Here is an 83,976-nt window from a genome sequence, read left to right on the forward strand (position 1 = left end):
CTCCCCGTCGGGCGTCATCCGAAGGATCTTGCCGCCGAGCGACTCCCGGTCCTGGGACAGCCCCCGGTCCCCGGCCTCGCCGGTGCCCGCGTAGAGCATCCCGTCCGGGCCGAAGGCGATCCGGCCGCCGTTGTGGATCGTCCCCTTGGGGATGCCGCGCAGCACGGTGTCCGGGGCGCCGAGCTGGCGGCCCTCCGGACGGCCCTCGTCGTACAGCAGCCGAGCGATCCGGTTGTCCGAAGCGGTGGTGAAGTAGGCGTACACCATCCGGTCGGAGGCGAAGTCCGGCGAGACGGCGAGGCCCAGCAGACCGCCCTCGCCGCCGGGCGCCACCCCGGGCACGGAGCCGAGCCGGGTCGTGGTCCCGTCCTCGGCCGACACCCGGGTGACCGTGCCCTCGTCCCGCGAGGAGACCAGCAGGTCCCCGCCCGGGAGCACCGCCACTCCCCAGGGGGACTCCAGGTCCTCCGCGAGGGTGGACGCCACGTCCACCGACCCGCGGGCGGGCGGCGCCGAGGGCGCGGTGGGGGAGGCCGCGGCGGGGGAGGAGGCGGCGGAGTCCTCGGACGGGGTACCGGGCAGGACCCCCCGCGACCCGTCCGAGGAGCAGCCCGCCGTCAGGGCGAGCACGGCGGCGGCCAGGGCGGCCCCCAGGGCTGGACGGTGCACGATGCTGTCCCTTCGAACGCCGCTCGCGTGTGCGAGCGCCAGAGCTGCCTTCTCCTTCGTTCATACACCTCCACCGCCGTCCGGGGCCGGGATCCCTCCCAACCCGTGGGGAGGAGCGGCGCCGGCGCACCCGGCCGGGCGCGCCGGGCCCGGGTGCGGGACGGCGCCGGCCGGGAGTGCGCCGGAGCCGCCACCGCCCCGGCCGTTCAGTCCCAGGAACCGAGCGCGGGCGGCAGCCGGGCGATCTCCGCCAGGTCGCGCCCGGTGAGCCGCAGATCCGCGGCGCCCGCGTTCGCGACCGCCCACTCCGGCCGCTTGGTGCCCGGCACCGGCACCACGTGCCGCCCCTGCGCCAGGACCCAGGCCAGCGCGGCCGCCGCCGGGGTGGCCCCCGGACCGTGCCGGGCGGCGACCCGGCGCAACCCGGCGACCACGCCCTGGTTGGCGGCCATCATCTCGGCCGTGAACCGGGGGTGCCGGGCCCGGGCGTCGTCCGGCTCGAAGCCCTGGCCCGGGGTGAGCGTCCCCGTCAGGAAGCCGCTGCCCAGCGGCATCGCGGCCAGGAACCCCACCCCCCGCGCCTCGCACCAGGGCAGCAGCCGTGCCAGCGCCTCGCGGGACCACACCGACAGCTCGGCCTGCACCGCGCTGACCGGGAACACCTGCTGCACGCGCTCCAGTTGCCGGATCGTCGTCTCGTGCAGGTCCGCCCCGGGGCGGCGCGGCGCCCGCGCACCCACCGCGCTCCACCCCAGCGCGCGCACCTTGCCGGCCGCCACCAGCTCGGCCATCGCGCCCCAGGTCTCCTCCACGGGGACCTCGGGGTCGGTCCGGTGCAGCTGGTACAGGTCGATCGCCTCGGTCTGGAGCCGCCTCAGCGAGGCGTCGCAGGCCCGCCGCACATAGCCGGGGCGGCCGTTGGCCACCATGTGCCCCTCGCCCACGAGCAGCCCGACCTTGGTGGCCACGAAGGCCTCCCCGCGGCGCTCCCTGAGCGCCCGGCCCAGGAGCAGCTCGTTGGTGAAGGGCCCGTACACGTCCGCCGTGTCCAGCAGCGTCGCCCCCGCGTCCAGTGCGGCGTGCACCGTGCGCAACGAGCGCTCCCCCTGCCGCTGCGAGCCGGTGTACGCCCAGCTCATCGGCATGCAGCCCAGCCCGACGGCGCCCACCTCCAGCGCCGCCGCACCGATCGTCCTGCGCTCCAACTCCCCGTACCTTCCGCTCGGCCGCCCCCAAAACCTAACCAATGCGCGGGAGACCTCGTGGCATAGCCTCCGGGCATGGGAAACGACGTGTGGCTGCCGGTGGCGGCCGAGGAGATCGAGGGACTGCCCGCGTCCGCCGAGGCGGGCCTGACCTACCGGTTCTGGAACGGCGGGCCGGACTTCCCCGCCGACCCCGCGGACTGCGTCTTCTACGCGGTGCCGTACATGCAGGGCATGGACGTGGCGATACGGCCGCTGCCCGCGATGCGTTCGCTGCGCGTGGTGCAGACCCTGTCCGCCGGGACGGACCATGTCGAGCCGGGGCTGACCGGGCTGCACCCGGGGGTGCGCCTGTGCAACGCCAAGGGGGTCCACGAGGCGTCCACGGCCGAGCTGGCCCTCGCCCTCGTACTGGCCTCGCTGCGCGGCATCCCGGGGTTCGTCGAGGGCCGGCAGCGCGAGGAGTGGCGGGCGGGCTTCTACCCGGCGCTCGCCGACAGGTCCGTACTGATCGTGGGCTACGGCTCCATCGGCTCGGCCATCGAGGACCGGCTCGCGCCGTTCGAGTGCGCGCGGGTGGTGCGCGTCGCGCGCTCCGCACGGACCTCGGAGCGCGGCGAGGTGCACGCGTTCACCGAACTGCCCGCACTGCTGCCCGAGGCCGACGTGGTGATCCTGTCGACCCCGCTCACCGAGGCCACCCGGGGGCTGGTGGACGCGACGTTCCTCGCCCGGATGAAGGACGGGGCGCTGCTGGTGAACGTCGCCCGCGGGCCGGTGGTGCGGACCGAGGCCCTGCTGGCGGAGGTGGGCACCGGCCGGATCGGCGCGGCGCTGGACGTCACCGACCCAGAGCCGCTGCCCCCGGGGCACCCGCTGTGGCACGCACCGGGGGTGCTGATCAGCCCCCATGTCGGCGGCTCCACGTCCGCGTTCATGCCCCGTGCGAAGCGCTTGCTGGCCGCGCAGATCGCCCGGTTCGCCGCCGGGGAGGAGCTGCGGAACGTGGTGCTCACCACCGGCGGGTGAGCCGCCGGGGAGCCGTTCGGGCACGCTCCGCAGTCACTCGAATGCACCGCGTGCCCTTGTTGCCGCAGGTGGTCACGGAGAGTAGAGGGGCTATGTCCCTGAGTGACGATATTGGTGTATCGTCCCGACCTGGGGGCTGCTCCGGACGGAGCGGCGGTGCCGCTACGTGAGCTGACAGCCGATCAGACCTGAGGGGGGCGACGGGCGATGGGCCGATGGACCGACGAACCGACGCGGCGGTGCCGACGACGACCGCCTGCGGGCGCGGCGGTGCGGGCCGCCGCCCTCCGCGAGCACACTCCGAAGCGCCCTCCGCGGCCGTTCCCCCGGCCGGACCGCCCCCAGCGGCCCGCCGCGTGCCGGGGGGCGGTCCGGTGAGCGCGCCGGGGGTGCTCGCCGCACGCGAGTCCGCCCACGGCGGGAGGAACCCCGCCCTCCGTCAGCAGCTCGCCCTCGCCGCCGTGTGCGCCGCCTACGGTGTGGGCGCCGCCCTCGGCTGGGGCTCCCCGCGACTGGCTCTGGTCATGGGCGACTTCGGGCTGAGCGCGGCCGCGCTGGTGGCCGCCGTGTCCTGCCTGCTCTATGCGCGTACACCCCGCTGCCGCTTCCGCCCCGCCTGGCTGCTGTTCTCGCTGTCCTCCTTCATGGCCGCGGCGGGCAACGGGGTGTGGGGCTGGTACGAGGTGGTGCTCGGCACCGGGGTGCCGACGCCCTCCGCGGCGGACGTGTTCTTCCTCTGCTTCGCGCCCCCGGCCATCGTCGGCCTGCTGGTCCTCGCCAAGCGCCCGGTGAGCCGGGCGGGCTGGGTCTGCCTGGGGCTGGACTCCTGGCTGATCGGCGGCTCGCTGCTCACCCTGTCCTGGAGCCTGGCACTCGCCCACACCGCGAACGCCCAGGGCGGGCGCAGCGTCGCCCCGGCGGCCCTGGCCCTGGCCTACCCCCTGCTGGACATCGTGCTGGTGAGCATGGTGCTGGCGCTGCACTTCAGGCGCTCGCCCGCCAACCGCTCCGCCGTCAACACGGCGATCGGCGGCCTCGCCATGACCGTGCTGTGCGACGCGCTGTTCACCTCGCCCCTGCTGCGCGAGAACTACAGCTCCGGCCAGCTCCTCGACGCCGGCTGGTTCGCCGGCTCGCTGCTGCTCGCCTACGCCCCCTGGGGCGCCCGCCGGGCGGCCGAGGCGGCGGGCGGGCCCGTCGGCGGGCCGCGCCGTCCCCCCCGTCCCCCCCGTCCCCGCCGACCCGGCCGGCCCCCGGCCGGGTCGATCACGGCGCTCACCCCGTACCTGGCGGCGGCCGTGTGCACCCTGGGCATCCTCTACAGCGTCACCGAGGGGCGGCGGGTCGACCGCGTCGTCGTCATCACCGCCTGCACCGTGGTGCTCGCGCTGGTGGTGCGCCAGGGCATCATGCTGCTGGAGAACATCGCCCTCGCCCGCGAACTGGCCGAGAAGGAGAACCACTTCCGCTCGCTGGTGCAGGGCTCCAGCGATGTCATCATGATCGCCGCGCCCACCGGGGTGCTGCGCTACGTCTCACCCGCCGCCACCAAGGTCTACGGCCGGGACGCCGGGGAGCTCGTGGGCTCCGAGCTGGCCTCGCTGATCCACCCCGAGGACCTCGGCCGGGTGGTGCACGAGGTGCGCCGCTTCCTCGCCGCCCGGCCCGCCGACGAGCCCACGACCCGGATCGAGTGCCGCTTCCGCTCGGGCTCGGGCACCTGGCTCCACGTGGAGTCCACGGTCAGCCGGTACGAGGGCGGCCTGATCTTCAACAGCCGGGACGTCACCGAGCGGGTCCGCCTCCAGGCCCAGCTGCAGCACAACGCCGAGCACGACCCGCTGACCGACCTGCCCAACCGCGCCCTGTTCACCCGGCGTGTGCGGGGCTCCCTCTCCGGGCGCCGCGCCGGGGACCGCGGCACCGCGGTGCTCTTCATCGACCTGGACGGCTTCAAGGGGGTCAACGACCGCCTGGGCCACCAGGCCGGCGACGAACTGCTGGTCCAGGCCGCCCGCCGGCTCGCCGAGTCCGTACGGGCCGGGGACACCGCCGCCCGCCTCGGCGGGGACGAGTTCGCCGCCCTGATCGTGGGCGACGGCGCCTGCGACCAGACCGACCGCGAACTCCAGGTCCACGAGATCGCGGAACGGCTGCGGGCGACCCTCTCGCAGCCCTACCGCATCGACGGGGCGGAGGTGCGCGTCGCCGCCTCCATCGGCGTGGCCTTCGCCGAACCCTCCATCGACGCCACCGACCTCATGCGCAACGCGGACCTCGCGATGTACCGGGCCAAGGCGGGCGGCAAGGACCGGGTGGAGCTGTACGCCCCCCAGATGCAGGCGGAGGTGGTGCGCCGCACCGAGCTGGCCGCGCGGCTGCGCAGCGCCCTCCACGACGGGGAGTTCGCCCTGCTGCACCAGCCGGTGGTCAGCCTGACCACCGGCCGCGTCGACGCGGTGTCCGCCCAGGCCCGGTGGCGGTCCGCCCAGGGCATACTCTTCACGCCCGCCGAGTTCCTGCGCGTCGCCGACGACGGCAACCGGGCCGCCGAACTCGGCCGGTGGCTGCTGGAGGAGTCCGTGGCCCAGGCGGCGGAGCGCGCGCGGCTGGGGCACCCCACGCCGGTCTCCGTGCGGCTCTCCGCGCGGCTGCTGCTGGACCGGTCGCTGCCACCCGGCTCGATCGAGGCGCTCCTCACCCGCCACCAGCTGCCCTCCGGCGCGCTGATCGTCGAGCTGGCCGACAGCGACCCGAGGATCTCCTTCGAGGAGCTGGAGCAGCGCCTCGCCGCCCTGCGGCGCCTCGGTGTCCGCATCGCCCTGGACGGCTTCGGCAGCGGCTACGCCGCGATCAACGCACTGCGCCGCCTGCCGGTGGACATCCTGAAGCTGGATCGCGGACTGGTGGAGGGCGTCGTGGAGTCGACGCGCCTGCACAAGATCACCAGCGGGCTGCTGCGGATCGCCCGGGACCTCGGCATGCGATGCGTCGCCGACGGCGTGGACCTCCCCGAGCAGGTGCTGGCGCTGCGCGCGATGGGCTGCACCCACGGGCAGGGGCTGGCCTTCTCCGGGCCGCTGGACGAGTACCGGCTGCGGCGCGTGCTGGTCGGGGGCGAGTTCCCGGTGCCCACCGGCATGCCCGTGCCCCTGCTCACGGCCGGCATCCCCCAGGCCCGAAGTGGCTCGAATAGTGAGACGCGCGTCCCACCCACTTGACAGTAACAGCGCGTCGGGGGAGGGTCAGTGCCATGCGCACCCGAATTCTCGTACTTGGACGGCGCGTCGGCTGAGCAGCGGCCCCTCGACAGGCCCTGCGGACACCTCCGACGCGCTCCCCTCGCTTGCCTCACGGCACGAGGGGTTTTTTGTTGCACCGGCACCAAGTGAAACCGCTCCAAACCCTCGCAAAAACCCTCAGCATCGAGAAGAGAATGCCGATGACCGAGCAGGCCACCGGGGCCCACCATCCTTCGCCGCGGCCCCGCAGCGGCGGACAGCCCGCCGCCCCCGTCGAACACGTGACGGGCGCGCAGTCCCTCATCCGCTCCCTCGAGGAAGTGGGAGCCGACACGGTCTTCGGCATTCCGGGCGGCGCCATCCTCCCCGCCTACGACCCGATGATGGACTCCTCCCGGGTCCGCCACGTCCTGGTCCGCCACGAGCAGGGCGCGGGCCACGCCGCCACCGGCTACGCGCAGGCCACCGGCCGGGTCGGCGTCTGCATGGCCACCTCGGGGCCGGGCGCCACCAACCTGGTCACCCCTATCGCCGACGCGCACATGGACTCGGTGCCGCTGGTCGCCATCACCGGTCAGGTCTCCTCCAAGGCGATCGGGACCGACGCCTTCCAGGAGGCGGACATCTGCGGCATCACCATGCCGATCACCAAGCACAACTTCCTGGTCACCAAGGCCGAGGACATCCCGCGGACCATCGCGGAGGCCTTCCACATCGCCTCCACCGGCCGCCCTGGCCCGGTCCTGGTCGACATCGCCAAGGACGCCCTCCAGGCGAAGACGACCTTCAGCTGGCCGCCGGGGACCGACCTGCCCGGCTACCGCCCGGTGACCAAGCCGCACGCCAAGCAGATCCGCGAGGCCGCCAGGCTGATCACCGCCGCCCGCCGCCCCGTGCTCTACGTCGGGGGCGGCGTCCTCAAGGCCGGTGCCACCGCCGAGCTGAAGGTCCTGGCCGAACTCACCGGCGCGCCCGTCACCACCACCCTGATGGCGCTCGGCGCCTTCCCCGACAGCCACCCCCAGCACGTCGGGATGCCCGGGATGCACGGCAGCGTCACCGCCGTCACCGCGCTGCAGAAGGCCGACCTGATCGTGGCCCTCGGCGCCCGCTTCGACGACCGCGTCACCGGCAGGCTGGACAGCTTCGCCCCCTACGCCAAGATCGTCCACGCGGACATCGACCCCGCCGAGATCGGCAAGAACCGGGCCGCGGACGTGCCGATCGTCGGCGACGCCCGGGAGGTCATCGCCGACCTGGTCCAGGCCGTCCAGGCCGAGCACAACGACGGCAAGGCCGGCGACTACAGCGCCTGGTGGAAGGACCTGGACCGCTGGCGCACCACCTACCCGCTGGGGTACGAGCAGCCCGAGGACGGCAGCCTCGCCCCCCAGCAGGTGATCCGGCGCATCGGCGAACTGGCCCCCGAGGGCACGATCTTCGCCGCGGGCGTCGGCCAGCACCAGATGTGGGCCGCCCACTTCATCGACTACGAGCAGCCCGCCACCTGGCTGAACTCCGGCGGCGCCGGGACCATGGGCTACGCGGTCCCCGCCGCCATGGGGGCCAAGGCGGGCCGCCCGGAACGCGCGGTCTGGGCGATCGACGGCGACGGCTGCTTCCAGATGACCAACCAGGAGCTGGTCACCTGCGCGCTGAACAACATCCCGATCAAGGTCGCCATCATCAACAACGGCGCCCTCGGCATGGTCCGCCAGTGGCAGACCCTGTTCTACAACCAGCGCTACTCCAACACCGTGCTCCACTCCGGCCCCGGCGCCGAGGGCAGGCAGACCGGTGCCGGCACCCGCGTCCCGGACTTCGTGAAGCTCTCCGAGGCCATGGGCTGCCACGCCATCCGCTGCGAGTCCCCCGACGAGCTGGACAAGGTCATCGCCGAGGCCAACGCGATCAACGACCGTCCGGTCGTCGTCGACTTCATCGTCCACGAGGACGCCCAGGTGTGGCCGATGGTCGCCGCCGGCACCTCCAACGACGAGGTCATGGCCGCCCGCGGCGTCCGCCCCGACTTCGGCGACAGCGAAGACGACTGAGAGAGAGCAGAGTTACCGACATGTCCAAGCACACGCTCTCGGTCCTGGTCGAGAACACGCCCGGCATCCTGGCCCGCATCGCCGCCCTGTTCTCGCGCCGCGGCTTCAACATCGACTCCCTCGCCGTCGGGGTCACCGAGCACCCCGACATCTCCCGCATCACCATCGTGGTCAACGTCGAGGACCTGCCGCTGGAGCAGGTGACCAAGCAGCTCAACAAGCTGGTCAACGTGCTGAAGATCGTCGAGCTGGAGCCCGGCGCCGCGATCCAGCGGGAGCTGGTCCTGGTCAAGGTCCGCGCCGACAACGAGACCCGCTCCCAGATCGTCGAGATCGTCCAGCTGTTCCGGGCCAAGACCGTGGACGTCTCACCCGAGGCCGTCACCATCGAGGCCACCGGTTCGAGTGACAAGCTGGAGGCGATGCTGAAGATGCTGGAGCAGTTCGGCGTCAAGGAGCTCGTCCAGTCCGGCACGATCGCCATAGGGCGTGGCGCGCGGTCCATCACGGACCGCTCGCTCAGGGCCCTCGACCGCAGCGCCTGAGCCCCCGCCCCGAGGTCTCGCCAGGCGAGACCGCGTGACCCTTCCGCCCCATCCCGCCGTACGGTGGGTCGCAACACGAGCATTCCAAGGAGAATCCCAGTGGCCGAGCTGTTCTACGACGCCGACGCCGACCTGTCCATCATCCAGAACCGCAAGGTCGCGGTGATCGGCTACGGCAGCCAGGGCCACGCCCACGCGCTGTCGCTGCGCGACTCCGGCGTCGACGTCCGGGTCGGCCTGCACGAGGGCTCCACGTCCAAGGCGAAGGCCGAGGAGCAGGGCCTGCGGGTCGTCTCTCCCGCCGAGGCCGCCGCCGAGGCCGACGTCATCATGATCCTCGTCCCGGACCCGATCCAGGCCCAGGTCTACGAGGAGCACATCGCCCCCCACCTGAAGGACGGCGACGCCCTGTTCTTCGGCCACGGCCTGAACGTCCGCTTCGGCTTCATCAAGCCCCCGGCGGGCGTGGACGTCGCCATGGTCGCCCCCAAGGGCCCGGGCCACCTGGTCCGCCGGCAGTACGAGGAGGGCCGCGGCGTGCCGTGCATCGCGGCCGTCGAGCAGGACGCCACCGGCAAGGCCTTCGACCTGGCGCTGTCCTACGCCAAGGGCATCGGCGGCACCCGCGCCGGCGTGATCAAGACCACCTTCAAGGAGGAGACCGAGACCGACCTGTTCGGCGAGCAGGCCGTCCTCTGCGGTGGCACGGCGGCGCTGGTCAAGGCGGGCTTCGAGACCCTGACCGAGGCCGGCTACCAGCCGGAGATCGCCTACTTCGAGTGCCTCCACGAGCTGAAGCTGATCGTGGACCTGATGTACGAGGGCGGCCTGGAGAAGATGCGCTGGTCGGTCTCCGAGACCGCCGAGTGGGGCGACTACGTCACCGGCCCGCGGATCATCACCGACGCCACCAAGGCCGAGATGAAGAAGGTCCTCGCCGAGATCCAGGACGGCACCTTCGCCAGGAACTGGATGGACGAGTACCACGGCGGTCTGAAGAAGTACAACGAGTACAAGACCCAGGACTCCGAGCACCTGCTGGAGACCACGGGCAAGGAGCTGCGCAAGCTCATGAGCTGGGTCGACAACGACGAGTCCTGAAGGGCCCGCCGGCCCGGGGGCCCCGTCGGGGCCCCCGGGCCGCACCCGCCACCCCGTCCGGCCACGGACGGGTGATCCTTCCGACGAGGCGCATGCCGCGGCCCGCGCCGCCACTACACTCATCCCTACATACGCGTCAGGCCCACAGTGTCGTGCGTCTTCCACGCGGCTAGCCCCCTCCACCGCTGCGGCCGTCGGGACGGCCGTCTGCACCGGACATGTGAGGACTCACGTGAGCTCGAAACCTGTCGTACTCATCGCTGAAGAGCTGTCGCCCGCGACCGTGGACGCGCTCGGTCCGGACTTCGAGATCCGGCAGTGCAACGGCGCCGACCGCGCGGAGCTGATCCCCGCCCTCGCCGACGTGGACGCCGTCCTCATCCGCTCCGCCACCAAGATGGACGCCGAGGCCGTCGCCGCCGCCCGCAGGCTGCGCGTCGTCGCCCGGGCCGGCGTCGGCCTCGACAACGTCGACGTCTCCGCCGCCACCAAGGCCGGCGTGATGGTGGTCAACGCCCCGACCTCCAACATCGTCACCGCCGCCGAACTCGCCTGCGGACTGCTGCTCGCCACCGCCCGCAACATCCCGCAGGCCAACACCGCCCTGAAGAACGCCGAGTGGAAGCGCTCGAAGTACACCGGCGTGGAGCTGAGCGAGAAGGTCCTCGGCGTCGTCGGACTCGGCCGCATCGGCGTGCTGGTCGCCCAGCGGATGTCCGCCTTCGGGATGAAGGTCGTCGCCTACGACCCCTACGTCCAGCCGGCCCGCGCCGCGCAGATGGGCGTCAAGCTGCTCTCCCTGGACGAGCTGCTGGAGGTCTCCGACTTCATCACCGTCCACCTCCCCAAGACCCCCGAGACGCTGGGCCTGATCGGCGACGAGGCGCTGCACAAGGTCAAGCCCACCGTGCGCATCGTCAACGCCGCCCGCGGCGGCATCGTCGACGAGGAGGCGCTGTACTCGGCGCTCAAGGAGGGCCGGGTCGCCGGCGCGGGCCTCGACGTGTACGCCAAGGAACCCTGCACCGACTCCCCGCTGTTCGAGCTGGACCAGGTCGTGTGCACCCCGCACCTGGGCGCCTCCACCGACGAGGCCCAGGAGAAGGCCGGGGTCGCCGTGGCCCGCTCGGTGCGCCTGGCCCTGGCCGGGGAACTGGTCCCCGACGCGGTCAACGTCCAGGGCGGCGTCATCGCCGAGGACGTGCGCCCGGGCCTGCCGCTGGCCGAGAAGCTGGGCCGGATCTTCACCGCCCTCGCCGGCGAGGTGGCGGTCCGCCTCGACGTCGAGGTGTACGGCGAGATCACCCAGCACGACGTGAAGGTCCTCGAACTCTCGGCGCTCAAGGGCGTGTTCGAGGACGTCGTGGACGAGACCGTCTCCTATGTGAACGCCCCGCTCTTCGCCCAGGAGCGCGGTGTCGAGGTGCGGCTCACGACCGGCTCGGAGTCCCCCGACCACCGCAACGTGGTCACGGTGCGCGGCACCCTCTCCGGCGGGGAGGAGGTCGCGGTCTCCGGCACGCTGGCCGGTCCCAAGCACCTGCAGAAGATCGTCGCGATCGGCGACCACGACGTCGACCTCGCCCTCGCCGACCACATGCTGGTGCTCCGCTACGACGACCGCCCGGGCGTCGTCGGCACCGTCGGCCGGATCCTCGGCGAGGCGGGCCTCAACATCGCGGGCATGCAGGTCTCCCGCGCGGAGGAGGGCGGAGAGGCGCTCGTCGTGCTCACCGTCGACGACACGGTCCCGCCCACCGTGCTCTCCGAGATCGCCGAGGAGATCGGCGCCGCCTCCGCCCGCTCGGTGAACCTCACCGACTGAGAGCGGCGGCCCGCCCGCCGTACGGGCCCCGGTGCCGAGCGCACCGGGGCCCGTACGCGTCCGGGGCTCTGGCCGCCCCGGGGGCGGTGCACGGTCAGCTCGCCGTAGGCGGCGAGCGCGCGAGCGGGGTCGGCCGGCTCCGCGGCGAGCACCGCGTCCAGGAAGGCCAGGGTGGCCCCCGCGGTGATCCGGTGCCCCCCGGTGCGGCCCAGCGAACCGGCCAGTGAGGGCAGCGGCGGCAGGTACAGCGGCGCGTCGGTGAAGGTCAGATGCGCGGCGCCCGGGACGGTGAGCCGGTAGCCGGGGGCCGTCCCCGCCTCCAGGGCCCGGCGAAGGCGCGGGAGGTAGTCGGGGTCGGTGTCCGGGCCCACGGCCTGGGTGAGCGCCAGCACCGGCCCGGTGCGGAGCCCCGGGCCCGTGTCGCGGGGGAAGCCGTCGAGGTCCACCGCGGCGGCGAAGCGGCCGTCCTGCGCCGCGGCGAGCAGGGCCGCCGCCCCGCCGAGGGAGTGCCCGGCGACCGCCGCGCGCCCTGTGTCGAGCCGTCCCGCCAGGGGACCGGGGACCCCGCCCCGGCCGATCCGGCCCAGCCGGGTGAGGACGAAGCGGAGATCCGCCGCGCGCACCGCCGTCCAACCGGCGGCGCGGCGCTCGTCCTCGGCGGTGTCCCCGGAGGCGGCGACCTCGGTGCGCACGGTCCGCCCGTCGTCCAGGACGACCGCGGCCGAGTCGTAGGGGTGGTCCAGCGCGGCCACCGCATAGCCGTGGGAGGCGAGTTCCTGCGCCCAGGCCGTGTTCTGGGTGCGCACCCCGCCGAGGCCCGGGGAGAACAGCACCACCGGGAAGGGCCCGCCCCGCGCGGAGACCGGTGCGTCCGGCACCGCGTGCCCCCGCGCGGCCACCGCGCCGTCCAGGGCGAAGGACGGCAGCCCGGCGTAGCCGGCCAGGGCGTCCCCGACCGTCCGCGCCTCGTCCGCGGTCCTGCCGAGGTAGCGGGCCCCCGGACCCCCGGCCCGGTCCGCCGGGTACCACAGCTGGGCCACCACGGTGCGCCGGTCCCCGGGCACGGCGGTGGCGGGCTCCGGCCGGTCGGGGTCCGTCCACTGCACCGTGGTGGTGCCCACCCCGTACGGTCCGGTGGGCTCGGGGAGCACCGGCACGGGCAGGGCCCAGGAGGCCGCGGGCCCGGCCGCGATCAGCACGCCGCAGAGCAGCGTCGCGGGCCCCGCCGCCCACCACGGCGCCCGGCGCGGCGCACGCGGCGCGCCCCCGCGGAGCACCGGGGCGAGCGCGAAGGGAAGCGCCAGGGCCGCGGCGGCCAGCACGGGCACCAGCTGCCACCGGAGGCCGGACAGGGCCACGGCGCCCGCGGAGGCCGCCACCGCCCCGGCCGCGGCGAGCGCGGCCGGGCCGCGGGCCGCGGGCGGCAGCCAGCGGGCCGCGACCGCAGCGGAGGCGGCGAGGACGAGAAGTGTCTCGGAGAGGGACAGATGCAGCCCCGTGATCGACTCGGTCACACCCGCCATGCTCGGTACTGTGCCCGTGCCGCCGCATCCCTCCGGGGTCGCGCCCGTGTGCCACCTCGGGCGTACACCGCGGGCGCCCGCCGTCCTCCCGGAGGGCTCATCGCGCAGGCCGGGGACCTCCCGGGGCGCCGGTGTGACGGGCGTCACCCGGGTCGGGCTTGAACCTGGAGCCCACTCCAGGATCTAACGTCGGGGTCATGACCACAGCGATCCTGCCGGGCACCACCGCCCGGCTCAGCACCGGCGCGCTGGCCGGCGCCGCCGGTATCTCGGTGGACGCCGTCCGCTTCTACGAGCGGGAGGGCCTGCTCCCGCCCGCGGAGCGCACCAGCGGGGACCACCGCCGCTACCCGCAGGAAGCGGTGGAGCGCCTGACCTTCATCCGGGTCGGCCGACGCCTGGGGCTGCGCCTGGAGGAGATCCGGGAGCTCGCCGACGCCTGCGACCATGTGGCCGACTGCCCGGCCGACCACGCCGAGGCGCTCCTGCGCGGCCGGATCGCCGACGTGGAGCGGCAGTTGGCCGACCTGGCGGCGCTCCGCGACCGCCTGGTGCACGTCGTCGGGCGCCTCGGCGCCCACCGGGACTCCCTGGAGGACCTCCTCGGCCCCGATGCCGACGCCGAACTCCCGGGCGGCGGAGCGGAGGAGGGCCGGTGAACGCCTCCCCGTCCTCGGGCACCCGGGTGCTGGACCGGGCCGGACTCCTCGCGGCGCTCGCCACCTTCGCCTGCGCCGTGGCCTTTCCCGTGCTGACCGCCGTCCACTCCGGCGTGCACCTCCAGCCCACCGACGTGCCGCTGTCGCCCGCGGAGTTCGCCGCACCGCTCCACGACCGGCCGGAGGCCGTGCTCCTCTGGATGGGCTTCGACGCGCTCTTCGTCCTGGCCTATGTGGTCACCTTCACCGCGGCCCGGGGGCTGACCGTCTCCCGGGTGCTCGGCAACCTGAGCATGGGCGCGATGATCGTCACCGGCGCCCTGGACATGGTGGAGAACGCCGTGCTGGCCGTCCACGCCGCCCAGGCGGCGGCGGGCGAGCCCTTCGCCTCCGTCCCGGCGGCGGCCCTGTACACGGTGGCCCAGCTCAAGGGGACCGCCGCCACGGCCGGAATCGGGCTGCTCGCCCTGGCCCTGCCCACCGGAACCCGGCTGCTGCGCGCTGCGGTCGCCGCGGCCGCCGCCTTCGTGGCGGTGACCGCCGTCGGGGTGGCCGTCCCCGCGCTGGCACCGCTGGAGGCGCTGCCGATCCTGCTGCTGACCGGACTTCTCGCGGCGGTCTTCGCCGGGCGTCTGCGCGCGGCGGCACCGGGCCGCGGCCCGGCCGCACCGGCGGGCCCGGCCCTCCCCGGGGGCGCGGCCGTGGCAGGGGCCGCGGGCTGAGCCCCCGCGGGGGCGGGTCCCCGTCTCCTCCGCGGCTCAGGACCGGTGCGGTTCCGGGGCCCGGGCCCGCAGCCGGGCGCCCTTGAGCGCCATGTGCAGCAGCAGGCGGTGACCCCCGTCGTCGAGGTCGAGGCCGGTCAGCTGCTCGACCTTTGACAGCCGGTAGTACAGCGTCTGCCGGTGGACGCCCAGCGCCGCGGCCGTCCGGCCCGCCTGGCCCGCGCAGTCGAGGAACACCTCGGCGGTGCGGGCCAGCTCGCAGTGGGAGGCCGCCAGCAGCTGCCGCACACAGGGGTCGTCCAGGCGGTCCGGGGGCAGTGCGGTGAGCATCCGGAAGGCCCCGAGTTCCGGCCAGTGCGCCACGGGGGAGTGGCGGGGCTCGGCGAGCGCGGTGCGCGCGGCGGCCGCGGCCTCCCGCCAGGCGGTCCCCAGCTCGCCCAGCCCGCGGTGGGCCGCCGAGACCCCCGCCCCGGTGGCGGGCGCGTCCCCCCGGCCCGTGCCCCGGGCGGTGCCGCCGGAGGCCCGGTCGTGGAGCCGGACCGCGGCCGCCAGCGCCGGTTCGGGGTTGTCCGCCGACCGCAGCCGGACCAGGGCGGCGAGGCCCTCGTCCGCCGGGGCCTCGGCTCCGCCGGGCTCCAGAGGCGGGTGCCCGGTGTGCAGTGGGACCGTGGCCAGTGCCGCCGCGCCGGGCAGGGCGCGGACCGAGGGGGCGTCGTCCGCCTGCCAGGGCAGCACGCAGACCAGCGCGTGCAGTCCCTCGCCCGCGGGGCCGAGCGCCTCGGCGAAGGCGGAGACCGCCATGTCGTACTGCCAGCCGCGGTCGGCGGTCAGCACCGCGCGCAGCTCCCGGGAGAGGTCGGAGCCCGCCCGCTCCTCGTCCGCCAGCAGGGTCCCGATCCGCCCGGCCACCTCCATGGCGGCGGCCAGCCGGTCCGGACCCGGGCCGGGAGCGGAGTCCAGGAGCCACACATAGCCGAGCACCACCCCGCGGTGGCGCACCGGCAGGCAGAGCCGGGCCCGGTTCACCCCGGCCTCGGGCGCGGCGGGGATGCGGACGGGCCCGGCGGCGCGGGCGATGCCGAAGCCCTCGAACCAGGACCGGACGGCCGGCGTCGACTTCCTGGTGAGGATGGACCGGGTGCGCACCGGGTCCATCGTGTCGTCGTCGCTGTCGTGCGCGCCGAACGCGATCAGCCGGAAGTCCCGGTCCTCCAGAGTGGCGGGGGCCGCGAGCAGGCCGGAGATCTCGTCGACCAGATCCTGGTAGTCGCCCTTCACGCGGCCATTCTCGCACTCCTTGTACATATGTCTGAGATCCCGGACACGGATGCGTGACAGCTGTCGATGGCTCGGCATCCGCGCGATCCTTAGGTTTCACGGTGGTTCATCGTGCTGTTCCCGGACTGTGTGTTCTGTCCGTGTTAGGCCGCTTCTCATCCGTGCCATGGAGGTGCCCGTGCTGGGTCCCGTGATCCTCGCCGCGTCGCGCAGCGACAGAATGCGCCGCTTCGTCTCGGCCGCCCCGGGGACCAAGCAGGTCGTCGCCCGGTTTATCGCCGGCGAGAACGTCGACCAGGTCGTCCCCGTTGTCGAGGACGCGGTCGCCCGGGGCCTGGAGGTCACCCTCGACGTGGTGGGCGAGGACATCACCACGCGCGAGCAGGCCGCCGCGGCCCGGGACGCCTACCTGGAGCTCGTCGAGCGCCTGGCCGGGCTGGGCTTCGGTCCCCGGGTCGAGATGTCGGTCAAGCTCTCGATGTTCGGCCAGTCCCTGGACGGCGGCCACGAACTGGCCCTCGCCAACGTCCGCCCCGTCGTCGAGGCCGCCGCCGCCATCGGCACCACGGTGACCCTGGACGCCGAGGACCACACCACCCTCGACTCGATGTTCGCCATCCACGAGGAGCTGCGGAAGGACTTCCCGGACACCGGCTGCGTCATCCAGGCGTACCTCTTCCGCACCGAGCAGGACGCCCGCCGCCTCGCCGCGGACGGCAGCCGGGTCCGCCTGGTCAAGGGCGCCTACAAGGAGCCCGCCTCGGTCGCGGTCCAGGACCGGGCCGAGATCGACAAGGCCTATGTGCGCATCCTGCGCATCCTGATGGAGGGGGAGGGGTACCCGATGATCGGGTCCCACGACCCGCGCCTGATCGCCATCGGCCAGGAACTCGCCCGCGGCGCCGGGCGCAAACTGGACGAGTACGAGTTCCAGATGCTCTACGGGATCCGCGGCGACGAGCAGCTCCGGCTGGCCGCCGAGGGCCACCGGATGCGCGTCTACACCGCGTACGGCACCGACTGGTACGGCTACTTCATGCGCCGTCTCGCGGAGAAGCCGGCCAACCTGCTGTTCTTCCTCCGCTCGATGATCACCAAGAACTGACCCCGACCGAACCCAGGGCCCTCACCCCCCTCGCTTAAGGAGTCACGGAAGTCATGGACGCCGTCACCCAGGTCCCCGCTCCCGTCAACGAGCCGGTCCACGGCTACGCCCCCGGTTCGCCCGAGCGCGCCCGGCTGGAGGCCAGGCTCAAGGAGCTGGCCGAGAACCCGATCGAGCTGCCGATGACCATCGGCGGTGTCAGGCGGATGGGCGGCGGCGAGCGCGTCGACGTCGTGCAGCCGCACAACCACCGGGCCGTCATCGGCACCTTCGCCGGCGCCACCCGGCAGGACGCCCAGGACGCCGTCGACGCCGCGCTCGCCGCGGCCCCGGCCTGGCGCGCCATGTCCTTCGACGACCGCGCCGCGATCATCCTGCGCGCCGCCGAGCTGCTGGCCGGCCCCTGGCGCGAGACGATGGCCGCCTCCACCATGCTGGGCCAGTCCAAGACCGCGCAGCAGGCCGAGATCGACACCCCCTGCGAGCTCGTCGACTTCTGGCGCTTCAACGTCAAGTACGCCCGCGACCTGCTGGCCGAGCAGCCCCCGGCGAACTCGCCCGGTGTGTGGAACCGCCTGGACCACCGCCCGCTGGAGGGCTTCGTCTACGCGATCACGCCCTTCAACTTCACCGCCATCGCCGGCAACCTGCCGACCGCCCCGGCCCTGATGGGCAACGTCGTGGTCTGGAAGCCGTCCCCGACGCAGACCCACGCGGCCGTGCTGCTGATGCAGCTGCTGGAGGAGGCCGGGCTGCCCAAGGGCGTCATCAACCTGGTGACCGGCGACGGCATCGCCGTCTCGGAGGTGGCGCTGGAGCACCCGATGCTCGCGGGCATCCACTTCACCGGGTCGACCCGGACCTTCCAGCACCTGTGGAAGACGGTCGGCAACAACATCGAGAAGTACCGCTCCTACCCGCGCATCGTCGGCGAGACCGGCGGCAAGGACTTCGTGGTCGCCCACCCGAGCGCCGACCGCGCCGTGCTGAAGACCGCCCTGACCCGCGGCTCCTTCGAGTTCCAGGGCCAGAAGTGCTCCGCCTCCTCGCGCGCCTACATCCCGGCGTCGATCTGGAACACGGGCTTCAGGGAGGAGTTCGCGGCCGAGGTCGAGGGCATCCCGATGGGCGACGTCACCGACCTGACGAACTTCATCGGCGCGGTGATCGACGAGCGGGCCTTCGCCAAGAACAAGGCCGCGATCGACCGGGCCAAGGAGGACCCGACCTGCACCGTCGTCGCGGGCGGCACCTACGACGACTCGGTCGGCTACTTCGTCCGCCCGACCGTCATCGAGTGCACCGACCCGGGCAACGAGGTCTTCACCACGGAGTACTTCGGCCCGATCCTCGCCGTCCACGTCTACGAGGACGACCAGTACGAGGCCGTGCTGGAGCAGATGGAGTCGGTCTCCGCCTACGCCCTGACCGGCTCGGTCATCGCCGGGGACCGCGCCGCCGCGGCCCACACGATGGACAAGCTCCGCTACGCGGCGGGCAACTTCTACATCAACGACAAGTCCACCGGCGCCGTCGTCGGCCAGCAGCCCTTCGGCGGCGGCCGCGCCTCCGGCACCAACGACAAGGCCGGCGCCCCGCAGAACCTGATGCGCTGGACGCTGACCCGCGCCATCAAGGAGACGCTGGTCGCGCCGACCGACTACACCTACCCGCACATGGGCTGATCCTCCGTACCGCCCCCGCGGACACCGCCCCCGCCGGTCCCCCCAGACCGGCGGGGGCGGTTCGCGTCCGGCGGGCATAGGCTGCCGGGGAGGGGGGCGCTTCGAGGAGGAACCATGCCCGGATCCACCACCCTCGGCCCCGGCCACGGGGTCGACAGCGTCGAGCACGAGGACGCGCGCCGACTGGCCCACCTCGCCCGCAGGCTGCACGCCCTGCTGGAGGCCGAGGGCCCCGAGCGGCTCAGCGACGCCCAGGCGGCGGCCCTCGGCGGCGACGACCACTCCTCCCGCGAGGAGTTGACCGCCTGGACCGAGCGGGTGGCCCGGGTGCTCCGTACGGCCACCGGGGGCTGACGCGGCCGCGCCGGCAGCGGCGCCCGGTGCGCCCGGGCGCCGCGGTGGCCTGGTGTGACGAGCGGCACGCCCCCCGCCGTCTCAGATAGTAGGAAGCCCGACTAACTGTGGAGACAGAACGGTGCGGCTGCCCTACGTTTGTAGGAGCCGAACGTCTCGCTCGATCCAGCGAACGGCGGTCGTGAGCCAGTGCCTTCGCGCAGGCAACCCCTGCGGCCTCGCTCCCCGCCCCTTCCGGCGCCTTCGAAATCCTCCCGATCTCCAAGGAGTCGATCATCATGCCCGCTGAGACCGTCCGCCGCGTCCGCCGCTCCGCCCGCACCGCCGACGCCGACCGCAGGAACGCCGCCGCCGCGCTCCAGCGCGCCCTGGACCGCCGGGACAACGGCGGGGACACCGGCCACTGAGCCGGGGTCCCGCCCCCCCAGGTCCCCGCACGCGTTCGCCTTCCCCCGGTCCCTCCTCCGCGGCGCCCCCTCGGGCCCGGGGGAGGGGCCGGGGCGCCTGCCGCGCGCCCGCGCCGCCCCCGCCCGCGCCGCCCCCGCCCGGTCCGCGTCCGACGGGGTGGGTCCAGATGGTGGACATCGCGTGTCAACGAATGGGACGCGGAGTAGGGTGCCGACATGTCTCGCAGCATCAATCTCGCAGTGGTCCCCGGTGACGGCATCGGCAAGGAAGTCGTGGCTCAGGGCCTCAAGGTCCTCGCCGCCGTCCTCCCGCAGGATGTGAAGCTGGAGACCAAGGAGTACGACCTGGGCGCCCAGCGCTGGCACCGGACGGGGGAGACCCTCCCGGACGCCGAACTGGAGGCGCTCAAGGGGCACGACGCGATCCTGCTCGGTGCCGTCGGCGACCCCTCGGTGCCGTCCGGCGTCCTGGAGCGCGGTCTCCTGCTCAAGCTCCGCTTCGCCTTCGACCACCATGTGAACCTGCGGCCGTCGAAGCTGTTCCCCAACACCGCCACCCCGCTCGCCGGGCGGCCCGACATCGACTTCGTGGTGGTCCGCGAGGGCACCGAGGGCCCCTACACCGGCAACGGCGGCTCGCTGCGCACCGGCACCCCGCACGAGGTCGCCACCGAGGTCAGCCTGAACACGGCCTTCGGGGTGGAGCGGGTCGTCCGCGACGCCTACGAGCGCGCCGCGGCCCGGCCGCGCAAGAAGCTGACGCTGGTCCACAAGAACAACGTCCTCGTCCACGCGGGCCACCTGTGGAAGCGGATCTTCGACGCGGTGGGCCGGGAGTACCCCCAGGTCACCACCGACTACCTGCACGTCGACGCCGCGACGATCTTCTTCGTCACGCAGCCCGAGCGCTTCGACGTGATCGTCACCGACAACCTCTTCGGCGACATCATCACCGACCTCGCCGCCGCGGTCACCGGCGGTATCGGCCTGGCCGCCTCCGGCAACATCAACCCGAGCGGCGCCTTCCCCTCGATGTTCGAGCCCGTCCACGGCTCGGCCCCGGACATCGCGGGCACCGGCAAGGCCGACCCCACGGCCACCGTCCTGTCGGTCGCCCTGCTGCTGCGGCACCTCGGCCACGAGGCCGAGGCCGACCGCATCGAGGCGGCGGTCACCGCCGACCTGGCGGAGCGCGGCCCCGGGAAGGTCCGCACCACGGACGAGATCGGCGACGCGCTCGCGGTACGCGTAGCGGGCTGACCCGACGGACCGCATCCCCGCGGGGGCCCTTCTCGGCCCCCGCCCCGCCGCCGGGCCGCCTTCCCACCGCACCCGGCGGCTTCTGCTGCGCCGTGACGGGTGCCACCATCGACACCGGGCCGCACTCCACGCTGTTCCCTGTCCGGGCCCACGCGGGCGATAATCGAACGTGGGCCGTGTACACGGCGATGTTCGGACGTCCAAGCACCCGCGCGGCGCCGGGCATCCGCCCCGCGTGACGCGGTCCGCCACTGCCAACCGGTGAAGGACTCCACTCATGACGACGCCCCCGATCGAGCTCAAGCCCTCCTCGCACCCGCTGTCCGACGCGGAGCGCGACGCGATCCTGGCCAGCCCCGGCTTCGGCCGCCACTTCACCGACCACATGGTCGTCATCAAGTGGACCGAGGGGCGCGGCTGGCACGACGCGGAGCTCGTCCCCTACGCGCCGCTGTCGATCGACCCCGCCAACATGACCCTCCACTACGCGCAGGAGATCTTCGAGGGGCTCAAGGCCTACCGCCACCCCGACGGCTCGGTGGCCCTCTTCCGCCCCGAGGCGAACGCCCGGCGCTTCCAGGCCTCGGCCCGCCGGCTGGCCATGCCCGAACTGCCCGTCGACCTGTTCGTCGCGGCCTGCGACGCGATCGTCCGCCAGGACGAGGCGTGGGTCCCGGCCCACGGCGGCGAGGAATCGCTCTACCTGCGGCCCTTCATGATCGCCAGCGAGGTCGGCCTCGGGGTGCGCCCGGCCAACGAGTACCTGTTCCTGGTCATCGCCTCGCCCGCCGGCGCGTACTTCCCGGGCGGCGTGAAGCCGGTCTCCATCTGGCTGTCCGAGGACCGGGTGCGCGCCGTCCCCGGAGGCATGGGCGACGCCAAGACCGGCGGCAACTACGCGGCCTCCCTCCTCGCGCAGGCCGAGGCGGCCGCCAAGGGCTGCGACCAGGTCGCCTACCTCGACGCCGTCGAGCACACCTGGGTCGAGGAGCTCGGCGGCATGAACCTCTACTTCGTCTACGAGGACCGCATCGTCACCCCGACGCTGACCGGCTCCCTGCTCGCCGGCATCACCCGCGACTCCCTGCTGAAGCTGGCAGGCGACCTCGGGTACACCTCCGAGGAGGGCCGCGTCTCGATCGACCAGTGGCAGGCGGACAGCGAGAGCGGTGCTCTCAAGGAGGTCTTCGCCTGCGGCACGGCCGCCGTCATCACGCCCGTCGGCACCGTGAAGTCGGCCCGGGGCGAGTGGCAGCAGTCCGGCGGGGAGCCGGGCGAGGTCACGCTGAAGCTCCGCAAGGCGCTGCTGGACATCCAGACCGGCAAGACCGCGGACGCCCACGGCTGGACGCACCCCGTCGCCTGACCCGCCCTGCCGTCCACCGAGCGGCCCGCCGCCCCGGTCCCGACCGGTGCGGCGGGCCGCCGTGCGTCCGGGCGGGCGATACACGGGGCGGCCCCGGCCCCGCCCCGTTCCGCGGAGTGCCCGCTCAGCCCGCCTGCGGCGCCTTCGGGCGGGCGGCCCCGTCGGCGGCGGGCGCCGGGCCGGCCGCCCCGACGGCGGTCCGCGGTCCCGGGGCGGCCCCGGCGCGGTCCGGGGCCACCAGCGCGTACAGCGCGCCGCCGACCAGGCCCGACAGGACGAAGCTGGTGTCCACCCCGCCGGTGAGCGGCAGCAGCGGGCCCTCGTAGAGCGGTGTGGACACGGCGGCCAGTCCGACGCCCGCGCCGGCCGCCCAGGACAGCACGGCCCCCGGATGCCAGCCCGCGCGGTACCAGTAGGCGCCGCCCCGTGAGCGGCGGTTGTACACCTGGAGCGCCCCCTCGTCGTAGACGCCGCCGCACCGCGCATGGGCCGTCAGGGTGATCACGGCCCAGGGGGTGCCGACCGCGGTCAGCAGCAGGACGAAGGAGGTCATCGCGGACTGGGCGTCCCAGACGAAGTGGCCGAGGAAGACGAAGGCGGTGGCGACGGCCGCGACGACCAGGGTGGCCCGGGTGCGCGTGGCGCGGGGCAGGATCGCGTCCAGGTCCAGCCCCATCGAGTAGAGCATCAGCCCCGCGTTGCCCACCGACCCGGCCGCCGCGGCGATCAGCAGCGGCACCAGGTACCAGCCGGGCGCGGCGGCGACCAGCGGCCCGGCGTAGTCCGCGCCCGCGCGGGCGGCCAGCGCGGTGAGGGTGCCGAAGAGCTGGGGGAGGAGCAGGCCGGCCAGGAGCCCGAGGCAGGTGGCGCGCAGGACCCGGCGCGGGGTGTGGCGCGCGGGTGAGATGTAGCGGGTGTAGTCGCCCAGCAGGGTGATGAAGGCCACGGGGCCGCTGAGACCGGCGGCGACCGCGGAGAGGAACCACGTCGGCCAGAAGGAGCCCAGCAGGTACGGGGTGTCCGGCGGGGCCGCGGTGGTCAGCGCGGGGCCGTAGGCGAGCAGGCCGAGGGCGAGCAGCACCGACATGCCGACCGCGAGGACCCGGCTCACCCGCAGCAGCAGGCGGTAGCCGTAGACGGCGCCGACCACCGTGCAGGCCGCGAGCGCCGTGTAGACCACGGTGTGCGCGGTCCCGCCCGTGGGCACCCCCGCGATCCGGGCCAGTGTCCCCAGCATCACGTCGCCGCCGATCCACAGCGTCAGGGCGGTGTAGCCCAGCGAGAGCAGCAGGCCGACCACCGATCCCACCAGGCGCCCCCGGACGCCGAAGGCCGCTCCGCTGGAGGTCGAGAGGTTGGTCGCGGTGCGCAGGGAGATCAGCGCGAGCGGGGCGGTGACCGCCACGCCCACGACGGTGCCCGCGACGATCGAGGTCACCGCGGGCCACAGGCCCAGCCCGAAGGAGACCGGCAGCCAGCCGAAGACGATCACCCCCAGGCAGAGGTTCGATCCCAGCAGGATCGAGACCAGGTCGCGGGGGGTGCTGGTGCGTTCCGGCTCGGGGATGGTGTCGACTCCGCGCTGCTCCATCGGCATGAGGCTCGCTCCCGTACTGCGTTTGAATGGCGCTCTAATTGAGCGGTGCTCAATGTGGGCCATGCCTCGCGGTAAGTCAATGGTTTCCTCGAAAGCCCTTGCGCGTTAGAGTGATGCTCAAACATGGGAGGTGTGGTGGATGAGGCTGACCCCGACCGAGCGCGACCGGCTGCTGCTCTTCGGTGCCGCCGAGCTCGCCCGGGCCCGCCGGGCCCGCGGGCTCCGGCTGAACGTCCCCGAGGCCACGGCGCTCGTCGCCGACACCGTCTGCGAGGCCGCGCGCGACGGCCGGCGCCTCGCCGAGGCCGTCGAGGCGGCCCGCTCGGTGCTCGGTCCGGACGACGTCCTGCCCGGGGTGGCCGACGTCGTCACCGAGGTGCACGTCGAGGCGGTCTTCGAGGACGGCTCCCGGCTCGCGGTCGTCTCCGGCCCCATCGGCGGCGGCCGCCTCGGGGACGGGGCCCCCGGCGCGGTGCTCCCCGGCCCGGACACCCCCGACCCCGCCCCGGACGCGGTGCTGGGCGTGCGCAACACGGCGGACGTCCCGGTCAGCGTCACCTCCCACTTCCACTTCTTCGAGGCCAACCCCAGGCTGCGCTTCGACCGCGCCGCCGCCTACGGCATGCGGCTCGCCGTGCCCGCCGGCTCCTCGGTGCGCTTCGGCCCCGGCGAGGAGTCGGAGGTCGGTCTGGTGCCCCTCGGCGGGGACCGGGTCGCCATCGGCTTCGCCGGTCTCGTCGACGGCCCCCTCGACGCCCCCGGGGCCAGGGAGGAGGCACTGCGCAGGGCCGCCGCCTGCGGCTACCTGGGAACGGAGGGAACGACCCGATGAGCAGACCCACCCGCCACCACGACCACCACCGGCCCGCCCCCCGCCGTATGGACGCCCGCGAGTACGCCGCCGTGCACGGCCCCCGTGCGGGGGACCGGGTGGTGCTGGGGGACTCCGGACTGGTGGTCCGCGTGGAGTCGGACAGCCAGCGCCCGGGCGAGGAGTTCCTCGCCGGCTTCGGCAAGACCGCCCGCGACGGCCTGCACCTGAAGGCCGCCTCCGTCCGCGGGACCTGCGACGTCGTGATCAGCAACGTGCTGGTCATCGACGCCGTGCTCGGCATCCGCAAGGTCTCCGTCGGCATCCGCGAGGGCCGCATCCACGCCATCGGCCGCGCGGGCAACCCCGACACCCTCGACGGGGTCGACGTGGTGGTCGGCACCGGCACCTCCATCGTCTCCGGCGAGGGCCTGATCGCCACCGCCGGCGCCGTCGACACCCATGTCCACCTGCTCTCGCCCCGGGTCATGGAGGCATCCCTGGCCAGCGGGGTCACCACCCTGATCGGCCAGGAGTTCGGGCCGGTGTGGGGCGTCGGGGTCAACTCGCCCTGGGCGCTGCGGCACGCCTTCGGCGCCTTCGACGCCTGGCCGGTCAACATCGGCTTCCTCGCCCGCGGCTCCTCCTCCGACCCGGCCCCCCTGGTGGAGGCCCTCGCCGAGGGGGGCGCCTGCGGCTTCAAGGTCCACGAGGACATGGGCGCGCACGCCCGGGCCCTGGACACCGCGCTGCGCGTCGCCGAGGAGCACGACGTGCAGGTGGCCCTGCACTCGGACGGCCTCAACGAGTGCCTCTCGGTGGAGGACACCCTCGGCGTCCTCGACGGGCGCACCGTCCACGCCTTCCACATCGAGGGCTGCGGCGGCGGCCACGTCCCGAACGTGCTGCGGATGGCGGGCGTGCCGAACGTGATCGGCTCCTCCACCAACCCCACCCTGCCCTTCGGGCGGGACGCGGTCGCGGAGCACTACGGGATGATCGTCTCCGTCCACGACCTCAAGACCGACCTGCCGGGCGACGCGGCCCTGGCCCGCGACCGCATCCGCGCCGGGACGATGGGCGCCGAGGACGTGCTGCACGACCTCGGCGCCATCGGGATCACCTCCTCCGACGCCCAGGGCATGGGCCGGGCCGGGGAGACCGTGCGCCGCACCTTCGCCATGGCGGGGAAGATGAAGGCCGAACTCGGGCCGCTGCCCGGCGACGGCGCCCACGACGACAACGCCCGGGTGCTGCGCTATATCGCCAAGCTCACCGTCAACCCGGCGATCGCCCACGGCCTCGCGCACGAGGTCGGGTCCATCGAGGTCGGCAAGATGGCCGACATCGTGCTCTGGCGGCCCGAGTTCTTCGGCGCGAAGCCGCAGCTCGTGCTGAAGTCGGGCTTCCCGGCCTACGGCGTCACCGGGGACCCGAACGCGGCGACCGACACCTGCGAACCGCTCGTCCTCGGGCCGCAGTTCGGCGCCCACGGCGCGACCCCGGCCGACATCTCCGTCGCCTTCGTCGCCGAGGCCGCCGCCGGAAACGGCTCCGACCGCATGCCGACCCGGCGCAGGCGGGTCCCCGTCCGCGGCACCCGCGGCATCGGCCCCGGCGACCTGCTGCTCAACTCCCGCATCGGGGACGTCCAGGTCGACGGGCGGACCGGGCTGGTCACGCTCGACGGTGATCCGCTGCGCTCCGAACCCGCCGACTCCGTCTCCCTCAACCGCCTCTACTTCCTCTAGGAACCCCCTGTGACCTTCCGTATGCCGCCCGAGTGGGCACCGCACGAGCGCACCTGGATGGCCTGGCCGGGCCCCAACCCGACTTTCACCGACGCGGCCGAACTGGCCGGGGCCCGCGCGGCCTGGGCGGCCGTCGCCCGTGCCGTGCGCCGCTTCGAGCCGGTCACCGTGATCGCCGGGACGGGCCAGGCCGACTCGGCGCGGCAGCTGCTCGGCGACGCGATCGAGGTCGTCGAACGCGACCTGGACGACGCCTGGATGCGGGACATCGGCCCCACCTTCGTCAGCGACGGCACCCGGCTGGCCGCCGTGGACTGGGTGTTCAACGGCTGGGGGGCGGCCCGGTGGGCGCGCTGGGAGCACGACTCCGGGATCGCCGCCCAGGTGGCCGAGCTGGCGGGGGTGCCCGTGCACTCCTCCCCGCTGGTCAACGAGGGCGGTGCCCTCCACGTGGACGGGGAGGGCACCGTGCTCCTCACCGACACCGTGCAGCTCGGGCCCGAGCGCAACCCCGGATGGAGCCGCGCCGAGGTCGAGCGCGAGGTGCACGCCCGCCTGGGCACGACCAAGGCCGTCTGGCTGCCGCGCGGCCTCACCGCGGACTACGGCGTGTACGGCACCCGGGGCCACGTCGACATCGTCGCCGCCTTCGCCGGCCCCGGGACGGTGCTCTGCCACACCCAGCCGGACCCCGCCCACCCCGACCACGAGCTGGGCAGGGCCAACGCCGCCCTGCTGCGCGCCCAGACGGACGCCAGGGGCCGCCCCCTGGAGGTCGTCGAGGTCCCCGCCCCGACCGTGCTCCGGGACGAGGACGGGAACTGGGTCGACTACTCCTACATCAACCACTACGTCTGCAACGGCGGTGTGGTGCTCTGCGCCTTCGACGACCCCCGGGACGAGATCGCGGCGGGCATCCTCCGGCGGGTCTACCCCGACCGCACGGTCACCCTGGTGGACGCCCGGCCGATCTTCGCCGGAGGGGGAGGCGTCCACTGCATCACCCAGCAGCAGCCGCGCGTCGGCTGACCCCGCACCCGGCCACCGCCGGGGGCGGTGATCGGGTAGAACGTACGGGTGAACCGCAACGCACCTCCGGCCGCGCCCCGCTCACCGGCGGCGGCCCCGTGACCCCCTCCGCCAGGCGCCGCAACGCCGCGCCCCCGCGCGAGGACCTGCTCGCCGCGGCGATGGCCACCATCGCCGAGCACGGGCTGGACAACCTGACCATGGCCGGACTGGGGCGGGAGGTCGGCATGAGCAGCGGCCATCTGCTCTACTACTTCCGCACCAAGGACGAACTGCTGCTCCAGACCCTGGAGTGGAGCGAGGGCCGCCTCGGGGCCGAGCGGGGCGCGCTGCTCTCGCGCCCGGCCACGGCCCGGGAACGCCTGGCCGCCTATGTGGACCTGTACGTGCCGGACGGGCCCCGCGACCCGCACTGGACCCTGTGGCTGGAGGTCTGGAACCGCTCGCAGAACGCCGAGGCCGACGCCCGCGCCCGCCAGGCCGCGATCGAGGGCGCCTGGCACCGGGACCTGGTCGCCCTGCTCGCGGAGGGCGTCTCCCGCGGGGAGTTCCGCCCGGTGGACCCCGACCGGTGGGCCGCCCGCTTCCGCGCCCTGCTGGACGGCTTCAGCGTCCATGTGGCGGTCGGGATACCGGGGACGGGCCGGGAGCAGGTGCTGGCGCACGTGGAGGAGTTCGTCACGGAGGGGCTGCTCGGGCAGTGAGGCGGGCGCCCGCACGGCGCCCGCACAGTGCCCGCATGGTGAGACCGCCGTCCGTGTCCCGGTCCGGCTGTGGCACACTGCGGCTGTGCTCTCGTTCGCCATGATTATCGGCAGCAGCGCGCCGGTCCGCAGTGACCGCTGAACCCGTGGACGCAATCCCGCGGACGGCGGACACCGTGCCCCAGACCCGCGCGCAGACCTCTCGCACCCGCGAGGGGTCTTTTCGTTTTACGGCCCCATCCCCGGCCGAGGCGAACGGCGCGCGATGATGGGGGCAAGTGGATCCAGACATTCCGGAGCCACTCATCCGACAGGAGTCCCGACAGCATGACCACCAACGGCCAGGACACCCCGGTCGACGACGCCTTCCACGTCTTCGACACCACGCTGCGCGACGGGGCGCAGCGCGAGGGCATCAACCTGACGGTCGCCGACAAGCTGACCATCGCCCGCCATCTGGACGACTTCGGCGTGGGCTTCATCGAGGGCGGATGGCCGGGGGCCAACCCGCGCGACACCGAGTTCTTCGCCCGCGCGCGGCGCGAGATCGACTTCCGCCACGCCCGACTCGTCGCCTTCGGCGCCACCCGGCGCGCCGGGGGCAGGGCCGCCGAGGATCCGCAGGTCAAGGCGTTGCTCGACTCAGGGGCCCCGGTGGTCACCCTGGTCGCCAAGGCCCATGACCGCCATGTCGAACTGGCGCTGCGCACCACGCTGGACGAGAACCTGGAGATGGTCCGCGACACCGTGGCCCATCTGCGCGAGCAGGGCCGGCGGGTGTTCGTCGACTGCGAGCACTTCTTCGACGGCTACCAGGCCAACCCGGCCTACGCCAAGGAGGTCGTCCGCACCGCGTACGGGGCGGGCGCCGACGTGGTCGTCCTGTGCGACACCAACGGCGGGATGCTGCCGGCGCAGGTCCAGGCCGTCGTCGCCACCGTGATCGCCGACACCGGGGCCCGGATCGGCGTCCACGCGCAGGACGACACGGGGTGCGCGGTGGCCAACACGCTGGCGGCCGTGGACGCCGGCGCCACCCACGTCCAGTGCACCGCCAACGGCTACGGCGAGCGCGTCGGCAACGCCAACCTGTTCCCGGTGGTCGCCGCCCTGGAGCTGAAGTACGGCCGGAAGGTGCTGCCCGAGGGCGCGCTCGCGGAGATGACGCGGATCTCCCACGCCATCGCCGAGGTCGTCAACCTCACCCCCTCCACCCACCAGCCCTACGTGGGCGTCTCGGCCTTCGCCCACAAGGCCGGACTGCACGCCTCCGCCATCAAGGTCGATCCGGACCTGTACCAGCACATCGACCCCGAGCAGGTCGGCAACACCATGCGGATGCTGGTCTCCGACATGGCGGGCCGCGCCTCCATCGAGCTCAAGGGCAAGGAGCTCGGCATCGACCTCGGCGGCGACCGGGACCTGGTGGGCCGGGTGGTCGAGCGCGTCAAGGAGCGCGAACTCGCGGGCTACACCTACGAGGCCGCCGACGCCTCCTTCGAACTCCTGCTGCGCGAGGAGGCGGAGGGCCGCGCCCGGCGCTACTTCCGCACCGAGTCCTGGCGGGTGATCGTCGAGGACCGCCCCGACGGCACCCACGCCAACGAGGCCACCGTCAAGCTGTGGGCCAAGGGCGAGCGCATCCTGGCGACCGCCGAGGGCAACGGCCCCGTCAACGCCCTGGACCAGGCGCTGCGCGTCGGCCTGGAGAAGATCTACCCGCAGCTGGCCAAGCTGGAGCTGATCGACTACAAGGTCCGCATCCTGGAGGGCCGCCACGGCACCGGCTCGACGACCCGGGTGCTCATCTCCACCGGGGACGGCGCCGGCGACTGGTCGACGGTCGGCGTCGCGGACAACATCATCGCGGCCTCCTGGCAGGCCCTGGAGGACGCCTACACCTACGGGCTGCTGCGGGCCGGGGTCGAGCCCACCGAGTGACACCCCCGGCCGGGCGGGGCGGTGGCGGCGCACCGGCGGCAGGGCGGACGGCGGGCACCCGCCGCACCGTCCTCCCGCCGCTCCGTCTCCCCGCCGCGCCTGCGCGGGGCCTCCGTGCGGCGCTCCGAGCGGCGCTCCGTTCCGCACTCCGTTCCGCCGGACATGCCCGGTTCGCCGTGCTCTTCGGGTAGCGTCGATGTATGAGGACACGGCCGTTCACCTGGGTGTCGGCCCTCGCGGGGCTGACGCTGACGCTGCTGCTGGTCCTGGTCCCGACCGCCTCGGCGGCCGACCCGGACCTGTCGGACGCCGCCGCCGCCCTGAAACAGGGCCCGGTGTACGTCCACCCGTCCATGGCCGAGGAGCTCACACCCGGTGAGGCGGCCGTGCTGGCCGACCGGATAGAGAGCGCCGACAAACCCCTGTTCGTGGCGGTCCTGCCCGCCACCGAGGAGTTCGCGCCGGACGGGCTGCTCGAAGAGCTGCGGGCCCGCACCGGCATCGCGGGGATCTACGCGGTGCGCCTGGGAGAGGGCTTCAACGCGGCGGCCGACTCCGTCGTCATGCCGAGCGCGGAGGTCGCCCGGCTCTCGGACGCGGTGAAGGTGGGCGGCCCGGTCGACGCGGCCACCCAGCTGGACAACTTCGTCGGCCAGGCCCTGCCCGAGGCCCGCGGCACCGCCCCCGCCACCTGGGACTCCGGCGCGCAGCCCGTCGGGCCCGGCGGCTCCGGGGCGGGCGCGCTCATCGCCCTCGGCGTCCTGGCGGCGGCGGCCGGCACGGCGGTGCTCACCGTCCGCACCACCCGGCGCCGTCGCAAGGAGGCCGAGGACCGGGCCGCGCTGGAGAAGCTGCGGGTGGTCGTCGACGAGGACATCACCGCCTACGGCGAGGCCCTGGACCGGCTGGACTTCCACCCCGCCGAGAAGGGCGCGGACGACACCATGCGGGCGGACTACGCCCACGCGCTCGACGCCTACGAGACGGCGAAGGACCGGATGGCCGCCGCCGAGCGCCCGGCGGACGTCCGCCCCGTCACCGAGGCGCTCCAGGACGGCCGCTTCTCGCTGGCCGTGCTCGCCGCGCGCAGGGAGGGCCGCCCGCTGCCCGAGCGGCGCGCCCCCTGCTTCTTCGACCCCCGCCACGGCCCCTCGGTGGCCGATGTCGCCTGGGCGCCCACCGCGGGCACCGAGCGCGAGGTCCCGGTCTGCGCCGCGGACCGGGCGCGCATCGCCGACGGCCTCGACCCGGACGCGCGCACCGTGGAGACCGAGTCCGGCCGCCGCCCCTACTGGGAGGCCGGGCCCGCCTACGGCCCGTGGGCGGGCGGCTACTTCGGCGGCGGGATCCTGCCCGCACTGCTGATGGGCACCATGCTCGGCCATATGCTCGCCGCCCCGGCCTACGCGGCGGACTACGGCGGCGGCGAGTTCGGCGCGGGGGAGGCCGGGGCCGACGGCGCCGGTGACTTCGGCGGCGACTTCGGCTCCTCGGACTTCGGTTCGGGCGGCTGGGGCGGGGGCGACTGGGGAGGCGGCGGCGGGTTCGGCGGCTTCGACGGGGGCGGCTTCTGAAGCGCACCGCCGCACTCCCGCCCAGGCTCCGCGGCAGGGCACCTGTACGGCAACGGTGGGGACGCGTCGGACTGTCGCCACGGAGCGTAGGAATCGCCTACGCTGCGTGCTTCCCTCGTGCGCATGCGTACCCGAACCAGGCTCAGCGCCTGCGCGGCGGCCCTCGCCGCCCTCCTCGCACCCGTCCCGCCCGCCACCGCCCTCGACGAACCGGGTCCGGCCCGCGCCCCCGCCCCGCTCTACCGGTCCGCCGCGCCCCTCGCCGGCCAGTACATCGTCTCGCTCGGCGAATCCGCCGACGCCGAGTCCCTCCTCGCGGAGCTGGACCTGGTCTCACTGTTCACCTACTCCGCCGTGGCCAGGGGCTTCGCCGCCCGGCTGACCCCCGGGGAACTGGCCGCGGTGCGCAGCGCGCCCGGGGTCACCGCCGTCGAGCAGGACGCGGAGGTCTCCGCCGTCGCCGCCCTCCCGGCCGGGGGTGCGCACGCGAGCACCCCCTCCTGGGGGCTGGACCGCATCGACCAGCGGGACCTTCCGCTGGACGGGGAGTTCGCCGTGCACGGCACGGGCGCGGGCGCCACGGGCTACATCCTCGACACCGGGATCGACTACGCGCACGAGGAGTTCGGCGGGCGGGCCCGCCCGGGCTACGACGCGATCGGCGACGGCCGCGACGGGGCCGACTGCGAGGGGCACGGCACCCATGTCGCGGGCACCGTCGGGGGCGCGAGCTACGGAGTGGCCCGCGGTGCGGACCTGGTCAGCGTGCGGGTGCTCGACTGCCGGGGCCGGGGCACCTGGTCGGGGATCATGGCCGGCCTGGACTGGATCGCGCGCGACGCCTCCGGGCCCGCCGTCATGAACGCCTCGCTCGGCGGGCCCGCCTCCCGGATGGTGAACGACGCCCTGGACCGGGTCGCCGCCGGCGGGGTGGTCCCCGTCGTCGCCGCCGGGAACGAGGGCGGCGACGCCTGCCGGGTGTCGCCCGCCTCCGCGCCGAGCGCCTTCACCGTGGGGGCCACCGACCCGCAGGACCGCCAGACGGGCTTCTCCAACCACGGCGCCTGCCTCGCGATGTACGCCCCGGGGACGCAGATCGTCTCGGCGCGCCTCGGCGGCGGCGGCCTCGCGCTCGACGGGACCTCGATGGCGGCTCCCCATGTGGCCGGGGTGGCGCTGCTGGCCCGTGCGGCCGCCCCGGCGGCGGACGTGGCCGCCGTGGAGCACCTGCTGCTGGAGATCTCGGCCGAGGGCCGCCTCGCGGTCACCGAGGGCTCCCCCGACCGCCTGCTGCAGACCGGGGGGCTCTGACCGGCCGTGGACGGGGCGGCCGCCCCCTCGCGCACGCCCCCTCGCGCACGCCCGCACGGGCGGGGCGCCCGCGCCGGGCCGGGAGGGGGCCGGCGCGGGCGGGCGCCCGCCGGGGCGCGGCCCCCGCACCGGGCGGGGTGCCGGGGCGGCGGCCGCGGTCAGTCGGCCTTCCTGATGGCGGAGACGTCGAAGGCCAGCCTGACCTTGTCGCTCACCAGCACACCGCCCGTCTCCAGGGCCGTGTTCCAGGTGAGGCCCCACTCCGAGCGGAGGATCTCGGCGGTGCCCTCGAAGCCCACCCGCTCGTTGCCGTAGGGGTCGGTGGCCGAGCCCTGGAACTCCAGGTCGATGGAGAGCGGTCGGGTGACGTCCTTGATCGTCAGCTCGCCGGTGATCCGGTACGACGTGCCGCCGAGCTGCTCGGCGGCGGTGGAGCGGAAGGTCATCGCGGGGAAGGCCTCGGCGTCGAAGAAGTCGGCGCTGCGCAGGTGGGCGTCCCGGTCCGCGATGCCGGTGTCGACGGAGGCGATGTCGACGTCCAGGGAGGCGGCCGAGGCGGCGGGGTCGCGGCCGTCGAGCACGAGCGTGCCCTCGAAGGAGCCGAAGGAGCCGCGGACATTGGTCACCATGGCGTGCCGGACGGTGAAGCCGAGGCTGCTGTGGGCCGGGTCGACGGTGTACTCGCCCGTCAGGGCGGCGAGGGCGGGGTCGACGGTGGCGACGGCGGTGTCGGTCCTGCGGGTGAAGATACCCATGGCGTGCTCCTCGGGGGACGGGGTGCCGGGACTCCCGGCGTGTTGTTTAAGCTTCAACGACATCGACTGTAGGGCTATTCCGTTTAAGTTTCAACATTTCTGCTCCCGTGCCCGCGGGTCGCGACGGCCGCCGGGCCGGGGTCACCCGCCCGGCAGTCCCCGTTAACCCGCGCGGCGCAGCGGCGCGCGAGTCCCGGCGGTTCGTGCCGCTCGGCTCGGTGTTGTCGGACCCTCACAAAGGGCGGCGGTGCTCTGCTGGCGGTTGGCGCTGTGGACGAAGTGGTTCTGTGTGAGCCCGACAGGAGAACGGGCGCGAGACTGTGCAGAGTCGACGGCAGGGTTTTCTTGGTCGGATCCGTAGGGTCGAGGCATGACCCTTCTGGACCAGACCACCAGCGAACCGGCCGATGCGCGCGGTCGTGTCGCGGAGCTGCAGGCGCTGCGCGAGCAGGCGGTGCGCGGCCCGAGTGACCGGGCGACCGAGGCGCAGCACGCCAAGGGCAAGCTGACGGCGCGCGAGCGTATCGAGCTGCTGCTGGACGAGGGCTCGTTCCGCGAGGTCGAGCAGCTGCGGCGGCATCGCGCGTCGGGCTTCGGCCTGGAGGCGAAGAAGCCGTACACCGACGGTGTGATCACCGGCTGGGGCACGGTCGAGGGCCGCACGGTCTTCGTGTACGCGCACGACTTCCGGATCTTCGGCGGTGCGCTGGGCGAGGCCCACGCCACCAAGATCCACAAAATCATGGACATGGCGATCTCGGCGGGTGCGCCGCTGGTGTCGCTGAACGACGGTGCGGGCGCCCGCATCCAGGAGGGCGTCTCGGCGCTCGCCGGCTACGGCGGCATCTTCCAGCGGAACACCCGCGCCTCGGGCGTGATCCCGCAGATCTCGGTGATGCTCGGTCCGTGCGCGGGCGGTGCCGCCTACTCCCCGGCCCTCACGGACTTCGTCTTCATGGTCCGGGACACCTCGCAGATGTTCATCACCGGTCCGGACGTCGTCAAGGCGGTCACCGGCGAGGAGATCACCCAGAACGGCCTGGGCGGTGCCGACGTGCACGCCGAGACCAGCGGTGTGGCGCACTTCGCCTACGACGACGAGGAGACCTGCATCGCGGAGGTCCGCTACCTGCTGTCGATGCTCCCCTCGAACAACCGCGAGAACCCCCCGGCCGCCGCGTCCGACGACCCGGCCGACCGGCGCTCGGACGTCCTCCTCGACCTCGTGCCCGCGGACGGCAACCGGCCGTACGACATGCACAAGGTCATCGAGGAACTCGTCGACGACGGCGACTTCCTGGAGGTCCACGAGCGCTGGGCCCGCAACATCATCTGCGCCCTCGCACGGCTCGACGGGCAGGTCGTCGGCATCGTCGCCAACCAGCCGCAGTCCCTCGCCGGCGTCCTGGACATCGAGGCCTCGGAGAAGGCCGCGCGCTTCGTCCAGATGTGCGACGCCTTCAACATCCCGATCATCACCCTGCTGGACGTGCCCGGCTTCCTCCCCGGAGTGGACCAGGAGCACGGCGGGATCATCCGCCACGGTGCCAAGCTGCTGTACGCCTACTGCAACGCCACCGTGCCGCGGATCTCCCTGATCCTGCGCAAGGCCTACGGCGGCGCGTACATCGTGATGGACTCCCAGTCCATCGGCGCCGACCTCACCTACGCCTGGCCCACCAACGAGATCGCCGTCATGGGCGCCGAGGGCGCGGCGAACGTCATCTTCCGCCGTCAGATCGCCGACGCCGAGGACCCCGAGGCCATGCGCACCCGCATGGTCAAGGAGTACAAGGCCGAGCTGATGCACCCCTACTACGCCGCGGAGCGCGGTCTGGTCGACGACGTGATCGACCCGTCGGAAACCCGCGAGATCCTCGTCCGGTCCCTCGCCATGCTCCGCACCAAGCACGCCGACCTGCCGTCCCGCAAGCACGGCAACCCCCCGCAGTAGCCCTGCGCACTGGACTGGAGCCCACATGAGCACTCCTGCCGACCCCTCCTCGCTGCTGCGCGTCGAGAAGGGCCACGCCGAGCCCGAGGAGCTCGCGGCGATCACCGCGATCCTGATGGCCCGCGCCGCCTCCCGCCCGGACGCCCCCGCGACGGACGGCCCCCGCACCACGGCCGGCTGGCGCCGGCTGGAGCGCCAGAGGGGGTTCCAGCCCTCCCACTCCTGGCAGGGCTGAGCCCCCCCCCGGACCACCGGGGCGCCGCCCCGCCCCTCAAGGCCCCGTACACGCCCGTGTGCGGGGCCTCGCCGGCGTTCCCGGGCCCGGTCCCGCCCCCGGGAGACGGCGCGGGGACGGGAGGGGCGGGGAACACGACGGCCCCGGACCGCCCGCGGACGCCGAGGCGTCGCGCGAGCGGTCCGGGGCCGTCGTCGTGCCCGGTGCCCGGTCCTACCGCAGTCGTGCCATGAGGGCGTGTTCGACGAGGGTGATGAGGGCGCTCTTGGCGTCCGCGCGGTGGCGGGCGTCGGTGGTGATGATGGGGGTGTCGGGGCCGATCTGGAGTGCTTCGCGGACTTCTTCGGGGTTGTAGGGCTGGTGTCCGTCGAAGCCGTTGAGGGCGATGACGAAGGGGAGTCCGGAGTTCTCGAAGTAGTCGACGGCGGGGAAGCAGTCGGCGAGGCGTCGGGTGTCGACGAGGACGACGGCGCCGATGGCGCCGCGGACGAGGTCGTCCCACATGAACCAGAAGCGGTCCTGTCCGGGGGTGCCGAACAGGTAGAGGATGAGGTCCTGGTCGAGGGTGATGCGGCCGAAGTCCATGGCGACGGTCGTGGTCGTCTTGTCGCCGGTGTGGGTGAGGTCGTCGATGCCCGCGGACGCAGACGTCATGACGGCCTCGGTACGCAGCGGGTTGATCTCCGAGACGGCGCCGACGAACGTGGTCTTGCCCACGCCGAAGCCGCCCGCCACCACGATCTTCGCGCTGGTGGTTGAGCGGGCTGCACCGCCGCTAGAGCTTGCGAAGTCCACTGAGCACCCTTTCGAGCAGTGTCACGTCTGGCTGGCCACCCGCGGCCTCGTCGCCGCCGGGCTGATGGATAGCGACGAGTCCGGCCTCGGCCAGGTCGGCGACGAGGATCCGGGCTACGCCGAGGGGGATGGAGAGGAGTGCCGAGATCTCGGCGACCGACTTGATCTCGAAGCACAGCCGGCAGATCCGCTGGTGCTCGGGCAGTTGCCCTTGCAGCCGCGCGGGGTCGGCGGTGGTGCTCACCAGCGCCTCGATGGCGAGCTGGTAGCGCGGCCTGGTCCGGCCGCCGGTCATCGCGTAGGGGCGCACCAGCGGGTTGTGCCGGGGCGTCCCCGAGTCGGCCCGCGGATCGGGCCTGCCCCGGCCGCCCCGCGGGGCGGCCGGGGTCCCCTGCTGCCCGTAGCGGTCGTAGGGGGACCCGTAGGACGGGCCGTAGGGCGACACCCCCGGTGCCTGCGGCTGCCGGTAGGGCTGGTTGCCGCCCTGTCTGCTCGGCTCCGAAGGGAAGTTGAAGCGGTTGTGACGGTACTCACCCTGGGGCTGGTGAGCACCGTCGTACGGGTGTCCGCCTGGGGGTGTGGTCACGGTTCCTCCTCCGACCGCCGGTTGGCGGCCCCTGTCCCTGCCGGGCCGCGCCACCGCACCCTATGGTGCGGTGGCGGGAAATGCACTGTCCGTTTGTCAGTTGAGCAGACTTCCCTGGAGTTCGGCGCGGAGGTCGGGCGTGAGGACGCTGCCCGCGCGGTCGACCAGCAGGGCCATCTCGTAGCCCACCAGGCCGATGTCGGCCTCAGGGTGGGCGAGCACGGCCAGCGACGACCCGTCGGAGATCGACATGATGAAGAGGAAGCCGCGCTCCATCTCCACGACCGTCTGGTTGACGTGGCCGCCCTCGAAGATCCGGGAGGCTCCCGCCGTGAGCGAGGTCAGCCCGGAGGCGACCGCCGCCAGCTGGTCCGCGCGGTCCCGGGGGAAGCCCTCGGACATCGCCAGCAGGAGTCCGTCGGCGGAGACCACCACCGTGTGCGACACACCAGGGGTGTTGTCCACGAAGTTGGTGATCAACCAGTTCAGATTCTGCGCCGCCTGGCTCATCGGGCTCACACTAACGCTCCTGGTTGTAGGTACTGCCCGGGCCACCGTGTCGATCGTAGGTGGCCGGTCCGTTCGTGTCGGTCCCCGCGGTGCGTCCCCGCTGGACACCCCGGCGCAGGTTGCTCAACCTGCCCCGGACGTCCTCGGGGGCGCGGGAGACCTGTGGGCCGCCCTGCGGGGTCTGCTCCGCGGCGCCCTCGACGAGGTTCGCCTTGGGCACGCGCCGGGGGAGACCCGAGGAGGTCACCCCGCCCGCCTTCGGGTCGCGGAGCCTCTCCGCCCGCTGCCAGCGCTCGTCGTTCGCCGAGCGCCACTCACCGGGGGAGGGGTCGGAGTGGCCTTCGGCCGTCTCCTGTGAGCCCTGGCTGCCCTGCGGAGCCGCCTGCGCCTGGTCGGCGGGCTGCTGCCACTGCTGCTGGGGCTGCTGCCCGGAGACGGGCCGCTGGCCGGAACCGCGTCGCGGGAGGCCCGAGGCGGTCAGTTCGTGGCTCGCACTGGAGGCCGAGCCCGGACGCTCGAAGCCTACGCGCTCCGAGCCGTTCGCGGGAGCGTCCGAGGAAGATTCCGCTTCCCCGCGGTACTCCGGCTCGTACGGAGCCTGGTAGGTCTCCTGCGCCGGCCACTGCTGCTGGTGGGAGCGGTCGTCGTAGGAGCCGTCGGGGGTGGTTCCGGTGGCGGGCTGACCGTCGTAGCCCGTCTCCGCATATGCCGACTGCACATGCTCCTGACGGCCCGGGTCCTGGCCCTCCCGATGCTCGGGGAAGCCGTCCGCCGGCGCGTAGCCCTGGTAGCCCTGCTCGCCGTAGCCGTCCCCGTACCCGGGGGCGTACCCGGAGGCATCCTGCCCGTCGTAGGACCGGCCCTCGGGTGCCGCGGGGTACTCCTGGCCGTCCTGGGCGTATCCCCGGCCCTGCTGGTCCGGGGCGTACCCCTGGGCCTCCTGGGCGCCGTACTCCCGGTCGTAGCCGGTGCCGTACTCCTGCTGCTCCCCGGCGTGTTCCTCGGTGCCGTCCGCGTAGTGCGCGCGGTCCGGACCCTGGGTCTGCGCCTCCAGGGCCGCCCGGCGCTCCCCGCGCATCAGCGACCGGCCCACCGGGTCGAGCTGGGCGTTCTCGCCCTGCTGCTCGTAGCGGGAGTCGTCGAAGCCGAGTTCGGCCGCCGTGCGCATCGGCGCCGCGTCGAAGCTCTGCTGCTGCGGGATGATCTGGGAGACCATGAAGTCGTCGTCGGGCAGCGCCTCGCCCCCACCGCCGTGGGTGATGGCGTCGGGGAGCATCACCAGCGAGGTGGTGCCCGCCTGCTCGCCCGAGGGGCGCAGCTGCACGCGGATGCCGTGGCGGTCGGCCAGGCGGCCGACCACGAACAGGCCCATCCGCTGCGAGACCGCGGCGTCCACCGTCGGAGGGTTGGCCAGCTTGTGGTTGATGTCCGCGAAGTCCTCGGCGGTCAGGCCGATGCCCTTGTCGTGGATCTCGATCATCACCCGGCCGTCGGGCAGGCGCGTGGCCGTCACCCGGACCTTGGTCTGCGGGGAGGAGAAGGTGGTGGCGTTCTCCAGCAGCTCGGCCAGCAGGTGGACGAGGTCGGTCACGGCCTGGCCGTGGATGTCGGTCTCCGGGACGCCCGTGAGCTCGATGCGCTCGTAGGACTCGACCTCGGAGGAGGCGGCCCGCATGACGTCGACCAGGGGGACCGGCTGGTTCCAGCGGCGGCCGGGCTCCTCGCCCGCGAGGACGAGGAGGTTCTCGCCGTTGCGGCGCATACGGGTCGCCAGGTGGTCCAGCTTGAAGAGGTTCTCCAGCTGGTCCGGGTCGGCCTCGTTGTTCTCCAGGTCGGTGATCAGGGTCAGCTGGCCCTCGATGAGCGACTGGTTGCGGCGCGAGAGGTTGGTGAAGATCGCGTTGACGTTGCCCCGGAGCATCGCCTGCTCCGCGGCCAGCCGGACGGCCTCCCGGTGGACCTGGTCGAAGGCGCGGGCGACCTCGCCGATCTCGTCCCGGGAGTCGATCGGGATGGGCTGGACGCGGGTGTCGACCCGGCCCGGGTCGGTGCGGGAGAGCTGGTCGACCAGCATCGGCAGCCGCTGCTCGGCGATGCCGAGGGCGGCGGTGCGCAGCTGGCGCATCGAACGGCTCATCTGCCCGGCCATGAACCCGGCCAGGACGAACGCGGCGAGCAGGGCGACGACGACGATGACACCGGTGGTGACGGCGTCGTTGCGGGCGTCGTCGGAGATCGTGGCGGCCTCCTCGACCGCCCGGTCCACGAGGTCCTTCTCGATCTCGCTGTAGCCCTCGAACTTGGCGGTCGCGGCCCCCATCCACGTCTCGGGGGTGACGTCCTGGGAGGCGAGCTGCTGGGGCGTGAAGTCGGAGCCGATGGCCGAGGCCATGCCGGTGAAGACCGACTTGTCCGGTCCGACCGGCGGGTTGAGGCCGGCGGCCTTCAGCCGCTTCTCGCCGTCCTCGGCCTTGCCCGCCATGACCTGCTGCAGGCGTGCGGTGTCCGCCTCGGTACCACCGGAGACGTACTCGCCGATGGCGATCTGCTCCAGGTAGTTGTACGAGTTGAACGCGACCTTCTGCTGGGCCAGCACGTCACCGCTTCCGGGGCGCACCAGCAGGTGCATGCCGATGGAGCGCTGCAGGGAGGTGGCCGCCTTGGCCAGCTGGACGGCGTACACGGTGCGGCCGTAGCTGGTGACGTTGCCGGTGCCCAGGCCGAGCTCGTTGGAGAACTCCATGAGCACGTGCTGGACCCTGACGTAGCCCTCCTCGGTCTTCACCGGGTCGAGGGCGCGGGAGTAGGCCGCCTCGCGCAGGTCGGCGAGGCTCGGCTCCTCCTTGTCGAACAGCTGCAGGCGGCGCTCCAGGCCCTGCCCCCCGGGCATGTCCTGCACGGCCTCGCGGAACTTCGCCGCCGCCGCGTCGGTGGTCTTGTACGCCTCGGTGACCACCGGGCCCTGGCGGTCCGCCTCGCTGGTGGCCAGCAGCAGGGTCTGGGCGGTGAGGTCGCGCTCGTTCAGCAGGGCCTCGCCGTACTCGGCGGCGGCGCGCACGATCAGCGCGGTCTTCTCGGCGTCCTGGGCCTCGCTCCAGGTGTCGATGGACTGCTTCACCTGGAAGCCGCCCATGACCAGGCCGATGAGCGCGGGTATGAGGAGGATCGCGTTCAGGCGGGTGGCGACCCGCCAGTTCCGCGGGGACATGCGGCCGGAGCCGCCCGCGGCGGCGGAGCCGCCCGAAGCACCCGAGGCTTCCGCAGGCGACGCCGCCGTGCGCGACGGGGTGAAGTTGCCCCGCTCCTGCTGCTCTGCGGAGCTCGTTTTGCTTCGCCTCACTCGACCAACAACCTCTCGGCTCGGCACCTGACCTGTGCCGTGGTTCGTTCACAGCCGTACTACCCGGCAGTTCGAGGAATTCCAGCACGTCGAGGGGCCCCGCTCCAAACACCTGGAATCCGGGATTCCGACTGTGAGGAGCGCAGGTTAAATCGGACATAAAGAGCGAGTCTCGTCAAAAGGCGAGGCTCATGTGAGCACAGTGATACCGGCCGTACGCGCCGGGTGGTCGCGCTCCGCCAATTCTCTGTCGAAATGTTATGAACGCGAGGACGGGCCGTGTCCAACGACACAGCCCGACCCTCGGTAACTACGGCAACTGCCGTATGGCGCCGTCTACTTGAGTCGTGCCATGAGGGCGTGTTCGACGAGGGTGATGAGGGCGCTCTTGGCGTCCGCGCGGTGGCGGGCGTCGGTGGTGATGATGGGGGTGTCGGGGCCGATCTGGAGTGCTTCGCGGACTTCTTCGGGGTTGTAGGGCTGGTGTCCGTCGAAGCCGTTGAGGGCGATGACGAAGGGGAGTCCGGAGTTCTCGAAGTAGTCGACGGCGGGGAAGCAGTCGGCGAGGCGTCGGGTGTCGACGAGGACGACGGCGCCGATGGCGCCGCGGACGAGGTCGTCCCACATGAACCAGAAGCGGTCCTGTCCGGGGGTGCCGAACAGGTAGAGGATGAGGTCCTGGTCGAGGGTGATGCGGCCGAAGTCCATGGCGACGGTCGTGGTCGTCTTGTCGCCGGTGTGGGTGAGGTCGTCGATGCCCGCGGACGCAGACGTCATGACGGCCTCGGTACGCAGCGGGTTGATCTCCGAGACGGCGCCGACGAACGTGGTCTTGCCCACGCCGAAGCCGCCCGCCACCACGATCTTCGCGGAGGTCGTCGACCGGGCTGCACCGCCGCTAGAGCTTGCGAAGTCCACTGAGCACCCTTTCGAGCAGTGTCACATCCGGCGTGCCGCCGGCCTCTCCGTTGCCTGGCTGATGGATCGCCACCATGCCGGCCTCCGCCAGGTCGGCGACCAGGATGCGCGCCACGCCGAGCGGCATGGTCAGCAGCGCCGAGATCTCGGCGACCGACTTGACCTCCCGGCACAGGTGGCAGATCCGCTGGTGCTCGGGGAGCAGTCCGGCCATGACGGACGGGTCGGCGGTGGTGCTCACCAGTGCTTCTATGGCGAGCTGGTAGCGCGGGCGGGTCCGGCCGCCGGTCATCGCGTAAGGACGGACCAGCGGCTGGTCGCCCTCGTCCCCGTACGCGTCGACGGACGCGCCGTACGGATCGTGAGAGGCGGGTGGCGGGGTCATGAATCCTCCGGGCGTGACAGCAAGTGGTCGGCTGTGCCGTCTGATGGGGCCGGTGGGGGGCCTGGTGGCGGCCGGTCGGTTGTCGATTTCGGTGGCGGCGCGGCCGGCCGGTGAGTGGGGTCACCGGTCAGTGCAGCAGGCTTCCCTGGAGCTCGGCCCGCAGATCGGGGGTGAGGACGCTGCCCGCGCGGTCGACCAGGAGGGCCATCTCGTAGCCCACCAGGCCGATGTCGCACTCGGGGTGCGCGAGCACCGCGAGCGACGATCCGTCGGACACCGACATCAGGAACAGGAAGCCCCGCTCCATCTCCACGACCGTCTGGCTGACGGGGCCGCCCTCGAAGATCCGGGAGGCTCCCGCCGTGAGCGAGGTCAGCCCGGACGCCACGGCGGCCAGCTGGTCGGCGCGGTCGCGGGGGAAGCCCTCGGACATCGCCAGCAGGAGTCCGTCGGCGGAGACCACCACCGTGTGCGACACCCCTGGGGTGTTGTCCACGAAGTTGGTGATCAACCAGTTCAGATTCTGCGCCGCCTGGCTCATCTGGCTCAACTAACGCTCCTGCTGGTGAGTGGGGCCGGCGTTGAAGCTACCGGTCGGGTTGTTCTGCTGTCTGCCCTGCTGGATACCCCGACGCAGGTTGGTCAGTCGACCGCGCACGTCGTCGGGGGCTCGGGAGACCTGCGGACCGGTCTGGTGGTTCTGCTCCTGCGCGGTGCCCGCCACCAGATTGGCACGCGGGACCCGCCGGGGCAGCCCCGAGGTGGTCACTCCGCCGGCCGCGGGCTTGCGCACCCGCTCGGCCTGGCGGACCAGTTCGTCGTTGGGAGAGGTACGCCAGCCGGCGCCGTTCGTCCCCTCGGCGGACCTCTCCGGGGCGGGCTCCGGCGCGTGCGGGGACGCGGACGGAGCGGAGCGCTCGGGGAGGCGGTCGCCGGACCGGTCGCCCCCGCCCTGGCCACCGTGGAACCAGTTGGTCTCCAGGGTGTCGTACAGCGGGGTGCGGCCGTCACCCGGGTCGGCGGCGGGAGGCAGGGCCTCCGGCTGCTGGGGACCGGGCAGCGGTGCGGCGGGGCGCTGCGGGGCGAAGCCCTCGTCGGCCCGGTGGGGGGCCGGCTGCTGCGGCACGTGCGCGTCCGGCCTGCCGTAGCCGCCGGAGCCCTGGGCGGGCACCTGGGGGCCGCCGAACTCGGGCCGGGCGAACTGGGCCGTGGAGGCCGCGTCCTGCGGGGCCGGGGGCCGGGCGAACTGGCCGGTGGTCGAGGAGTCCTGGCCCGGGCGGCCGTACTGGCCGGTGGTCGAGGAGTCCTGGGCCGGGTGGCCGTACTGGCCGGTGGTCGAGGAGTCCTGGCCCGGGTGGCCGTACTGCCCGGTGGACGAGGAGTCCTGCGCTGTGCCGGGCCGGGCGAACTGGCCGGTGGACGAGGAGCCGCCGTACACGTCGGGCCGGGCGAACGGGTCCTGGGGACCGCCCGCCGGAGCGCCGTACTCCGCGCGCGGGAGCTCCGCGGTGGCGCCGACGCCCCGGGAGGCGTCGTGGTCCTCGTGGCCGCGCGGCGTCTCGGAGCCCGGGCGCTGCTGCGGGGCGCCGCCCTGGCCGCTGCCCCAGCTGGTGCTCTGGGGGCGCTGCGGAGCGCGCTCGTCGAGCGGGGCGCCCGCACCGGGCAGTTCGGCCCGGGGACCGCCGGTGGGCGGGAGCTGTCGGCCGTCCTCGCCCGCGGGCGGACCCTGCCGGAAGCCCGCCTGGGCGTCGGCACCGGCCGGGGCCGGTGCGCCCGGCCCGCGTCCGCCGCCGAAGGGGTCCCCGCCTCCGGGGCCCTGCTGCGGGCGCCCGCCCTGGGGCCGGCCCTGCTGGGGGCCGCCGCCCTGGCCGGGCAGCGCGGGGCGCGGCGCCGAGGGGGCGCCCACCTGGCCGCGGGGCGCACCGGCGCCGAGGCGCCCTGCGCCACCGCCGCCGGGTCCGCCCTGACCGGAGCGGGCACCCTGTGCGGCCGCACGGCCGGCGATGGCCGCGCTCGCGCCGCCACCGGACCCCGGACCGCCGGAGCCGCCCTGGGGGCCGGGCTTGCCGGGGGCCTTCTTGCCGCCCTGGGCGACATCGACCGGGAGCATGACCAGCGCGGTGGTGCCGCCGGAGTCGGAGGGGCGCAGCTGGATGCGGATGCCGTGCCGCAGGGACAGGCGGCCGACCACGAACAGACCCATGCGGCGGGAGACCGAGACGTCCACGGTGGGCGGCGAGGCGAGCCGCTCGTTGATCGCCGCGAGGTCCTCGGGCGAGAGGCCGATGCCGGTGTCGTGGATCTCGACCAGGACCCGGCCGTCGGGCAGTGCGTGGCCGGTGACCCGGACCTTGGTCTGCGGCGAGGAGAACGAGGTGGCGTTCTCCAGCAGCTCGGCGAGGAGGTGCACGAGGTCGTTGACGACCCGGCCGGCGACGTCGGTCGCGGGCACGGCCGCCAGTTCGATGCGCTCGTACTGCTCCACCTCGGAGGCGGCGGCGCGCAGGACGTCGACCAGCGGGACCGGGCGGGTCCAGCGGCGGCCGGGCTCCTCGCCCGCGAGGACGAGGAGGTTCTCGCCGTTCCGGCGCATACGGGTCGCGAGGTGGTCCAGCTTGAACAGCGAGGACAGCTGGTCCGGGTCGGCCTCGCGGGACTCCAGTTCGGAGATGAGCGAGAGCTGGCGCTGGATCAGGCCCTGGGAGCGGCGCGAGAGGTTGGTGAACATCGCGTTGACGTTGCCCCGCAGGAGGGCCTGCTCGGCGGCGAGGCGGACCGCCTCGCGGTGCACGTCGTCGAAGGCCGCGGCCACCTGGCCGATCTCGTCCCGGGAGTGCACGCCGACGGACTCGACGGAGGTGTCGACGTCCTGCGGGTCCGACTCGGAGAGCTGCTTGACCAGCTCGGGCAGGCGGTCCTGGGCGACCCTGGTCGCGGTGTCCTGCAGCCGGCGCAGCGAGCGGATCATGGAGCGCGCCACCACGAACGCGCCGACGAGCGACACACCGAGGACGACGAGGATCAGGGCACCGTTGATGATCGCGTCGCGCTGCGACTCCTCGCGCAGCTCACGGGCCTTGGTCTCCATCTGCCCGAGCAGCGTGGCCTCGATCTGCTTCATCGCGTTGATCCGGACCGAGTAGTCGTCGGTCCAGTCCAGGTGCGAGCGCAGCGGGCGCTTGGCGAAGCCGTCCTTGTTGTCCAGGACGCGCTTGGCGTAGAGCTCGGCGGCCGCGATGGTGGGGTTGCTGCCGCCGTCGAGGGAGGCGGTCAGCTCCTCGGCGTCGCCGCCGGTGGACTCGTAGAGGGACTTGAAGGCCTTGAGCTCGGACTCGCCGTTCTCCACGGCGGCCTTGCCGTAGAGCCGGTCGGTCTCGTCCAGGCCGGGGGCCTTGGTCTCGGCGCCGCCGGGCAGGGCGGCGGCGATGATCGCGCGCTGCATGGAGGCGTACTCCTTGGCGGAGGAGAAGGCCGCCAGTGCACGGGTGCGCTTGATCATCTCGGGGTTGCTGGTCGCCTGGGCCATGTCCTGCGACAGGCTGAGCAGCGACTCGATGAGACGGCTGTAGGCCTCCACCGTCTGCGAGGTGGGGGCGTCCGACTCGTAGGCCGTGGCACGGATCTTCGTCAGGCCCTTGACCTGGACGGCGATCTGGTTGGCGTTGGCGCGGATGCTCTCCAGCGTCTCGTCATCGTCCGTGTTGGGGATGTCGAGCGTGGTGTCGAGGAAGGCGTCGCGGGCGCGGTCGGTCTCGGTACGCGGACCGGAGACCTTGAAGTCGGCCGCGGAGGAGCCGTTGGAGAGCGGACCGGCGGAGAGGTCGCGCTCGGACTGCAGGGCCTGGGCGAGGTCGGTGGCCGCCCGGGTCATCTCGGTGAGCAGCTGCATGTGGTCGAGCTGCCGCATGTCGTCCATGGACTCCTGGATACGGAGTCCTCCCAGCGTGGTCGCCGCGACGACGGGGAGCGTCAGCAGCGAGACGAGCCGGGTGCTGATGCGCCAGTTGCGCAGCGCTATTCGCGACCCGGTGTCGGCCGGGCTCCCGGTGGACGGGGTGGCCGCGGAGGCGTCACCGGCGCCGTCGCGCTTGCCGGCGGCGGAGCCGGGGCGCTCCGCGCCCTCGCCTGCTCCGGCCGGTCCCTGGTTCTGGGTGCGCTGGGGCGAGGGGCCGCGGTCGGTCCCGCCACGCGGCTCCTGCTCCGCCGCGACTTCCCCATGGGCCTCACGGGCCTGGGGACGCCCGCTGCCATCCCTCTTGAAACGTCCCTGCACTAGCGTCGCAACCTCTGGACCAGGCGTCCCTCCGCTTGACGGCGGGACGGTGTCGGCGTCTCGGGGCTTCGTTCGAGCCCCTGGTGGTCGTGATTGACCGGCGCTTCTCCCCCTTTCCCGCCGCCGCTCGGCGCTGCGTTGCGCCCATGCGCGCCGATCTCCAAACCGCGGCGGTGCGGGAATTCCAGCACAGTGCAGGATCTCCAACAAGGGCCGTGTACCGGGCTGTGACCTGAGTGACACTTTGTGAGTGTCGTGTCACGAGGCGTGGAAAAGCCCCCCGGGCAAAGCGGACGTTCCGGTGCGAGTCCCTTACGGGTAGGGGGTGTCCCAGTCGCCATGATCAGGAGCGGAATGAAGGGTTCAGTGGCGGAATGTCCGTTCCGCTGTCTGGTGGGTCACGGGTGACTTGCCCGAATTATTACTCATCTCGTGAGCAAACTCACACGATGATCGGTGAGTTCCTCTGGCATTCCATGGGAATCGGGTGTTTAGCCTGGCGCTTTGCAAGGTTGGCCCGGATGTCAACCGCACCCCCCAGCCCCTGAGCCGACGAGGTCTGAACCCACCGATGAAGACGACGATGACGGTCCGCACCACCGCCAACCCCCGCCGGACGACCCTCGCGCACCTGAAGGACGCCGGGGAACTGGTGGCCGCGGAGCAGACGGAGCACTCCCTCGACCTCCCGGAGCAGACGGCGAACCCGCGCCGCACCGTCCTCATGGAGGCGCCCGCCTCCTCCTGAGCCTCCCCGGGCCCGAACCGGCCCGCACCGGCACACCGCGATGCCCGGGCCCCGGCGGCCCGGGCATCGCCGCGTTCCGGGAGCCGCGCCCTCCCGCCCGGGCCGCCCGCCGTTCCGCGGCCCCCGGCTCCCCGCCGCGTCCGGGCGCCGCCGCCGGCTCCGCCCCGCCGCCCCGGACGGCTCCCGGCCGCCGCTCCCCGGCCGACCGGGCGGGCCCCCGCGGCGCGCTAGCCTGGAGCGTCAGCAACCGGCCCGCGCCGAGCGCGCCCGGCCGGCTCGTCACGCAGGAAGAAGTGAGGGGCGACAGCATCCCGTGCGCATCGCCAGGTTCTCCATCGACGGCAATGTCGCCTTCGGCGCGGTCGAGGACGGGCCCGACGGCCCGGTCCTCGACATCATCAAGGGCATCCCGTACGCCGACTTCGAGCTCTCCGGCACCAAGGTCCCGCTGAAGAGCGTCCGCCTGCTGCCGCCCGTGCTGCCCAACAAGGTGGTGGCGATCGGCCGCAACTACGCCGAGCACGCCGCGGAGCTCGGCAACGAGGTCCCGGAGGTGCCCGTCGCCTTCTTCAAGCCCACCACCTCGGTGATCGGCCACGGGGACCCGATCGAGTACCCCTCCTTCTCGCAGGAGCTGCACCACGAGGCCGAGCTCGCCGTCGTGATCGGCCGCATGTGCCGCGAGGTCCCCCGCGAGCGCGTCAAGGACGTCGTCTTCGGCTACACCTGCGCCAACGACGTCACCGCCCGCGACGTCCAGCGCCGGGAGGCGCAGTGGGCCCGAGCCAAGGGCTTCGACAGCTCCTGCCCGCTCGGCCCCTGGGTGGTCACCGACCTCGACCCCTCGGACCTCGGCGTCCAGTGCACCGTCAACGGCGAGCAGCGCCAGCTGGGCCGCACCGGCGACATGGTCCGCTCGATCGAGGACCTGATCGTCCACATCACCGAGGCGATGACCCTGCTCCCGGGCGACGTCGTCCTCACGGGCACCCCCGCGGGCGTCGGCCCGCTCAACGTCGGCGACGAGGTCGCCGTCACCATCGAAGGCATCGGCACTCTCACCAACAAGGTGATCAAGCGTGGCTAACGCGAACGTCCGCGTACGTTTCTGTCCCTCCCCGACCGGCAACCCCCATGTGGGCCTGGTCCGCACGGCGCTGTTCAACTGGGCCTACGCCCGGCACACCGGCGGCACCATGGTCTTCCGCATCGAGGACACCGACGCGGCCCGCGACTCCGAGGAGTCCTACCGGCAGCTGCTCGACTCGCTGCGCTGGCTGGGTCTCGACTGGGACGAGGGCCCCGAGGTGGGCGGCCCGCACGCCCCCTACCGGCAGTCCGAGCGGATGGACCTCTACCGGGACGTCGCCGGGAAGCTGCTCGCCGCCGGCCACGCCTACCGCTGCTACTGCACCGCCCTGGAGCTGGAGGCCCGCCGCGACGCCGCCCGCGCCGCCGGACGCCCCTCCGGGTACGACGGCACCTGCCGGGACCTCACCGAGGAGCAGCGCGCCGCCTTCGAGGCCGACGGCCGCGAGTCCATCGTCCGCTTCCGGATGCCCGACGAGCCGATCACCTTCACCGACCTGGTGCGCGGCGAGCTGACCTTCACCCCGGACAACGTCCCCGACTTCGGCATCGTGCGCGCCAACGGCGCCCCGCTGTACACCCTGGTCAACCCGGTGGACGACGCCCTGATGGAGATCACCCACGTCCTGCGCGGCGAGGACCTGCTCTCCTCCACCCCCCGGCAGATCGCCCTCTACAGGGCCCTGATCGAACTCGGCCTCGCCAAGGAGATCCCGGCCTTCGGCCACCTGCCCTACGTGATGGGCGAGGGCAACAAGAAGCTCTCCAAGCGCGACCCGCAGTCCTCGCTCAACCTCTACCGGGAGCGCGGCTTCCTCCCGGAGGGGCTGCTGAACTACCTGTCGCTGCTCGGCTGGTCCTTCTCCGCCGACCAGGACGTCTTCACGGTCCCCGAGATGATCGAGCGGTTCGACGTCGCCGACGTCAACGCCAACCCGGCCCGCTTCGACCTGAAGAAGGCCGAGTCGATCAACGGCGACCACATCCGGATGCTCGACGTGAAGGCCTTCACCGAGGCGTGCGAGCCCTGGCTCACCGCCCCGCACGCCAACTGGGCCCCGGAGGCCTTCGACCGGGCGAAGTGGGAGGCGATCGCCCCGCACGCCCAGACCCGCCTGACGGTCCTCTCCGACATCACCGCCAACGTCGACTTCCTCTTCCTCGACGCGCCGGTGGAGGACGAGGCGTCCTGGGCGAAGGCGATGAAGGGTGATCCGGCCGCCCTGCTGACCACCGCCCGCGAGAAGCTCGACGCGGCGGACTGGACGAGCGCCGAGTCCCTCAAGGAGGCGGTCCTGGCCGCGGGCGAGGCGCACGGCCTCAAGCTGGGCAAGGCCCAGGCCCCGGTCCGCGTCGCGGTCACCGGCCGCACCGTCGGCCTGCCGCTCTTCGAGTCCCTGGAGATCCTCGGCAGGGAGCGCACCCTGGCCCGTATCGACGCGGCCCTGGCCAGGCTCGCCGCCTGAGGACCCCTCCCCGGTGCCCGCCGGGCGGGGCGGCCCGTCCGCCACCCGCCCGGCGGGCACCGCCGTACCGGGGCTGAGTTCCCCTGCCGCCTCCTCGTCATCCCGGGTGCGGGCGGGCCGGCCGCGGCGGTAGCGTCGGGGCATGCCGATCCGCGCCGTGCTGTGGGACATCGACGACACCCTCTTCGACTACGCGGGAGCCGACCGCACGGGCATGAGCGCCCACCTGGGGCGCGAGGGGCTGCCGGGCGGGTACGCCGACGTGGAGCAGGCCCTGGCCGCCTGGAAGCGGCTCACACAGGTCCACTGGGACCGTGTCGCCCGCGGGCTGACCGACTTCCCGGGCCAGCGCCGCGACCGGGTGCGGGACTTCCTCGGTGCACCGTCCCTGACCGACGCGGAGGCCGACGACTGGTTCGGGCGCCACCTCGTGCACTACGAGGCCGCGTGGTCCCTCTTCCCCGACGCCGTTCCGGCGCTCGACCTGCTGGCGGGCGACTACCGCCATGCCGTGCTGTCCAACTCCAGCCTCGCCCACCAGGAGCGCAAGCTGCGTGCCCTGGGTGTGCGGGACCGCTTCGAGGCCGTCGTCTGCGCGGTCGAACTCGGGGTGTCCAAGCCCGAGGCCGGTGCCTTCCTGGCCGCGTGCGAGGCGATCGGCCTGCCCCCGCACCAGGTCGCCTACGTGGGGGACCAGCCGGACATCGACGCCCGGGGAGCAGTCGAGGCGGGCCTCGCGGGGATCTGGCTGGACCGCGAGGGAGCGGGCGGAAGGCCCGAGCTCACCCGGATCACGGGGCTCGACCAGCTGGCCCCGCTGCTGCGCGGGGATACCCGTTTTGGAGCGCCGTCCACCTTCGGGTAATGTTCTTCCTGCGCCGAGGGGAGCGGGCCGAAAAGCCCGGACCCGGAAGCGTAAACCCGGACAAGATCCCTTAGCGGGGGTTGTGTTCTGGTGGCCTATGGTGTAATTGGCAGCACGACTGATTCTGGTTCAGTTAGTCTTGGTTCGAGTCCAGGTAGGCCAGCTCGCAGAGCTCATCTGCAAGGCCCCCGTTGTGTAGCGGCCTAGCACGCCGCCCTCTCAAGGCGGTAGCGCCGGTTCGAATCCGGTCGGGGGTACAGATCCTTCTCGCGGGGTCATCAGGGTCGCTCCCGATGGCACCGATGCAGGATCGCCAGGGCCCCCGTTGTGTAGCGGCCTAGCACGCCGCCCTCTCAAGGCGGTAGCGCCGGTTCGAATCCGGTCGGGGGTACCAGCTGGTCTAAACCACCAGTGGCCTATGGTGTAATTGGCAGCACGACTGATTCTGGTTCAGTTAGTCTTGGTTCGAGTCCAGGTAGGCCAGCAGATCCCCCTCGGGGATCACCATCTCGCCCCCGTTGTGTAGCGGCCTAGCACGCCGCCCTCTCAAGGCGGTAGCGCCGGTTCGAATCCGGTCGGGGGTACGAGCCCGAAGGGGCCCTTCATCGGAAGGGCCCCTTCGGCGTTCCCGGCCGGTGGCTGGCGGCGGGGGGCGTGTCCGGCACGGAGCGGCGCCCGGTGCGGTGGACCGCGGGGCGCCGGATCGTGGACGGCCCTCAGCTGATCCCGTAGCGCCGTGCCGACTCCACCTCCTGCGCCAGCCGCCGCAGACCGAGCAGCAGCGGGTCGTACAGGACCGCCGAGGCGACCGCGGCCTCCACCTGCTCCGAGCCCGGCGGACGGGTCTCCAGCAGATCCAGGTCGTGTGCCGCCACCTCGCCCATGTGGCGTGCGTACGGCACGAGTTCGTCCAGCGAGAGCGGGAACCCCAGCCGGTTCAGGGTGGCGATGGCGGTGACCAGGGCGCGGTGGACGGGGGAGAGCTCCCCGATCTCCCGGGCGGTGTCCCAGCCCAGCTCGGTCAGCAGCGCGTCCAGGGTCCCCCGGGCCGCGACCGCGGCCGCGTCGTCCCCGACCTCGTCCGTGGGCTGCGGCAGGGCCCAGGTGGCCGCGCCCAGACGCATCGTGAGGCCCAGCGACTCGTCGTCCACGTGGCCGAGCACCTCGCGGGCCGTGGCCACCGGGACGCGCCCGACCTGGATCATCGCCCGCACCAGCCGCAGCCTGCGCAGGTGGGACTCGTCGTACTCGGCCTGGGTGGCCGTGACCCGCCGGCCCGGCGGCAGCAGCCGCTCGCGCAGGTAGTACTTGATCGTCGCGATGGAGACGCCGCTCCGCTCGCTCAGCTCACCGAGACGCACGACTTGTGCCCTTCGTTGGGTAGTGCGACTATCTCATCAGGAGAGTGAAACTATCCAACAGTGTCGAGGGGGCGTCATGCGCGTCAGGATCCAGCCCGGCCGGACCACCGCGGCGGCGGACGGGGAGGTGGTCGTCTTCCTCATCGGGATACGGATCAACCGCCTCCTGGCGGTGCACCGTTGGCTGCCCGTGTTCCTCGCCATGCCGATGATGCTCAGGGAGCTGGGGCGCGACCGCTCCCTCGGCCTCCTGCACCATCTGCTGCTCACTGGCTCCCCGCGGACCTACTACCTCGTCCAGTACTGGGAGTCCAAGGACAAGCTGCTCGCCTACGCCTCCGCACCCGAGCGCCTCCACCGCTCCTGGTGGGGGCGGATGAACCGGGCGGTGCGCAGGGGCGGGCGCCATGTCGGCATCTGGCACGAGACCTACGTGGTCCCGGCGGGCTCCTACGAGTCCATCTACGCGGACATGCCGCCCCACGGGCTCGGCAGGGCCCACGGGACGGTGCCGCTGCGGCCCGGGGTGCAGGCGCAGGACCGGCTGGAGGTCTGAGCGGCGCGCCGGGGGTCGTGCCGCGGCCGGGGGCCCGGGCGCACCCGTACGCGGCGGGTGCGCGCGGTGGGGGTCAGGCCGTGATCGGCACCGGGTGGATCTCGTCCGCGGGGTGCCCGGCCCGCTCGTGGACGCGCTGGATCGCGTCGGCGGACGGCCCCTCGGACAGGCAGTACACGGTCCCGGTCCCGGGGTCGGCCCAGGCCCGCTTGAAGTGCACGCCTTCCTCGCCCTCGATGGCGAGGTCCGCGTTGTGGGCCTCCCGCAGCTTCTCGCTCGTGATGTCCTTCATGCCGTGGTGGACGTCCATGAACTCGGCCATGGCTGCTGCACCTCCGTCGGTCGGCGGTACCTCCATGGTCCACCCGGCGGCCCCCTCGGACACGTCCGGCCGGCCCCTGCGGCGTTGGAGGGGCCGGCCGGATGCGGTGGTCGGGGGCGTCAGCCGGAGCGGCGCAGGGCCTCGCTCAGGCGGGCGGCGGCGTCGATGACGGCCTGGGCGTGCATCCGTCCCGGGTGCCGGGTCAGGCGCTCGATCGGGCCCGAGACGGACACGGCGGCGACGACCCGGTTCGAAGGGCCGCGCACCGGGGCGGAGACCGAGGCGACGCCCGGCTCGCGCTCGCCGATCGACTGGGCCCACCCGCGGCGGCGCACCCCGGAGAGGGCGGTGGCGGTGAAACGGGCCCCCTGGAGCCCGCGGTGCAGCCGCTCCGGCTCCTCCCAGGCCATCAGGATCTGCGCCGAGGAGCCGGCCTTCATGGTGAGCGTCGAGCCGACCGGCACGGTGTCGCGCAGCCCGGAGAGCCGCTCCGCCGCCGCCACGCAGATGCGCATGTCGCCCTGCCGGCGGTAGAGCTGCGCGCTCTCGCCCGTCACGTCCCGCAGGTGGGTGAGCACGGGGCCGGCGGTGGCCAGCAGCCGGTCCTCGCCCGCCGCCGCGGCGAGCTCCGCCAGCCGCGGGCCCAGGATGAACCTGCCCTGCATGTCCCTCGCCACCATACGGTGGTGTTCCAGTGCCACGGCCAGGCGATGGGCCGTGGGTCGTGCGAGTCCCGTGGCCGCGACCAGGCCCGCGAGGGTGGCCGGACCGGACTCCAGGGCGCTCAAGACAAGGGCTGCCTTGTCGAGAACGCCGACGCCGCTAGAGTTGTCCATGCAACGATACTCGCGTCTCACTCTGTGAAACGCAAGTTCAATTTTCCATGGAACTTGTCACGCTGTAGTCGCGGCCCGCGGATCCATGGGACCGCACACGATCTCTAGATGCGCCGGGGGCACAGGCCGGCCGGAGGGAAAGCGATGGGTAGGACACTCGCGGAGAAGGTCTGGGACGACCATGTCGTCCGGCGCGCAGAGGGCGAGCCCGACCTCCTCTACATCGATCTGCACCTGCTGCACGAGGTGACCAGCCCCCAGGCCTTCGACGGCCTGCGCAAGAACGGCCGGCAGGTGCGGCGCCTCGACCTCACCATCGCGACCGAGGACCACAACACCCCGACCCTGGACATCGACAAGCCCATCGCCGACCCCGTCTCCCGCACCCAGCTGGAGACCCTGCGCAAGAACTGCGCGGACTTCGGCGTGCGCCTGCACCCGCTGGGCGACGTCGAGCAGGGCGTCGTCCACGTCGTGGGCCCGCAGCTGGGTCTGACCCAGCCCGGCACCACCGTGGTCTGCGGCGACTCGCACACCTCCACCCACGGCGCCTTCGGCGCGCTGGCCTTCGGCATCGGCACCTCCCAGGTCGAGCACGTCCTGGCGACCCAGACCCTGCCCATGGCCCGCCCGAAGACCATGGCGATCACCATCGACGGCGAACTGCCCGAGGGGGTCACCGCGAAGGACCTCATCCTCGCCGTCATCGCGAGGATCGGCACCGGCGGCGGCCAGGGCTATGTGCTGGAGTACCGGGGCCCGGCCATCGAGAAACTCTCGATGGAGGCCCGGATGACCATCTGCAACATGTCCATCGAGGCCGGTGCCCGGGCAGGCATGATCGCCCCCGACGAGACCACCTTCGCCTACCTCCGCGGACGCGACCACGCGCCGCAGGGCGAGGACTGGGACGCCGCGGTCGCCTACTGGCGCACCCTGCGCACCGACGAGGACGCCGTCTTCGACGCCGAGGTGGTCATCGACGCCGCCGGGCTGAGCCCGTTCGTCACCTGGGGCACCAACCCCGGCCAGGGCGCCCCGCTGGGCGCCAACGTCCCCGACCCCGCTTCGTACGAGGACGCCTCGGAGCGCCTGGCCGCCGAAAAGGCACTGGAGTACATGGGGTTGACCGCCGGGCAGCCCCTGCGGGACATCTCCGTGGACACCGTCTTCGTGGGCTCCTGCACCAACGGCCGCATCGAGGACCTGCGGGCGGTGGCCTCGGTGCTGGGCGGCCGCAAGGTCGCCGACGGCGTACGGATGCTGGTCGTCCCCGGTTCCGTGCGGGTGGCGCTCCAGGCCGTGGAGGAGGGGCTGGACGCGGTCTTCAAGGAGGCCGGTGCCGAGTGGCGGCACGCCGGCTGCTCCATGTGCCTGGGGATGAACCCCGACCAACTGGCCCCCGGCGAGCGCTCCGCGTCCACCTCCAACCGCAACTTCGAGGGCCGGCAGGGCAAGGGCGGCCGGACCCACCTGGTCTCGCCGCAGGTGGCCGCCGCCACCGCCGTGCTGGGCCACCTGGCCTCCCCGGCCGACCTGTCCGACGCCGACGTCTCCACTCCCGTAGGGGTCTGAGGAACCATGGAAGCCTTCACCACGCACACCGGTCGCGCCGTCCCGCTGCGCCGCAGCAACGTCGACACCGACCAGATCATCCCCGCGCACTGGCTGAAGAAGGTCACCCGCGACGGATTCGAGGACGGCCTGTTCGAAGCCTGGCGCAAGGACCCCGGCTTCGTGCTGAACCGCCCGGAGCGCCAGGGCGCCTCGGTGCTCGTCGCCGGACCCGACTTCGGTACCGGCTCCTCCCGGGAGCACGCCGTCTGGGCCCTGCAGAACTACGGCTTCCGGGCCGTGCTCTCCTCCCGCTTCGCCGACATCTTCCGCGGCAACTCCCTCAAGAACGGCCTGCTGACGGTCGTCCTGGAGCAGTCCGTGATCGACGCCCTGTGGGAGCTGACCGAGGCCGACCCCACCGCGGAGATCACCGTCGACCTCCACTCGCGCACCGTCTCCGCTCCCGGGGTCACCGCCGGCTTCGAACTCGACGAGAACGCCCGCTGGCGGCTGCTGAACGGCCTCGACGACATCAGCCTCACTCTTCAGAACGAGTCGGACATCGCGGCCCACGAGGCGGGGCGCCCGTCCTTCAAGCCGCGCACGCTTCAGGTCTGAGCAGCGCTTTTCCCGAACTGCGCCCCCTGCCGCCCGGCGGGGGGCGCAGTCGTGCGTTGAGACCCCGTGGGGCGACAACTCGCCCCAGATGGCACAATCGGTGCATGGAACGTGACAGCCAACTCGAGCTCTACGAGGCGGTCGCGGCCCGACTCAAGGAAGCGCACGCCACGGTGCGCGCACTGCAAGTCCCGGAGGGCGTGAGGATGGCGCTGTCCCGGAAGCTGCTCGTCGTGACGGCGGCGGCGAAGCACGATCTCCCGGACGCCGCAAGGCGTCTGGACCGGTTGATGAAGGACCTCGACGAGGGCCGTTTCCCTCCCGGCGACTGACCCCAGAACTCCGCCAAGGTCGACTTCGTTGCGGCACTAGGGTGATTAGACCGTTTCGTGTTTGATTTGCGGTATATATCTGCCTAACGTGCGAAAACGCCTGGACGCAATCGTTCCGGCCAAATGTCTCCGAAGGGGAAGACGTGAACAAGGCGCAGCTCGTAGAAGCGATTGCCGACAAGCTCGGTGGCCGGCAGCAGGCCGCCGACGCTGTCGACGCGGTGCTTGACGCGATCGTCCGGGCGGTTGTCGCAGGGGACCGGGTCTCGGTCACCGGCTTCGGCTCGTTCGAGAAGGTAGAGCGCCCCGCCCGTTACGCCCGCAACCCGCAGACCGGCGAGCGTGTGCGGGTCAAGAAGACCTCGGTGCCGCGCTTCCGCGCGGGCCAGGGCTTCAAGGACCTGGTCAGCGGGTCGAAGAAGCTCCCCAAGGGGGGCGAGGTCGCGGTCAAGAAGGCGCCCAAGGGAAGCCTCTCGGGTGGTTCCTCCACCCGGACGACGGCCAAGGCGGCGGCCAAGAAGGCCACGGCGAAGAAGACCGCCGCGAAGAAGGCCACCGCGGCGAAGAAGACCACCGCCGCCAAGAAGACCACCGCGGCGAAGAAGACCACCGCCGCCAAGAAGACCACGGCGGCGAAGAAGACCACCGCGAAGAAGGCGGCCCCGGCGAAGTCGGCAGCGAAGAAGACCACGGCCAAGAAGACCGCCCCCGCGAAGAAGACCACCGCGAAGAAGGCGCCCGCCAAGAAGACGACGGCCCGCAAGACCGCCGCCAAGAAGACCACCGCCCGCAAGAAGTAGGGCGGCTCCACCCCCTGCACCCCACGCGACGGGCCGGCCTCCCCTCCGGGAGACCGGCCCGCGGCGTGTCCTCCGCCTCCCGGCCGCCCGCCCCGCCGCCCCCGCGTCGCCTTGCCCCGCCGCGCGGCCCGCCCGCCCGGTTCCCGGCCGGGCGCCCGGGAACCGGCCCGCGGCCCGGGTGCCGTCCGCTCAGAACGTCTGCAGCGTGATCAGGGTGATGCGCAGCGCCCCGCCCTCGCCCTCGGTCTCGATCCGCACCCGCTGCCCGGGGCGCAGCAGCCGCAGCCCCCCGGCGTCGAACGCCGCGGTGCCGAAGGGCACCGGTGTCCCGTCGTCGAGCAGCACGCTCCCGCTGCGGGTGTCCGGGTCGTAGGTGTACGAGGTGGCCTGCATGCGCCCCAGACTACGGCCTGTCCCGCGGTCCCCGGCGGGCGCACGGCGACCGCCCCGGCACCCGGCCGCGCCGTCGGACACCCGGGCGAACCCGGTACGGCGCCCGGCTCCGAGGCGTACGGCGCAGGCGCGTCCAGCCGTCGCCCGCCGACCCCCGGGGGGCGACGGGAGGGCGCTCAGGACCGGCCCGCGTACCCCGCCGTGTGCAGCGCGGTGCGCGGCCCGACGCCCAGTTCCAGCGCGGCCGCCAGATCCCGGCCGGTGTCCACGTCGCGGCGCACCGAATCGACGCCGGCGAGCGTGATTTCCACGGCCCCGGAGGCCGAATGGCGGCGGCGCGAAGGTCCGCCGAATGCGGGGCGCAATTCCACGGACGGGCGGGCGCACAGCAAAGTCGTCCCGATTCCCGAGGCATCCGCGAGAAAAGACCGGTCAAATGCCGATGCGGCGGCGAGAGTACGCGTCAATTCACCGGGGCGCAATGCCGGGAGGTCGGCGTTGAGCGCCGCCACCGCCGCCCCCGGGCGGAGGGCCCGGACCGCCTGGGCCCCGTGCGCCAGGGCCGCGTTGAGGCCGGCGCCCGGGGAGTCCGGCACCACCCGGGCGCCCAGCGCCGCCAGCGCGGCACCGGCCGTGCGGTCGTCCGTGACGACCACCACATCCCGTACCGCCGGGCAGGCCAGCGCCGCTGCCACGGTGTCCTGGGCGAACGCCAGCGCGAGCCGCGGCCGGAGGGCGTCGCCCGCGACGGGGGCGAGCCTGCTCTTGGCGGCGGCCAAGGGCTTCAGCGGCACGACCAGCGACCAGCCGGGCCGCGGCATCCTGTCCGTGGCGAACTCTCCCTCCCTGCGCGCGCGGAGCCCCCAGCGGAGCCGTTGCCGGACCATTGTCGCCCGGGGGCGGACGGGTCCGGGGCCCGGGCGGCGGACTCTGGGCGTACGGTGTCCTCGACAGACCAGGGGCCCGGGGCGACACTTGACCCCCGGCACGAGGGCCGATGCCCGCCCGAAGAGGAAGGTGTACGAGTGTCCCGCCGTAGAGTCGGCTTCTGGTACCGCCTGGCGGCGGTCATCGCTAAGCCCCCGCTGCTGCTTCTGTTCAAGCGGGACTGGCGGGGGATGGAACACATTCCGGCCGAGGGCGGATTCATCACCGCCATCAATCACAACTCGTACCTCGACATGTTCTCCTACGGGCACTTCCAGTACAACAGCGGCCGAGTGCCCCGATTCCTGGCGAAGGCCGCACTGTTCCGGACCCCCGGTGTGGGCCTGATGCTGCGCGGCACCGGGCAGATCCCGGTCTTCCGGGAGTCCTCCAACGCCGTGGGCGCCTTCCGCGCGGCCGTCGAGGCCGTGGAGCGGGGCGAGTGCGTCGCCTTCTACCCCGAGGGCACCCTCACCCGGGACCCCGCGGTGTGGCCGATGACCGCCAAGACGGGCGTCGCGCGCGCCGCCCTGCAGACGAGGGCGCCGGTCGTCCCGGTCGCCCAGTGGGGTGCCAACCTGGCGATGCCGCCCTACGCCAAGGAGAACAAGGTCAAGCTCTTCCCGCGCAAGACGCTGCAGGTGAAGGCCGGTCCGCCGGTCGACCTCAGCCGCTTCTACGACCAGGACCCCACCCCGGAGGTCCTCAAGGAGGCGACCGAGGAGATCATGGCCGCGATCACCCGCCTGCTGGAGGACCTCCGCGGCGAGAAGGCGCCCGCGAGGCCGTACGATCTGCGCGAGGCGCGCGCCCAGCTGCGCCGCAGGGCCGCCGGGGAGGAAGTGAAGTGACCCAGCCCGTCAAGGCCGCCGTCCTCGGGACGGGCTCGTGGGGCACCGCGTTCGGGATGGTGCTCGCCGACGCGGGCTGCGAGGTCGTCCTGTGGGGCCGCCGCCCCGAGCTCGCCGAGGCCGTCAATACCACCCGCACCAACCCCGACTACCTGCCGGGCATCGAGCTGCCCGCCGGGCTGCGCGCCACCACCGACGCGGGCGAGGCGCTGTCCGGCGCCGACTTCACCGTCCTGGCCGTGCCCTCCCAGACGCTGCGGGCCAACCTCGCGGCCTGGACCCCGGAGCTGGCGCCCGGCACCGTCCTGGTCTCCCTGATGAAGGGCGTCGAACTCGGCACCGCCAAGCGGATGAGCGAGGTGGTCGAGGAGGTCGCCGGGGTGGCCCCCGACCGCGTCGCGGTCGTCACCGGGCCCAACCTGGCCAAGGAGATCGCCTCCCGGATGCCCGCCGCCGCCGTGGTCGCCTGCCGGGACGAGGAGGCCGCCCGCCGGCTCCAGTCGGCCTGCCACACCCCCTACTTCCGGCCGTACACCAACACCGACGTCGTGGGCTGCGAACTCGGCGGCGCGGTCAAGAACGTCATCGGCCTCGCGGTGGGCATCGCCGACGGCATGGGCCTCGGGGACAACGCCAAGGGCTCCCTCATCACCCGCGGCCTCGCCGAGACCACCCGCCTCGGCCTCGCCATGGGAGCCGACCCGCTCACCTTCTCCGGGCTGGCCGGCCTCGGCGACCTGGTGGCCACCTGCTCCTCCCCGCTCTCGCGCAACCACACCTTCGGCACCAACCTCGGGCGCGGCATGACGCTGGCGGAGACCATCGCCGTCACCCGCCAGACCGCGGAGGGCGTGAAGTCCTGCGAGTCCGTGCTCGACCTCGCCCGCCGCCACGGCGTCGACATGCCGATCACGGAGACCGTGGTCGGGATCGTCCACGAGGGGAAGCCGCCGGTCGTCGCGCTCAAGGAGCTGATGTCCCGCGCCGCCAAGCCGGAGCGGCGCTGACGGCACCAGGACCAGCGGGTAGTCTCATCGCGATATGAGCACCGAGAACCTCCCCCAGAGTCCCGAGCAGCAGCCCCGCAGGCCCCGCGTGGCCGTCGTCTTCGGGGGCCGCAGCTCCGAGCACGGGATCTCCGTGGTCACCGCGGGCGCGGTCCTGCGCGCCATCGACCGCGCCCGCTACGACGTGCTTCCCATCGGCATCACCGCCGACGGCCGCTGGGCCCTGACCGCCGACGAGCCCGACCGCATGGCGATCACCGACCGCCGCACCCCGAACGTCGACGAACTCGCCGAGTCCGCGGAGGGCGGCGTGGTGCTCTCCGTCGACCCCGGCAGCCGCGAGGTGGTCTACAGCGAGCCCGGGGCCGTCCCCAAGGCCCTCGGCGACGTCGACGTCGTCTTCCCGGTGCTCCACGGGCCCTACGGCGAGGACGGCACCCTCCAGGGGCTGCTGGAGCTCTCCGGCGTGCCGTACGTCGGGTCCGGGGTGCTCTCCTCCGCCGTCGGCCAGGACAAGGAGTACATGAAGCGCGTCTTCGTCTCCTTCGGCCTGCCGGTCGGCCCCTACGAGGTGATCCGCCCCCGCGAGTGGGAGCAGGACCCGGCCGCCGCCCGCAAGAGGATCGTCGACTTCGCCGGCGACCACGGCTGGCCGCTGTTCGTGAAGCCCGCCCGCGGCGGCTCCTCGATGGGCATCACCAAGGTGGACGACCTCTCCGGTCTGGACGAGGCGATCGCCGAGGCCCAGCGCCACGACCCCAAGGTCCTGGTGGAGTCCCTGCTCAGCGGACGCGAGATCGAGTGCGGGGTGCTGGAGTTCGAGGACGGGCCGCGGGCCAGCGTCCCGGCCGAGATCCCGCCGGTCACCTCGCACGACTTCTACGACTTCGAGGCCAAGTACATCGACGCGGCCACCGGCCTGGTGCCCGCTCCGCTGACCCCCGAGCAGACCGCCGAGGTGCAGCGGCTCGCCGTCGCCGCCTTCGAGGCGGCCTCCTGCGAGGGCCTGGTCCGCGCGGACTTCTTCCTCACCGAGGACGGCTCCTTCGTCATCAACGAGATCAACACCATGCCCGGCTTCACCCCGATCTCCATGTACCCGCGGATGTGGCAGGAGAGCGGCGTCGGCTACGGCGAGCTGGTCGACCGGCTGATCCAGGCGGCGCTGCGCCGCTCCACCGGCCTGCGCTGACCCTGCCCGGACCCCCGCCCCGCGCGGGCGGGGGAGGGGGCGTTCACAGGGCCGAGGGGACCGCCCCGGCCACCGGCCCGGCCAGGTCCGTCAGCGGGCTCGCGTCGTGCAGATAGCGCCGGTCCAGGGTCACCTCCACGTACGTCCTGCGGTACGTCGTGGTGAAGCGGGGGCCCTCCTCGCGCTCCTCCAGCATCCAGCCCACGCCGTCCACCTCGACGCCCTGCGCCTGGGGGTCGCTCATCCGCTCGGGTCGCGGTACACCGCAGCGCAGTACGATCGCGGCATCACCCCACCCGGCGGTCAGCTCGGACGCCGGCTCGGGGTCCCGGCGCTCCTGCCCGGCGACCGACCGCGGCAGGGCGTCGTGCAGGGCGCGGCACAGGGCGGCCTCGTCGGCAGGGGGGCTGGGAGCGGCGACGGAGGCGCGAGCACCGTCGGCGCAGCCCGCCGCGGCGGCCAGCACGGCTGCGGCGGTCAGGAGTACGGGAAGGGGCCGGCGGCGCGAAGACGTCACCGGCCAAGCGTAGACGGGGGCTAGAGGTGAACCACCGGGCAGGTCAGGGTGCGGGTGATGCCGTCCACTTGCTGGACCTTGGCGACCACCATGCGTCCGAGGTCGTCGACCGTGTCCGCCTGCGCGCGCACGATGACGTCATAGGGGCCGGTCACATCCTCGGCCTGGATCACGCCCGGGAGCGAGCCGATGGTCTCGGCGACCACCGACGCCTTGCCCACCTCGGTCTGGATGAGGATGTACGCCTGTACCACGAAGCCTCCAGGGCGGCAGCTGGATCCCGGCGCCGGACGCCGGCGCGGAGATCCCGAGGAGAAGGGTCGCCACGGTATCGCGTCGCCGCGGGCCGCGGGGAGACCCTCGCGTGCCGCGGCACCCCCGGCGCGGCGTGTACGGAGCAGAAGTTGACGTATCCCTTGACGGTACCCAGGACGGTCACCGCACGCGACCTCGGCACGAGGCCGCCCACCGGAGTCCCGGCTACCGCCGACGCATGGAGAGGTGAACCTCGGTGAAGGGCACTGTGGGCGAGTTGGGGGAGTTCGGGCTCATCGAGAAGCTCACCTCCCGGCTCACCACCACGCCGGCGGTGCGGATCGGGCCCGGCGACGACGCCGCGGTCGTCTCCGCACCCGACCGGCGGGTCGTGGCGAGCACGGACATCCTGCTGGAGGGGCGGCACTTCCGCCGCGACTGGTCGACCGCCTACGACGTCGGCCGGAAGGCGGCGGCGCAGAACCTCGCCGACATCGCCGCCATGGGCGCGGTGCCCACCGCGCTGCTCCTCGGACTCGTCGTCCCCGCCGAACTGCCCGCGACCTGGGCCACCGAGCTCATGGACGGCATCCGCGACGAATGCCAGGTCGCCGGGGCGGCCGTGGTCGGCGGCGACGTGGTCCGCGGCGAGGCCATCACCCTCGCCATCACCGCCCTCGGGGACCTGCGGGGCCACGAGCCGGTCACCCGCGGCGGCGCACGCCCCGGGGACGTGGTGGCCTACACCGGCTGGCTGGGCTGGTCCGCGGCGGGCCACGCGGTGCTCTCCCGCGGCTTCCGCTCGCCCCGCGCCTTCGTCGAGGCCCACCGCAGGCCCGAGCCGCCCTACCACGCGGGCCCGGCGGCGGCGGGCCTCGGCGCCACCGCCATGTGCGACGTCAGCGACGGGCTGGTGGCCGACCTCGGGCACATCGCCCAGGCCAGCAAGGCCCGCATCGACCTGCGCTCCGGCCTGATCGACATCCCCACGCAGATGCACGACATCGGCCAGGCCGTCGGCGTCGACCCCCTGCAGTGGGTCCTCACCGGCGGCGAGGACCACGCCATCGTCGCGACCTTCCCCCCGGACGCCAAGCTCCCCGCCCGCTGGAAGGTCATCGGCGAGGTGCTCCACCCCTCCGCGCTCCCGCAGGTCACCGTGGACGGTGCGCCCTGGACCAGCACGGGGGGCTGGGACCACTTCGGCGGGGACATCGAGGACGGCGGGGGAGCGGCCGGGCAGTAGATTCGGCGGCATGCAGACACCCCCGCGCGTGCTGACCGTCGCCGGCTCCGACTCCGGCGGCGGGGCAGGCATCCAGGCCGACCTGAAGACCATGCTCGCCCTCGGTGTGCACGGGATGAGCGTGCTCACCGCGGTGACCGCCCAGAACTCCACGGGGGTCCAGGGCGCCTGGGAGCTGCCCGTCGAGGCGGTGCGCGCCCAGTACCGCAGCGTCGTCGACGACATAGGCGTCCAGGCGGTCAAGACCGGGATGCTGGCCACCGCCGAGCTGGTGGAGGCCGTCGCCGAGCTGCTCACCGCCACCGACGCGCCCGTGGTGGTGGACCCGGTGGGGGTGTCCAAGCACGGCGACCCGCTCCTCGCGCAGTCGGCCCTCGCGTCCGTGCGCACCCGGCTGCTGCCCGCGGCGACCGTGGCCACCCCCAACCTCGACGAGGTCGCCCAGCTCACCGGCGTCGAGGTGGCGGGCGAGGAGGACCTGAGGGAGGCCGCCGCCGCGGTCCTCGGCCTCGGGCCGCGCTGGGCGCTGATCAAGGGCGGGCATCTGGAGGGCGAGGCCGTGGACCTGCTCACCGACGGCAGCGAGGAGCACTGGCTGCGCGCCCCGCGGCTGGACAACCGGCATACCCACGGCACCGGCTGCACCCTCGCCTCGGCCGTCGCCGCGGGCCTCGCCACGGGGCTCGACGTGCCGGAGGCCGTGCGCCGGGCCAAGGACTACGTCACGGGCGCCATCGCCGCGGGCTTCGCCCTCGGCTCCGGGATCGGCCCCGTCGACCACGCCTGGCGGCAGCGCTGACGGCGGCCGGGTCCCGCGGGCACCCCGGGCAGCCCCCGCGGACCCGGCCGGGCCCGGACAGGCGAGAAGCCGGCCCACCGAGGTGGACCGGCTTCCCAGGCAACCGGAGGGGCTGCGCTACGACGAGACGTCGGCGGGAACGTCCCCGCGGGCGCGGGGAGCATCCTTAGCGCGAGACCTTGCCGGCCTTGATGCACGAGGTGCAGACGTTGAGCCGCTTCGGCGTCCGACCGACCACGGCACGCACGCGCTGGATGTTCGGGTTCCAGCGACGGGACGTACGGCGGTGCGAGTGCGAAATGTTGTTGCCGAAGCCCGGCCCCTTGCCGCAGACGTCGCAGTTGGCAGCCACGGGTCACTCCAAAGACTTCAGATGCACTTACAGTGAAATCCGGCGTGCCGGATCAGTTGATCTGAAGTGGCCTGCCGGGGGAGACGCCCGATCCTCATCGGGCAACCGAAGCAGCATACAACGCCCGCTCCGGGGTTACGAAACTACCATGGTCCGGACCGCCCCCGGCCCGTGCCCGGGGCGCGGCCGGGGTCTACCCTGCGGATCGGCCCGCCGCCCAGGGCCGGCACGGCCGACCGAGGAGGACCCCCAGGTGCCGCAGACGATGGACGCCGAAGCGGTACGCACCTGGTGCTCACTGGCCCTGGAGGCCCTCGGCCGCGAGCGCGAGGCGATCGACGCGATCAACGTCTACCCCGTCGCCGACGGCGACACGGGCACCAACCTCTACCTCACCGTCGAGTCCGCGGCCCGGGCCGTCGAGGCCGTCTTCGCCGCGCACGAGACGGGGCGCACCGCCCCGCCGCCGGGGGACGTGGTGCACGCCATGGCCCACGGCGCCCTCCTGGGCGCCCGCGGCAACTCCGGCACCATCCTCGCCCAGCTGCTGCGCGGCATGGCGGAGCGGACGGGCGCGGGCGCGGGACTCGCGGACGCGCTGCAGCGGGCCGCGGACCTCGCGCGGGAGGCCGTCGCCCACCCCGTGGAGGGCACCATCCTCACCGTGGCCGCGGCCGCCGCCCGTGCCGCCCGCGCCGCGGGCACCGGCGCGGAGCCCGCCGCCCCCGCCGAGACCGCGCTGGCCGCCTGGGAGGGGGCCCGTGCCGCGCTCGACGCCACCCCGGACCAGCTGGCCGTCCTCGGCCGTGCGGGCGTGGTCGACGCGGGCGGGCGCGGCCTGCTGACCGTGCTCGGCGCCCTCGTCGAGACCCTCACCGGCCGGGCCCCCTCGCCCGCCGGAGGCCCCCCGGAGCGCCGCCGCCCGCAGGCCCCGGCGCCCGCCGGGGGCGCCTGCGGGCCCGACGGCGGCCCGGCCTTCGAGGTCCTGTACCTGCTGGAGGCCGGGGACGCGGCGGTCGCCCGCCTCCGGACCCGCCTGGACACCCTCGGGGACTCCCTGGTCGTGGTCGGCGGCGACGGGCTCTGGAACGTCCACGTCCACGTCGACGACGCGGGTGCCGCCGTCGAGGCCGGCATCGAGGCGGGCCGCCCCCACCGCATCCGGATCACCCACCTGGCCACCGCCGCCCCGCCCGCCCGCGAGCAGGCCCAGCGCGCGGTCGTCGCCGTCGTCCCCGGGGACGGGCTGCCCGCGCTCTGCGCCGAAGCCGGTGCGACGACGGTGCCCAGCCGCCCCGGGGAACCCCCCGCCAGCGGCGAGCTGGTGGAGGCCGTCCGCCGGGCCCACGCCCGGGAGGTGGTGCTGCTGCCCAACGACCCGGCGCTGCACCACACCGCGGCCGCCGCCGCCGAGCAGGCCCGCGCCGAGGGCGTGCGGGTGGCGCTCATCCCGACGCGCTCCCCGGTCCAGGGCCTCGCGGCCCTCGCCGTCCACGAGCCGGGCCGCAGCTTCGACGAGGACGTGGTCGCCATGACCGCGGCCGCGGGCGCCACCCGCCACGCCGAACTGGCGGTCGCCGAGAGCCGTTCGTGGACCTCCGCCGGGGTGTGCCAGGCGGGCGACGTCCTCGGGCTCATCGACGGCGACGTGGCGGTCATCGGCGCCGACCTCGCCGACACGGCCAGGGCGGTGCTGGACCGGATGCTCTCCTCGGGCGGCGAACTCGTCACCCTCGTCCTCGGCGACCGCACCCCGGACGGACTCCCCGGCCTGCTGGAGGCCCATGTGCGCGAGGGCTACCTGGCCGTCGACACCGTCGTCCACGAGGGCGGAGGGGACACCCCGCTGCTGATCGGCGTCGAATGAGGGCCGCCGCCCCGGCCGTCCCCGGCCGGCGCCCGGCGCCGGTCGGCCCTGGTGCCCGGTGCGTCCGGGCGCTGCGGCAGGGCGGCGGGATGCCGCAGCCGACGCCGCGCGCCCGCCGGGGACGACCGGGACGGCCCTCGGAGCCCGTCCCGCCACCCCCGTGCTGCGCCCCCCTGTCGGTGCGGTGGTGTGCAATGGGGGCGTGCCCGCGCTCGACGAACCCCTCAAGAACGCGCTCGGAGCCGCCACCGCCAAGGTGATGGCCGAGCACCTGGACCTCCGCACCCTCGGCGACCTGCTGCACCACTACCCGCGCCGGTACGCCGAGCGGGGCGAGCTCACCGCGCTGTCCGAGCTGCCGCTCGACGAGCACGTCACCGTCGTCGCCCAGGTCGCCGACGCCCGCGTCCACACCTTCAACCAGGGCCGGGGCCGGCGGCTGGAGGTCACCATCACCGACGGCAGCGGCCGCCTCCAGCTGGTCTTCTTCGGCAAGGGCGTCCACAGGCCCCACAAGGAGCTGCTGCCCGGCACCCGGGCGATGTTCGCCGGGAAGGTGTCGGTCTTCAACCGCCGCCTCCAGCTCGCCCACCCGGCCTACGAACTCCTCGGCGCCGAGGGGGCGGCAGACGCGGTGGATGCCTTCGCCGCCCGTCTCATCCCGATCTACCCGGCCTGCAGGCAGATGGAGTCCTGGAAGATCTCCAAGGCCGTGGACGCGGTGCTGGACCGCGCCGCGGACGCGCCGGACCCGCTCCCTCGGACCCTGCGCGAGGGCCGGGGGATGACGACCCTCCCCGACGCCCTGCGCCGGATCCACCGGCCCCGGACGCGGGCCGACGTCGAGCGGGCCCGGGAGCGCCTGAAGTGGGACGAGGCCTTCGTGCTCCAGGTGGCCCTCGCCCGCCGCCGGTACGCCGAGACCCAGCTGCCCGCGGCCGCCCGCCGCCCCGTCCCCGGCGGGCTGCTGGACGCCTTCGACGCCCGGCTCCCCTTCACCCTCACCGAGGGCCAGCAGAAGGTCAGCCGGGAGATCTTCGACGACCTGGCCACCGAGCACCCGATGCACCGGCTGCTCCAGGGGGAGGTCGGCTCCGGCAAGACCATGGTCGCGCTGCGGGCCATGCTCGCCGTGGTCGACGCCGGCGGCCAGGCCGCCCTGCTGGCCCCCACCGAGGTCCTGGCCCAGCAGCACCACCGCTCGGTCACGGAGATGATGGGCGACCTCGCCGAGCGGGGCATGCTCGGCGGAGCCGACCACGCGACCGGCGTCGTGCTGCTGACCGGCTCCATGGGAGCCGCCGCCCGCCGCCGCGCCCTGCTCGACCTGGCCACGGGCGAGGCCGGGATCGTCATCGGCACCCACGCGCTGATCGAGGACAAGGTCGCCTTCCACGACCTCGGCCTGGTCGTCGTCGACGAGCAGCACCGCTTCGGGGTCGAGCAGCGCGACGCCCTGCGCTCCAAGGGGTCCCGGCCCCCGCACCTGCTGGTCATGACCGCCACCCCCATCCCGCGCACCGTGGCCATGACGGTCTTCGGCGACCTGGAGACCTCGGTCCTCGACCAGCTGCCCGCCGGGCGCTCCCCGATCGCCACCCATGTCGTGCCGGCCGCCGACAAGCCCCACTTCCTGGCCCGGGCCTGGGAGCGGGTCCGGGAGGAGGTCGCCGGGGGCCACCAGGCGTACGTGGTCTGCCCCCGCATCGGCGACGAGGCGGAGGACGCCCGGGCCGGCAAGGGCGCCGAGGGCGACGCGGAGCGGCGGCCCCCGCTGGCGGTCCTGGAGACCGCCGAGCAGCTCTCCGGGGGACCGCTGGCGGGCCTGGAGGTCGCCGTGCTGCACGGCCGGATGGCCCCGGACGACAAGGACGCGGTGATGCGCCGCTTCGCCGCGGGCGAGGTCGACGTCCTGGTCGCGACCACCGTCGTCGAGGTCGGCGTCAACGTCCCCAACGCCACCGCCATGGTGATCATGGATGCCGACCGCTTCGGCGTCTCCCAGCTGCACCAGCTGCGCGGCCGCGTCGGGCGCGGCTCCGCCCCCGGACTGTGCCTGCTGGTCTCCGAGATGCCCGAGGCGAGCCCCGCCCGCGCCCGGCTCGGCGCGGTCGCCGCCACCCTCGACGGCTTCGAGCTCTCGCGGATCGACCTGGAGCAGCGCCGCGAGGGGGACGTCCTGGGCCAGGCCCAGTCCGGGGTGCGGTCCTCGCTGCGGATGCTCGCCGTCATCGAGGACGAGGAGGTCATCGCCGCCGCCCGGGAGGAGGCCGTCGCCGTGGTGCGCGAGGACCCCGAGCTGTCGGGGCTTCCCGCCCTGCGCAGCGCCCTCGACGCCCTGCTCGACGCCGAGCGGGAGCGCTACCTCGACAAGGGCTGACCGGCCGGGCCCCCGACGGGGCGGTGCACCCGCGGCCCGCCCCGGGCTGCGAGACTTGACGGCACACGTCCCACAGGAAGGCCCCGCATGACCCGCGTGATCGCCGGAGCAGCCGGCGGACGCCGCCTGGCCGTACCGCCGGGCAACGGCACCCGCCCCACCTCCGACCGCGCCCGCGAGGGCCTGTTCTCCGCCTGGGAGGCGCGCCTGGGCTCCCTGCAGGGCGCCCGGGTGGCCGACCTCTACGCCGGGTCGGGGGCCGTCGGGCTGGAGGCGCTGTCCCGGGGCGCGGCCCACGCGCTGCTCGTCGAGGCGGACGCCCGCGCCGTGCGGACCGTCCGCGACAACGCCCGGGCGCTGGGCCTGCCCGGCGCCGAGGTCCGGGCCGGCCGGGCCGAGCAGATCGCCGCCGGACCGGCGCCCGCCGACCCCTACGACCTCGTCTTCCTGGACCCGCCCTACGCCGTCACCGACGATGATCTCCGCGAGATCCTGCTCACACTCCGCCGCGGGGGCTGGCTCGCGGACGAGGCGGTCGCCACCGTGGAGCGCAGCACCAGAGGCGGGGAGTTCCGGTGGCCGGAGGGTTTCGAGCCGCTGCGGGCCCGTCGCTACGGCGAGGGCACGCTTTGGTACGGTCGCGCCGCCTCTACGTGCGAAGACGCACCATGACCGGACCGGAGAGCGAGGGACACCAGTTGCGCCGCGCAGTCTGTCCGGGGTCGTTCGACCCCATCACCAACGGACACCTCGACATCATCGCCCGAGCCTCCAAGCTGTACGACGTGGTGCACGTCGCGGTGATGATCAACCAGTCCAAGAAGGGGCTGTTCACCGTGGAGGAGCGGATCGCACTGATCCGCGAGGTCACCGGCGAGTACGGCAACGTGGTCGTGGAGTCCCACCACGGCCTGCTGGTGGACTTCTGCAAGGAGCGGGACATCCCGGCCATCGTCAAGGGGCTGCGGGCGGTCAGCGACTTCGACTACGAACTCCAGATGGCCCAGATGAACAACGGCCTGTCCGGGGTGGAGACGCTGTTCGTCCCGACCAACCCCACCTACAGCTTCCTCTCCTCCAGCCTGGTGAAGGAGGTCGCGGCCTGGGGCGGCGACGTCTCCCACCTGCTGCCCGAGCCCGTGCACCGCGCCCTGGTGGAGCGCCTCGGGCCCAAGGGGTGACCCCGCCGGGCCCGTGACGGACCGTCATCCCGTCGGGCGGTACCCGGGCATCCGGTGTCACCGCGGCCCCGGGGGGCCGTACAGTCGTGCCGTCCCTCCTTGGGGCGGCCGTGGCTCGGATCAGCGGGAGAGAGTGGCGAACCACCGTGGATGTGCAGAAGAAGCTCGACGACATCGTCGAGGCGGTGACGAGCGCGCGGTCGATGCCCATGTCGGCCTCCTGCGTGGTCAACCGCGCGGAACTGCTGGCCATGCTCGAAGAGGTGCGCGAGGCCCTGCCGGGCTCGCTCGCCCAGGCGCGGGAGCTCATCGGCGACCGTGAGCAGGTCGTCGCGGAGGCCCGCCGGGAGGCGCAGCGGATCATCGACTCCGCCCACGCGGAGCGCGGTTCGCTGATCTCCGACACCCGGGTCGCCCGCGAGTCCCAGGGCGAGGCGGACCGGATCGTCGCGGATGCCCGCCGGGAGGCGGAGGAGATCCGCGCCGAGGCCGACGACTACGTCGACTCCAAGCTGGCCAACTTCGAGGTCGTGCTCACCAAGACCATCGGCTCGGTGGACCGCGGGCGGGAGAAGCTCCTCGGCCGCGGTCCCGGCCTCGACGACCGGGGCCACGCGGACGAGGACGCCCCCGAGCACAGCAGCGACCCGCACACCCTCATCGAGCGCGCCGACGGATACGTGGACGCCAAGCTGGGCGCCTTCGAGGCGGTCCTGTCCAAGACCCTGGAAGCCGTCGGGCGGGGGCGGCAGAAGCTCCACGGCCGGACCGCCACCGACGACCTGGGGGCGCACCTGGCCGCCCAGGACGCCGTGAGCGGCCTCGGCCCCACCAGCGACGCCGAGTACCTCGCCGGACTGGCCGCCCCCGCCGAGCCGTCCCCCGCGGAGCCCGCCCCCGCCGGGCGGCAGGAGCACTACGGCTACGAGCCCGCCGCCGAGGCCCCGCGGATCCCCGCGCAGCAGGAGGCGCCCTACCCCTACGGCGGGCAGGACGGCTACCCCGGCTACGGCGGCCAGGACGCCTACGCGCCCACCGGATACGAACCGCAGCAGGGCTATGAACCGCAGCAGGGCTACGGGGGACAGCAGGGGTACGCGCAGCAGGGCTACGCCCACCAGGACCCCTACTCCTACGCCCCGCCGCAGCCGCCCGCCCCGCCGCAGGCCGCCTCGCTGGACGAGACCAGCCTCTTCGACACGAGCATGATCGACCTGGACCGGCTGCGCAGCTACGAGCAGGAGCGCTGAGCCGGAAGGCGGCCGAAGACCGGATTGGGCCCTGGGGGGCCGTTGAAGTATCCTGGCTCTTCGGTCGCGTGGTTTCCGCGATCTCCCCTGCCCGCTCCGACCCGTGAGCCGGGCGGGACCTCCCCACGATCCGAAAGCAGGAAGAGCCCTGAGCACGCGCCTCGACCACCGCAATCCCCTCGTGTTCGACACACACGAGCTGGGACGGCGGCCGGGTGCCCTCCAGCGGCTCTCCCGTACGGTGGACGCACCCGGTCCGCCGGCCGTGCTCGGCATCGACGGGGTGATCGGCGTGCCCGAGGGCAGGCCGGTGGAACTGGACCTCCGCCTCGAATCCGTCATGGAGGGCGTGCTCGTGACGGGCACCGCCCGTGCGCGGGCCGAGGGGGAGTGCGTAAGGTGTCTGGAGCCGGTGCGCGTCGATCTCGCAGCGGACTTCCAGGAGATGTTCTCGTACCCCGACGCCGACGAACGGGGCCGCCCCGCGGAGCCCGGCGACGACGAGGACGAGGACATCCTCCACCTCGAGGACGGCCTGTTCGACCTCGAACCCGTGCTGCGGGACGCGGTGGTGCTCGCACTGCCGATGCAGCCGGTGTGCCGGGAGGACTGCGAGGGTCTGTGCTCCACATGCGGGGCCAGCCTGAACGACGACCCGGACCACCACCACGACGCCGTCGACATCCGTTGGGCGGCATTGCAGGGACTCGCCGAGACCATCCAGGACGGCGAGAAGGACAACATGGGCGGCGCCGAAGCGGGCGTCGACGAGAAGCAGGAGAAGTAGCCGTGGCTGTTCCGAAGCGGAAGATGTCGCGCAGCAACACGCGCCACCGCCGGTCGCAGTGGAAGGCTGCGGTCCCCACCCTGGTTTCGTGTGAGCGTTGCCAGGAGCCGAAGCAGCAGCACATCGCGTGCCCGAGCTGCGGCACCTACAACAAGCGCCAGGTCCTCGAGGTCTGAGCGGCTGGTGAGAGGCGCGATGTCTGAGTCCAACAAGACGGACAATGCCTCGTCCCACACGCTTCTGGAAGGGCGGCTCGGGTACCGACTCGAGACCGCCCTTCTGGTGCGTGCGCTGACCCACCGCAGCTACGCGTACGAGAACGGCGGGCTGCCCACCAACGAGCGCCTGGAGTTCCTCGGGGACTCCGTGCTCGGCCTGGTGGTCACCGACACGCTGTACCGCACCCACCCGGACCTGCCCGAGGGCCAGCTGGCCAAGCTGCGGGCCGCGGTGGTCAACTCGCGTGCGCTGGCTGAGGTCGGCCGCGGCCTGGACCTGGGCTCCTTCATCCGGCTCGGCCGGGGCGAAGAGGGCACGGGCGGCCGGGACAAGGCCTCCATCCTCGCCGACACCCTCGAAGCGGTGATCGGCGCGGTCTATCTCGACCAGGGCCTCGAAGCGGCCTCCGAGCTGGTGCACCGGCTCTTCGACCCGCTGATCGAGAAGTCCTCCAACCTCGGCGCGGGTCTGGACTGGAAGACCAGCCTCCAGGAACTCACCGCCGCCGAGGGCCTGGGCGTGCCGGAGTACGTCGTCTCCGAGACGGGGCCGGACCACGAGAAGACCTTTACTGCTGCCGCCCGCGTCGGTGGTGTCTCGTACGGCACCGGCACCGGCCGCAGCAAGAAGGAGGCGGAGCAGCAGGCGGCGGAGTCCGCCTGGCGGGAGATCCGCTCCGCCGCCGACGCACGGGCCAAGGCGGCGGAAGCCGCGGCCACCGCCGGGGAGGCACCGGCCGAAGGGGGCGCCGACGCCCCTTCGGACGCCGCCGCCCCGCAGGCCGCCGAGCCGGGCGACCGGGCCACCGCCTGACGGCCCGCGCGGACCCGGCTCCGCAAGCCACCCGCAGGGCCCCCGCTCCGGCGGGGGCCCTGCGGTGTTCCCGGGGTCCCCGCCCGGGGGGCCGCCCCTCCGGCCCGCCCGCCGTCGTCCGGGCGGTACGCTGCGGGCGACCGCATCCCGCCCGCCGGAGGAACCGTGCCCGAACTGCCCGAGGTCGAAGTCGTCCGCCGCGGACTCGCCACCTGGGTCGCCGGGCGGACCGTCGCCGAGGTCCGGGTCCTTCACCCGCGGGCCGTCCGCCGGCACCCGGCCGGAGCGGCGGACTTCGCCGCGCGGCTCACCGGGCGGACCGTCGCCGAGGCCCGGCGCCGGGGCAAGTACCTCTGGCTGCCGCTCCAGGGCACCGGCAGCTCGGTCCTCGGCCACCTCGGGATGAGCGGACAACTGCTGGTCCAGCCCCTGGACGCGCCCGACGAGAAGCATCTGCGCATCCGCGTCCGCTTCGACGACACCCTCGGCACCGAACTCCGCTTCGTCGACCAGCGCACCTTCGGCGGGCTCTCCGTCCACGACGACACCACCGAGGGCCTGCCGGACGCCATCGCCCACATCGCGCGCGACCCGCTGGACCCGCTCTTCGACGACGACGCCTTCCACACCGCGCTCCGCGCCCGCCGGACCACCGTGAAGCGGGCCCTGCTGGACCAGTCGCTGGTCAGCGGCGTCGGCAACATCTACGCCGACGAGGCGCTGTGGCGGTCGCGGCTCCACTACGACCGGCCGACCGCCACGCTCACCCGCCCCCGGTCCGCCGAACTCCTCGGACATGTGCGCCAGGTCATGGCGGAGGCCCTGGCCGTCGGCGGCACGTCCTTCGACAGCCTCTACGTCAACGTCAACGGGCAGTCCGGCTACTTCGACCGCTCGCTCGACGCCTACGGCCGGGAGGACGAGCCCTGCCGCCGCTGCGGCACCCCGATGCGGCGCCGGGCCTGGATGAACCGGTCCAGCTACTTCTGCCCGCGCTGTCAGCGCCCGCCGCGCCCCGCTCCCGGGGCCTGAGCCGCGGCGGCCGGGGGGTGGGCGGCGTCGTACCGCTCCCGGGCGGCCAGCACCTCGGGCATCCGCCCCTCCACCAGCCGGATCAGGCCGAGCAGCCGTTCGGTGACGGCCCGGCCCAGTGCGGTGAGCTCGTAGTCGACCCGCGGCGGGTGCACCGGCCGGACCTCCCGGCGCACCAGGCCGTCCCGCTCCAGTGCCTGCAGCGTCTGCGCGAGCATCCTGTCGCTCACGCCGTCCACCCGCCGGCGCAGCTCACCGAAGCGCAGGCGCTCCTCGTACAGCGCCCCCAGGGCCAAGCCGCCCCAGCGCCCGGTGACGTGCTCCAGGGTGCGGCGCGAGGGGCACTGCCGGGAGAAGACGTCGAACGCGGGGTCCTGGTCCTGGTCCATCGGACGAGGATACGTCCGGCTCCCGCCGCCGGACCGGCCCCGTGGCACCGGCCCGGCACGACGGCACCCGGCCGGGCGGGCCCCGCCGGTGGGCCCGGGCCTGCCGGCCGTGCTCAGGCCCGTGCGTAGGTGAGGCAGTCGACCTGCTCCTGCTCGTAGCCGACGCTGATGGCCGGGGCATGGCACTCCAGCCCCGCGTTGTGCCGGCAGTCGGCCATCTTGCACGCGCCCACCCGGCCGGTGACGGAGGGCTCCCCGCCGTCCATGTCCGCGCTCACGAAGGTGTCGCAGACGGGGGCGTCGGTGTCCCCCACCGTGATGGCCACCGCATGACAGGTGTGCTCGTGGTTGTACGCGCAGCCTTCGGCCGAGCATTCGCTGATGACGGGCAGTTGCATGACCGGTGTCGCTGCCATGTCGGGGCCTGCCTTCCTCCGGGGAGCCGAGAGGGCGGCCTTGCGTGCGGCCCGGGCCGGCCGGACGGTGACGTGGCCGCGTCCTTCCGCCGCCGGGACCCGGGGCGCGTACCGTTCCACGGCCAGCTCACGCTCCGTGGTCCGCGCCCGCCCCGTACTCCACTGTCCTCCTCATAGGGCCCGGCCACACCTCGGCCGCGCACGAGCGGCGCCGAGGAGGGCGGCCGGGCCGGAGACCCGGCTCAGAAGCCGAAGTTCTGGGTCCACCAGGGACCGCCGTCGCCCTCGTGGATGCCGACCCCCATGGTGGTGAAGTCGCAGTTGAGGATGTTGGCGCGGTGGCCCTCGCTCTGCATCCAGGCGTTCATGACGGCCCCGGCGTCCGCCTGGCCGCGGGCGATGTTCTCGGCGCCCAGGTTGGTGAACCCCGCCTTCTCGGCCCGGTCCCAGGGGCTGGCGCCGTCGGGGTTGGTGTGGTCGAAGAAGCCCCGCGCCGCCATGTCGGCGGAGTGGGCGCGTGCGAGGTCGGACAGCGCGGCGTCGGCCGTGACGGGTGCGCAACCGACCGTGGCGCGCTCCTCGTTGACGAGGGTGAACACCGCGGTGGCGAGTGCCGCCGCCTCCGAGGGGGCGGAGGTGCCCGGGGCGGCGGGTTCGGCGGAGGGCTTCGGGGCCGGGGCGGCCTTCTGCCGGGTCGGGGCGGGGTCGGCGGCCTTGGTCTTCGAGGGCGCCGGGGCCTTCTCGGCCGTCTTCTCCTGCGCGGGCTCCGAGGTCTCGGCGGAGGCCGAGGCCGTCCCCGACTTCTCGGCCGAGGGCGACGGTGACGTCGAGGCCGACGGGGACGTCGAGGGGGAGCCGGAGGGGGAGGGCGAGGCCGCGCTGCGCGAGGGCGAGGCGGAGGGGCTCGCGGACGCGGTGGACGGGGACGGCGAGGTCTCCCGGGTCTCGGCCGCGCCGTTCGGCTGGAGGCGGGGAGCACCCTGGGTGCGTATCTCCGCAGGGGTGTCCTTGCCCGAGGAGCCGAGGGTGTAGGTGTCCCCACCGGGCAGCAGCCCGGTCGTGACGGCCACGGCGCCCACGGCCATGGCGGCGGAGGCACCGAGCAGCCCGGTGCGTACGGGCGTGCCCGCCCGCTTCTTCCGATGGCGGCCCATGTGGTGTCCTCCCGGTCGGCCGCGGTCTCTCGGCGGCCTCGACGTCGACGCCTCACCCGTACGGGTGAGGCGTATGTGCGTCCGGACTGTACGGCATGGATGCCGGGGTCGGGATGATCCATCCGTATTCGGCCCGTTACCGTGCTCGGCATGAACGACGATGTGCGCCTCACGGCGTGGGTACGCGGCCGGGTACAGGGAGTGGGCTTCCGCTGGTTCACCAGGGAGAACGCGATGGCCATCGGAGGGCTCCGGGGGTTCGCGCTCAACCTCGACGACGGGCGGGTCCAGATCGTCGCGGAGGGGCCGCGTGAGAATTGCCACCGTCTGCTCGACTGGCTGCGCTCGGGCGACACACCCGGACGAGTCGACGGTGTCACTGAGATCTGGGCCACTCCGCGCGGGGGTTACCCGGACTTCGCGATCCGCTGAGCGAGGGGCTCCGGCGGGTCCGCGGGGCTGGTCCCCAGGCTTTCCCGGGGGCGCCCGGGACCGCTCCGCGCGCCCCTCCGCCGGGGAGAATGTCCTGGTGATTGGCGAGAAGGGGTTGCCGTGCCGGCCCTCGGCGGGAAAGATGATCGCCACGCCCCCCAGGGCCCCGCAGGTCAGGCACCGCCGCGTCGTGAAGCGGCCGTAGCTCCCGGGACGCCCGCCGATACGGGGTGTGATCGTGTTGACCGTCAAACTTTTTGGTGAGACGCTGGAATCCCCGCGCACCTTAGCTGTTTGGCAGTACGAACCGCAGTAATGACAAGCAGTACACGAAGCACTGCCGGCATCGCGGGTGCGATTCCCTCACGACCCACACCGCATCGGTCGGTCACTCATTGTGGAGGACCATCCATCATGGCAAAGGCGCTTCTCGGTTACGTCGGCGGTTCCGACCCGCGACTCCTCGCCGAGATGCGACGGCTTCAGCAGCGCGTCCAGGACCTCGAATCCGAGCTCGTGAGGATTCAGTCCGAGAACGACGCGCTCAGTGCTGCCGTCGCCAAGCACCCCGGAGAGTCGCTGCTCGAAGGCATCGACATCGAAGTACCCCAGGCTGAACCGGCGCTCACCTGACGCCGGAGCACTGCCGGACGACAACAGCACCAGGATCTGCAAGGGACGCCTCCGGCGTCCCTTCTTTCTTGTCCGGGCCTCGCCGACCCGCCTCTCCTGCCCCGCCCCGTGCCCCCGGCTCCCCGGGCGGCCGTCCTTGTACCGTCTGATGTGCCCTGCACCTTCCGGGGCGAAACCGCGAGTGAGAGGTAGAGTCCGGCGGCGTGCACCTCAAGGCCCTGACCCTGCGCGGTTTCAAGTCCTTCGCGTCCGCCACGACGCTGCGCTTCGAGCCGGGGATCACCTGCGTCGTCGGGCCCAACGGGTCGGGCAAGTCCAACGTCGTCGACGCCCTCTCCTGGGTCATGGGGGAGCAGGGCGCCAAGTCGCTGCGCGGCGGCAAGATGGAGGACGTCATCTTCGCCGGGACCACCGGCCGCCCTCCGCTGGGCCGGGCCGAGGTCTCCCTCACCATCGACAACTCCGACGGCGCCCTGCCCATCGAGTACGCCGAGGTCACCATCACGCGGATCATGTTCCGCAACGGCGGCAGCGAGTACCAGATCAACGGGGACACCTGCCGGCTGCTCGACATCCAGGAACTGCTCTCCGACTCCGGCATCGGCCGTGAGATGCACGTGATCGTCGGGCAGGGGCAGCTCGACTCCGTCCTCCACGCCGATCCGATGGGGCGCCGCGCGTTCATCGAGGAGGCGGCGGGTGTCCTCAAGCACCGCAAGCGCAAGGAGAAGGCGCTGCGGAAGCTGGACGCGATGCAGGCCAACCTCGCGCGCGTGCAGGACCTCACCGGCGAACTGCGCCGCCAGCTGAAACCGCTGGGCCGCCAGGCCCAGGTCGCCCGCCGGGCCGCCGTCATCCAGGCCGACCTGCGCGACACCCGGCTGCGGCTGCTCGCCGACGACCTGGTGGCCCTGCGCCAGGCGCTCAGCGCCGAGATCGCCGACGAGGCGGAGCTCAAGCGCCGCAAGGAGAGCGCCGAGGCCGACCTCGGGCAGGCCCAGGCGCGGGAGGCCGCCCTGGAGGACGAGGTCCGCCGCCTGGTTCCGCGTCTCCAGCGCGCCCAGCAGACCTGGTACGAGCTCTCCCAGCTGGCCGAGCGGGTCCGCGGCACGGTCTCGCTCGCCGAGGCCCGCGTCAGGAGCGCCACCTCCCGTCCGGCGGAGGAGCGCCAGGGCCGGGACCCGGAGAGCATGGAGCGCGAGGCCGCCCGCATCCGCGAGCAGGAGGCGGAACTGGAAGCGGCACTGGAGGCGGCCGAGCGGGCACGGGAGGACATGGTCGCCCACCGCGCCGAGCTGGAGGCACGCCTCGCCGCGGAGGAGCGCCGTCTCAAGGACGCCGCCCGCGCCATCGCCGACCGCCGCGAGGGGCTCGCCCGGCTCAGCGGCCGCGTCGGCGCCGCCCGCTCGCGGGCCGCCGCCGCACAGGCGGAGATCGACCGCCTGGCCGCCGCACGGGACGGGGCGCGGGAGCGCGCCGCCGCGGCCCAGGAGGAGTACGAGCAGCTCAGGGCCGAGGTCGAGGGGCTGGACGCCGAGGACGCCGACCTCGCCGGACGCCATGACGCCGCCCGCGGTGAACTCGCCGACGCCGAGACCGAGCTGGGTGCCGCCCGCGAGGCGCTGGCCGCCGCCGAGCGCTCCCGTGCCGCGGTCGCCGCCCGCCGGGAGGCCCTGGCGCTCGGGCTGCGCCGCAAGGACGGCACCGGGATGCTGCTCGGTGCCGGGGACCGTCTGGACGGCCTGCTGGGCCCGGTCGCCGGGCTGCTCACGGTCGCGCCCGGCCACGAGGTCCCGATCGCCGCGGCCCTCGGCGCGGCGGCCGACGCGGTGGCGGTCGAGAGCCCCGCCGCCGCCGTGGAGGCGCTGCGCCTGCTGCGCAAGCAGGACGGCGGGCGCGCCGTGCTGCTCCTCGCCGGGTGCGGGCCGGAGACCGGGCGGACCGACGGCGGACACGAGTCCGCCGGCCACCCGCGCGCCGCCGACCTGGTGCAGGGGCCGGCGGAGCTGATGCCCGCCGTCCGCAGGCTGCTGCGCGACACGGTGGTGGTGGGGAGCCTCGCCGAGGCCGAGGACCTGGTGCGGGCGCGACCGGGGCTGGTCGCGGTCACGGCGGAGGGCGATGTGCTGGGCGCCCACCTCGCGCACGGGGGGTCCGCCGGTGCGCCGAGCCTGCTGGAGGTCCAGGCGTCGGTGGACGAGGCCGCCGCCGAGCTGGAGCGGCTCGACGCCGAGTGCGAGCACCTCGCCGGGGTCCGGCGCGGCGCGGCCGGGCGGCGCGCGGACTGCGCCGCCCGGGTGGAGGAGTACGGGGAGCGGCGCAGGAACGCCGACCGGGAGAAGTCCGCCGTCTCCGGCCGGCTGGGCAGGCTCGCCGGGCAGGCGCGCGCCGCGGCGGGGGAGGCGGAGCGGGCCGAGGAGGCGGCGGCGCGGGCGCAGGAGGCGCTGGAGCAGGCCCGGGAGGAGGCCGAGGAGCTGGCCGAGCGGCTGCTGGTGGCCGAGGAGGCCCCCGTCGAGGACGAACCCGACACCCAGCTGCGCGACCGGCTCGCCGCCGACGGCGCCAACGCGCGGCAGACCGAGATGGAGGCCCGGCTCCAGGTCCGCACCCACGAGGAGAGGGTCAAGGGGCTCGCGGGCCGGGCCGACGCCCTCGACCGGGGCGCCCGCGCGGAGCGCGAGGCGCGGGAGCGGGCCGCGCGCCTGCGGGACCGGCTGCGGCACGAGGCGCAGGTCGCCTCGGCGGTCGCGGAGGGGGCCCGGCAGCTCCTGGCGCACATCGAGGTCTCGCTCACCCGCGCCGCGTCGGAGCGGGCCGAGGCCGAGGCCGCCCGCGCCGGACGCGAGCGGGAGCTGGACGCGGCGCGGAGCGCGGGGCGCGACCTCAAGGGCGAGCTCGACAAGCTCACGGACTCCGTCCACCGCGGCGAGGTGCTCGGCGCGGAGAAGCGGCTGCGGATCGAGCAGCTGGAGTCCCGGGCGCTGGAGGAGCTCGGGGTGGAGCCCTCCGCGCTGGTCGCCGAGTACGGCCCCGACCAGCCCGTGCCGCCGTCGCCCCCCGCGGCCGGCGAGGAGCTCCCCGAGGACCCGCAGGACCCGCGCAACCGGCCGCGTCCCTTCGTCCGGGCCGAGCAGGAGAAGCGCCTGCGGGCGGCCGAGCGGGCGTACCAGCAGCTCGGGAAGGTCAACCCGCTCGCGCTTGAGGAGTTCGCGGCGCTGGAGGAGCGCCACCAGTTCCTGTCCGAGCAGCTGGAGGACCTGCGCAGGACCCGCGCTCATCTGCTCCAGGTCGTGAAGGAGGTCGACGAGCGGGTCGAGCAGGTGTTCACCGAGGCGTACCGGGACACCGCCCGCGAGTTCGAGGGCGTCTTCGCCCGCCTGTTCCCGGGCGGTGAGGGCAGGCTGGTGCTCACCGACCCCGCCGACATGCTGACGACCGGCGTCGACGTCGAGGCCAGGCCGCCGGGCAAGAAGGTCAAGCGCCTGTCGCTGCTCTCCGGCGGAGAGCGGTCGCTGACGGCGGTCGCCATGCTGGTGTCGATCTTCAAGGCCCGGCCGAGTCCCTTCTATGTGATGGACGAGGTGGAGGCGGCCCTGGACGACACCAACCTCCAGCGGCTCATCCGGATCATGCAGGAGCTCCAGGAGAGCTCGCAGCTGATCGTCATCACCCACCAGAAGCGCACCATGGAGGTCGCGGACGCGCTCTACGGCGTCTCGATGCAGGGCGACGGCGTCTCCAAGGTGATCAGCCAGCGGTTGCGGTGATCCCCGGGGCAGACGACAGCCCCCTTCCCAGATCTTCAATAATTGAACATCACGTGGCGCCATGGTGGTCCCGTGAAGATCCGACCCGCCACTTGACTTCGAAACTTGAACACATAGTCTCTGCAGCGTTGTTCTTGTCTTCATGTGGTGGGTGGGCGGACGCTCTGCCTCGCACGAAGGGCTTGTCCGTCATCCGGCGACGCCGCCGGTGACCCCAGGAGTACACGTGACCAGCACTGCGCAGACCCCGGCGGGACCGGATGCCCGTCGGGCGCGCCCCGACCATCTCGGGCATGTCGTCTTCATCGCGGCGTCCGCCGCCATGGGCGGTTTCCTCTTCGGCTACGACAGCTCCGTCATCAACGGCGCCGTCGAGGCCGTCCGGGACCGCTACGGGATCGGCTCGGGCACGCTGGCGCAGGTCATCGCCGTCGCCCTCATCGGCTGCGCGGTCGGCGCGGCCACCGCCGGCCGGATCGCCGACCGGATCGGCCGCATCCGCTGCATGCGGATCGCCGCCGTGCTCTTCTGCGTCAGCGCCGTCGGCTCCGCGCTGCCCTTCGCCCTCTGGGACCTGGCGATGTGGCGTGTCATCGGCGGCTTCGCCATCGGCATGGCCTCCGTCATCGGCCCCGCCTACATCGCCGAGGTCTCGCCGCCGGCCTACCGCGGCCGCCTCGCCTCCTTCCAGCAGGCGGCGATCGTCATCGGCATCGCCGTCTCCCAGCTGGTCAACTACGCCATCCTGCGGATGGCGGACGGCAGGCAGCGCGGCGAGATCGCCGGCCTGGAGGCCTGGCAGTGGATGCTCGGGGTCATGGTCGTCCCGGCCGTCCTCTACGGCCTGCTCTCCTTCGCCATCCCCGAGTCGCCGCGCTTCCTCGTCTCCGCCGGCAGGACCGAGGCGGCCAAGGCGGTGCTGGAGGAGGTCGAGGGGCGCGGCACCGACCTGGACGCCCGGGTGGAGGAGATCCGCCTCGCGATGCACCGCGAGGACCGGTCCACCTTCAGAGACCTGCTCGGCGGCGGCTTCCTCTTCCTCCCGGTCGTCTGGATCGGGATCGGGCTGTCGGTCTTCCAGCAGCTCGTCGGCATCAACGTGGCCTTCTACTACTCGGCCACCCTCTGGCAGTCGGTCGGCATCGACCCGAGCGGCTCCTTCTTCTTCTCCTTCACCACGTCGATCATCAACATCGTGGGCACGGTGATCGCCATGCTCCTGGTCGACCGCGTCGGCCGCCGGCCGCTGGCCCTCGTCGGCTCCTGCGGCATGGCCCTCGCGCTGGCCCTGGAGGCCTGGGCCTTCTCCGCCGAGCTGGTCGACGGCAGGCTCCCCGGGACGCAGGGCGTGGTGGCCCTCGTCGCCGCGCACGGATTCGTGCTCTTCTTCGCCCTCTCGTGGGGCGTCGTCGTCTGGGTCCTCCTCGGCGAGATGTTCCCCAACCGCATCCGGGCCGCCGCGCTGGGCGTGGCCGCCTCCGCCCAGTGGATCGCCAACTGGGTCATCACCGCGACGTTCCCGAGCCTCGCCGAGTGGAACCTCTCCGGCACCTATGTGATCTACACGGTCTTCGCCGTGCTCTCCGTCCCCTTCGTGCTCAGGTTCGTGAAGGAGACCAAGGGCAGGGCGTTGGAGGAGATGGGCTGAACCCCGCTGCCCCGCTCCTCTGCACCGCCCCGGCTCCGCGCGTGAGCCGGGGCGGTCCGCTGCCCTGGGCAGGCCGCGCAGCCGAGGGCCCCGCCCTGCCGGCCCCGCCGCGGCTGCCCTCCCGGGCCGGTCCGGCGCCCGCGCCGCGACCGGCCCGCGACGCCCCGCACCGCGGCGACCGGCCCCTTCCCGGGTGTCGCGCATACTGGACGGACCATGGAAATCGTCATTCTCGCTGTAGTCATCGCCCTGGTCGCGATCGGCGCCATCAGCGGGCTCGTGGTCAGCAGCCGCAGGAAGAAGCAGCAGCTGCCGCCATCGGCACCGCCGAGCACGCCGACCATCACCGCTCCGCCCGCCGAACCCCGTGTCGGTGACGAGGCGGAGACACCGCGGGACGAACCCCGCCGCCCCCTCGACGACGTCGGCCTCCCCACGGCCGAGGAGGCCACCGGCACCCCGGTCGCCGTCGAGGACCCGGTGGTGGCCGAACCGGTCGCCCCGGAGATCGAGATCCCGGAGCCGACCGCCGGACGGCTGGTCCGGCTGCGCGCCCGTCTCGCCCGCTCCCAGAACTCCCTCGGCAAGGGCCTGCTCACGCTGCTGTCGCGCGAGCACCTCGACGAGGACACCTGGGAGGAGATCGAGGACACGCTGCTCACCGCCGACGTGGGCGTCGCGCCCACGCAGGAGCTGGTGGAGCGGCTGCGCGAGCGGGTGAAGGTGCTCGGTACCCGCACCCCGCAGGAGCTGCGCACCCTGCTCCGCGAGGAACTGCTCGCACTGATCGGCACCGAGGCCGACCGCGCCGTGCGCACCGAGTCGGGCACCGACACCCCGGGCGTCGTCATGGTCGTCGGCGTCAACGGAACCGGCAAGACCACCACCACCGGCAAGCTGGCCCGGGTCCTCGTGGCCGACGGGCGCTCGGTGGTCCTCGGCGCCGCGGACACCTTCCGCGCCGCGGCCGCCGACCAGCTGCAGACCTGGGGGGAGCGCGTCGGTGCCCGCACCGTGCGCGGCCCGGAGGGCGGTGACCCGGCCTCGATCGCCTTCGACGCGGTGAAGGAGGGCATCGCCGAGGGCGCCGACGTCGTCCTCGTCGACACCGCGGGGCGCCTGCACACCAAGACCGGTCTCATGGACGAGCTGGGCAAGGTCAAGCGCGTCGTGGAGAAGCACGGCCCGCTGGACGAGGTGCTGCTCGTCCTCGACGCCACGACCGGCCAGAACGGGCTCGTCCAGGCCCGGGTCTTCGCGGAGGTCGTGGACATCACCGGCATCGTGCTCACCAAACTCGACGGGACCGCCAAGGGCGGCATCGTGATCGCGGTCCAGCGCGAGCTGGGCGTGCCCGTGAAGCTGGTGGGCCTCGGCGAGGGAGCGGACGACCTCGCCCCGTTCGAGCCGGGCGCCTTCGT

Annotated in this window: 74 protein-coding genes, 5 tRNA genes and 2 pseudogenes (1 of these 81 running past the window's edge); 56 read left to right on the forward strand and 25 right to left on the reverse strand. The window is 73.4% G+C overall.

The features are described from left to right. Both ACGF15_RS05565 and ACGF15_RS05570 read right to left on the reverse strand, forming a co-directional pair. Nucleotides 1-669: the 5' portion of a PQQ-dependent sugar dehydrogenase gene (locus ACGF15_RS05565; protein WP_392796974.1), read on the reverse strand. The gene continues 492 nt to the left of window position 1, outside the view; the window shows 669 of its 1,161 coding nt (coding positions 1-669); it begins with the start codon at nucleotides 667-669; the stop codon falls past the left edge of the window. A gap of 206 nt (nucleotides 670-875) precedes the next feature. Next, nucleotides 876-1,874, reverse strand: a complete 999-nt coding sequence (locus tag ACGF15_RS05570) for an aldo/keto reductase (protein WP_345614168.1) — start codon at nucleotides 1,872-1,874, stop codon at nucleotides 876-878. 75 nt (nucleotides 1,875-1,949) lie between these two features. Here ACGF15_RS05570 and ACGF15_RS05575 point away from each other — a divergent pair, with 75 nt between their 5' ends. The 6 genes from ACGF15_RS05575 to serA all read left to right on the forward strand — a co-directional run bounded on the left by ACGF15_RS05575 (nucleotide 1,950) and on the right by serA (nucleotide 11,670). Next, nucleotides 1,950-2,903 carry a 2-hydroxyacid dehydrogenase gene (locus ACGF15_RS05575; protein ID WP_345614167.1) on the forward strand — a complete coding sequence of 318 codons (954 nt, stop codon included), beginning with the start codon at nucleotides 1,950-1,952 and terminating at the stop codon, nucleotides 2,901-2,903. Between the two features lie 374 nt (nucleotides 2,904-3,277). Then, on the forward strand, nucleotides 3,278-6,124 hold the full coding sequence (locus tag ACGF15_RS05580) for a putative bifunctional diguanylate cyclase/phosphodiesterase (protein ID WP_392796975.1): 2,847 nt from the start codon (nucleotides 3,278-3,280) through the stop codon (nucleotides 6,122-6,124). A gap of 221 nt (nucleotides 6,125-6,345) precedes the next feature. Continuing rightward, nucleotides 6,346-8,199: an acetolactate synthase large subunit gene (locus ACGF15_RS05585; RefSeq protein ID WP_345614165.1), complete on the forward strand. Its 1,854-nt coding sequence runs from the start codon at nucleotides 6,346-6,348 to the stop codon at nucleotides 8,197-8,199. A gap of 20 nt (nucleotides 8,200-8,219) precedes the next feature. Then, complete coding sequence (gene ilvN, locus ACGF15_RS05590; protein ID WP_345614164.1) at nucleotides 8,220-8,744, forward strand: acetolactate synthase small subunit; 525 nt, start codon at nucleotides 8,220-8,222, stop codon at nucleotides 8,742-8,744. A 99-nt stretch (nucleotides 8,745-8,843) separates the two neighbouring features. Continuing rightward, nucleotides 8,844-9,845, forward strand: a complete 1,002-nt coding sequence (ilvC, locus tag ACGF15_RS05595) for a ketol-acid reductoisomerase (RefSeq protein ID WP_345614163.1) — start codon at nucleotides 8,844-8,846, stop codon at nucleotides 9,843-9,845. 232 nt (nucleotides 9,846-10,077) lie between these two features. Further along, nucleotides 10,078-11,670 (forward strand): phosphoglycerate dehydrogenase, encoded by a 1,593-nt coding sequence (gene serA / locus ACGF15_RS05600; RefSeq protein WP_345614162.1) that lies wholly within the window; start codon nucleotides 10,078-10,080, stop codon nucleotides 11,668-11,670. Nucleotides 11,671-11,738: 68 nt separating this feature from the next. Here serA and ACGF15_RS05605 read toward each other — a convergent pair. After that, a pseudogene (locus ACGF15_RS05605) lies at nucleotides 11,739-13,193 on the reverse strand (alpha/beta hydrolase family protein); the annotation flags it as partial. Nucleotides 13,194-13,390: 197 nt separating this feature from the next. Between ACGF15_RS05605 and ACGF15_RS05610 the strand changes: the two are divergent. Both ACGF15_RS05610 and ACGF15_RS05615 read left to right on the forward strand, forming a co-directional pair. Beyond that, nucleotides 13,391-13,852, forward strand: a complete 462-nt coding sequence (locus ACGF15_RS05610) for a MerR family DNA-binding protein (protein ID WP_362610679.1) — start codon at nucleotides 13,391-13,393, stop codon at nucleotides 13,850-13,852. Further along, a complete protein-coding gene (locus ACGF15_RS05615; RefSeq protein ID WP_392796976.1) occupies nucleotides 13,849-14,574 on the forward strand; it encodes a hypothetical protein in 726 nt (241 codons plus the stop codon). The genes ACGF15_RS05610 and ACGF15_RS05615 overlap by 4 nt, the downstream gene beginning before the upstream one ends. Before the next feature lie 36 nt (nucleotides 14,575-14,610). On the opposite strand, the gene ACGF15_RS05620 is transcribed toward ACGF15_RS05615, so the two are convergent. Continuing rightward, nucleotides 14,611-15,852, reverse strand: coding sequence for a PucR family transcriptional regulator (locus ACGF15_RS05620; protein ID WP_392796977.1), 1,242 nt, complete (start codon nucleotides 15,850-15,852; stop codon nucleotides 14,611-14,613). A gap of 178 nt (nucleotides 15,853-16,030) precedes the next feature. Between ACGF15_RS05620 and ACGF15_RS05625 the strand changes: the two genes are divergently transcribed. The 6 genes from ACGF15_RS05625 to ACGF15_RS05650 all read left to right on the forward strand — a co-directional run bounded on the left by ACGF15_RS05625 (nucleotide 16,031) and on the right by ACGF15_RS05650 (nucleotide 22,029). Continuing rightward, on the forward strand, nucleotides 16,031-16,957 hold the full coding sequence (locus tag ACGF15_RS05625; RefSeq protein ID WP_345614236.1) for a proline dehydrogenase family protein: 927 nt from the start codon (nucleotides 16,031-16,033) through the stop codon (nucleotides 16,955-16,957). A 53-nt stretch (nucleotides 16,958-17,010) separates the two neighbouring features. Next, complete coding sequence (pruA, locus tag ACGF15_RS05630) at nucleotides 17,011-18,642, forward strand: L-glutamate gamma-semialdehyde dehydrogenase (RefSeq protein ID WP_256522851.1); 1,632 nt, start codon at nucleotides 17,011-17,013, stop codon at nucleotides 18,640-18,642. A gap of 114 nt (nucleotides 18,643-18,756) precedes the next feature. After that, nucleotides 18,757-18,996 (forward strand): hypothetical protein, encoded by a 240-nt coding sequence (locus ACGF15_RS05635; RefSeq protein ID WP_362610670.1) that lies wholly within the window; start codon nucleotides 18,757-18,759, stop codon nucleotides 18,994-18,996. A 278-nt stretch (nucleotides 18,997-19,274) separates the two neighbouring features. Next, nucleotides 19,275-19,403, forward strand: coding sequence for a hypothetical protein (locus tag ACGF15_RS05640; protein ID WP_256522849.1), 129 nt, complete (start codon nucleotides 19,275-19,277; stop codon nucleotides 19,401-19,403). A gap of 216 nt (nucleotides 19,404-19,619) precedes the next feature. Continuing rightward, nucleotides 19,620-20,663 carry a 3-isopropylmalate dehydrogenase gene (locus tag ACGF15_RS05645; RefSeq protein ID WP_345614156.1) on the forward strand — a complete coding sequence of 348 codons (1,044 nt, stop codon included), beginning with the start codon at nucleotides 19,620-19,622 and terminating at the stop codon, nucleotides 20,661-20,663. Between the two features lie 277 nt (nucleotides 20,664-20,940). Continuing rightward, the gene (locus tag ACGF15_RS05650) at nucleotides 20,941-22,029 is read left to right on the forward strand and encodes a branched-chain amino acid aminotransferase (protein WP_345614155.1); all 1,089 of its coding nucleotides are present in this window, start codon (nucleotides 20,941-20,943) and stop codon (nucleotides 22,027-22,029) included. A 124-nt stretch (nucleotides 22,030-22,153) separates the two neighbouring features. Here ACGF15_RS05650 and ACGF15_RS05655 read toward each other — a convergent pair whose 3' ends face one another. Next, entirely contained in the window at nucleotides 22,154-23,626 is a 1,473-nt protein-coding gene (locus ACGF15_RS05655; RefSeq protein WP_392796978.1) for a cytosine permease, read from the reverse strand. A 139-nt stretch (nucleotides 23,627-23,765) separates the two neighbouring features. On the opposite strand from ACGF15_RS05655, the gene ureA reads away from it, so the two are divergent. From ureA to ACGF15_RS05690, 7 genes are all read left to right on the forward strand, one after another. Continuing rightward, nucleotides 23,766-24,458: an urease subunit gamma gene (gene ureA, locus ACGF15_RS05660; RefSeq protein WP_392796979.1), complete on the forward strand. Its 693-nt coding sequence runs from the start codon at nucleotides 23,766-23,768 to the stop codon at nucleotides 24,456-24,458. Nucleotides 24,459-24,505: 47 nt separating this feature from the next. Further along, nucleotides 24,506-26,188: an urease subunit alpha gene (locus tag ACGF15_RS05665; protein ID WP_392797058.1), complete on the forward strand. Its 1,683-nt coding sequence runs from the start codon at nucleotides 24,506-24,508 to the stop codon at nucleotides 26,186-26,188. Between the two features lie 9 nt (nucleotides 26,189-26,197). After that, entirely contained in the window at nucleotides 26,198-27,217 is a 1,020-nt protein-coding gene (locus ACGF15_RS05670; protein ID WP_392796980.1) for an agmatine/peptidylarginine deiminase, read from the forward strand. 98 nt (nucleotides 27,218-27,315) lie between these two features. Beyond that, nucleotides 27,316-27,921 carry a TetR/AcrR family transcriptional regulator gene (locus ACGF15_RS05675; RefSeq protein ID WP_392796981.1) on the forward strand — a complete coding sequence of 202 codons (606 nt, stop codon included), beginning with the start codon at nucleotides 27,316-27,318 and terminating at the stop codon, nucleotides 27,919-27,921. A 327-nt stretch (nucleotides 27,922-28,248) separates the two neighbouring features. Then, nucleotides 28,249-29,862, forward strand: a complete 1,614-nt coding sequence (gene cimA / locus ACGF15_RS05680) for a citramalate synthase (protein ID WP_345614149.1) — start codon at nucleotides 28,249-28,251, stop codon at nucleotides 29,860-29,862. A gap of 200 nt (nucleotides 29,863-30,062) precedes the next feature. Then, on the forward strand, nucleotides 30,063-31,436 hold the full coding sequence (locus ACGF15_RS05685) for a hypothetical protein (protein WP_345614148.1): 1,374 nt from the start codon (nucleotides 30,063-30,065) through the stop codon (nucleotides 31,434-31,436). Between the two features lie 123 nt (nucleotides 31,437-31,559). Continuing rightward, nucleotides 31,560-32,747, forward strand: coding sequence for a S8 family peptidase (locus ACGF15_RS05690; protein ID WP_362610649.1), 1,188 nt, complete (start codon nucleotides 31,560-31,562; stop codon nucleotides 32,745-32,747). Nucleotides 32,748-32,905: 158 nt separating this feature from the next. Here ACGF15_RS05690 and ACGF15_RS05695 read toward each other — a convergent pair whose 3' ends face one another. Next, nucleotides 32,906-33,502 carry a YceI family protein gene (locus ACGF15_RS05695; protein WP_345614146.1) on the reverse strand — a complete coding sequence of 199 codons (597 nt, stop codon included), beginning with the start codon at nucleotides 33,500-33,502 and terminating at the stop codon, nucleotides 32,906-32,908. Between the two features lie 370 nt (nucleotides 33,503-33,872). Between ACGF15_RS05695 and ACGF15_RS05700 the strand changes: the two genes are divergently transcribed. Then, nucleotides 33,873-35,456 (forward strand): acyl-CoA carboxylase subunit beta, encoded by a 1,584-nt coding sequence (locus tag ACGF15_RS05700; protein ID WP_345614145.1) that lies wholly within the window; start codon nucleotides 33,873-33,875, stop codon nucleotides 35,454-35,456. Between the two features lie 25 nt (nucleotides 35,457-35,481). Next, a complete protein-coding gene (locus tag ACGF15_RS05705) occupies nucleotides 35,482-35,691 on the forward strand; it encodes an acyl-CoA carboxylase subunit epsilon (protein WP_345614144.1) in 210 nt (69 codons plus the stop codon). Between the two features lie 213 nt (nucleotides 35,692-35,904). On the opposite strand, the gene ACGF15_RS05710 is transcribed toward ACGF15_RS05705, so the two are convergent. From ACGF15_RS05710 to ACGF15_RS05745, 8 genes are all read right to left on the reverse strand, one after another. Next, the gene (locus ACGF15_RS05710; protein ID WP_050791473.1) at nucleotides 35,905-36,486 is read right to left on the reverse strand and encodes an ATP/GTP-binding protein; all 582 of its coding nucleotides are present in this window, start codon (nucleotides 36,484-36,486) and stop codon (nucleotides 35,905-35,907) included. Further along, nucleotides 36,467-37,072 (reverse strand): DUF742 domain-containing protein, encoded by a 606-nt coding sequence (locus ACGF15_RS05715; RefSeq protein WP_392796982.1) that lies wholly within the window; start codon nucleotides 37,070-37,072, stop codon nucleotides 36,467-36,469. Before ACGF15_RS05715 ends, ACGF15_RS05710 begins: the two co-directional genes overlap by 20 nt. 96 nt (nucleotides 37,073-37,168) lie before the next feature. Beyond that, entirely contained in the window at nucleotides 37,169-37,582 is a 414-nt protein-coding gene (locus ACGF15_RS05720; RefSeq protein ID WP_256523064.1) for a roadblock/LC7 domain-containing protein, read from the reverse strand. Nucleotides 37,583-37,592: 10 nt separating this feature from the next. Next, nucleotides 37,593-40,922, reverse strand: a complete 3,330-nt coding sequence (locus tag ACGF15_RS05725; protein ID WP_392796983.1) for a nitrate- and nitrite sensing domain-containing protein — start codon at nucleotides 40,920-40,922, stop codon at nucleotides 37,593-37,595. A gap of 336 nt (nucleotides 40,923-41,258) precedes the next feature. Next, nucleotides 41,259-41,840, reverse strand: a complete 582-nt coding sequence (locus ACGF15_RS05730; RefSeq protein ID WP_159686641.1) for an ATP/GTP-binding protein — start codon at nucleotides 41,838-41,840, stop codon at nucleotides 41,259-41,261. Then, on the reverse strand, nucleotides 41,821-42,225 hold the full coding sequence (locus tag ACGF15_RS05735; protein ID WP_256522836.1) for a DUF742 domain-containing protein: 405 nt from the start codon (nucleotides 42,223-42,225) through the stop codon (nucleotides 41,821-41,823). Before ACGF15_RS05735 ends, ACGF15_RS05730 begins: the two co-directional genes overlap by 20 nt. A 127-nt stretch (nucleotides 42,226-42,352) precedes the next feature. After that, nucleotides 42,353-42,766, reverse strand: a complete 414-nt coding sequence (locus tag ACGF15_RS05740) for a roadblock/LC7 domain-containing protein (protein WP_142214992.1) — start codon at nucleotides 42,764-42,766, stop codon at nucleotides 42,353-42,355. Between the two features lie 9 nt (nucleotides 42,767-42,775). Further along, a complete protein-coding gene (locus tag ACGF15_RS05745; protein ID WP_392796984.1) occupies nucleotides 42,776-46,498 on the reverse strand; it encodes a nitrate- and nitrite sensing domain-containing protein in 3,723 nt (1,240 codons plus the stop codon). Nucleotides 46,499-47,069: 571 nt separating this feature from the next. Here ACGF15_RS05745 and ACGF15_RS05750 point away from each other — a divergent pair. The 9 genes from ACGF15_RS05750 (at nucleotide 47,070) to ACGF15_RS05790 (ending at nucleotide 51,250) form a co-directional block, all read left to right on the forward strand. Next, nucleotides 47,070-47,246: a hypothetical protein gene (locus tag ACGF15_RS05750; RefSeq protein ID WP_345614140.1), complete on the forward strand. Its 177-nt coding sequence runs from the start codon at nucleotides 47,070-47,072 to the stop codon at nucleotides 47,244-47,246. 313 nt (nucleotides 47,247-47,559) lie between these two features. Further along, on the forward strand, nucleotides 47,560-48,333 hold the full coding sequence (locus ACGF15_RS05755) for a fumarylacetoacetate hydrolase family protein (RefSeq protein WP_345614139.1): 774 nt from the start codon (nucleotides 47,560-47,562) through the stop codon (nucleotides 48,331-48,333). Then, the gene (gltX, locus tag ACGF15_RS05760) at nucleotides 48,326-49,801 is read left to right on the forward strand and encodes a glutamate--tRNA ligase (protein WP_392796985.1); all 1,476 of its coding nucleotides are present in this window, start codon (nucleotides 48,326-48,328) and stop codon (nucleotides 49,799-49,801) included. Before ACGF15_RS05755 ends, gltX begins: the two co-directional genes overlap by 8 nt. A 142-nt stretch (nucleotides 49,802-49,943) precedes the next feature. Beyond that, on the forward strand, nucleotides 49,944-50,666 hold the full coding sequence (locus ACGF15_RS05765; protein WP_392796986.1) for an HAD family hydrolase: 723 nt from the start codon (nucleotides 49,944-49,946) through the stop codon (nucleotides 50,664-50,666). 91 nt (nucleotides 50,667-50,757) lie between these two features. Beyond that, nucleotides 50,758-50,829: transfer RNA gene (locus ACGF15_RS05770), tRNA-Gln, on the forward strand. A 21-nt stretch (nucleotides 50,830-50,850) separates the two neighbouring features. Beyond that, nucleotides 50,851-50,923 (forward strand) — tRNA-Glu (locus tag ACGF15_RS05775). Between the two features lie 61 nt (nucleotides 50,924-50,984). Then, nucleotides 50,985-51,060: transfer RNA gene (locus ACGF15_RS05780), tRNA-Glu, on the forward strand. An 18-nt stretch (nucleotides 51,061-51,078) separates the two neighbouring features. Beyond that, nucleotides 51,079-51,150: transfer RNA gene (locus tag ACGF15_RS05785), tRNA-Gln, on the forward strand. A gap of 27 nt (nucleotides 51,151-51,177) precedes the next feature. Beyond that, a tRNA-Glu gene (locus tag ACGF15_RS05790) sits at nucleotides 51,178-51,250 on the forward strand. A 132-nt stretch (nucleotides 51,251-51,382) separates the two neighbouring features. Here ACGF15_RS05790 and ACGF15_RS05795 read toward each other — a convergent pair. Beyond that, complete coding sequence (locus tag ACGF15_RS05795; protein ID WP_392796987.1) at nucleotides 51,383-52,027, reverse strand: MerR family transcriptional regulator; 645 nt, start codon at nucleotides 52,025-52,027, stop codon at nucleotides 51,383-51,385. A gap of 76 nt (nucleotides 52,028-52,103) precedes the next feature. Here ACGF15_RS05795 and ACGF15_RS05800 point away from each other — a divergent pair, with 76 nt between their 5' ends. Beyond that, nucleotides 52,104-52,583 carry a DUF4188 domain-containing protein gene (locus ACGF15_RS05800; protein WP_362609211.1) on the forward strand — a complete coding sequence of 160 codons (480 nt, stop codon included), beginning with the start codon at nucleotides 52,104-52,106 and terminating at the stop codon, nucleotides 52,581-52,583. Between the two features lie 73 nt (nucleotides 52,584-52,656). On the opposite strand, the gene ACGF15_RS05805 is transcribed toward ACGF15_RS05800, so the two are convergent. Continuing rightward, nucleotides 52,657-52,905 carry an SCO4226 family nickel-binding protein gene (locus ACGF15_RS05805; RefSeq protein ID WP_345614134.1) on the reverse strand — a complete coding sequence of 83 codons (249 nt, stop codon included), beginning with the start codon at nucleotides 52,903-52,905 and terminating at the stop codon, nucleotides 52,657-52,659. Between the two features lie 119 nt (nucleotides 52,906-53,024). Next, nucleotides 53,025-53,741, reverse strand: coding sequence for an IclR family transcriptional regulator NdgR (ndgR, locus tag ACGF15_RS05810; protein ID WP_026278050.1), 717 nt, complete (start codon nucleotides 53,739-53,741; stop codon nucleotides 53,025-53,027). Nucleotides 53,742-53,885: 144 nt separating this feature from the next. On the opposite strand from ndgR, the gene leuC reads away from it, so the two are divergent. The 4 genes from leuC to ACGF15_RS05830 all read left to right on the forward strand — a co-directional run bounded on the left by leuC (nucleotide 53,886) and on the right by ACGF15_RS05830 (nucleotide 57,048). Continuing rightward, nucleotides 53,886-55,316, forward strand: coding sequence for a 3-isopropylmalate dehydratase large subunit (gene leuC, locus ACGF15_RS05815; RefSeq protein WP_345614133.1), 1,431 nt, complete (start codon nucleotides 53,886-53,888; stop codon nucleotides 55,314-55,316). 6 nt (nucleotides 55,317-55,322) lie between these two features. Beyond that, a complete protein-coding gene (gene leuD / locus ACGF15_RS05820) occupies nucleotides 55,323-55,916 on the forward strand; it encodes a 3-isopropylmalate dehydratase small subunit (protein ID WP_345614132.1) in 594 nt (197 codons plus the stop codon). A gap of 104 nt (nucleotides 55,917-56,020) precedes the next feature. Then, nucleotides 56,021-56,248, forward strand: a complete 228-nt coding sequence (locus ACGF15_RS05825) for a hypothetical protein (protein ID WP_256522824.1) — start codon at nucleotides 56,021-56,023, stop codon at nucleotides 56,246-56,248. Between the two features lie 143 nt (nucleotides 56,249-56,391). Beyond that, on the forward strand, nucleotides 56,392-57,048 hold the full coding sequence (locus ACGF15_RS05830) for an HU family DNA-binding protein (RefSeq protein ID WP_362609205.1): 657 nt from the start codon (nucleotides 56,392-56,394) through the stop codon (nucleotides 57,046-57,048). Between the two features lie 189 nt (nucleotides 57,049-57,237). On the opposite strand, the gene ACGF15_RS05835 is transcribed toward ACGF15_RS05830, so the two are convergent. Together ACGF15_RS05835 and cofC are read right to left on the reverse strand one after the other, a co-directional pair. Next, on the reverse strand, nucleotides 57,238-57,441 hold the full coding sequence (locus ACGF15_RS05835; RefSeq protein ID WP_256522822.1) for a hypothetical protein: 204 nt from the start codon (nucleotides 57,439-57,441) through the stop codon (nucleotides 57,238-57,240). Between the two features lie 176 nt (nucleotides 57,442-57,617). Further along, a complete protein-coding gene (gene cofC, locus ACGF15_RS05840; RefSeq protein WP_345614130.1) occupies nucleotides 57,618-58,262 on the reverse strand; it encodes a 2-phospho-L-lactate guanylyltransferase in 645 nt (214 codons plus the stop codon). A 204-nt stretch (nucleotides 58,263-58,466) separates the two neighbouring features. On the opposite strand from cofC, the gene ACGF15_RS05845 reads away from it, so the two are divergent. Genes ACGF15_RS05845 through ACGF15_RS05855 form a run of 3 tightly spaced genes read left to right on the forward strand, consistent with a single transcriptional unit; the run spans nucleotide 58,467 to nucleotide 61,418 of the window. After that, nucleotides 58,467-59,219 (forward strand): lysophospholipid acyltransferase family protein, encoded by a 753-nt coding sequence (locus ACGF15_RS05845; protein WP_392796988.1) that lies wholly within the window; start codon nucleotides 58,467-58,469, stop codon nucleotides 59,217-59,219. Then, nucleotides 59,216-60,226 carry an NAD(P)H-dependent glycerol-3-phosphate dehydrogenase gene (locus tag ACGF15_RS05850; protein WP_345614128.1) on the forward strand — a complete coding sequence of 337 codons (1,011 nt, stop codon included), beginning with the start codon at nucleotides 59,216-59,218 and terminating at the stop codon, nucleotides 60,224-60,226. The genes ACGF15_RS05845 and ACGF15_RS05850 overlap by 4 nt, the downstream gene beginning before the upstream one ends. A gap of 34 nt (nucleotides 60,227-60,260) precedes the next feature. After that, nucleotides 60,261-61,418: a D-alanine--D-alanine ligase family protein gene (locus tag ACGF15_RS05855; protein ID WP_345614127.1), complete on the forward strand. Its 1,158-nt coding sequence runs from the start codon at nucleotides 60,261-60,263 to the stop codon at nucleotides 61,416-61,418. A 43-nt stretch (nucleotides 61,419-61,461) separates the two neighbouring features. On the opposite strand, the gene ACGF15_RS05860 is transcribed toward ACGF15_RS05855, so the two are convergent. Both ACGF15_RS05860 and ACGF15_RS05865 read right to left on the reverse strand, forming a co-directional pair. After that, nucleotides 61,462-61,935, reverse strand: coding sequence for a DUF3515 domain-containing protein (locus ACGF15_RS05860; protein WP_345614126.1), 474 nt, complete (start codon nucleotides 61,933-61,935; stop codon nucleotides 61,462-61,464). A 20-nt stretch (nucleotides 61,936-61,955) separates the two neighbouring features. Further along, the gene (locus ACGF15_RS05865) at nucleotides 61,956-62,189 is read right to left on the reverse strand and encodes an Lrp/AsnC ligand binding domain-containing protein (RefSeq protein ID WP_345614125.1); all 234 of its coding nucleotides are present in this window, start codon (nucleotides 62,187-62,189) and stop codon (nucleotides 61,956-61,958) included. 257 nt (nucleotides 62,190-62,446) lie between these two features. On the opposite strand from ACGF15_RS05865, the gene ACGF15_RS05870 reads away from it, so the two are divergent. Beyond that, nucleotides 62,447-63,436 carry a thiamine-phosphate kinase gene (locus tag ACGF15_RS05870; protein WP_345614124.1) on the forward strand — a complete coding sequence of 330 codons (990 nt, stop codon included), beginning with the start codon at nucleotides 62,447-62,449 and terminating at the stop codon, nucleotides 63,434-63,436. A 10-nt stretch (nucleotides 63,437-63,446) separates the two neighbouring features. After that, complete coding sequence (thiD, locus tag ACGF15_RS05875) at nucleotides 63,447-64,235, forward strand: bifunctional hydroxymethylpyrimidine kinase/phosphomethylpyrimidine kinase (RefSeq protein WP_345614123.1); 789 nt, start codon at nucleotides 63,447-63,449, stop codon at nucleotides 64,233-64,235. Between the two features lie 166 nt (nucleotides 64,236-64,401). Here thiD and rpmB read toward each other — a convergent pair whose 3' ends face one another. Beyond that, nucleotides 64,402-64,587: a 50S ribosomal protein L28 gene (gene rpmB / locus ACGF15_RS05880; protein ID WP_003957616.1), complete on the reverse strand. Its 186-nt coding sequence runs from the start codon at nucleotides 64,585-64,587 to the stop codon at nucleotides 64,402-64,404. Between the two features lie 265 nt (nucleotides 64,588-64,852). Between rpmB and ACGF15_RS05885 the strand changes: the two genes are divergently transcribed. From ACGF15_RS05885 to mutM, 9 genes are all read left to right on the forward strand, one after another. Next, complete coding sequence (locus ACGF15_RS05885) at nucleotides 64,853-66,454, forward strand: DAK2 domain-containing protein (protein WP_392797059.1); 1,602 nt, start codon at nucleotides 64,853-64,855, stop codon at nucleotides 66,452-66,454. 259 nt (nucleotides 66,455-66,713) lie between these two features. Then, nucleotides 66,714-68,834, forward strand: a complete 2,121-nt coding sequence (gene recG / locus ACGF15_RS05890; RefSeq protein WP_392797060.1) for an ATP-dependent DNA helicase RecG — start codon at nucleotides 66,714-66,716, stop codon at nucleotides 68,832-68,834. An 87-nt stretch (nucleotides 68,835-68,921) separates the two neighbouring features. Beyond that, nucleotides 68,922-69,506, forward strand: a complete 585-nt coding sequence (gene rsmD, locus ACGF15_RS05895; RefSeq protein WP_345614122.1) for a 16S rRNA (guanine(966)-N(2))-methyltransferase RsmD — start codon at nucleotides 68,922-68,924, stop codon at nucleotides 69,504-69,506. A 26-nt stretch (nucleotides 69,507-69,532) separates the two neighbouring features. Continuing rightward, a complete protein-coding gene (gene coaD / locus ACGF15_RS05900) occupies nucleotides 69,533-70,015 on the forward strand; it encodes a pantetheine-phosphate adenylyltransferase (protein ID WP_345614232.1) in 483 nt (160 codons plus the stop codon). 146 nt (nucleotides 70,016-70,161) lie between these two features. Continuing rightward, nucleotides 70,162-71,265, forward strand: a complete 1,104-nt coding sequence (locus ACGF15_RS05905; protein ID WP_345614121.1) for a cell division initiation protein — start codon at nucleotides 70,162-70,164, stop codon at nucleotides 71,263-71,265. 148 nt (nucleotides 71,266-71,413) lie between these two features. Then, nucleotides 71,414-72,052, forward strand: coding sequence for a DUF177 domain-containing protein (locus tag ACGF15_RS05910; RefSeq protein WP_345614231.1), 639 nt, complete (start codon nucleotides 71,414-71,416; stop codon nucleotides 72,050-72,052). Between the two features lie 2 nt (nucleotides 72,053-72,054). Then, complete coding sequence (gene rpmF / locus ACGF15_RS05915) at nucleotides 72,055-72,228, forward strand: 50S ribosomal protein L32 (protein ID WP_026165248.1); 174 nt, start codon at nucleotides 72,055-72,057, stop codon at nucleotides 72,226-72,228. A gap of 19 nt (nucleotides 72,229-72,247) precedes the next feature. Then, complete coding sequence (gene rnc / locus ACGF15_RS05920) at nucleotides 72,248-73,084, forward strand: ribonuclease III (RefSeq protein ID WP_392796989.1); 837 nt, start codon at nucleotides 72,248-72,250, stop codon at nucleotides 73,082-73,084. A gap of 165 nt (nucleotides 73,085-73,249) precedes the next feature. Further along, the gene (mutM, locus tag ACGF15_RS05925; protein ID WP_392796990.1) at nucleotides 73,250-74,116 is read left to right on the forward strand and encodes a bifunctional DNA-formamidopyrimidine glycosylase/DNA-(apurinic or apyrimidinic site) lyase; all 867 of its coding nucleotides are present in this window, start codon (nucleotides 73,250-73,252) and stop codon (nucleotides 74,114-74,116) included. Here the strand turns inward: mutM and ACGF15_RS05930 are convergent. From ACGF15_RS05930 to ACGF15_RS05940, 3 genes are all read right to left on the reverse strand, one after another. Beyond that, on the reverse strand, nucleotides 74,083-74,505 hold the full coding sequence (locus ACGF15_RS05930) for a helix-turn-helix domain-containing protein (protein WP_345614118.1): 423 nt from the start codon (nucleotides 74,503-74,505) through the stop codon (nucleotides 74,083-74,085). The genes mutM and ACGF15_RS05930 overlap by 34 nt on opposite strands. A gap of 113 nt (nucleotides 74,506-74,618) precedes the next feature. Further along, on the reverse strand, nucleotides 74,619-74,921 hold the full coding sequence (locus ACGF15_RS05935) for a DUF1540 domain-containing protein (RefSeq protein WP_392796991.1): 303 nt from the start codon (nucleotides 74,919-74,921) through the stop codon (nucleotides 74,619-74,621). A gap of 242 nt (nucleotides 74,922-75,163) precedes the next feature. Next, entirely contained in the window at nucleotides 75,164-76,075 is a 912-nt protein-coding gene (locus ACGF15_RS05940; RefSeq protein ID WP_392796992.1) for a CAP domain-containing protein, read from the reverse strand. Between the two features lie 150 nt (nucleotides 76,076-76,225). Between ACGF15_RS05940 and ACGF15_RS05945 the strand changes: the two genes are divergently transcribed. From ACGF15_RS05945 to ftsY, 5 genes and pseudogenes are all read left to right on the forward strand, one after another. Beyond that, nucleotides 76,226-76,507: an acylphosphatase gene (locus tag ACGF15_RS05945; RefSeq protein WP_345614115.1), complete on the forward strand. Its 282-nt coding sequence runs from the start codon at nucleotides 76,226-76,228 to the stop codon at nucleotides 76,505-76,507. Between the two features lie 414 nt (nucleotides 76,508-76,921). Continuing rightward, entirely contained in the window at nucleotides 76,922-77,140 is a 219-nt protein-coding gene (locus tag ACGF15_RS05950; RefSeq protein ID WP_256522805.1) for a hypothetical protein, read from the forward strand. A 203-nt stretch (nucleotides 77,141-77,343) separates the two neighbouring features. Beyond that, a complete protein-coding gene (smc, locus tag ACGF15_RS05955) occupies nucleotides 77,344-80,907 on the forward strand; it encodes a chromosome segregation protein SMC (RefSeq protein ID WP_392796993.1) in 3,564 nt (1,187 codons plus the stop codon). A gap of 226 nt (nucleotides 80,908-81,133) precedes the next feature. Beyond that, entirely contained in the window at nucleotides 81,134-82,555 is a 1,422-nt protein-coding gene (locus tag ACGF15_RS05960; RefSeq protein ID WP_392796994.1) for a sugar porter family MFS transporter, read from the forward strand. Nucleotides 82,556-82,771: 216 nt separating this feature from the next. After that, nucleotides 82,772-83,974 (forward strand): annotated as a pseudogene (gene ftsY / locus ACGF15_RS05965) (signal recognition particle-docking protein FtsY); the annotation flags it as partial. Nucleotides 83,975-83,976 lie beyond the last annotated feature (2 nt).

The sequence above is a fragment of the Streptomyces sp. NPDC048001 genome (assembly GCF_043203115.1).
GTDB lineage: Bacteria > Actinomycetota > Actinomycetes > Streptomycetales > Streptomycetaceae > Streptomyces > Streptomyces sanyensis.

Excerpts from the sequence above, each read along its gene's own strand:
- ACGF15_RS05700 (WP_345614145.1), top strand. The coding sequence starts at position 33,873 with ATGACCCTTCTGGACCAGACCACCAGCGAACCGGCCGATGCGCGCGGT.
- ACGF15_RS05640 (WP_256522849.1), top strand. The coding sequence starts at position 19,275 with ATGCCCGCTGAGACCGTCCGCCGCGTCCGCCGCTCCGCCCGCACCGCC.
- ureA (WP_392796979.1), top strand. The coding sequence starts at position 23,766 with ATGAGGCTGACCCCGACCGAGCGCGACCGGCTGCTGCTCTTCGGTGCC.
- ACGF15_RS05750 (WP_345614140.1), top strand. The coding sequence starts at position 47,070 with ATGAAGACGACGATGACGGTCCGCACCACCGCCAACCCCCGCCGGACG.
- ilvN (WP_345614164.1), top strand. The coding sequence starts at position 8,220 with ATGTCCAAGCACACGCTCTCGGTCCTGGTCGAGAACACGCCCGGCATC.
- ACGF15_RS05690 (WP_362610649.1), top strand. The coding sequence starts at position 31,560 with ATGCGTACCCGAACCAGGCTCAGCGCCTGCGCGGCGGCCCTCGCCGCC.
- ACGF15_RS05740 (WP_142214992.1), bottom strand. The coding sequence starts at position 42,766 with ATGAGCCAGGCGGCGCAGAATCTGAACTGGTTGATCACCAACTTCGTG.
- ACGF15_RS05940 (WP_392796992.1), bottom strand. The coding sequence starts at position 76,075 with ATGGGCCGCCATCGGAAGAAGCGGGCGGGCACGCCCGTACGCACCGGG.
- ACGF15_RS05805 (WP_345614134.1), bottom strand. The coding sequence starts at position 52,905 with ATGGCCGAGTTCATGGACGTCCACCACGGCATGAAGGACATCACGAGC.
- ACGF15_RS05855 (WP_345614127.1), top strand. The coding sequence starts at position 60,261 with ATGAGCACCGAGAACCTCCCCCAGAGTCCCGAGCAGCAGCCCCGCAGG.
- ACGF15_RS05720 (WP_256523064.1), bottom strand. The coding sequence starts at position 37,582 with ATGAGCCAGGCGGCGCAGAATCTGAACTGGTTGATCACCAACTTCGTG.
- ACGF15_RS05835 (WP_256522822.1), bottom strand. The coding sequence starts at position 57,441 with ATGCAGGCCACCTCGTACACCTACGACCCGGACACCCGCAGCGGGAGC.
- ndgR (WP_026278050.1), bottom strand. The coding sequence starts at position 53,741 with ATGGACAACTCTAGCGGCGTCGGCGTTCTCGACAAGGCAGCCCTTGTC.
- ACGF15_RS05885 (WP_392797059.1), top strand. The coding sequence starts at position 64,853 with ATGGACGCCGAAGCGGTACGCACCTGGTGCTCACTGGCCCTGGAGGCC.
- ACGF15_RS05825 (WP_256522824.1), top strand. The coding sequence starts at position 56,021 with ATGGAACGTGACAGCCAACTCGAGCTCTACGAGGCGGTCGCGGCCCGA.
- ACGF15_RS05735 (WP_256522836.1), bottom strand. The coding sequence starts at position 42,225 with ATGACCCCGCCACCCGCCTCTCACGATCCGTACGGCGCGTCCGTCGAC.
- ACGF15_RS05575 (WP_345614167.1), top strand. The coding sequence starts at position 1,950 with ATGGGAAACGACGTGTGGCTGCCGGTGGCGGCCGAGGAGATCGAGGGA.
- thiD (WP_345614123.1), top strand. The coding sequence starts at position 63,447 with ATGCAGACACCCCCGCGCGTGCTGACCGTCGCCGGCTCCGACTCCGGC.
- ACGF15_RS05655 (WP_392796978.1), bottom strand. The coding sequence starts at position 23,626 with ATGCCGATGGAGCAGCGCGGAGTCGACACCATCCCCGAGCCGGAACGC.
- rnc (WP_392796989.1), top strand. The coding sequence starts at position 72,248 with ATGTCTGAGTCCAACAAGACGGACAATGCCTCGTCCCACACGCTTCTG.
- ACGF15_RS05635 (WP_362610670.1), top strand. The coding sequence starts at position 18,757 with ATGCCCGGATCCACCACCCTCGGCCCCGGCCACGGGGTCGACAGCGTC.
- ACGF15_RS05950 (WP_256522805.1), top strand. The coding sequence starts at position 76,922 with ATGGCAAAGGCGCTTCTCGGTTACGTCGGCGGTTCCGACCCGCGACTC.
- ACGF15_RS05685 (WP_345614148.1), top strand. The coding sequence starts at position 30,063 with ATGAGGACACGGCCGTTCACCTGGGTGTCGGCCCTCGCGGGGCTGACG.
- cimA (WP_345614149.1), top strand. The coding sequence starts at position 28,249 with ATGACCACCAACGGCCAGGACACCCCGGTCGACGACGCCTTCCACGTC.
- ACGF15_RS05650 (WP_345614155.1), top strand. The coding sequence starts at position 20,941 with ATGACGACGCCCCCGATCGAGCTCAAGCCCTCCTCGCACCCGCTGTCC.
- ACGF15_RS05800 (WP_362609211.1), top strand. The coding sequence starts at position 52,104 with ATGCGCGTCAGGATCCAGCCCGGCCGGACCACCGCGGCGGCGGACGGG.
- ACGF15_RS05645 (WP_345614156.1), top strand. The coding sequence starts at position 19,620 with ATGTCTCGCAGCATCAATCTCGCAGTGGTCCCCGGTGACGGCATCGGC.
- ACGF15_RS05765 (WP_392796986.1), top strand. The coding sequence starts at position 49,944 with ATGCCGATCCGCGCCGTGCTGTGGGACATCGACGACACCCTCTTCGAC.
- leuC (WP_345614133.1), top strand. The coding sequence starts at position 53,886 with ATGGGTAGGACACTCGCGGAGAAGGTCTGGGACGACCATGTCGTCCGG.
- ACGF15_RS05705 (WP_345614144.1), top strand. The coding sequence starts at position 35,482 with ATGAGCACTCCTGCCGACCCCTCCTCGCTGCTGCGCGTCGAGAAGGGC.
- cofC (WP_345614130.1), bottom strand. The coding sequence starts at position 58,262 with ATGCCGCGGCCCGGCTGGTCGCTGGTCGTGCCGCTGAAGCCCTTGGCC.
- ACGF15_RS05585 (WP_345614165.1), top strand. The coding sequence starts at position 6,346 with ATGACCGAGCAGGCCACCGGGGCCCACCATCCTTCGCCGCGGCCCCGC.
- ACGF15_RS05695 (WP_345614146.1), bottom strand. The coding sequence starts at position 33,502 with ATGGGTATCTTCACCCGCAGGACCGACACCGCCGTCGCCACCGTCGAC.
- leuD (WP_345614132.1), top strand. The coding sequence starts at position 55,323 with ATGGAAGCCTTCACCACGCACACCGGTCGCGCCGTCCCGCTGCGCCGC.
- pruA (WP_256522851.1), top strand. The coding sequence starts at position 17,011 with ATGGACGCCGTCACCCAGGTCCCCGCTCCCGTCAACGAGCCGGTCCAC.
- rsmD (WP_345614122.1), top strand. The coding sequence starts at position 68,922 with ATGACCCGCGTGATCGCCGGAGCAGCCGGCGGACGCCGCCTGGCCGTA.
- recG (WP_392797060.1), top strand. The coding sequence starts at position 66,714 with ATGGCCGAGCACCTGGACCTCCGCACCCTCGGCGACCTGCTGCACCAC.
- ACGF15_RS05945 (WP_345614115.1), top strand. The coding sequence starts at position 76,226 with ATGAACGACGATGTGCGCCTCACGGCGTGGGTACGCGGCCGGGTACAG.
- ACGF15_RS05665 (WP_392797058.1), top strand. The coding sequence starts at position 24,506 with ATGGACGCCCGCGAGTACGCCGCCGTGCACGGCCCCCGTGCGGGGGAC.
- ACGF15_RS05610 (WP_362610679.1), top strand. The coding sequence starts at position 13,391 with ATGACCACAGCGATCCTGCCGGGCACCACCGCCCGGCTCAGCACCGGC.
- ACGF15_RS05935 (WP_392796991.1), bottom strand. The coding sequence starts at position 74,921 with ATGGCAGCGACACCGGTCATGCAACTGCCCGTCATCAGCGAATGCTCG.
- ACGF15_RS05930 (WP_345614118.1), bottom strand. The coding sequence starts at position 74,505 with ATGGACCAGGACCAGGACCCCGCGTTCGACGTCTTCTCCCGGCAGTGC.